Source organism: Aquamicrobium aerolatum DSM 21857 (genome assembly GCF_900113935.1).
GTDB classification, from domain to species: Bacteria; Pseudomonadota; Alphaproteobacteria; order Rhizobiales; family Rhizobiaceae; genus Aerobium; species Aerobium aerolatum.
The window spans coordinates 57,672-143,473 of sequence record NZ_FORF01000012.1 but is presented as its reverse complement, the minus strand read 5'-3'; the positions used below and the strand labels follow the sequence as shown (position 1 = coordinate 143,473).

Genomic DNA, 85,802 nt, shown 5'->3' with positions numbered 1-85,802 from the left:
ATGGCCAAAGGTAAATTTGAGCGTAACAAGCCGCATGTGAACATCGGTACGATTGGTCACGTTGACCACGGCAAGACGTCGACGACGGCTGCGATCACGAAGTTCTTCGGCGAGTTCAAGGCGTATGAGCAGATCGACGCCGCGCCTGAAGAGAAGGCCCGCGGCATCACGATCTCGACGTCGCACGTTGAGTATGAGACGCCGAACCGTCACTACGCGCACGTCGACTGCCCCGGTCACGCTGACTATGTGAAGAACATGATCACCGGTGCCGCTCAGATGGACGGCGCGATCCTGGTTGTTTCGGCTGCTGACGGCCCGATGCCGCAGACCCGCGAGCACATCCTGCTCGCCCGTCAGGTTGGCGTTCCGGCGATCGTGGTGTTCCTGAACAAGGTCGACCAGGTTGACGATCCGGAGCTTCTCGAGCTGGTCGAGCTGGAAGTTCGCGAGCTGCTGTCGTCGTACGAGTTCCCAGGCGACGATATTCCGATTGTTGCCGGTTCGGCTCTGGCTGCGCTTGAAGACTCCAACAAGGAGATCGGTGAAGACGCAATCCGCAAGCTGATGGCTGCAGTTGACGAATACATCCCGACGCCAGAGCGTCCGGTTGACCTTCCGTTCCTGATGCCGATCGAAGACGTGTTCTCGATCTCGGGCCGTGGTACGGTTGTGACCGGTCGTGTTGAGCGCGGCATCGTCAAGGTTGGCGAGGAAGTCGAGATCGTCGGCATCCGCGACACGTCGAAGACGACCGTGACCGGCGTTGAAATGTTCCGCAAGCTGCTCGATCAGGGCCAGGCTGGCGACAACATCGGTGCTCTGGTTCGTGGCGTTGGCCGTGAAGACGTTGAGCGCGGTCAGGTTCTGTGCAAGCCAGGTTCGGTCAAGCCGCACACCAAGTTTGTTGCAGAAGCCTACATCCTGACGAAGGAAGAGGGTGGCCGTCACACGCCATTCTTCACCAACTACCGTCCGCAGTTCTACTTCCGTACGACGGACGTGACGGGCATCGTGACGCTGCCGGAAGGCACGGAAATGGTGATGCCGGGCGACAACATCACGGTTGACGTGACGCTGATCGTTCCGATCGCCATGGAAGAGAAGCTGCGCTTTGCTATCCGTGAAGGCGGCCGCACCGTCGGCGCCGGTATCGTCGCAAGCATCACTGCATAAGAAGATCAACGGGTCTGTCGCGGGCGCGGTACAGCCCGCGCTCGCGGAAGACTGAAGGAATTGACGCATGAACGGACAGAACATCCGCATTCGCCTTAAAGCGTTTGACCACCGGGTGCTTGATGCGTCGACGCGCGAGATCGTGTCGACAGCCAAACGGACCGGAGCAAACGTTCGCGGACCAATCCCGCTCCCGACGCGGATCGAGAAATTCACGGTCAACCGCTCGCCGCACATCGATAAGAAGAGCCGCGAGCAGTTCGAGATGCGCACCCACAAGCGCTTGCTCGATATCGTTGACCCGACCCCGCAGACCGTGGACGCGCTGATGAAGCTCGACCTCGCTGCCGGTGTCGACGTCGAGATCAAGCTCTAGGGAGCCCACACGAGCCCTCGGTAAAACGAAGGCTCCTCTGAAGGAAAAGAGAGGCGGGAAGGGGCGTTGCCCCCTACCGGGAACTCTGAAGGAACACAACCGATGCGTTCAGGTGTTATCGCACAGAAAATCGGGATGACGCGCGTCTACAACGACGCTGGTGAGCACGTGCCAGTCACGGTCCTCCGTATGGAGAACTGCCAGGTCGTCGCTCAGCGCACCCAGGAAAAGAATGGCTACACCGCCGTCCAGTTGGGCGTCGGCCTCGCCAAGGTAAAGAATACGTCCAAGTCGTTGCGCGGCCATTTCGCCGTTGCATCGGTGGAGCCAAAGGCGAAGGTTGCGGAGTTCCGCGTGTCGCCTGACAACCTGATCGAAGTCGGTGTGGAAATCACCGCCGAGCATTACGTCGCCGGCCAGAAGGTCGACGTGACGGGCACGACGATCGGTAAGGGTTTCCAGGGCGTCATGAAGCGTCACAACTTCGGTGGTGGCCGCGCTTCGCACGGTAACTCGGTATCACACCGCTCGCATGGTTCGACTGGTCAGCGCCAGGATCCGGGCAAGGTGTTCAAGGGCAAGAAGATGGCTGGTCACATGGGTGCTACCCGCGTGACGACGCAGAATCTGGAGATCGTCTCCACCGATGCGGATCGTGGCCTCATCCTCATTCGCGGCGCGGTGCCGGGTTCCAAGGGTGCTTGGATCTACGTTCGCGACGCTGTGAAGGCTCCTCTGCCGGAGAACGCGCCGAAGCCTGCAGGTATCCGCGCTGGCAAGACTGAAGCTGCCGCGTCTGAGGGAGCTGAATAATGGACATCAAGATCACCACTCTGTCGGGCGAAAGCGCCGGCGAGGTGAAGCTCTCGGATGAGATCTTCGGCCTCGATCCACGCGAAGACATCCTGCAGCGCGTCGTGCGCTGGCAGCTCGCCAAGAAGCAGCAGGGCACGCACAAGACCAAGGGTCGCGCAGAAATCGCCCGCACCGGCGCGAAGATGTACAAGCAGAAGGGTACGGGCCGCGCTCGTCACTCGTCGGCTCGTGCACCGCAGTTCCGCGGCGGTGGCAAGGCGCACGGCCCGGTCGTTCGCAGCCACGAGCATGACCTTCCGAAGAAGGTTCGCGCTCTCGGCCTTAAGCACGCGCTGTCGGCAAAGCTGAAGGCGTCCAACCTCATCATCGTTGATGAGCTGGCGCTGAGCGAAGCCAAGACCAAGATTCTGATTGCTGACTTCGCAAAGCTCGGCCTGACGAACGCACTGGTCATCGGTGGCGCAGAACTGGACCAGAACTTCAAGAACGCCGCGTCGAACATTCCGAACATCGACGTTCTTCCGGTCCAGGGCATCAACGTCTACGACATTCTGCGCCGCGGCACCTTGGTGCTCTCCAAGGCCGCAGTCGAAGCTCTTGAGGAGCGGTTCAAATGACTGATCTTCGCCACTATGACGTGATCGTCTCCCCGGCGATCACCGAGAAGTCGACCATGGCTTCCGAATTCAACCAGGTGGTTTTCAACGTTGCTCGCAAGGCGACGAAGCCGCAGATCAAGGCAGCTGTCGAAGCGCTTTTTGGCGTCAAGGTGACTGCCGTTAACACGCTCCTTCGCAAGGGGAAGGTGAAGCGGTTCCGCGGCACCATCGGGAAGCAGAGCGACGTGAAGAAGGCAGTCGTGACCCTGGCCGAAGGTCAGTCGATCGACGTCTCGACCGGACTGTAAGGAACGGAACGATGGCATTGAAACACTTTAACCCGATTACGCCTGGCACACGCCAGCTCGTGATCGTCGACCGTTCCGGTCTGCATAAGGGCAAGCCGGTCAAGGCATTGACCGAAGGCCTGAACAAGAAGGGCGGTCGTAACAACTACGGTCGCATCACCGCACGCTTCATCGGTGGCGGTCACAAGCGCTCATACCGCATCATCGACTTCAAGCGTCGCAAGTTTGACGTCGTCGGCACGGTTGAGCGTCTTGAGTACGACCCGAACCGTACGGCGTTCATTGCGCTGATCAAGTACGAAGACGGTGACCTGTCCTACATCCTGGCTCCGCAGCGCCTCGCTGCCGGTGACAAGGTCGTGGCTGGTGAAAGCGTCGACGTGAAGCCAGGCAATGCGATGCCGCTCTCGTCCATGCCAGTCGGCACCATCATCCACAATGTGGAGATGAAGCCAGGCAAGGGCGGTCAGATTGCACGCTCGGCTGGTGCATACGCACAGCTGGTCGGTCGCGATCAGGGCAATGCGATCCTGCGTCTCAACTCCGGTGAGCAGCGCATCGTTCATGGTTCTTGCATTGCAACCGTTGGTGCGGTTTCCAATCCGGAACACGCAAACATCAACGACGGTAAGGCAGGTCGTACACGCTGGCGCGGTAAGGTTCCGCACAACCGTGGTGTGTCCATGAACCCCGTTGATCACCCGCATGGTGGTGGTGAAGGTCGCACCTCCGGTGGCCGTCATCCGGTCACCCCATGGGGCAAGCCCACCAAGGGCAAGCGGACCCGGTCCAACAAGGCGACCGACAAATTCATCATGCGCTCGCGCCATCAGCGCAAGAGCTAAGGGAAGGGTGTAACACGTGACCCGTTCAATCTGGAAAGGCCCGTTCGTCGACGGCTATCTGCTCAAGAAGGCAGAGAAAGTTCGCGAAGGCGGCCGCAACGAGGTTATCAAGATGTGGAGCCGTCGCTCCACCATCCTGCCACAGTTCGTGGGCCTCACCTTCGGTGTCTATAATGGTCAGAAGCACATTCCGGTCAGCGTGACCGAGGAAATGATCGGCCATAAGTTTGGTGAATTCTCGCCAAGCCGTACCTACTACGGCCACGGTGCGGACAAGAAATCTAAGAGGAAGTAACATGGGCAAGGCCAAAGCTCCGCGCAGGCTCGCCGACAATGAGGCTCGCGCCGTCCTGCGTACGATCCGCGTCAGCCCGCAGAAGCTGAACCTGGTTGCTGCGATGATCCGCGGCAAGAAGGTCGGCACCGCACTCGCTGATCTTGAATTCTCCCGCAAGCGTATTGCCGGCACCGTCCTGAAGACGCTCGAGTCGGCGATCGCCAACGCAGAGAACAATCATGACCTCGACGTTGACGCCCTGATCGTGGCCGAGGCCTATGTCGGCAAGTCGATCGTGATGAAGCGCTTCCACGCACGTGGTCGTGGCCGCGCATCGCGGATCGAGAAGCCCTTCGCTCACCTGACGATCGTCGTGCGCGAAGTCGAAGAGAAGGAGGCCGCATAATGGGTCAGAAAATCAATCCGATCGGCCTGCGTCTCGGCATCAACCGCACCTGGGATTCGCGTTGGTACGCGAACACCGGCGAGTACGGCAAGCTGCTCCACGAAGATCTCGAGATCCGCAAGTATCTCGAGAAGGAACTGAAGCAGGCTGCGATCTCCAAGATCGTGATCGAACGCCCGCACAAGAAGTGCCGCGTGACCATCCACGCAGCACGTCCTGGCCTGATCATCGGCAAGAAGGGCGCGGACATCGAGAAGCTTCGCAAGAAGCTCACCGAGATGACCAAGGCTGAGACTCACCTCAACATCGTTGAAGTGCGCAAGCCTGAAACCGACGCCAAGCTGGTCGCTCAGTCGATCGCCCAGCAGCTCGAGCGCCGTGTGGCATTCCGTCGCGCCATGAAGCGCGCGGTGCAGTCCGCAATGCGTCTTGGCGCCGAAGGCATCCGCATCAACTGCGGTGGCCGTCTCGGCGGCGCGGAAATTGCTCGCATGGAATGGTACCGTGAAGGCCGCGTTCCGCTGCACACTTTGCGTGCGGATGTCGACTACGGGACCGCTGAAGCACAGACCGCTTACGGCATTTGCGGCGTAAAAGTCTGGATTTTCAAGGGCGAAATCCTCGAGCACGATCCGATGGCCTCCGAGCGCCGGGCGATTGAAGGCGATCAGCCGTCAGGTCAGCGTCGTCGCGAGAACGCCTGATAAGCATAGGAATTTTGGAGAAGAACGATGCTGCAGCCAAAGCGCACAAAGTTCCGCAAGCAGTTCAAGGGCCGGATCCACGGCGCCGCTAAAGGCGGAACAGACTTGAACTTCGGCGGCTTCGGCCTTAAAGCCCTGGAACCGAATCGAGTCACGGCACGTGAAATCGAAGCGGCCCGCCGTGCGATCACTCGTCAGATGAAGCGTCAGGGGCGCGTGTGGATCCGTATTTTCCCGGATCTGCCCGTCACCTCGAAACCCACTGAAGTTCGCATGGGTAAAGGTAAGGGTGCTGTCGACTACTGGGCAGCCCGTATCAAGCCGGGCCGTATCATGTTCGAAATCGACGGTGTGTCCGAGGAGATCGCTCGTGAAGCGCTCCGCCTCGGTGCGGCGAAGCTTTCGGTGCGTACGCGCTTCGTGCAGCGTATCGCTGAATAAGGAAGGACTTGATATGAAAGCCTCCGACGTGAGGGCAAAGACCCTCGACGAGCTGAACGACGATCTGGCTTCCTTGAAGAAGGAACAGTTCAACCTTCGTTTTCAGAAGGCAACCGGTCAGCTTGAGAAAACCGCGCGCGTAAAGCAGGTCCGCAAGGATATCGCGCGTATCAAGACGATTGCAGCGGAAAAGTCCGCTGCCAAGAAGGCTTAAGGACGAAGACTATGCCGAAGCGCATCATGCAGGGCACCGTCGTCAGCGACAAGAACGACAAGACCGTCGTCGTCAAGATCGAACGCCGCTTCACCCATCCGGTGATGAAGAAGGTTGTTCGTCAGAGCAAGCGCTACAAGGCGCATGACGAGACCAACGCCTGCAAGGTGGGCGATTTTGTCTTCATTCAGGAATCTGCCCCAATTTCGAAAGACAAGCGTTGGGTGGTCATCGAAAACCAGACCCAGGCGCTCGCGGCGAAAGCCGGTTAACCATTTTGACAGCCAGGCGGGCTAGAACCCCGCCGCATAACTAATGAAGAAGGCGGCCAGTCATGATTCAGATGCAAACAAACCTCGACGTCGCGGATAATTCCGGCGCGCGTCGTGTCATGTGCATCAAGGTGCTGGGCGGCTCGAAGCGGAAGTATGCCTCGGTCGGCGACATCATCGTCGTCTCGATCAAGGAAGCCATTCCGCGCGGCCGCGTAAAGAAGGGTGATGTGATGAAGGCGGTTGTCGTGCGCACCGCCAAGGACATCCGTCGCCCGGACGGCAGCGTGATCCGTTTTGACAAGAACGCGGCAGTTCTCGTCGACAATAAGAAAGAGCCTATCGGCACGCGTATCTTCGGACCGGTTCCGCGCGAACTTCGCGCAAAGAGCCACATGAAGATCATCTCGCTCGCGCCTGAAGTGCTGTAAGGAGCCGGTGATATGAATAAGATTCGCAAGGGCGACACAGTCGTCATCCTCGCCGGCAAGGACAAGGGCCGCACCGGTGAAGTTCTGAGCGTCATGCCAAAGCTCGACAAGGCAATCGTTCGGGGCATCAACGTTATTGTGCGCCACCAGCGCCAGTCGCAGACGCAGGAAGGCGGCCTGATCCGTAAGGAAGCGCCGATCCACCTGTCCAACCTCGCTGTAGCCGACCCGAAGGATGGCAAGACGCCAACCCGCGTTGGTTTCGAAGTTCGCGACGGCAAGAAGGTTCGCGTCGCTAAGCGCTCGGGAGAAGTCATCAATGGCTGACCAAAAGTACGAGCCGCGGCTCAAGAAGCTTTATAAAGAAACGATCCGTCAGGCGATGCAGGAGCAGTTCCAGTACGCCAACGAGATGCAGATCCCGCGTCTCGACAAGATTGTGATCAACATGGGTGTGGGTGAGGCGACAGCTGACTCCAAGAAGCCAACCGTGGCTTCGGAGAACCTGGCGCTGATCGCTGGCCAGAAGGCCGTGATTACCCATGCACGCAACTCTATTGCGGGCTTCAAGGTCCGTGAACACATGCCGATCGGCGCAAAGGTCACCCTTCGCAAGGATCGCATGTTCGACTTCGTGGATCGCCTGGTGACGATCGCGCTGCCGCGCGTTCGCGACTTCCGTGGCCTGAACGCGAAGAGCTTCGATGGTCGTGGCAACTTTGCCATGGGCATCAAGGAGCACATCGTGTTCCCCGAGATCAATTACGACAAGGTCGATCAGGTCTGGGGAATGGACATCATCGTTTGTACGACTGCAAAGACGGACGACGAGGCACGGGCTCTGCTCAAGGCCTTCAACTTCCCTTTCCGGCAGTAACGGCAGCGAATAAAGGATTCTGAAATGGCAAAGACCAGCTCAGTCGAAAAGAATAACAAGCGCCGTAAGCTCGTGGACCGCTATGCGGCCAAGCGCGCGGCCTTGAAGGCTACCATCATGGATCAGTCGAATTCGATTGAAGAGCGTTTTCGTGCACAGCTCAAGCTTGCCGCTCTTCCGCGCAATTCGGCGAAAGTCCGCATCCGCAACCGTTGTGAAGTCACCGGTCGCCCGCGTGGTTACTACCGCAAGCTCAAGATGAGCCGTATCGCGCTTCGTGAACTGGGCAACAACGGCCTGGTGCCGGGCCTCGTGAAGTCCAGCTGGTAAGGAGAACTACAAATGTCTTTGAGTGATCCTATCGGCGATATGCTGACACGTATCCGTAACGCTTACGGCCGCAAGAAGAACAAGGTTTCAACGCCTGCTTCGAACCTGCGCGTGCGCGTTCTCGACGTTCTCAAGGCTGAAGGTTACATCCGTGACTACGCCAAGGTGGATTTTGAGAACGGCAAGTCCGAGCTGGAAATCGAGCTGAAGTACTACGAAGGTCGCCCAGTGATCCGCGAAATCTCGCGCGTCTCGAAGCCAGGCCGTCGTGTCTATGTTTCGGTCAAGTCGATTCCGTCCGTAGCGAACGGCCTTGGTATTTCGATCCTGTCGACGCCGAAGGGCGTGATGGCAGATCACCAGGCTCGTGAGCAGAATGTGGGCGGCGAAGTGCTCTGCCAGGTATTCTGATAGAGCCGGCTGACAGAACAAGAAAGAACGAGGTCACAGACCATGTCTCGTATTGGTAAAAGACCGCTTCCGGTACCTCAGGGCGTCACCGCTACGGTGAACGGCCAGACCGTGACAGCGAAGGGCCCAAAGGGCGAAATGAAGTTCGTCGTCAATGACGAAGTTCTGGTTACGCTCGATGACGGCGAAATCTCGGTTCAGCCGCGCGATGATTCCAAGGATGCACGTTCGAAGTGGGGCATGAGCCGCTCGCAGATCGAAAACATCCTGGTCGGCGTCAAGGACGGTTTTGAGCGCAAGCTCGAGATCAGCGGCGTTGGCTATCGTGCAGCACTTCAGGGCAAGGACCTGCAGCTGGCACTTGGCTTCAGCCATGATGTCGTCTATCAGGCGCCTGAAGGAATCACGATCGCGGTTCCGAAGCCGACCGAAATCGTCATCAGCGGTATCGACAAGCAGGTCGTGGGGCAGGTTGCCGCCGAGATCCGTCGTTACCGTGAGCCGGAGCCCTACAAGGGCAAGGGCGTGAAGTATGCCGGCGAGCGGATCATCCGCAAAGAAGGCAAGAAGAAGTAATATATACAGCCACGGGGCGTGGTCGCGGGAAGCAGGACTTACCGCATATGGCCACCCCCGTTTTACAAGGCAGGGAATTTGGCTATGGCCTCCAAAGAAAGCATTCAGCGCCGCGCGGCGCGTGTTCGTCGTCAGCTCAAGAAGGTTGCCGGCGATCGTCCCCGTTTGTCGGTATTCCGTTCATCCAAGCACATCTACGCGCAGATCATTGACGATTCGCGCGGCGTGACGCTTGCTGCTGCTTCGACCCTTGAGGCTGACCTCAAGGGCGGCCTGAAGACCGGTGCGGACCAGGCAGCAGCTGCTGCTGTCGGCAAGCTGCTCTCCGAGCGCGCCGTCAAGGCGGGCGTGAAGGAAGTTGTGTTCGATCGTGGACCGTACATCTATCACGGCCGTGTGAAAGCGCTTGCAGAAGCCGCTCGTGAGGGTGGCCTCAGCTTCTAAGGGCATGAGCGACCGGCAGCTATGCAGCTGTCGGTCTTTTTTGTTCTCAGACCTATCAAGACTGGTTCGGTTTCCGAAAGGATGCAGGCCAGTCTTTTAGCCGCTTGAGCCGAAAATGAGGCTTGAGCATCCAGCAACCCGTGCTACCGGAAAAAAATAAGGACCAGGGCAATGGCACAGGAACGTAGGGAAGGCGGCCGCGATCGTAATCGTGACCGCGAAGAGCGCGACGACGGTTTCGTTGATAAGCTCGTACACATCAATCGCGTCGCCAAGGTGGTGAAGGGTGGTCGTCGCTTCGGCTTCGCCGCACTCGTCGTCGTCGGCGACCAGAAGGGTCGCGTTGGCTTCGGTCACGGCAAGGCTCGTGAAGTGCCGGAGGCAATCCGCAAGGCAACCGAAAGCGCAAAGCGCGATCTGGTGTTCGTGCCGCTGCGCGATGGCCGTACGCTTCATCACGACATTGCTGGTCGTCACGGCGCAGGACGCGTTCTGCTTCGCGCTGCCAAGGCAGGTACCGGTATCATCGCCGGTGGCCCGATGCGTGCAGTGTTCGAGACGCTCGGCGTTCAGGACGTTGTTGCAAAGTCCATGGGTTCGTCGAACCCGTACAACATGGTCCGCGCAACTTTCGACGCACTGAAGGCTCAGGCGCATCCGAAGGACATCGCAGCTCAGCGCGGTATCAAGTACTCGACCCTGCAGGCGCGCCGTGGCGCAGCCGTAGCGTCCGACGAATAAGGATAGCGATCAATGGCCAACACAAAGGGCAAGACGGTTACCGTTGAACAGATCGGTAGCCCAATCCGCCGGCCGGTAGAACAGCGCGCAACGCTGATCGGTCTGGGTCTCAACAAGATGCACCGTCGCTCGACGCTGGAAGATACGCCTTCCGTACGCGGCATGATCGCCAGAGTGCAGCACCTCGTCCGCATCGTGGACGAGGCGTAAGATCGCAGGAGCGAGACAATGAAACTGAACGAACTGCGTGACGCCGACGGCGCCACCAAGTCGCGCAAGCGCGTCGGTCGTGGCATCGGATCCGGCCTCGGCAAGACCGGTGGTCGCGGTGTCAAGGGCCAGAAGTCGCGTTCTGGCGTGAGCATCAACGGCTTCGAAGGCGGCCAGATGCCGATCTACCGCCGTCTGCCGAAGCGTGGCTTCAAGAACATCTTCTCGAAGAATTTCGTGGAAGTGTCGCTTGGCCGTGTGCAGACAGCAATCGACGCCGGCAAGCTCGATGCCAAGGAAGCCATCAACGCTGAAGCACTGATCAAGGCTGGCGTGATTCGTCGCGCCAAGGACGGCGTCCGCCTTCTGGGCGGCGGCGAACTGAAGGCCAAGGTGAGCTTTGACGTTGCTGGTGCTTCCAAGCCTGCTATCGAGCAGGTCGAGAAGGCCGGTGGCTCTGTGAAGCTTCCGGAAGCAGTCGCAGCCGAGTAATCGGTTAATTCACAAGCGGCGGCTTGCTCGTGTTGCGGTTCGGTTGATAATTGTTCAATCGACGTGCTCATGAGCAAGCCGCCGCTTGCATCTTTGCCGTCTGGAGCCTATTTCGTTGGCTCGGCGACACGCTGCCCGCCGTGACGGGCTTCCTTTGCGTGACGAAGCGGAGAATTTTTTCATGGCATCGGCAGCGGAACAGCTAGCTTCCAATCTGAATTTTTCAGCCTTCGCCAAGGCTGAGGAACTCAAGAAACGCATCTGGTTCACACTGGGCGCGCTTCTTGTGTACCGTCTGGGCACATACATTCCGATGCCGGGGATCAACCCCGATGCATTTGCTCAGGCGTTCCAGCAGCAATCCGGCGGCGTCCTGGGCATGTTCAACATGTTCGCGGGTGGCGCTGTTGAGCGCATGGCGATTTTTGCACTTGGCATCATGCCTTACATTTCCGCCTCCATCATCATGCAGCTGATGACGTCGATCGTTCCGACGCTCGAGCAGCTGAAGAAGGAAGGCGAGCAGGGCCGCAAGGTCATCAATCAGTACACGCGCTACGGCACGGTGCTGCTTGCGACCGTCCAGGCCTACGGCATTGCGGTCGGTCTTGAGACTGGCAATCAGATCGTTACCGATCCGGGCTGGTTCTTCCGTGCGTCTGCTGTGATCACCCTCGTTGGTGGCACCATGTTCCTGATGTGGCTTGGCGAGCAGATTACCGCGCGCGGTATCGGCAATGGTATTTCGCTGATCATCTTTGCGGGCATCGTGGCCGGTCTCCCGACCGCTGTCGGCGGCACGCTGGAACTGGGTCGTACCGGTGCGCTTTCCACGGGCTTGATTCTCGCGATTCTCGTTCTGGCGCTCGGCCTGATCGCTGTGATCGTGTTCTTCGAGCGTGCGCAGCGTCGTCTGCTGATCCAGTATCCCAAGCGCCAGGTTGGCAACCGGATGTTCCAGGGCGACACGTCGCACTTGCCGCTGAAGCTCAACACCGCCGGTGTCATCCCCGCCATTTTCGCATCTTCGCTGCTGTTGCTGCCGGCAACACTGGCTGGCTTCTCAGACACGACGACGCTGCCGGCGTGGGCCAATTCGATCCTGGCGTCTGTCGGGCATGGCCAGCCGCTGTACATGGTGCTGTATGGCAGCATGATCGTGTTCTTCGCGTTCTTCTACACGGCAATCGTGTTCAACCCGAAGGACACCGCCGATCAGCTGAAGAAGCATTCGGGCTTCATCCCCGGATACCGTCCGGGTGAGCGGACTGCCGAGTACATCGACTACGTCCTGACGCGCATCACCGTTGTCGGAGCGCTCTACCTTGTGGTTGTTTGTCTCATCCCCGAATTTCTGATTTCGGCTGCAGGCGTTCCTTTCTATCTTGGCGGAACATCGCTGCTGATCGTCGTCAGTGTAACGCTGGATACGGTTGCGCAGGTGCAGGGGCATTTGATCGCGCATCAGTACGAAGGCTTGATCAAGAAGTCGAAGTTGCGCGGAGGAAAGAGGGGACGATGAGGCTTATACTGCTCGGACCGCCCGGCGCGGGTAAAGGGACACAGGCGCAAAGGCTGGTTCAGAAATACGGTATCCCGCAGCTCTCAACAGGGGACATGTTGAGAGAAGCGGTTGCCCAGGGAACTGAAGTCGGCAAGCGCGCCAAGGCTGTCATGGATGCGGGTGAACTGGTCTCCGATGAGATCGTCAACGCAATCGTGGCGGAGCGTATTGACCAGGACGACTGCGTGCGTGGCTTTATTCTCGACGGCTACCCGCGCACCCTCGCGCAGGCAGACGCGGTCCACGACATGCTGGCGGAACGCGGGACACTGCTCGACATGGCGATTGAGCTCGTCGTCGACGACAAGATCCTCGTGAGCCGGATCGTCAAGCGCGCCGAAGAAGCCAAGGCTGCCGGACAGCCGGTGCGCAAGGACGACAACCCAGAGGTGTTCGAAGAGCGCCTGCGTGAGTACTACAAGAAGACCGCACCGTTGACCGGTTACTACTACGCCAATGACCAGCTGCGGCAGGTCGATGGCATGGCGCCGATTGACGACGTGACCGCGCAGATCGATCGACTGGTCGGTCAACCGGAACGCGTTTCCTGAAGAATTGCTAACAAATGTTGACTAGCGCCGCTTTATGAACTAAAGCGGCGCGTCTTCAGGTAACGACTCGCCGTTCGCCCATCGGGGTTGAGCGGCGTATTTTATACCCAGACCTCGCAAGGGCCGGCCTCCACCGGACGCGGGAAACAATAACCAAAGCCGGCACAGCCGGCGCCAAATGGAGACGAAGATGGCACGTATAGCCGGCGTTAACATTCCGACCAACAAGCGCGTGATCATTGCGCTGCAGTACATCCACGGCATCGGCCCGAAGTTTGCGGCTGAGATCGTTGAGAAGGTCGGTATCCCACTCGATCGTCGTGTGAATCAGCTCACCGACGCCGAAGTGCTTCAGATTCGTGAAGCGATTGACCGCGACTACCAGGTTGAAGGTGACCTGCGTCGTGAAGTCTCGATGAACATCAAGCGTCTGATGGACCTTGGCTGCTACCGCGGCCTGCGTCACCGTCGTTCGCTCCCGGTTCGCGGCCAGCGCACGCATACCAATGCGCGCACGCGTAAGGGTCCTGCCAAGGCAATCGCCGGCAAGAAGAAGTAATTTTCAAACAGCGGGCAGGGGTGCGTATGCGCCTCTGTTCGGCGTTTGAAGGTGTAGCCGCTGGAATTACGGCGGCGTAGATATCGTTGAAAGGATTATCATGGCTAAAGATGCCGGTCGGGTTCGCCGTCGCGAACGTAAAAATATCTCCACGGGTGTGGCGCACGTCAACTCGACCTTCAACAACACGCTGATCACCATCACCGACGCACAGGGCAACACGATTGCCTGGTCGTCCGCTGGTGCGCAGGGTTTCAAGGGTTCGCGTAAGTCGACCCCATTTGCTGCACAGATCGCGGCAGAAGATTGCGCCAAGAAGGCAGCCGAGCACGGCATGCGTACGCTTGAAGTTGAGGTTTGCGGACCCGGTTCGGGCCGTGAGTCGGCACTTCGCGCGCTGCAGGCTGCTGGCTTCACGATCACTTCTATCCGTGACGTGACGCCGATCCCGCACAACGGTTGCCGTCCGCGCAAGAAGCGCCGCGTCTAACCAGTGTCGCTAGTACCGGATGAGCGCCAAGGCGCTCCTCTCCGGTTTCCAGATTTGCTTGCCACGATTGGATGGTGGCGGGAAACGGAAGGGAAGACCTGAATGATTCAGAAAAATTGGCAAGAGCTGATCAAGCCGAACAAGATCGAGTTCACGTCGAAGAGCAAGACGCTGACCACGCTGGTCGCCGAACCGCTCGAGCGTGGCTATGGCCTCACTCTCGGTAATGCGCTGCGTCGCGTTCTGCTGTCCTCGCTGCGCGGTGCAGCTGTGACCGCAGTGCAGATCGATGGCGTGCTCCATGAGTTCTCCTCGATCGCTGGTGTTCGTGAAGACGTCACCGACATCGTGCTCAACATCAAGGAAATCGCTATCCGCATGGAAGGCGAAGGTCCGAAGCGCATGGTTGTGCGCAAGCAGGGCCCGGCAGTCGTTACGGCTGGCGACATCCAGACTGTTGGCGATGTCGAGATCCTGAACCCGGACCACGTTCTTTGCACCCTCGACGATGGTGCCGAGATCCGCATGGAGTTCACGGTCGACACAGGCAAGGGCTACGTCCCTGCTGACCGCAACCGCGCTGAAGATGCTCCGATTGGGCTTATCCCGGTCGACAGCCTTTACTCGCCGGTGAAGAAGGTTTCCTACAAGGTCGAAAACACCCGTGAGGGCCAGGTTCTCGACTATGACAAGCTAACCATGACCATTGAGACCAATGGTGCCGTAAGTGGCGAAGATGCAGTGGCGTTTGCTGCGCGCATCCTCCAGGACCAGCTTGGGCTGTTCGTCAACTTCGACGAGCCGCAGAAGGAAGTCGCTTCGGAACAGGTGACAGAGCTCGCGTTCAACCCGGCGTTGCTCAAGAAGGTAGACGAGCTTGAACTGTCGGTCCGTTCGGCAAACTGCCTGAAGAACGACAACATCGTCTACATCGGCGATCTGATCCAGAAGACGGAAGCCGAGATGCTGCGCACGCCGAACTTCGGCCGCAAGTCGCTCAACGAGATCAAGGAAGTTCTGGCCGCTATGGGCCTGCACCTCGGCATGGAGGTACAGGACTGGCCACCAGAGAACATCGAAGATCTCGCAAAACGCTATGAAGACCAGTACTGAGCTTGATCCCGAAAAGCCGCGAAGCTTTTCGGACCAGATCTTGCCGCTGAAGGAACAAGAGGCTTAGCGCCTCTACTAGAAATGGAGAAGGCCAATGCGCCACGGAAAATCCGGTCGCCGTCTCAACCGCACTGCCAGCCACCGTAAGGCGCTGTTTTCGAACATGGCAGCTTCGCTGATTGAGCACGAGCAGATCACCACGACCCTGCCAAAGGCGAAGGAACTTCGCCCGATCGTCGAAAAGCTGGTTACGCTCGGCAAGCGCGGCGACCTGCACGCACGCCGTCAGGCTGCTTCCGCCATCGGTTCGGAAGCTGCTGCAAAGCGTCTGTTCGACATCATCGCTCCACGCTACGCCACCCGTAACGGCGGCTACCTGCGTATCATGAAGGCTGGCTTCCGCCACGGCGACAACGCAGCTATGGCTGTGATCGAGTTCGTCGAGCGCGACACCGCTGCCAAGGGCGCCGTCGATCGCGCACGCGTCGAGGCTGAAGGCAACGAAGCTGAAGCAGCATAATTCAGGCTTTTAGCCTTGGATTGAAAGAAGGGGCCTTTGTGGCCCCTTTTTTGTTGTCGTGCGGAAAGTGCGGCACGGACGATAAGGGACATTTATTTTGCACAATCGCGGTGAAAATGGCATCCGGTCTGCAAAGGAAGGAAACGCCATGCCATCATCGATTCGGTCGCTGTTTGTCTCTGGTATTTGCAGCCTTGCGATAGCTTGGGGTGCAGTTGCTCCCGCAGTCGCGCAAGACAGTGCGCGCGGGCTCGGCGACGCGCTGAGTGAGTGGCTGGGTGCGACGCAACAGCAGTCGCAAGGCGACCGCCGGGTGCCTTTTGGCCAGCAAGAGGTGCAGCTGTCTTATGCCCCGCTGGTGAAGGCCGTCGGGCCGGCGGTTGTAAACGTCTATGCCTCGCAGACAATGGCGGTGCGCTCTCCCTTCGCAGACGATCCATTCTTCGAGCGATTTTTTGGCCGCCAGACGATGCCGCCGCGTGTCCAGTCGTCGCTTGGCTCGGGCGTGATCGTTGATCCGCAGGGCTATGTGGTGACCAACTATCACGTGATCCGCGGCGCGACGGAAGTGCGTGTTGCGACGTCTGACGGGCGGGAGTTCACCAGCAAGATCCTGCTTAAGGACGAATCTCTTGATCTCGCGATTCTCAAGATCGACGGCGCCGAACCCTTTCCCAGTGCCCCTCTTGGCGATTCCGATGCGCTCGAGGTTGGCGACCTTGTCCTGGCCATCGGTAATCCGTTTGGCGTCGGTCAGACGACGACCAGTGGTATTATCTCCGCGCTGGCCCGCACCCACATCGGTGTGAACGATTTCGGCTTCTTCATCCAGACCGACGCGGCGATCAACCCTGGCAATTCTGGCGGTGGCCTCATCAACATGGCGGGGCAGGTGATCGGCATCAACACGGCGATCTATAGCCAGTCCGGCGGATCGATCGGCATCGGTTTTGCGATTCCTTCAAATATGGTGCAGGCCGTTGTTCAGGCTGCGCGAGATGGGCGCGACTATTTTGAACGACCGTTTGTTGGCGCGACGTTCGAAAACGTCAGCCCGCAGATCGCGGAGGCGTTGGGGATGACGCGGCCAACGGGTGCCTTGGTCAAGTCGGTCATGAGCGATGGCCCTTCCGCAAAGGCGGGGTTGCGACCGGGAGATGTTGTGCTGGCCATGAATGGCGCACCGATCGAACATCCGGATGCACTTGGGTATCGTCTTGCAACGCAGCCTATTGGCAGCGCGGCGACGCTCACGGTTTTAAGCCAAGGCAGAGAACGGCAGCTGGAAATCGAGTTGGCGCGAGCGCCTGAAGGCGCATCGAATGTCGAGATCATCATCGACGGTCGAAGCCCGTTTGCCGGCGCCAAGGTCGCAGCGATGTCTCCTCGACTGGCACAGCGGCTGAATCTGCGCGGCGACGCGCGTGGTGTTGCCGTTATTGATGTCGACCGGTCTTCGCCTGCAGCGCGGTTTGGCTTGCGACCACGCGATATCGTGATGGAAGTGAATGGTGTAGAAATCGACACCGCAGAAAAACTGCGTGAAGTTGCCGGTAGCGACTCCCGTTGGTGGAGATTTACCATCGACCGTGGCGGCCAGGTGATGAACCAAGTGTTGCGTTACTGATTGACCATGGGCGATCTGTTTTCCTCCGACGCGAAATCTCTGCAGACAGGCCGTCCGCTTGCGGACCGGCTAAGGCCGCAGGCGCTCGGAATGGTTGTCGGCCAGGATCATCTGACGGGGGAAGATGGCGTCCTGACGCGCATGATCCGCTCGGGGTCGCTTGGGTCGATGATTTTCTGGGGGCCACCCGGAACTGGCAAGACAACCGTGGCACGACTTCTTGCTGGCGAGACGGATCTCGCATTCGAGCAGATCTCCGCGATTTTTTCCGGCGTCGCGGATCTCAAGAAGGTATTTGAAACGGCGCGCATGCGCCGTGCGAGCGGACGTCAGACGCTGTTGTTTGTCGATGAGATCCACCGGTTCAACCGTGCCCAGCAGGATTCATTCCTTCCGGTCATGGAAGACGGCACTGTGGTTCTGGTCGGAGCAACCACGGAGAATCCTTCGTTTGAACTAAACGCGGCGCTTCTGTCGCGTGCACGCGTTCTCACCTTTCACGCCCATTCGCCTGAAAGTATCGCGGCGTTGCTGCAACGTGCCGAAGAAGCCGAGGGACGTCCGCTACCGATTGATGACGAGGCCAGGGCGGTACTTCTGCGGATGGCGGATGGTGACGGCCGTGCGGCCCTGACGCTTGCCGAGGAAGCGTGGCGTGCGGCGGGCGAGGGCGAGGTGTTCAACGCCGAGACGCTGCAGAACGTCGTGCAGCGCCGCGCGCCCATTTACGACAAGAGCCAGGATGGCCACTACAATCTGATCTCTGCGCTGCACAAAGCGGTTCGTGGCTCCGACCCGGATGCCGCCCTCTATTATCTTTGCCGGATGTTCGATGCAGGCGAGGATCCGCTTTATATCGGCCGCAGGCTGGTCCGGATGGCGGTTGAAGATATCGGCCTTGCCGACCCGCAGGCGCTTGGCATCGCGAATGCAGCGAAGGACGCTTACGACTATCTAGGTTCGCCGGAAGGTGAATTGGCACTGGCCCAAGCTTGCGTCTATCTGGCGACCGCGCCCAAATCCAACGCCGTCTACACCGCCTACAAGGCAGCGATGCGTGTGGCCAAGGAAAACGGCTCACTGATGCCGCCCAAGCACATTCTCAACGCGCCGACCAAGTTGATGAAGTCTGAGGGCTACGGCGCGACCTATCAGTATGACCACGACATGCCGGATGCGTTTTCGGGACAGGACTATTTCCCGGAGGCAATAGGGCGGCAAAACTTCTACGATCCGCCAGATCGCGGTTTCGAGCGCGAAATCCGAAAGCGGCTTGATTATTGGTCGCGGCTGCGGCGAGAGCGTCAGTCGTGATCGGACAGTTGCTCCTCGTCGCGCTTGGGGGTGCGGTTGGTGCGTCGTTGAGACATCTTGCAAATGTCGGCAGCTTGCGACTTTTCGGACCTGGCTTTCCATGGGCGACGCTGGGGGTAAACGTTCTCGGCGCACTTCTCATGGGGTTGTTTGTCGAGATTCTGGCGCGGCGATGGGGTGGATCGCCCGAATTGCGATTGTTCATCGCGACCGGTATTCTCGGTGGCTTCACAACGTTCTCCGCGTTTTCTCTGGATGCAGCCGAGCTGTACCAGCGGGGAGACTTCATTCTGGCGTTAGTTTACGTTGCCGGGAGCGTGATAATGTCGATTGCGGCCCTGTTCTTGGGAATGTGGCTCGCAAGAACGCTTGCGTGATGCTATCTCGCACGCGCGAGATAGAGATTGGCGAGACATGGCAGGCGTAGAACAAATCACTGTTGAAGCTGACGAAGCGAGCATGCGGCTCGATCGTTGGTTCAAGGTTCACTATCCGGGACTTGGCTTTGGCCATCTCCAGAAATTGCTTCGGTCGGGGCAGGTGCGCGTGAGCGGCAGCCGGGCCAAGGCAGATACGCGCCTGGAAGCCGGACAGATCATCCGCGTGCCGCCGCTGGAAGTCGATCGGAAGGGAGATGCTCCCGTCACTGCGCGCACGATGCGCGGACAGGACGACGGCGAAGTTCTCAAGAAGATGCTGCTCTACGAAGATGAGTCGGTCTACGTCTTCAACAAGCCAGCCGGTCTGGCGGTGCAGGGCGGTTCCGGCGTTGTGCGCCATATCGACGATATGCTGGAAGCGTTTCGCAACAAGAAGGGCGAGAAGCCAAGGCTCGTGCATCGACTGGACCGCGATACAGCAGGCGTCCTCGTTGTTGCGCGCAGCCGCCTTGCTGCCATGAAACTCGCCGAAGCGTTTCGTGGCCGTGACGCCAGGAAATACTATTGGGCGTTGGTCAAGGGCGTTCCGCGCAAGCGGGAAGACAAGATTTCGACATGGCTGGTCAAGGAACAGACGCCGGATGGCGATCGCATGCGCGTGGCTGCGCATGGCGAGAAGGGGGCCGATCACGCGGTCTCCTACTATCGCGTCGTCGAGCAGGCTGGCCAGAACCTGTCCTGGCTTGAGATGGAGCCTCACACCGGCCGTACGCACCAGCTGCGTGTTCATGCTGCGCATCTGGGGTGCCCGATCATCGGTGATCCGAAATATTTTGAAGCCGACACCAACTGGGATTTTCCGGGTGGAATGCAGAACCGACTGCACCTTCTGGCGCGTCGAATTGTGATTCCGCATCCGAAACACGGGGTGATTGATGTGACCGCACCAATGCCTCCGCATATGCGTCAAAGCTGGAACCTGCTGGGTTTCGAAGAAGCCAGCGCAGGTGAAGATAATTGACGCGGGTCCAGCGAGGAGCGCAGCCCAGGGCGGCAATCGATTCACTGGCGGTCGGGATGATGGTCTTCATCACCCTGAGCTGGGGCCTGAACCAGGTGGCGATCAAGGTCGCCAACTCGGGGTACAATCCGATCCTGCTGACCGTCGCCCGCTCGCTGGTCGGCGGGGCGCTCGTATTCTTGTGGTGCCTGTGGCGACGTATTCCGCTGTTCGAGCGTGACGGGACGCTGGTCTCGGGTATCATCGTCGGTGCGCTGTTCGGTTTTGAATTTGCACTGATCTTCGCGGGTCTTGATTACACCACCGCCGCGCGCGGAACGCTGATGGTCAACACCATGCCGTTCTGGGTGCTGGTTGGTGCACACTTCCTGCTCGGCGAACGTTTGACAGTTCAGAAGACCGTCGGGGTTGCACTGGCTTTTGCTGGTGTTTGCCTCGTGTTTTCCGACAAGCTGAGTGCGCCCGGTCCGGACGGCCTGATCGGCGATCTGATGTGCCTGGTAGCGGGTATGTTCTGGGCCGCAACGATCCTTGTCATCAAGCGATCGAAGTTGACCAGCGCGAGCGCAGAGAAGACGCTGCTTTATCAGTTGCTGGTGTCCGCGGTCATTCTGGTGCCGTTCGTGCCGCTTGCAGGGCCGCTTTTGCGCGACGTCAGCACACTTGCAACAGCTGCGTTTCTCTATCAGGCAGTTTTCGTCGTCGCGTTCACCTATGTTCTTTGGTTCTGGCTGATGCGCGTTTATCCCGCATCCGGCCTTTCCAGCTTCGCCTTTCTGACGCCCGCATTCGGTGTTCTTTCTGGCTGGCTGCTGTTGAACGAACCGCTGTCCGTTCGTATCTGGGCTGCGTTGTTGCTGATAGCCGCCGGCATTCTGGTCGTGAACCGTCCGGTTCGACGCTAGGGCGCGGCGCTGGTTTCTTGTGATTGAAGGTGTGTGATGCGAGATCAGCTCGAAGACATTGAGGCGGGGCGCTATCTTTCCGATCCTGACCCGGTGAAACGGGCCCAGATTCAGATGCGCCAGCCACTGCCGAAGCGCTTCTACAAGGACGTGACGGTCACGCAGGTCGACGACGGATTTTCGGTGCAGCTGGATGGGAAGCCGGTTCGCACACCCGGCAAGGCGCTGCTCGCCGTGCCGACCCAGCCCGCTGCCGAATTGCTCGCAGCTGAGTTCGACGCCCAGCAAGAAACGATCAATCCGGTGAGCATGCCGGTGGTTCGCCTGGTCAATACCGCGATTGATGGTGTCGCGACGGACCTTCAGGCTGTCCTGGAAGATGTGATGCGTTTTTCAGGTTCCGATCTCGTTTGCTATCGCGCCGACGCGCCTCAAGAGTTGGTTCAGCGGCAGGCCGATGCGTGGGATCCGATCCTGGACTGGGCGCAGACCACTCTGGGCGCACGGTTCATCTTGGGTGAGGGCATCATGCATGTGGCACAGCCCCGCGAAGCCGTCACTGCAGTCGGCATATGGCTGAAGCAGCGCGAGGACGCGTTTCGTCTGTCATCAATACACCTCATGACTTCGCTGACTGGTTCAGCGCTGATAGCGCTGGCAGTCGAAGCCGGTGCGATCACCCCCGATGAGGGTTGGAAGATTGCCCATGTCGATGAGGACTGGACCAACGAACACTGGGGCGAAGATGCAGAGGCGACGGCTCGCCGCATTGCGCGACGCAAGGACTTCGACGCGGCCGTCGCATTGGCGGACGCCATAAAGGCCTGACGCTGAAATCGGAAAGGGCCGGAGCAACAATGCTCCGGCCCTTTTTTGTTGTCTGACGCTAAGGTCAGACCGAATAGTACATGTCGTACTCGACTGGGTGAGGCGTCATTTCATAGCGCATCACCTCGGCCATCTTGAGCTCGATATACGAGTCGATCTGGTCGTCATCGAATACGCCGCCAGCCTTCAGGAAGCCGCGATCCTTGTCGAGCGACTGCAGTGCTTCACGCAGCGAGGCGCAGACAGTCGGGATCTTCTTCAGCTCCTTCGATGGCAGGTCGTAAAGATCCTTGTCCATCGCCTGGCCGGGATGGATCTTGTTCTTGATGCCGTCGAGGCCGGCCATCAGCAGCGCGGCAAAGGCAAAGTACGGGTTTGCCGTTGGATCGGGGAAGCGCACTTCAACGCGCTTTGCCTTCGGGTTGGAGCCGAACGGGATACGGCAGGACGCCGAACGGTTGCGCGCCGAGTAGGCTAGCAGCACCGGAGCCTCATAGCCCGGGACCAGACGCTTGTAGGAGTTGGTCGACGGGTTGGTGAAGGCGTTCAGCGCCTTGGCGTGTTTGATGATGCCGCCGATGAAGAACAGGCAGGACTCCGACAGCCCAGCATATTCGTTTCCAGCGAATGTCGGCTTGCCGTCTTTCCAGATCGACAGGTGGACGTGCATACCGGAACCGTTGTCACCGAAGATCGGCTTCGGCATGAAGGTCGCAGTCTTGCCATAGGCATTGGCGACCTGATGCACGGCGTACTTGTAGATCTGCATCTTGTCGGCGTTGCGCAGAAGGGTGTCGAACTTGGTGCCCAGTTCGTGCTGTGCTGCTGCCACCTCATGATGGTGCTTTTCGACCACGACGCCCATCTCGGACAGGACCGTCAGCATCTCGGAGCGCATGTCCTGGAGGCTGTCGATCGGCGGGACGGGGAAGTAACCGCCCTTGACGCGTGGACGGTGGCCGAGGTTACCGGTCTCGTAGTCGGTGTCGTCGTTCGAAGGCAGCTCGGATGAATCGACCTTGAAGCCAGTGTTATAGGGGTCGGCCTTGTACTTGACGTCGTCGAACACGAAGAACTCGGCTTCCGGGCCGACGAATACGGTGTCGCCGATGCCTTCCGCGCGCAGATAGGCCTCAGCCTTCTTGGCGATGCCACGCGGGTCGCGGTTGTAGGCTTCGCCCGACACCGGGTCGAGGATGTCGCAGACAATGACCATGGTCGACTGCGCGAAGAACGGGTCCATATGCGCGGTCTCTGGGTCTGGCATCAGAACCATGTCGGACTCATTGATGGCCTTCCAGCCGCCAATCGACGAACCATCGAACATCACGCCGTCTGCAAACATGTCTTCGTCAACCGCAACGACATCCATCGTCACATGCTGCCACTTGCCCTTGGGATCAGTGAAGCGCAGGTCGACGAACTTAACGTCGTTATCCGAAATCTGCTTCATGATATCGCTTGCGGTCGTCATTGATTGTTTTCCTGTGATGACATTGCAAAATTTGGGGAGGGAACTGTCGTTCCCGGTCAGATAGCGTCGATGCCCGTCTCACCGGTACGAATACGCACCACTTCCTCGATGTTGGAAACGAAGATCTTGCCGTCGCCGATGCGCCCGGTTTGTGCCGCCTTGCGGATCGCCTCGATTGCGGCCTCGACGCTTTCATCAGCGATGACAACCTCGATCTTCACCTTCGGAAGAAAGTCGACGACGTACTCAGCGCCCCGGTAGAGCTCGGTGTGGCCCTTCTGTCGGCCGAAACCCTTTGCTTCGGTGACGGTGATACCCTGCAACCCGACTTCCTGAAGGGCTTCCTTCACTTCGTCCAGCTTGAAAGGCTTGATGATCGCCTCGATCTTTTTCATGCGGTGATGGCCTCCAGTAAGATAAAGACGGATAGAACTGTTCCGCTTCGACAAATAGAAAGCATGAAGTGTGCCAGTTTGAATTTCATGCAAAAATTTTTTGATTTCATGCGCGAACGGGTCAAAGGCGGTCGTTTCTCGATGAAAACAGCTGTCGTCTGCCTGCCTTGCCGCAGAACTTCCTATGCTGCACTGTGATACGTGGTGAAAAATTATGCAACGCGCACAGATGATGGGCAAACACCCGATGCGGGCGACACAGCATGTGGTGGTCAACGGACCAGATCGATGGCAGTTGCCTGCGCCAAAGGGTGATCAGCACAAATACTCCCGTGGCGCGGTGGCTGTCTTCTCTGGAGGTCTCACGTCGTCAGGGGCGGGACGGCTATCGGCGATGGCGGCTGCTCGGGTTGGGGCAGGGGCAGTCACGGTTCTGTCTCCAGCGGAGGCTTTGATCGCGAACGCTTCGCATCTTACCTCGATCATGCTGGCCTGCGTCGACACGGTAGCGGAAATGCGGGCCCTGTTTCGTCATCGTCAGCCAAACGCGGTCGTCATCGGGCCCGGCTATGGATTGGATCGGTCACTTAGCCAGATGGTGGTCGGCTTGCTCGAGACGCTGCCGAGCGTGACGCTGGTGTTGGATGCCGATGCTTTGTCGGCATTCCGCGACGATCCGTCAGAACTCTTTGACGCGGTGGCAAGGACAAGAGCGCACGTTGTGCTGACGCCGCACGAAGGCGAGTTTGCGCGGCTGTTTCCCGATTTGGCTGCCGATGAGGTGCTCTCCAAGGCGCAGAAAGCTGTGGCTGCAGCCCGGCTCAGTGAGAGTGTGATTGTTGACAAGGGGCCGGATACGATCATCGCGGCACCAGATGGGCGCGTGGTGAGAAACAGCAACGGCACCCCATATCTGGCGACCGCAGGGTCAGGCGACGTGCTGGCGGGCTTGATCGCCGGGCTCGCCGCGCAGGGAATGGAGCAATTCGACGCCGCCTGCGCAGGAGTGTGGCTGCACGCCGAGGCCGCGAGCCGTTTCGGTCCGGGCCTCATAGCCGAGGATCTGCCGGGACTTCTTCCGCCATTGCTCTGTGAGTTGTTCGCCTAGAGCAATTTCAGGAAAAGTGCGAAGCGGTTTTGCGTTCGGAATTGCTTGAAAACAATGGGTTTAGGTCGCGTCCACGCGCTGTTGCAGAGCCATAGCGCCGAATGGGGCGCGGCTCTTTCCTTCGGAGATGAAATAGACAAACACATCCCGCGGATTCAAGGCTGCCTTGGATGCAGGATTTGCATAAGGCAGATCATCAGGTTGACCTCCCTTAGCCCAGATGTCCGCCCGTTTCGCCCAGCCGTCCAGTTCTGTATCAGTGTAGCAGTCCGGGTTGTCATCGCTGCCGCGCTGGAGGCGTGCGTATACGAAATCACCTGTCAGATCGGCAATTTCCGGATACTTTTCGTGATGCGCATAGACGATGGCAGCGCCATATTTCTTGGCCATGGCGACGAATTCGGGACAGGCGAAACTGCCATGTCTCACCTCAAGCGCATGACGAAGCTCTACGCCGTCCTGATGCGAGGGGAGCAGTTGGACGAACCCTTCAAAATCGTCCGGCTCGAACTTCTTGGTGTGCGCGAATTGCCAGACGATGGGACCGAGCTTGTCGCCCAACTCTGAAATTCCCGATCCGAGGAAACGCTGGACCGACTCCCCGGCTTCGGCGAGCACCTTGCGGTTGGTCGAATATCGCGTTGCCTTCAGTGAAAAAACGAAATCTTCTGGAGCATCCGCCGCCCATTTGGCGAAGGTTTCAGGCTTGAATGTCGAATAATAGGTGCCGTTGACCTCGATCGTTTTGACCTGACTTGCGGCGTGTCGAAGCTGTTTCGTCTTGGCCAGCTTGTCGGGGTAGAAGGTTCCCTCCCACGGTTCGAAGGTCCAGCCGCCCATTCCCGCCCTGATGGTCCCCGACTTGCTCATGGCTAACCTCTATTCAGCTGCGACGCGGCGCTGGCCGGGTCTTTTCTCCAGCAAATCCTTCAGGAACTTGCCGGTGTGACTGCGCGGCTCGGCCGCAATCGCTTCCGGCGTTCCCGCAGCGACCAGTTCGCCACCGCCGTCACCGCCATTGGGACCGATGTCGATCAGCCAGTCGGCGGTCTTGATGACCTCAAGGTTGTGCTCGATCACGACAACTGTGTTGCCTTGGTCGACCAGTTCCTGAAGCAGTTCGAGTAGCTTGGCGACGTCGTGGAAATGCAGGCCGGTGGTCGGCTCATCAAGGATGTAAAGTGTCTTACCCGTCGCCTTGCGCGACAGTTCCTTGGCCAGCTTGACGCGCTGCGCCTCACCGCCAGAGAGGGTCGTGGCCTGCTGGCCGAGTTTGATGTAGCCAAGCCCCACCTTTTTCAGTGTCTCAAGCTTGTCCCGGACGACCGGAACAGCGGCAAAGAACTCGACGCCCTCTTCCACGGTCATGTCGAGAACATCGGCGATGGAGCGTCCCTTGAACAAAACCTCGAGCGTTTCGCGGTTGTAGCGCTTGCCGTGACAGACATCGCAAGTGACGTAGACGTCGGGCAGGAAGTGCATCTCGATCTTGATGACGCCGTCGCCCTGACATGCCTCGCAGCGCCCACCCTTGATGTTAAACGAGAAACGGCCCGGCTGGTAGCCGCGTGCCTTCGCCTCGGGCAGCCCCGCGAACCAGTCGCGGATCGGCGTGAAAGCGCCGGTATAGGTGGCAGGATTGGAGCGCGGCGTGCGCCCGATGGGGCTCTGGTCGATGTCGATGACCTTGTCGAGGAATTCGAGCCCTTCAATCCGGTCATGATCGGCAGGGTGCTCGCGTGACCCCATGATCCGGCGCGATGCGGCCTTGAACAGCGTTTCAATCAGGAACGTGGACTTGCCGCCGCCGGATACGCCGGTGACGCACGTGAAAGTGCCCAGCGGAAAGCCAGCCGTCACATTTTTCAGATTGTTGCCGCGTGCGCCGACAACCTTGATTTTCTTGCCCTTGGTACCTGGACGGCGCTCCGCAGGCACCGCAATGCCCATCTCGCCGGAAAGATATTGGCCCGTCAGGGATTTTGGGTTGGCCATCACTTCGGCCGGGGTGCCCTGTGCGATCACTTCGCCGCCATGGACGCCGGCAGCGGGACCGATATCGACAACATAATCGGCGGTGAGCACCGCTTCTTCATCGTGTTCGACCACGACCACCGTGTTGCCGAGATCACGCAGATGCTTCAGCGTCTCCAGCAAGCGCTCGTTGTCGCGCTGATGCAAGCCGATGGAGGGCTCATCAAGCACATAAAGCACGCCCGTGAGGCCGGAGCCGATTTGCGAAGCAAGCCGGATACGCTGGCTCTCACCACCCGAAAGGGTGCCGGAATTGCGCGCAAGCGTCAGATAATCCAGCCCGACATCGTTGAGAAAACGCAGCCGCTCGCGGATTTCCTTGAGGATTCGCGCGGCGATTTCGTTCTGCTTTTCACTCAGCATATCTTGAATGGTTGAGAACCAGGCCGAGGCCTTGCGGATCGACATATCCGTTACTTCACCGATATGCAGACCGCCCACCTTCACGGCGAGCGCTTCCGGCTTCAGGCGGTAGCCGGCGCAGGCCGGGCAGGGAGTCGACGACATGAACCGCTCGATCTCCTCGCGCATCCATGCAGATTCGGTCTCCTTCCAGCGCCGCGCCAGATTGGTCACTACGCCTTCGAACGTCTTGGTGGTCTTGTAGGAGCGCAAGCCGTCGTCATAGTTGAACTCGATCTTGCGATCGCCTGTGCCATGCAGGATCGCATTCTGGGCTTCGTCCGAAAGGTCGCGCCACCGATCGCCGATGCTGAATCCGTAGACCGCACCGAGACCTTCGAGGGTCTGGCGGTAATAGGGCGACGTTGATTTTGCCCATGGTGCAACCGCGCCTTCACGCAGAGATACATGGGCTTCAGGCACCACGAGCGTCGGATCGATCGCGCGCTGCGTGCCAAGCCCGTCGCAGGTCGGGCAGGCGCCGAACGGATTGTTGAACGAGAAAAGGCGCGGCTCGATCTCAGGAATGGTGAAGCCGGAGACCGGACAGGCAAATTTTTCGGAGAACAGGATCCGCTCATGGGTGTCGTTCTTCGACTTGTTGATCGCGCTGGCGCCAGTCTGATCCGCGGGCAGGGGCTTTTCGGCAAATTCCGCGATTGCCAGTCCTTCAGCAAGTTTCAGGGCCGTCTCAATCGAATCCGAAAGCCGCGACGCCAGATCAGGCCGAACCACGACACGGTCCACCACGACATCGATGTCGTGCTTGTACTTCTTGTCGAGCGCAGGGACATCGGCGATTTCGTAGAAGACGCCGTCTACCTTGACGCGCTGGAACCCCTTTTTCTGAAGTTCGGCCAGTTCCTTCTTGTACTCACCCTTGCGCCCACGCACGATCGGCGCGGTGATGTAAAGCCGTGTGCCCTCCTCAAGCTCGAGTACACGATCCACCATCTGGCTGACCGTCTGGCTCTCGATCGGCAACCCGGTCGCCGGTGAGTAGGGGATACCGGCCCGCGCAAACAGCAGGCGCATATAGTCATAAATCTCGGTGACCGTGCCGACAGTGGAGCGCGGGTTCTTCGAGGTGGTTTTCTGTTCAATGGCGATAGCGGGCGAAAGGCCGTCGATCTGGTCGACGTCCGGTTTCTGCATCATCTCGAGGAACTGGCGGGCGTAGGCCGACAGGCTTTCGACATAGCGGCGCTGGCCTTCCGCATAGATCGTGTCGAACGCGAGCGACGACTTTCCCGACCCGGAAACGCCCGTCATGACAATCAGCTTGTCGCGAGGCAGGTCGATGTCGATGTTCTTCAGGTTGTGCTCGCGTGCACCGCGAATGGAAATGTATTTGTGATCCGCCATGGCTCGCCGCTGCCCTGCTTGCAATTCGTGGAAAGCTGTTACCAGCATTCGCCCATATGGTGCTTGAAAAGGTGCCCGTCGAGACACCGGTGGCAAACTCTTGGCTTTTCACGCATTCTCACGCCAAGGGCAACTGAAAAGAACAGAGAGCGAACGCGATCCTGACACCGTTATGGCAAGAATGCCACGCTTGCAAAGGGCCGAAGGGGATAACGTCGGATCCGCAGTGATGCGCATTGAGGCATCAGCCGGGAAGGCCTAATAAGGCGTTTCCGGAATAGTTTTGGTGAAGGGGATCGCACATGCGCGCAGCGATCGGGACGTTTGTCGGCGGCTTTCTAGCAGCTTCTGTGCTTGCTTCGTCGGCGGTGCAAGCTCAGGAGATGATCTACGCCACTGAGCCGGAGCGCATCGCGGAACTCCTCAAAGGCTTCGGGATTGCGCGGCTGGGCACTCATTCCGACGGCGATCCCGCGATCAGTGGCCGCATGAACGGCAAGACGTACGAAGTGTTCTTCTTCGACTGCAACAACGGTAAAAAGTGCCGCAATATCCAGTTCTGGGCCTATTGGGACGAGCCTGCTCAGCTCGACGCTATCAATGCATGGAACCGGCAGACCCGTTTCGGTCGCACATATCTTGATGACGAAGATGATCTTGTGCTGGAATATGCCGTGAACATGTCGCACGGTATTGCTGAGCGAACGCTGGAAGATAGTGCGGATATCTGAATGCGAATGCTGAAGGGTGTCGAGGAAGATATTCTGACGAAATAACGCGCCAAATTACCATTCTTGACAGTGCGTTCGGCGAGAACATAATAAGAACGAACTGAATAGCTTGTGGGCGCGCTCATAAAGACGATTCAAAAGCTGGCTGGCGGCCATTCAGTCGTGTAGTCGCCGGATAGAATTTCGGACAAGCGCAGGAGTGTGTAATGGCTGGTAGCGTCAACAAGGTCATTCTGGTCGGCAATCTTGGTGCCGATCCGGAAATCAGGCGCCTGAATTCAGGAGATCCGGTCGTCAATCTGCGGATTGCGACGTCCGAGTCCTGGCGCGACAAGGGAAGTGGCGAGCGTCGCGAGAAGACAGAATGGCACAGCGTCGTCATCTTTAACGACAATCTGGCCAAGGTTGCCGAGCAGTACCTGAAGAAGGGTATGAAGGTGTACCTTGAAGGCGCGCTTCAGACCCGCAAATGGCAGGATCAGAACGGTCAGGATCGTTACACGACTGAGATCGTGCTGCAGAAGTTCCGTGGCGAACTGCAGATGCTGGACTCGCGGGGCGAGGGCGGTGGCGGTCAGATTTCGGATCGCGGCGGCAGTTCCTATGGTGGCGGACGCGGTGGTTCGGACTTCGGCCAGTCCTCTCCGTCCGATGACCGTGGCGGACGCGGTGGCGGTGGCGGTGGTGGCGGCTACGGTCGCGATCTGGACGACGAAATCCCGTTCTGATGTGTGTTCTGTGCGAGGCGGCTGGCCAGGCGGCTGAATTTTCGGTCACCAGTCGCCCCGCGCACAGGCTTGCCGGCTTGTGGTGGCGCGGCGTGGGTCATCTGCCCGACAGGCTTGATCTTGAGCCAACAATCGCGCGTGTCGCCGCCTTCTCGGCGACGCGCACCAGCATCTGGAAAAGTCCACTTGTTGGTATTTTGCGTCAAGCGCCAGGCAGCTGTTCTTATTTCATTGGCGTCGACCTCGGAGAGGCTCCAGAGATCCCTTCGGATTTCGTCTTTTTCGACGCTCCTGAGATGGATCTGGTTTCGGTGTGGCATGGGCCGACGGATGGCTTGGTCGAAGACCGCTATTTGGCAATGGCCGATTGGCTGCGCGCGCATGGCTACACCGCAAGTTCCGCGATCTGTGAGCGCCGCGAAGAATATCCCCATGACACAGATGGCAGCAGCCAGAGCAGCTTTCGCTTGATGATCCCGGTTTATCGCCAGTTCGACTGAGCGCGAGCTGCGTCGAGGATCGCCAGCCTCTCTTCAAGTTTTGTCTCGTCCGCAGCGCCAAAGTGAGAATGCGCCACGTTTTCCCCTTGATCGGGACACACTCAGGGCCGGTTGCGCCGTTTGTCTGGTGCCTGGCTGTCTGGCGACGCCGGCGATGGACAACTCGACCCCGCAGGGAACTATGTCTGACGCGGCGTGGCTGACGACAGTCTTTCCGTCCATCCAAGGACAAAAAGAGGAAAGACCATGAAATTCAGAAACAAACTCATCGCCGGCCTGGCTACCGCAACGCTCGGTCTTGGTACAATGGCGAGCATCTCCGCCGCTCAGGAAGCCGCGTCCCCGGTGCCTCAGGCAGAGAGCGCCGCGCCGGCGGCTGCCGTCGATGATGGAAAGCTGAAGTCCTTCGCAGTCGCGTTTCTAGGCGTCACAAAGGTTTCGCAGACCTACAAGCCAAAAATCGAAGCGGCCAAGTCGGATTCGGATCGCCAGACGCTGCAAAAAGAGGCAGGGCAGGAGATGGTGGAAGCCGTCAATGGAGCCGGCGGCATCAACATCGAAGAATACAACCAGATCATCGAAGCGGCCCAGACTGACCCAGATCTGGCGCAGAAGATCAATACGCATATTACAGAGGCGGCAGGGCAGCAGCCTGCCCCCGCACAGGAATAAGCTCACGCAGCCGGTGGTGGGAAGGCTCGGCGCTGATGACGGCGCCGAGCGAGTTTTACGCCAGTATCAAGGCCCTGATGCCGTCAGCTACAAACTGGACTGCCAGCGCTGCCAGGATCACGCCGAGAAGGCGTGTCAGGATCGACCGACCGGTTTCGCCGAGGAAGTGATCAACACGCTCCGCCGCAGCAAACATGATCCAGTTGATTGCAATACAGGCGGCAATGATTCCCACCAGCAGGAGATGGCCCACTGCTGTCTGGAATGAGCCGGAAAGCAGGACTGTGGCAGAGATCGCGCCTGGGCCGGCCATCAACGGGATTGCGAGGGGGAAGGCTGCAATGTTGCGGATATGGTCACGGGTGATTGCCTTGTCTGCGCTCTTTTCCTTGCGCTCCTGGCGGCGCTCGAAAATCATCTCGAAGGCGATGTAGAACAGCAGCAGACCGCCCGCGACGCGAAATGCGGGCAGCGTGATCCCAAACATCTGAAGAATCGCATTACCTGCAACTGCAAATACCGCTAGAACGATCAACGCGATGACCGATGCGCGTATCGCCACCTGCATGCGTTCGGAGCGGTTCATGCCGCCAGTCAGCGCCAGAAACAGCGGCGCAAGACCGGGTGGGTCGATGGTGACCAAAATCGTCACGAATGCGTTGAAGATAAGATCGAAGCTAGGCACTGCACCCCTCCCTGGCAGCTCTGCTCCCGCGTAGCAGGCGCCGGCGATTGTTTTCCAGATCGCGTTCTCAAGCAACTCATAGATACGCGCAAGGTCGGCGATTCGGCGAATTGTCGACTGAAATGGCGATTGCACTGATCAAGCGGTTGCGTCACGACGCCTCGCCAAGCATCGCGTGATTTAAACATTTGAACTATCAAAGAAAATTGGCTTTGGAAATCGTCCCGCCAAATTTGGAAATGCGGGCTCTGTTCCTATATAAGGGAACAGTGATTCTAAAGTATGATCGTGATCTCAATTGACTGACCAGACAACGCCGAGCGGCCCCCAGGGTCTTCCCGAGGGCATCGAGCCGATCTCAATCATTGAGGAGATGCAGCGCTCCTATCTCGACTACGCCATGAGCGTGATCGTGAGTCGTGCGCTCCCGGATGTTCGTGACGGCCTCAAGCCGGTCCACCGGCGCATCCTCTATGCCTCCCACGAGAGCGGCTACCACTGGAACCGCAAATATGTGAAGTCGGCGCGCCCCGTCGCAGACGTGATGGGTAAATACCACCCGCACGGCGATGCCTCGATTTACGACGCGTTGGTCCGCATGGCGCAGGATTGGTCCTTGCGCGTGCAGCTGATCGACGGGCAGGGTAACTTCGGTTCGATCGATGGTGATCCGCCAGCGGCGATGCGCTACACTGAAGCGCGCCTGACCAAGGTTGCCCATGAGCTTCTTGAAGATATCGACAAGGACACTGTCGACTTCCAGGAGACCTACGACTCTTCTGGCAGTGAGCCCAAGGTTCTGCCGGCTCGGTTTCCGAATCTGCTGGTCAATGGTGCGGGCGGTATCGCGGTTGGCATGGCCACCAACATCCCGCCGCACAACCTGTCCGAAGTGGTCAACGCCTGTATCGCTCTGATCGACAATCCCGCGATCGAGCTGCCGCAGATCATGGAGATCATTCCCGGTCCGGACTTCCCGACCGGCGGTATCGTTCTGGGCCGTTCGGGCATCTACAATGCCTATTCGACCGGGCGCGGCTCGATCATCATGCGCGGCCGCGTGCATGTCGAAGAGATCCGCAACGATCGCGAAGCGATCATCATCACCGAAGTTCCCTATCAGGTGAACAAGGCGACGATGATCGAGAAGATGGCCGAACTGGTGCGCGACAAGCGCATCGAGGGCATCTCTGACATCCGCGATGAAAGTGACCGTCAGGGTTACCGTGTGGTCGTCGAGCTCAAGCGCGACGCCAATGCGGATGTGATCCTCAACCAGCTCTATCGCTATACGCCGCTCCAGACGTCGTTCGGCGCGAACGTGGTTGCGCTGAATGGCGGCAAGCCCGAGACGATGGCGCTGCTCGACATGCTGCGCGCGTTCGTGGCTTTCCGCGAGGAGGTCATCAGTCGTCGTACCAAGTATCTGCTTCGCAAGGTGCGCGACCGCGCCCACGTCCTGGTGGGACTGGCGATCGCAGTTGCCAATATCGACGAGGTTATCAAGCTTATCCGTCATGCGCCTGATCCTCAGACCGCGCGCGAGCAATTGATGGAGCGTCGTTGGCCTGCCGCTGACGTCGAGTCGCTGATTTTGCTCATTGACGATCCGCGTCACCGGATCAACGACGACGGCACCTACAACCTCTCCGAGGAGCAGGCCCGCGCGATCCTCGAACTGCGCCTGCAGCGTTTGACTGCGCTTGGTCGCGACGAGATTGCCGATGAACTCAACACCATCGGTGCCGAGATCACAGACTATCTCGACATCCTCTCTTCGCGCGCTCGGATCCAGCAGATCGTCAAGGACGAGTTGGCCGCTGTACGTGACGAGTTCGGAACGCCACGTCGCACGGAGCTGACCGATGGCGGCGCTGAGATGGATGACGAAGACCTCATCCAGCGCGAGGATATGGTCGTCACCGTAACGCATGAGGGTTACATCAAGCGGGTGCCGCTCTCGATCTACCGAGCGCAGGCACGTGGCGGCAAGGGCCGGTCGGGCATGTCGACGAAGGACGAGGATTTCGTCACGCGTCTGTTCGTGGCCAACACGCATACGCCGATCCTGTTCTTCTCCTCGCGCGGCATCGTCTACAAGGAGAAGGTGTGGCGCCTGCCGATTGGCACGCCGCAGTCCCGTGGCAAGTTCCTGCGCAATATCCTGTCGCTGGAAGAAGGTGACCGCATCACGGCTATCCTTCCGCTGCCGGAGGATGAAGGCAGCTGGGGCGAACTCGACGTCATGTTCGCAACGACTCGTGGCACGGTACGTCGCAACAAGTTGTCCGACTTCGTGCAGGTCAATCGCAATGGCAAGATTGCGATGAAGTTCGATGAGGAGGGTGACGCCATCCTCGCAGTCGAGACCTGTACCGAGTTCGACGACGTTCTGCTGATTGCCGATTCTGGCCAGTGCATTCGCTTCCCGACGACCGACGTTCGCGTCTTCAAGGGGCGTGACTCGCTGGGTGTTCGGGGTATCTCGTTGAGCGAGTCCGAGCGGGCCATCTCGATGGCGATCCTGCACAATGTCGACGCAACGCCAGCCGAGCGCGCTGCCTATCTCAAGCAGGCAACAAGCGAGCGACGCTTGATTGCAGGCGACGGCGAGGAAGAAGACGTTGCGCTCACCAACGAGGATATCGGCGAAGAGACGACACTGCCGACAGAGCGGTATGAGGAACTGAAGGCTCGTGAAGAGTTCGTTCTTACGCTGACCGAGTTTGGCTACGGCAAGCGTTCGTCGTCCTACGACTTCCGTCTGACCGGACGTGGCGGTAAGGGTATCCGCGCCACCGACGTCTCGAAGGTTGCTGAGATCGGGCAGCTGGTTGCCGGCTTCCCAATTGGGAACGACGATCAGATCATGCTGGTTACAGATGGTGGTCAGGTGATCCGCGTGCCGGTGTCTGGCATTCGCATTGCCAGCCGCGCCACTAAGGGCGTCACAATCTTCAATACGGCTGCGGGAGAAAAGGTCGTTTCCGTGGAGCGTATTTCCGAGCCACAGAACGATGAGGAAGAAGAGGCAGGCGACGTGCAGGGAACAACGCCGCCCGCCTCACTGGAGGATTAGGTCAGCCCATACGGTAGCGCTGGGTATCCCGGCGCTGCCGTTCCAGGCGGGCGTTCTGCGCTTCGTTGTGAAGGCCGAAAGCAGTGGCGATCAGCATCGCCAGTGTCATGGTAGCAGCAAGCAGGTAGATCATCATTCCCGTCACTCCTTCGTCCTCTATCAACGAACGAAACAGACTTTCGTTTCATATTCGTTGTGATTTTAGTCGCAACGGTTGAACCTGCGCTGAGGGTGGCGTTCATCACAGGTTCATCTCCGTACAATGTGCTGATCTGATTGCGTTTAAGTTCCATGCCAGCTAGAAGCCCGCTATGAAGCAACGCATCGCATTCTATGCAGGGTCCTTTGACCCGATGACAAATGGTCACGCAGACGTGCTTGCGGGTGCGTTGGCGCTTGCAGACCAGGTGGTCATAGGTATCGGCATCCAGGCGTCCAAGCAGCCGCTTTTCACGTTCGAAGAACGTGTTGCGCTCATCAGCGAATGGGCGAAAGCAGCCTATGGCGCGGATGCGCAACGGCTGAAGATCGTTTCATTCAAAGGCTTGCTGGTCGATGTTGCCCGAGAGCATGAGGCGACTCTGCTGATCCGCGGGCTGCGCGATGGCACCGATCTTGACTATGAAATGCAGATGGCCGGCATGAACGGCACTATGGCGCCGCAGCTTCATACGGTTTTTCTGCCGGCAAGCCCGGCTGTACGTTCTATTACTGCCACACTCGTGCGCCAGATAGCTTCCATGGGTGGCAACATTCACCCGTTCGTTCCAGCCAATGTGGCGAACGCGTTGGTGTCGAAGTTCAAGAATTGAGAACCGGGAGTTCTTCATGCAGTTTCTGAAAATTGCCTCGTCGCTGGTTTTGTCCGTCGGGCTTTTGGCCGCCAGCGCAGCCGTGGCAGCTGAACCCGAAAACACCATGATCCTCAAGCTGAAGGACGGCGATGTGACAATCGCCCTGCGTCCTGACCTTGCTCCAAAACATGTCGAGCAGATCAAGACGCTCGTCCGTGGCGGCGAATATGACAATGTTGCGTTCCACCGTGTCATTGAGGGCTTCATGGCCCAGACCGGCGACGTGCAATATGGCGACATGACCGATGGTTACAGCAGCCAGCGCGCCGGCACCGGTGGCTCGTCGCTGGGTAATATCGAGGCAGAGTTCTCCAAGGAAACCTTTGCGCGCGGCACCGTCGGCATGGCGCGGGCGCAGGATCCGAACTCCGCCAATTCGCAGTTTTTCATCATGTTCGCACCGGGTGCGTTCCTTGATGGCCAGTACACCATTGTCGGCAATGTCGAGAGCGGGATGGAACTGGTTGACAACATCAAGAAGGGGCAGCCGCAGAGCGGCGCTGTCACCGACCCGGATCGCATCATCTCCGCGCGCATTGCCGCGGATGCTAACTGATAAATAATTCAACTACTTAGGAAGGACCTCGCATGGCCGAGATCAAGGACCCGGAAAACACGATCATCATGGAAACCACCAAGGGCAAGGTGGTCATCGAACTGTTCCCTGACCTTGCCCCAGGCCACGTTGCCCGTATCAAGGAACTGGCGCGTGCAAACTTCTATGATGGCATCGTGTTTCACCGCGTCATCGAAGGCTTCATGGCGCAGACGGGCGATCCGACCGGCACCGGCATGGGTGGTTCGGACAAGCCTGACCTGAAGGCTGAGTTCTCGAACATGAACCATTCGCGCGGCACCTGCTCGATGGCGCGTGCGCAGAACCCGAACTCGGCCAACTCGCAGTTCTTCATCTGCTTCGAGGACGCAGCGTTCCTGAACCGCCAATACACGGTTTGGGGTCAGGTCATCGAAGGCATGGAAAACGTCGACAAGATCAAGCGCGGCGAGCCGGTGCGCGATCCCGATTCCATCGTCACCATGCGTGTTGCTGCTGACGTATGATCCTGAAACGCGACACGGACGGAGCGCACCGTGCGCGTCGATCTCTTTGATTTTGAGCTCCCCGATGAGCGGATCGCAGTACGCCCGGCAGAGCCCCGGCACGCTGCGCGTCTGCTCGTCGTAAAGCCCGATCAGTCATTCGAGGATAAGGTTGTCTTCGACCTCCCGTCGCTGCTGCGGCGGGGGGATGCGCTTGTTTTTAACGATACCAAAGTCATTCCAGCTCAGCTAACCGGTCTGCGTCGCCGCGAGGGTTCGGTCGCGCAGGTCGACGCGACACTGCATATGCGCACCGCGCCCGACCGTTGGAAGGCGTTCATGCGCCCGGCAAAGCGCCTCGCAGTGGGCGACCGCATCCAGTTCGGCCATGATGGCAACTCCTGCTTTCTCGGTACACTGGACGCGACCGTTGCCGAAAAGGGCGAAGCGGGCGAAGTGACGCTGGCCTTCGACCTTTCCGGACCAGTTCTTGACGAGGCACTCCACGCAGTCGGCAAGATTCCGCTGCCGCCCTACATTGCCGGCAAGCGCGCCGAAGATGCGCGCGACCGCAGCGACTATCAGACGATTTTTGCGCGGGAGGAAGGGGCAGTTGCTGCGCCGACCGCCGGGCTGCATTTTACCCCGGAACTGATGGCGGCGCTCGACGCGGCAGGCGTCGAACGCCATTTCGTGACGCTTCATGTCGGGGCGGGAACTTTCCTGCCGATGAAGGTCGATGACACAACAGACCATCGCATGCATGCCGAGATCGGCCATGTCAGCGAGGAAACCGCTGCCGCGCTCAACGGCGTCAAGGCGCGAGGCGGTCGGATTATCTCGGTCGGTACGACGTCTCTGCGCCTGATGGAGAGTTCGGTCGCCGACGACGGCACATTCCGTGCCTGGTCCGGCTCGACCGATATCTTCATCACGCCTGGCCACCGTTTCCGCACCGCTGACATTCTGATGACGAATTTTCATCTGCCGCGCTCCACGCTGTTCATGCTGGTGTCGGCATTCAGCGGCCTTGAGACGATGCACGCCGCCTACAAGCACGCGATAGACAGCAACTATCGCTTCTATTCCTATGGCGATTCCAGCCTTTTGTTCAGGAATGAAAGTTGAGCGAAAACTTTACCTTCAAGCTGCTGGCGACGGACGGCAAGGCGCGCCGTGGCGAGATCTCGATGCCGCGCGGCACCATTCGCACGCCGGCCTTCATGCCAGTCGGCACCGGTGGGACGGTCAAGGCGATGTATATGGACCAGGTTCGCGACCTCGGTGCCGACATCATTCTGGGCAACACGTATCATCTGATGCTGCGCCCCGGCGCCGAGCGGGTGGCGCGGCTGGGCGGCCTGCACGAATTCGGCGGCTGGTCGGGACCGATCCTGACTGATTCCGGCGGCTTTCAGGTGATGTCGCTGGCAAAACTGCGCAAGCTAAATGAGCAGGGCGTCACCTTCCGTTCGCATATCGACGGCGCGAAATACGAAATGTCGCCGGAACGTTCGATTGAAATTCAGGGTCTGCTTGATTCCGACATCCAGATGCAGCTGGACGAATGCGTCGCGTTGCCGACCACGGAAAAGGACATGGCCCGCGCGATGGAACTGTCGCTGCGCTGGGCCGAGCGCTGCAAGGTGGCTTTCGGCGACCAGCGCGGCAAGGCCATGTTCGGCATCGTTCAGGGTGGTGACAACGCAGCCTTGCGCGAGCGCTCGGCGGAGGCGCTGAAGGCGATGGACCTGAAGGGCTACGCTGTCGGTGGCCTTGCCGTCGGGGAGCCGCAGGAGGTCATGCTGGAGATGCTGGACGTGACCTGTCCTGTGTTGCCGCACGACAAGCCGCGCTATCTGATGGGGGTCGGCACGCCCGACGACATGCTGAAATCGGTGGCGCGGGGCATCGACATGTTCGATTGCGTGATGCCGACGCGCGCTGGTCGCCATGGTCTCGCCTACACACGCCGCGGCAAGGTCAATCTGCGCAATGCGCGTCATGCCGAAGATCACCGCCCGCTCGATGAAGAGAGCGACTGCCCCGCTGCGCGCGACTATTCGCGCGCCTATCTCCATCATCTGGTCAAGTCAGGCGAGGCGCTCGGCGGCATGCTGCTGACCTGGAACAATCTTGCCTATTATCAGAGTCTGATGGCCGACATTCGTGCCGCCATCGAGGCCGGGTGTTTTGCGACCCGTGCGCAGGTGATCACTGCAGCCTGGGATGCAGGTGACTTGCCGCCCCTTTGACGGTGAGCCTCGAAAACATCATGTATATCAGTCAATTAATCTTGGCTCTTAAGGTGATGCATGACTGATTTTTGTGGGCTCTCCTCATGAAAAAAAGGCCTGCACGATGGCAGGCCTTTCAGGTCTCCATGACAGTTAAATCAGCCGTAAGGCGACTGGCACTGTCGGCGCGGGCCATTGTAGGGCTGGAAAGTATTGTCCGAAGCGCGATACGACTTGTAGCGATTATAGCACCAGCTGACGTGATCGTTGCCGCGCGGACGATAGCGGATTGGCGGCTCCTGGGCCGTCATCGCTCCGCCCAGAATAGCGCCAGCTATGAAGGCTGCAGGCGGGAACCAAAAATCACCGTGTCTGCGGTATCCCGGCCTTGGATCTCGATAGCCCCGATAGCCCCGGTAATAGGCTTCACCGCGTGGTCGATCCCGGGCGTCTCGCCAGTCGCGGCGGTCGCGCCATTCGCCACGATCACGCCACTCACCACGGTCGCGCCATTCGCCGCGATCTCGTCCGCCATCCCAGTCACGACGTATCCGTGGCTGTCCGCTCTGTCCGTCACCACCCGGCGACGATGACTGAGCCAAAATAATTGGCGATACCGACGAAGGAGCCGCTTTCGGCATGGCCATCACGCCCGTAGCGAAGGGCAGTGTCAGCATGGCCGCAGCGCACACACTGGAAATAATCTTGATCATGCTCGATCTCCCTTGGATCAGCGCATAGAGCAAACGTTGCCCTATTTGCTCTAAAACGGCCACGCGTGCCGAATGTTCCCATTAATGAATGCCGGAATGTCATGCCAGCAAAATTAAAGGAAGCGAGGCTCGCCCATGGGGAGTGGAGGGATGGTGATCGCGGTGGGACTCGAACCCACGACCATTCGATTAAAAGTCGAATGCTCTACCGACTGAGCTACGCGATCACGGAAGCGATTGATCTGCTTCGAAAGTGGCCGGAACATAGGGAGCCAGATTTCTTCGGTCAACCGGTAAAAGTGAGCTTTCTGTGGCTAACTCAGCGACGGTTAGCCACAGACTAGTGATTTGGCCTCATCGCGACCGTGCGGCTATAGGTGCGGCAGACTGAAAGATTGGAATTGGCGGGAAGCAATGGCGATTGATGTCAGTTATATCAGCGCGATCGGAGCAGGGGCGCTCTCTTTCCTCTCGCCTTGCGTGCTTCCGCTCGTGCCGCCCTATCTGTGCTATATGGCTGGCGTCTCCATGGATGATTTCCGTCGCGATCCTGGCCTGATCAAGCAGGGTGACGGGACAGCGGCGGTAGTTGGCACGGCGCCACGGCTGGCGTTGATGACAGCATCTGTTGCGTTTGTGCTTGGTTTTTCCACCGTGTTCACGGCGCTGGGCGCGGGTGCCTCGACGATCGGCGGATTGCTGCGGATGTGGCAGCAGGAGCTGGCAATGGTCGCCGGCGTGCTCATCATCCTGATGGGACTGAATTTTCTTGGCATCTTGCGCATACCGCTGTTGTCGCGCGAAGCGCGTTTCCAGCCGGGCGGCAAGCCTGCGAGCGCCGCCGCCGCTTATGTAATGGGCCTGGCCTTCGCATTTGGCTGGACGCCCTGCATCGGCCCGGTCCTTGGTCCGATTCTTACCCTGGCCGGTGGCAGCGCCACTGTCAGCGACGGCGCGCTGCTGCTGGCTGCATATTCGCTTGGGCTCGGGATACCATTTCTGCTGGCAGCGTTGTTTTCCGGCGCATTCATGCGTTTTCTGCAGCGCTTCCGCCTCCATCTGGGCAAGGTTGAACGAATCATGGGCGCGCTTCTGGTCATTGCCGGTGTTCTCTTCCTCACCGGCGGCATCCAGGCGGCATCGTTTTGGCTGCTCGAAACGTTCCCCGTACTGGGAACGCTCGGCTGACTTCAGCCGGCGCGCAGCAAGCGGATCGAATCGTCGCGCCCGTAGAGATAGAGCAGCACGCGCAGCGCTTGACCGCGTGGCGATGACAATTCGGGGTCGCGTTCGAGAATCAACCTCGCATCGTCGCGGGCGATTTCCAGGAGGTCGCCGTGTCGCTCCACTTGTGCAACACGAAATCCGGGTGTGCCGGACTGGCGGGTGCCAAGAAGCTCGCCTTCGCCGCGCAGCTTCAGATCTTCTTCGGAGATCCTGAAGCCATCTTCCGTCTCTCGCATCACCGACAGGCGCTGTTTTGCGACCAACCCCAGCGGTTCCTTGTAGAGCAGCACACAGGTTGACGCCTTGTCGCCGCGCCCGACCCGTCCGCGCAACTGATGCAACTGTGCAAGCCCGAAGCGTTCCGCGTGTTCGATGACGATGATCGTCGCGTCAGGAACATCGACTCCCACCTCCACAACGGTGGTGCCGACCAAGATGCGCGTGTCGCCATCCTTGAAGGCGCGCATCGCCTCATCCTTGTCGCCGCCGTTCATTCGCCCGTGGATGAGACCGACGGATTTGCCAAAAACAGATGCTAGCGATGCGTGCCGATCTTCGGCTGACATCAGCTTGATCTCTTCTGATTCTTCGACAAGCGGACAAATCCAGTAGACTTTCTGCCCGTCGCCGACGGCGCTTCGGATTCGCTGGACCAGGTCCGGTAGCCGCTCCATCGGCAATGTGACGGTCTGGATAGGACGACGACCTGCCGGCTTTTCCGTCAGGCGCGATACATCCATGTCGCCGAAGGCGGTCAACACCAGCGTCCGCGGAATCGGTGTCGCCGTCATCACCAGCATGTCGACGGCGTCGCCTTTCGCGGAAATTGCCAGCCGCTGATGGACCCCGAAGCGATGTTGTTCGTCGACGATCGCCAGCACCAGGTCATGAAACACCACGGTGTCTTGGAACAGGGCATGGGTGCCGATGAGGATGTCGATTTCCCCGGCGGCCACCGCACGCAGGATCTCGGTGCGTTCGCGTCCCTTTTCGCGTCCGGTGAGAACGGCGGCCCGCAATCCGGCTTTCGCGGCCAGTGGCGCAATGGTTGCCAGATGCTGGCGAGCAAGTATTTCGGTGGGCGCCATCAGAGCCGTCTGTCCGCCAGCCTCAGCAGCACGCGCCGCAGTCAGCAGCGCAACTACGGTCTTTCCAGCCCCGACATCTCCCTGCAATAGCCGCAGCATCCGCTTTGGCAATTCAAGATCGCCATGAATTTCGACGAGCGCCTGCTCCTGAGAGTGTGTGAGCGAGTAGGGCAGCGCTGCACGGACCTGCTTCTCGATCCGGCCGTCGCCTGTCAGCGCGCGGCCTGCATTGCGCCGAACACGGGCGCGCACCAGCGCCAGCGCAAGTTGCCCCGCCAAAAGCTCGTCATATGCCAACCGTCGCCACGCTGCACTGTCAGGATTGATGTCGAGTGGATCGTCAGGTGTGTTCACGCGGTGGAGCGCCATGCGGATCGAAGGAAACGAATGGCGGGTCATCAGTGTCGGGTCCAGCCACTCAGGAAGCTCGGGCAGGCGATTGACAGAGGCGGCAACCGCCTTTCGCAGTACTTTCGACGACAGACCTGCCGTGAGCGGATAGACCGGTTCCACGGCAGGCAGATCGCCGGCCCTGTCGGCGGGCACCATATGGTCGGGATGAACCATCGACGCCCGCCCGTTGAACCACTCGATACGGCCCGAGACGATCATGCGTGCGCCTTCCGGCACAGCCTTGGTCAGCCAGTCCCCCTTGGCTCGGAAGAAGGTCAGCGCGATCTCGCCGGAATCGTCATGGGCAAAGATGCGATACGGAGCGGAGCGATTTCCCTGTGGCGCGGGCTGGTGATAGTCGATGCTGACCTCCAGCGTGACCACTGCGTTTTCTGGCGCTTCAGCGATGGGATAGCGCTTGCGCCTGTCAATCATCGTATGTGGCAGGACGAACAGCAGATCGCCGACCCGCACTTCCCGACCTGTCGTGTCGAAGGGCAAAACTTTGGCAAGCAGCGCCGACACTTTCGGGCCGATGCCGTCGAGGGTCGTGGCAGGAGCGAAAAGGGGATCGAGAAGAGAAGGGCGCATGACGCCAAGCTTATGTCGGGAGAGTGTGTCCGCAAAGGCTGACATTGCCGCCGACACCCGCTATATGCCGACTTCATCCACAAGGGTTTTTGTTTATGACCGGAACATTGCGGTCCAGCGCGGACCTCGACACTCGCCGCCGCAAGGCATTCTTCCGTTCCTGGCATCGCGGCATGCGCGAAGTCGACCTCATTCTCGGCTCATTCGTGGATGCGGAGATTGATCGGCTGACTGACGACGAGCTTTCGATCTACGAGGATTTCATGGCTGAGTCCGATGCCGACATCCTGAAATGGGTGACTGGAGAAACTTCGGTTCCCGCGCGTCATGATACCCCCATCTTTGCCAAGATCCTGTCCTATCGCAGTAGCGTCAACGTCTGATCGCAGATGAAACTGATCCAGCCCATTCGCCTGCCCGCAACCGGCGCAGCCACTATCGACAGCGTGGCAGACGGTTATGAAGCGTTCGCGCTCGCCGCTGTCGCGGCAGACCTTGGTGACAAACCGCTGATATTCGTCGTCCGCGACGGCCAGCGGTTGCCGGCAATCGCGGAAACGCTCGCCTTCGTATCGCCTGGCCTGCCGGTGCTAGAACTGCCGGCGTGGGACTGCCTGCCTTACGACCGCGTGTCTCCGGGCGCCGATGCGGCGGCCCGCCGTCTGGATGCGATGGCCGCCATGGTCGCCCTGCGCGACAAGCCGCACCGCGCCGTCGTTCTGGTCAGTGCCAACGCCCTGCTGCAGCGGATGCCACCGGCCGATGAGATGGCAGCGCAGGCCATCGTTGCCAAGCCCGGCAATCAGATCGACATGAACGTTCTGGCCGGTCGGCTCGATACTGCTGGCTTTGAGCGCGTGCCCACGGTGCGTGACGTTGGCGAGTTCGCTGTGCGCGGTGGCATTCTCGACGTCTATGCTCCAGGCGGCGAGCCGCTGCGCCTCGACTTCTTTGGCGACACGCTGGAATCGGTCCGCGCCTTTGAGGTCGCGACACAGCGCACGACGGGTCAGCGCCAGCAGTTCTCGCTCAAGCCGATGAGCGAAGTTTCACTGACGCCCGAATCGATTTCGCGCTTTCGCCGTGCCTATATCGAGGCGTTTGGCGCGCCTCAACGTGACGATGCGCTGTATGCGGCGATCAGCGAAGGGCGTCGCTTTGCAGGCATGGAGCACTGGCTGCCGCTCTTTTACGAGCGACTGGAGACGATTTTCGACTATCTGCCTGATGCTCCAATCATTTTCGATTATCTCGCAAAGGAAGCTCTTGGTGAGCGTCACGCGCTGATCGTTGACCACTATGAAGCGCGCACGCGCCAGCAGGCAGGATCGTTTGCCGATTCTGTGCCCTACAAGCCGGTTGCGCCCAATCACTTGTACCTTTCGACAGAAGAGGTCGAAAAGCTTGCTGCCGAGCGCGTCTACGCCGAACTGACCCCGTTTGAGGTTCCCGAAACAAGTGGCAGGGCGCTGCGCCACGCCGGAGCTTCTGCCGGACGCAGCTTTGCTGAAGAACGCGCCGATCCCAATGCGAATGTGTTCGAACATGCGGTGAACTACATCGCGGACCTGCGCGCAGCTGGTCGCCGGGTGATCGTCGCCGGGTGGAGCGAAGGTTCTCTCGACCGCCTCTCGCAGGTGCTGGTTGAGCATGGTCTCGGAAATCTGAAGAACGTCGCGTCGCTCGATGAAGTTGCGAAGCTGAAGGCCGGAGAGGCGAGCCTTGCCGTGCTTCCGTTGGAAGCCGGGTTCCAGACCGCTGACATGGTCATCGTCGCCGAGCAGGATATTCTCGGCGATCGTCTCATCCGTCGTGGTAAAAAACGCAAGAAAGCTTCTGATTTCATTGCGGAAGTGTCGGCATTGTCGGCTGGCGATGTCGTGGTTCACGCCGATCACGGCATCGGACGATTCGTCGGACTGCGCACGATCGAAGCCGCTGGCGCGCCGCACGATTGCCTTGAACTGGTCTATGCCGGCGACGACCGGCTGTTCCTGCCGGTAGAAAATATTGAGCTTTTGTCGCGTTTTGGCTCGGATTCTGCCGAGATCGCCCTCGACAAGCTCGGCGGCGTGGCGTGGCAATCGCGCAAAGCCAAGCTCAAGCGCCGCCTGCTGGAGATGGCTGGCCAGCTGATCGCGATTGCGGCCGAGCGGCAGATGCGTCCAGCTCCTGTTATCATGCCGCCAGACGGCGTCTACGGTGAATTCGCGGCGCGCTTTCCTTACGACGAGACCGAGGACCAGCAGAACGCGATTGACGCGGTGGCCGACGATCTTGCCGCTGGAAGGCCGATGGACCGACTCATTTGCGGTGACGTCGGTTTCGGCAAGACGGAGGTTGCACTTCGCGCTGCGTTCCTCGCCGCCATGGAAGGCTTTCAGGTGGCGGTGGTGGTGCCAACCACGTTGTTGGCACGTCAGCATTTCCGCACTTTCAGTCAGCGTTTTGCCGGGCTGCCAATCAATGTTCGTCAGGCATCGCGGCTGGTGACGGCCAAGGAACTGAACGAAACTAAGAAGGGCATGGCCGAGGGAACCGTCGACATTGTGGTCGGAACACATGCGCTGCTTGGTTCTGCCGTCAGCTTCAAGAACCTTGGGCTGCTGATCATCGACGAGGAGCAGCATTTCGGCGTCAAGCACAAGGAACGGCTCAAGGAGCTGAAAACCGACGTTCACGTCTTGACGCTGTCCGCGACGCCTATCCCGCGCACCTTGCAGCTTGCGCTGACGGGCGTGCGGGAATTGTCCCTGATTACCACGCCACCGGTAGACCGGATGGCCGTGCGCACGTTCATCTCGCCGTTCGATCCGCTGGTGGTGCGCGAGACGCTTCTGCGCGAGCGCTATCGTGGCGGGCAGAGCTTTTATGTGGTGCCGCGCATCGCCGATCTGGCGGAAATCAAGCAGTTTCTGGCGGAGCAGGTGCCCGAGCTAAAAGTGGCGACCGCCCACGGTCAGCTGGCCGCCACCGAACTCGACGACATCATGAATGCCTTCTACGACGGCCAATATGACGTGCTGCTGTCGACGACCATCGTGGAGTCAGGTCTGGATATCCCGACCGCAAACACGATGATCGTGCACCGTGCGGATATGTTCGGACTATCACAGCTGTATCAGCTGCGCGGTCGGGTTGGGCGTTCGAAGTTGCGGGCCTATGCCCTGTTCACATTGCCCGCCAAGAAGATGATGACGAAACTCGCCGAGCGGCGGTTGAAGGTTCTGCAATCTCTCGACACGCTCGGTGCAGGCTTCCAGCTGGCGAGCCATGACCTCGATATACGCGGCGCGGGCAACCTTTTGGGGGATGAGCAATCCGGTCACATCAAGGAGGTCGGCTTCGAGCTCTATCAGCAGATGCTGGAAGAAGCAGTCGCTGAGATGAAGGGGGATGCGGAGGCTGGAGACGGCAGCTGGTCGCCGCAGATCACCATTGGCACTGCTGTGATGATCCCGGAATCCTACGTTCCCGACCTCCAGCTGCGCCTTGCTCTCTATCGTCGCCTCTCGGAACTGGAGACGACAGAAGAGATCGACGGCTTCGGCGCAGAATTCATCGATCGGTTTGGCCCGATGCCGGAAGAAGTCGATCACCTGCTGAAGATCGTGTTCATCAAGGCGCTGTGCCGCAAGGCCCAGGTTGAAAAGCTCGACGCCGGCCCGAAGGGAATCGTCCTGCACTTCCGCAACAAGACGTTCCCGGAACCTGCCGGTCTGGTGAAATTCATCAGCGAGCAGGGTTCGTTGGCCAAGATCAGGCCGGACCACAGCATTGTGCTGATGCGGGACTGGCCGAGCGCGCAAAAGCGCCTCGCCGGTTCTGCTGTCGTGATGACGCAATTGGCGAGAATTGCCGAAAAGGCATGAAGAATGGCCCGAAGCCTTAACAGACTTCGGGTCTTTCGTAACGAGTTTGCCTAATTCGCTTGTGGCTGATCGAGTTCGCCGCGTTCCTTGGCTGCTGCCACTTGCTTGATGGCGTCGGCGAGGACTTCTGCTTCCTGGGCGCCCATGACGGCGTATTTCCCTTCGAGCAGGAAACATGGAACGCCAGTCACGCCCATCTGGCTTGCAGCGGCAATCTCGTTTTGAAGCGACTCAACGTCGGCGTGAGACGACAGCAGGGCCTCCACGAGATTGGCGTCCATGCCAGCGTCGGCGGCAGCCTCCGTCAGCACATCGCGCGCTCCGATATCTCGTGCCTCTTCGAAATTCATCTCGAACAGGCGCTTGACGACCTGCGCCTGTGCGCCGGGCGGTGATTTTGGCGACCCGCCCCAGCGAATGAGGCGATGCGCGTCCAAAGTGTTGGCGGAAACCTGCATGGCATCGAAATTGAAGCGGATGCCCTCAACCTCGCCCAGCATCGTCAGCCGTTCGTGCGCTGCCGTCAGCCTGGATTCGTCGCCGAACTTGTCCAGCATGTATTTGCGGCGTGGCAATCCTTCCTTGGGGATCGACGGGTCAAGCTGGTACGGCCGCCAACGAATTTGCACGTCAACGTCGGACGCCAGTTCAACGGCGTGTTCAAGACGTTTCATGCCGAGAAAGCACCATGGACATGCGACATCCGAGATCACGTCTATGGTTATGCTGGTGCGCTCGCTCATAATTTTTCTCCTGCAGAGGCTCAGTCGGCCTCGTACCACCAGGTCTGGAACTGAGGTCCATAAATAGGAGTCACATCGGGGCGTTTGTACTGTTTCCAGTGCGCAATCCAACTATTTGTCAGCGGATTGTATAGCGGCACCACGTAAGCACCGCTCATGAGCACGCGATCATAAGCGCGAACGGCAGTGACGAACTCATCCTGGCTTCGCGCATTGAGAAGCCTGTCGATCAGCGCATCCACCGCAGGGTCCGCTACGCCTGCAAAGTTATAGGTTCCGTCGAGATCGCGTGTAGCCGACCCCCAGCGCGCCAGTTGTTCGGCACCCGGTGACAGCGACGACGTATAGTTCATCAACATGACGTCAAAATCGTAGGTGCGCTGGCGCTGAAAATATTGGGCCGAGTCAACGATACGCATATTGGCGACAATGCCCAGGCGGCTCAGGGTACGGGTCCACGACATCGCCAGCGACTGGCCGGCCGGTCCATTGAGCAAGATTTCGAAGCTCAGCTGCTTGCCATTCTTGTCGACGAGCTTGCCGTCTTCCATCCGGTAACCTGCCGACTGAAGTCCCTCCAGGCCAAGACGCAAAAACTCCCGATCGCGGCCGGAGCCGTCAGAAACCGGCAGTTGATATGTCCCGTTCATAATCTCGGGAAGGACGGCGTCAGGAAAGGGCGCCAGCAGTTCTCGTTCGGCGTCGCTTGCAGGAAAGCCGAACGACGACAAATCGGACCCGTCATAATAGCTGCGGATTCGTTTATAGGCGTCATTGTAGAGATTGCGGTTAGCCCACTCAAAATCCAGAAGCCCCGCCAAGGATTGCCGTACTGTCCTGTCCGCGAACATTTCGCGACGCGTGTTCATGACATAGCCATACATTCCCGACGGCAGTCGCGTTTCAAATTCTTCACGTAGGACACGTCCGTCGCGGAAGGCGGGAAAATCGTAGCCGGTTGCCCAGCGGCCCGTGTCCGTCTCTGCGTGGAGCGAGGTCAGGCCTCGCTTGAACGATTCAAAGATCGTGTTGTCGTCGCGCATGTAATTGATGCGGATTTCGTCATAATTGTCGAAACCGCGTTTGGTTGGGATATCTTTCGCCCAATAATCCGGGTTGCGCTTCAGGACGACCACTTCGCCAGGGCGCACGCTCTCGATCACGTAAGGACCAGAGCCGATCATGGGCTTGAGCGACGAGCGGTGGAAATTTTCCGCGTCGATCGCATGTTTGGGCAGGATCGGCAGTTGCGACAACAGCAACGGCAACTCGCGCCCGGCGTCGGGCTTCATGGTGAAGCGGATACCGTTTTGACCGACGATCTCGGTTTTTTCAACCGCCTTGATCCAGTTCTGGTAGTTTGGGCGCCCTTTCTCCAGCAGCAATTCCATCGAGAACACGACGTCTTCAGGCGTGATCGGCTGGCCGTCGGAAAAGCGGGCGAGGGGATTGATGGTGAACGCGATAAAGCTGCGCTCGTCATCGGTCTCGACACTATCGGCAATCAGCGGATAGAGCGTGAATGCTTCATCGCGCGACCGCATGAGCAGCGTTTCGAAGACGTTGTTGCCAAAATACTGGTCGAACAGCCCGCGGGCGCCATCGCCTTGAACGATGAACGGGTTGAGACTGTCGAACGAGCCCTGCCACGCATAATCAATCCGTCCGCCCTTCGGCGCGTTGGGGTTGGCGTAGGGGAGATGCGCGAAGTCGGCGGGCAGGGCCGCCTCTCCGTGCATGGCAATGGCATGCGAGGGTCCGTTCTGGGCGGCAATGGGGCCCGCTGGTACCGCAAACATGGCAGCAAGAACGGCAAGCAACGACAGTCGCATCATGAAACTCCGGCGCGATGTCTCGGGAAGGGCGATTCGGCGCACCCTAGCAGTTTGCTTTCTGTGCCGGAATCCCTTGGACGATCCCAGTAAATTGAAGAGCGGGTCTGGATTTGCCAGCAGCCACGGTGTAACAGGCGCTTGGAGTCATGCTGTCGCCGCAATTCACCAGCACTAGCGGGCCGATTGCAGGCAGTGCCGCAGCCCACGTTCTAAGAGGAAACGGACCCAATGAATCGCCGCAAGACCAATGCGACCCGACTTTCCCTTCTGGCCGCCGGCGTGTTCGGCATTGCGATGAGCGCAGTTGCGCCGTCCCATGCTCAACAGCAGCAGCAGAACATGCCTGAGGGCTGGTACAAGGTCTGCAGCAAGCAGGAAGACATCGACATCTGCAACGTGCAGAATATCCTGTTCGCAGATTCGGGACATTTCCTGACCGGCATCAGCATGATCGAGGTCAAGGGCAAGACCAACCGCCGCATTTTCCAGATCACGGTTCCGACCGGTCGTCTTGTTCCTCCCGGTATCGGCATGCAGATCGATGGCGGACAGACGCAGAAGATCGACTACATGATCTGCCTTCCTGACCGCTGCATCGCTGAAGGCCAGCTGACGGACAATCTGATCGCCTCGTTCAAGCGTGGATCGGAACTGACGCTGACTTCGGTCAACTTCCAGAACCAGGCCAACCCGATCAAGGTGACGCTTGCCGGCTTCACGACTGCTTTTGATGGTGAGCCGCTCCAGCAGTCCGACATCGAAGATCGCCAGCGTCGCCTTCAGGAATTCGTCGATCGCAACACCGATGATTTCGCGCAGAAGCTCAAGGAAGAGCAAGAGCGCGCCAAGCAGGGCAATTGATCCTCGCTTGAGCAAACAAAAAAACGGGCCTCAATGGCCCGTTTTTTTATGACCTCAAGTCATAGCTAAAAGATCGCGACGCGTTTTAGTGCGCAGGCCGGCCCTTCGGAGCGTAATGCCCATCGCTGGTCTTGTCGAAGAATTCAGCCAGCTGGGGATGACGCACCGGCTCTCCTGAACTGTCGTCGAGCAGGTTCTGTTCGGACACATATGCCACATATTCAGTTTCCTGGTTTTCGGCCAGGAGGTGATAATATGGCTGGTCGCGAGCAGGCCGGACTTCCGCCGGGATGGCATTGTACCAGTCTTCCGTGTTCGCAAACTCCGGGTCAACATCGAAGATCACCCCCCGAAAAGGGAACAACCGATGCCGGACGACCTGGCCGATCCTGAACCTGGCAACTTTGACTTCACCCATAGCCTGTACCTTGACGTGCGCTGATGTGTATAGCATCGCACAATTCCAGCAGTTTGGAAGCTGATGGTTTGATGCAGTCTGTCAGCCAATAGTTTGGCTCGACGCGGCGCGGAAGAACCGCGCGGGAGGATATATGGCTGACGTGCTCGGGCTGGTGCTGCCCTTCTTCGGGTTGATCCTTCTCGGCGCGTTCTTTGCACGCCAGACCCGCCAACCGCTCGAGGCGCTGGGGTGGATGAATACGTTCATCATCTATGCAGCGCTGCCGGCCCTGTTTTTTCAACTCGTATCGCGTACGCCGGTCGACCAGTTGTCCGAATGGACATTCGTGATTGGCTCCGTATTTTCGACATTCGTGATCTTCGGCCTGATGTGCTTCGGCTCCCTGATCTTCACAAGCAGCAATCTGGCCGAAAGCACCATCAAGGGGCTGTCTGCCGCATATGGCAATATCGGCTATATGGGGCCCGCTTTGGCCATACTGGTTTTCGGGCCATCGGCGGCGGTGCCGGTTGCGCTGATTGTGTGCGCAGAGAACGTGTTTCACTTTGCCGTCACGCCGCTCATGATGGCGTTTTCAGGTCGAGCCGAAGAACCAATCGGGGTTGTCGCGTTCCGCGCCGTTCGGCGCATCGTTCTTCATCCTCTCATCCTGTCCACGATGCTGGGCATCTTGGCGGCGGTGATGCGGTTCGAGCCGCCGCAGGCGCTTGATCGCTTGCTGGAGCTTCTGGCCCAGGCAGCAGCGCCCTGCGCACTTTTTGCGATGGGTGTGACGCTGGCACTGCGTCCGCTCAAACGCGTTCCCGCGGAGCTTGGAGTAATCGCCGGGCTGAAACTGATCGTTCATCCGGCTCTCTGCTACGTTGTTCTCAGCCTTATTGGCGACTTTCCGGATGTATGGCTTTACTCTGCGGTGATGCTCGCCGCCTTGCCAGCCGCCGCTAATGTCTACGTGCTTGCACAGCAATATGACGTCTGGGTGGAGCGCGCGTCGGCCAGCGTCGTGATCACCACGGCGCTTTCCGTGTTCACGCTAACCGCATTGCTTTATCTCATCACTTCGGGCGCTTTGCCGCGCGACTTGTTTCGATAAAACAATTCTAGAAGCACCAAGCGTTCGCGTAAAAGCCATATAAGACAACAGACTATGTAGTTTAGTTGCTGCGATGAAAGAGAAGGGGCTCGAAATTCAGCTCCGGAACAAGCTGCCGATGCCGCTTCCGGTACGCAGCCCTTCGCGCATGAATAGCGCACGCAGCGGCGGTGTCGCCTCAAGCATTGACAGGCCGAGCGCACGCGCCATCTGCGTGGGGAGCATGTCTGACAGCAGCGACCGATTGAGCAAATTGACCGCGGAAGATCGCGCTACAATGTCGGGTCGGCGTGCTCGATCGTAAGCGGCCAGCACATCTTCTGCGCCCGGATCCACCGGATGGCGCGTGATGATCTCGATCAGTCCCTCGATGTCGCGGATCCCTAGATTGAGACCTTGCGCGCCGATGGGCGGAAATACATGCGCGGCCTCGCCGATCAGCGCCACTCGATCCTTGGCGAAGCGTTGCGGCAGCGCGGAAGATAGAGGAAATACTTGGCTTCCCGACTCGACTGTGACGCGGCCAAGCATGGATTGCATTCGGTCTTCGATCAGGCGTGACAGAGCTGATTCGTCGAGGCGCGCGAGCTCCTGCGCCCGGTGCGGCCGGTTGACCCATACCAGGCTGGAGCGCTGGCCCGGCAGCGGAACCTGCGTGAACGGGCCATGTTCCGTGTGGAATTCACACGATGTGTCTTGATGGGATCGCGTATGCTGGAAGTTCAGAACCAGCGCAGACTGTTGCGATGGCGTCGATCTAACCTTGATACCGACAGAATCGCGGGCCGGAGAGTTTCTTCCGTCGGCCGCTACCGCCAGCCTGGCACGCACAACTGTTCCGTCCAGAAGCTCCGCTTCGACATGTTCGGGTGCGGAAGACCATTCTTTGACAAGCCCATTTACCCGGACAATTTCCGAATCCTCGAGCGCTCGGGCAAGCACACGCAACATGTGCCGGTTCGGTATATTCAGGCCGAAATAGTCTTGACCGATTTCCGTCGCGCGAAAGTTCACGGTGGGGCTTCGCAAAAGGCGGCTGGTGCCGTCCACAATGCGCATCGTCTTCAGTGGAGCAGAATCCGTGCGAATGTCTTCGAGGAGCCCAAGGCTGTCGAGAAAGTCCAGCTGTGGTTTCATCAGCGCCGTGGTTCGGCCGTCACCCAGATTGACATCAGGCCCCACCAGCGCGACGCGAAATCCGTTCCGCGAAATTGCAAGCGCCGCAAGAAGTCCAGCCGGACCGGTCCCGGCAACGACGATATCGCTCTCGATGATCATGTCTGCTCCAGTCATTTGAGAGCATATAGTGCCCACCTGCCGGTCAGATCAACGTGTCGAATTGCCATCATTGCGCGGCTTGTGTCGGAGTTTCTGAAGGATAGGCTCCGGCAATTGTGCAAAGCTTTCGTGGAAATTCCAATTTCGACGCCGCGGAATGTCGAGTATGGCTTGTACGGTCCGCCAGCGTGCGAGTAGGGTCTGTTCCTGCGGCCGCAGGGAACGCGCGAAAAATAGACCGCACACAAAGATCGGTCAGCGAAGCTATCTTTGGTCATTACGGAGCGGCAGAGCTGTGGTGGATGGGCGATGGACGAGACCGTGAACGAAAACGCTCCATTGAAGAAAAAGCTTTCGGATCGCATACCGCGGCCCAAGAAGAAGGTGACCTGGCCTCAGGCTCGCGCCTTCTCGGTGCACTTGCTGACGGCGTCCGGCTCGTTTCTTGCTTTTCTGTCGCTTGTCGCTGCAGCTGAGAAGCAGTGGACGGCGATGTTTCTGTGGCTAGGGTTGGCGCTGTTCGTCGACGGGATCGACGGACCAATCGCGCGTAAGCTCGATGTCAAGGAAGTCCTGCCGACCTGGTCGGGCGAGCTCCTCGATAATATCATCGACTATGTCACCTACGTCCTGATACCCGCATTCGCCCTTTATCAAAGCGGTTTCATGGGTGAGGGACTTTCGTTCGTTTCAGCCGCAATCATCGTTGTTTCGAGCGCGATCTACTATGCCGATACGGGGATGAAGACGAAGGAAAACTTCTTCAAGGGGTTCCCTGTCGTCTGGAACATGCTGGTTTTTACGCTCTTTGTGATCGCACCCGGAGAGTACGCATCTTTTGCGGTGGTCGTCATCGCGGCGATCCTTTCATTCGTACCGATGAACTTCCTCCACCCCGTTCGTGTGAAACGGCTTCGCACACTGAATCTGGCAGTTTTCCTGTCCTGGTGCGTGTTGGGTGCAGTCGCGTTGCTTCAGGACATGAATGCGATGAGCCTCGTACAGATCGGCGTTGGCGTTACGGGCATCTACCTGTTCTTCATCGGGGGCATCATGCAGCTCTTCCCACGTCTCGGCCTGAGAAAAGGCTAAGACGAAGAACTCTGTTCACATCCACGAAGGGCGGCTCCTGGACAACAAGCCAGGAGAAGCTGTCTGCGGCCAATCCGGCGTGGGTAAGGTACTCAGACGCCACAAGGCGGCAGGCCTGGATTCCATAGACGCTGGTCCGAAAGATGTAGCTTGACTGACACGGTGCGGGCCCATGCAGCCTTGGAAGCCGTGCAGACAGCAGTTCCAGCTATGATTGATAGCCTAGAACTTGTTTCTCCCACTTGTGCATCCTTGCTGAAAATGTTGAATCACTTTCAAAATTCGCAGTGATTTGCGAGCGGGACGGCAGAGGCCTACGATGAGCCGGGAACAAAAATTACCCGGAGCAAACCGGGGACCGACAGAATGAACTGGGAGGCACTGTGAGCCAAACGCGCGCAGTCGACGGCACACCTCTATTGGAGGTGAAGGGCCTGACCAAAGTCTTTGGACAGTTGAAGGCCTGCGACTCGATAGACCTGACGATCGGCAAGGGTGAAATTCACGCACTTCTCGGCGAGAATGGGGCAGGCAAGTCCACGCTGGTCAAAATGCTGTTCGGCTCCCTTGAGCCCGCGAGCGGCGAAATTTTCTGGAACGGACAGGGCGTAACGATTTCCAACCCCGGCCAGGCTCGCAAGCTTGGCATCGGCATGGTGTTCCAGCATTTCTCTTTGTTCGAGGCGCTGACCGCCGCTGAAAACATCATGCTGTCGCTGGATGACGACACGTCCATCCTTGCAATCGCGGAAAAAGCGCACGGATTGTCGAAGGCTTACGGGCTGCCGCTCGATCCGTTTGCGCTCGTCGGCGACCTCTCGGTGGGTGAACGACAGCGCATTGAGATCATCCGCTGCCTCCTGCAGGAACCGGAACTCATCATCCTTGATGAACCGACTTCTGTGCTGACGCCGCAAGAAGCCGACAAATTGTTTGAAACTCTTGAGCGCCTTCGCTCTGAGGGCAAATCAATCCTCTACATTTCTCATCGACTGGAGGAGGTGAAGCGGCTTTGCGATCGCGCCACCGTTCTTCGTCATGGCAAGGTCGTGGGCCATTGTGACCCGCGTCAGGAAACCGCCGCGTCTCTCGCCCGGATGATGGTGGGGTCGGAGGTGATCACGGCGACGAGGCCACCCGCCGCGATTGCCGATGCGACGGAACTTTTGAGCATTTGTGGCCTCTCACGAAAGCCCGCAGGCCCGTTTTCTGTTGCGCTCAAGAATATCTGGCTCACCATGAAAGCCGGAGAAGTGCTTGGCATTGCAGGTGTTGCTGGCAACGGACAGGGCGAGTTCTTCGAGGCGATTTCGGGGGAGGTCACTCAGGAGAGCCCGGACGTGATCCGCATCCGTGGTAATCCCGTCGGCAAGCTCGGAATTTCCGAACGTCGCCTGATGGGAGCGGCTTTTGTACCCGAAGAGCGACTGGGTCACGGTGCGGCCCCGCGCATGAAACTGTCCGAAAACCTCTTATTGTCGCGTTTCAAGACCGACACAAAAGCATTTCTGGGCAAATTCGGCATGGTTCGCACATCGGCGATTGCGGAAGCCTCCAAGCGGATCGTTTCGGAGATGGACGTGCGCAAGAGCGCGGAAGACCCCGAGGCGGCGTCTCTTTCTGGTGGTAATCTGCAAAAATTCATCATCGGCCGCGAGCTTGATCGCCAACCATCGGTGATCATCGTGAACCAGCCGACCTGGGGTGTGGACGCTGGCGCTGCAGCCCGGATTCGACAGGCGCTCATCGATCTTGCTCGGGGGGGCTCCGCAGTGCTGGTGATCAGCCAGGATCTCGACGAGTTGTTTGAGGTATCGGACCGCATTGCCGTCATGCATGACGGCCAACTCTCCTCACCGCTACCTGCTGCCGAGATGACGCTGGAGCGCATCGGCCTCTTGATGGGCGGCTCACAGACGGCAACCGAATCCAAAGGAGACGCCGCCTGATGCGCCTCGAACTCGTCAAACGCCCGCAGCAGTCCAGGGCTTTCAGTGCCTTGTCGCCATTCATTGCATTTGGGCTGACCATCATCGCAGGGGCGATCCTATTTGCAGCCCTCGGCAAGAATCCAGCAACGACCCTCTACTATTATTTCGTAGAGCCGTTGATGGAGGTTTGGTCGCTGCACGAACTCGCCATCAAGGCAGCGCCACTCATTCTGATCGCGGTCGGTCTGTCGGTTTGCTTCCTGTCGAACAACTGGAATATCGGCGCTGAAGGCCAGTTTGTGATCGGTGCGGTTGTTGGCTCAGTGCTTCCGGTCATGTTTCCCGACTTTCAGTTCTGGTTCGTGCTGCCGTTGATGCTGATCATGGGAATGATTGGCGGAGCCGCTTACGCGTCTATCCCCGGCATCTTGAAGGTTCGCTTCAATACCAACGAAATTCTCACCAGTCTGATGCTCGTCTACGTCGCTCAGCTATTCCTTGATTGGCTGGTGCGCGGACCGTGGCGGAACCCGGCAGGGATGAATTTCCCCGAAACGCGGACCTTCCACAGCTACGCGATCTTGCCGGAAATCCTGCCGGCTTCGGGCCGCGCGCATTGGGGTTTCGTCTTTGCAATCATCGCAGCGATCGTGCTTTGGTTCGTCTTGTCGAAAACGCTCAAGGGCTTTGAAATCAAGGTACTCGGACAAAGTCCGCGGGCAGGGCGTTTCGCCGGTTTCTCGGCTGGCAAGATGACTTTGTTTGCATTCGCCGTGTCAGGCGCCATGGCGGGTTTGGCAGGTATTTCTGAAGTGTCAGGAGCTATCGGCCAATTGCGTCCGGCCATCTCTCCCGGATACGGATTTACCGCGATCATCGTTGCGTTTCTTGGGCGATTGAACCCGTTGGGGATTGTTGCCGCCGGGCTCGTGCTGGCGTTGACCTATCTTGGTGGCGAGGCTGCGCAGATTTCTGTCGGCCTCTCCGACAAGGTCGTTCGTGCCTTCCAGGGGATGATCCTCTTCTTCGTCCTGGCTTGCGACACTCTCATTCACTACCAGATCCGGTTTGTTAAATCGAAGGCGGCCACCGCGAGTTTGGCAGCAGCACAGGTGCCAAATGTTTGAGGCCATCGTCATTACGATTGCGACCGCAGCGACGCCCTTGCTCATCGCTGCAATGGGAGAGCTGGTCGTCGAGCGCTCCGGTGTCCTCAACCTCGGCGTTGAGGGCATGATGATCATGGGTGCGGTCACTGGTTTCAGTGTCGCCTACATGACCGGTTCTCCCTGGCTGGGGGTTCTCGCAGCTATTGTCGTGGGCGCGTTGTTCTCGCTACTCTTTGGCTTCCTGACGCTGACGCTGGTTACCAATCAGGTCGCGACCGGGCTTGCCCTGACCCTGTTGGGGCTTGGCCTGTCAGGCATGATCGGAGAGAGCTTTGTCGGACTTCCCGGCGTGAAGATGGGGACTGTGAACGTCCCCTATCTCAGCGAACTCCCATATGTGGGACGGCTGTTGTTCGGTCAGGATCCGATTTTCTACATTTCAATTGCCCTGACCATTGGGGTGAGCTGGTTCCTGTTCTACACCAAGGCCGGACTGACACTTCGTTCGGTCGGCGACAATCATGCGTCTGCGCACGCTCTCGGCATCCGGGTCATCGCGATCCGCTATATGGCCATCATGTTCGGCGGCGCATGCGCAGGTCTTGCAGGCGGCTATCTGGCCCTTGTTTACGTTCCTCAGTGGGTCGAAGGAATGAGCGCGGGGCGTGGCTGGATCGCGCTGGCGCTCGTGGTATTTGCTTCCTGGCGGCCGGGACGCGTGCTCGCCGGAGCTTATCTTTTCGGCGCGGTTTCCATCGGCCAGCTTCACGCCCAGGCGTTGGGATGGCCGATACCTTCTCAACTGCTTTCTGCGTTGCCCTATCTGGCGACGATCATCGTTCTCGTACTAATCTCGCGCAACAAGAGACTGACAATGGTGAACACACCGGCTTCGCTAGGGCAGCCGTTTGTTCCCGATCGGTAAGCTACTCGTAAGCCTCATCGTGAACTGCAATTTCAAAGGATGGTTGTCATGAAAAAATACCTTCTGGCTTTGGCTGCCTCGGCCGCAATCTTGCTCCCCGGTGCCGCAAGCGCACAGGACAAGACCAAAGCCTGCTTCATCTATGTCGGTCCCATCGGTGACTTCGGCTATTCCTACCAGCACCATCAGGGCCTGCTCGACGCCCAGAAGCATTTTGGCGACAAGCTGGAAACCGCTTATCTGGAGAGCGTTCCGGAAGGTGCTGACGCAGAGCGCGCCATCGAGCGTTTCGCTCGCTCGGGCTGCGACATCATCTTCGCGACCTCGTTTGGCTTCATGGACGCCACCAACAAGATTGCAGGGCGCTTCCCGGACATCAAGTTCGAGCACGCCACGGGCTACAAGCGCGAACACCCCAACGTTGCGACCTATAACTCGAAGTTCCACGAAGGCCGTTACGTGCAGGGTGTGATCGCTGCCAGCTTGTCCGAGAAGGGCGTTGCCGGCTACATCGCGTCGTTCCCGATCCCTGAAGTCGTCATGGGCATCAATGCCTTTGTTCTCGGCGCGCAGTCAGTCAACCCAGACTTCAAGGTCAAGGTCGTGTGGGCAAACACCTGGTTCGACGCCGGCAAGGAAGCTGACGCTGCCAAGGCGCTGATCGACCAGGGCGTCGACATCATCACCCAGCACACCGACTCCACTGCCCCGATCCAGGTTGCATCCGAGCGCGGCATCAAGGCGTTTGGCCAGGCGACCGACATGATCAAGTTCGGTCCGGAGACGCAGCTGACGTCGATCATCGACGACTGGGGTCCGTACTACATCGAGCGCATCGGCAAGGTGATGGACGGAACCTGGGAGCAGCAGGACGTCTGGGGTGGCATGAAGGAAGGCCACGTTGTGATGGCGCCTTACACCAACATGCCGGACGACGTGAAGAAGCTGGCTGAAGAGACCGAAGCCAAGATCAAGTCTGGTGAATTCAATCCTTACACCGGCCCGATCAACAAGCAGGACGGCACGCAGTGGCTGGCTGACGGTGAAGTGGCCGAAGACGGCTTCCTGCTTGGCCTGAACTTCTACGTCGAAGGCGTGGACGACCAGCTGCCGCAGTAACCGGTAGATCATTGCCATCTAGGGGCGGCCGTCGGCCGCCTCTTTTTTGGGGCCTCCAGAGCGTGAACTTTTGGCTGCATTTATCTGCCCTGGCGGTCAGTCTACCGTCTGAACCCGGCGCGCAAGCCGGGTTTTCTGCTTCCAGCCGTCAAATCTGTGTGAAAACCACACCATCTTCAGCGGGGGGATTCTCGCGCCCCGATGCGTCGTCTAGGCTTGTCCGTGATTCGGTGACTGTTCAAGGGATGGGCAAAGCCGGTAGTCGGATCAAGATGAGCGGCGTATTTGAATATGGCACAGGCAGGCAGCGCACAGCGCGAACCTTCGATGGAAGAGATACTGGCCTCGATCCGCAGGATCATCGAGGACAGCGATGCGGTTGGGGCTCCGTCTGAGGAGGCCGACCAGCGCGGTGACTTTGAGGTGACCGCTGCGAACACGCAAACGGACGCGGCCAGCGAAGTGGCGGCTTTTCGTCTTGAATTGGACGAGCCGACCGTCGTTCACACCCCGCCTGTCGTAGACTCACCGGTGGCCCGGAAAGCTGCCGAGGTGTCGTTTGAGCCGGTAATGCAGCCCGTCGCCGATGTACACACTCTGCACGCTGACCCGGAACCCGCGCGCGCGCAGGTCGAGGAGAGCCTGGCTCCCGCCTTGGACAAGCCAGCGCAGCCGGTAGAAACCAGCGCGTTTGTGGTCGCTGCGGAAGCCAGCGTGAAGGAAGAATTGCGCACCTCCTTGATCTCCGAGCAGCCGGCGCGTCAGGTCGCCGCCGCTTTCGGAGAGCTGTCTGACGCATTCGCAGCAAGCCGCCGCCGCTCGTTCGACGAGATGGCAGAAGAGATGCTGCGCCCCATGCTGCAGGAATGGCTCGACAACAATTTGCCCAATCTGGTCGAGAAGCTGGTGCGCGAGGAAATCGAACGCGTCGCGCGCGGTAGCTGACGGGGCATTTGCTGCCTTTTCTGAACGCCGCCTGCAGGGGCGGCGTTTTTCGTTGCGTGGAGCCGGCAGGCTGGCTCACAGTTGACTCGCACCGGTCCATCCGGTTTACACCGCTTCAATCCTTTTCCTGAACTGGCGGACCAATTTCATGCTCGACAAGACCTATGACTCCAAAGCCGTCGAACCCAGGATTGCAAAGTCGTGGGAAGATGGTGACGCATTCGCTGCCGGTGCCGGCTCCAAGCCGGGCGCTGAAGCATTCACGATCGTGATCCCGCCGCCGAACGTCACGGGTTCGCTGCATATGGGCCATGCGCTCAACAACACACTTCAGGACATCATGGTCCGGTTCGAGCGCATGCGCGGAAAGAACGTGCTGTGGCAGCCGGGCATGGACCATGCCGGCATCGCGACGCAGATGGTGGTTGAGCGCCAGCTTGCTGCGCAAAATATCCACCGCCGCGACCTGACCCGCGCCGAATTCATCGACAAGGTCTGGGAGTGGAAGGGCGAGTCGGGCGGCATCATCTTCAACCAGCTGAAGCGGCTTGGGGCGTCCTGCGACTGGTCGCGCGAGCGCTTCACCATGGACGAAGGTCTGTCGGAAGCTGTCCTGGAAGTCTTCGTCACTCTGTATCGCGAAGGGCTGATCTACAAGGACAAGCGCCTGGTCAACTGGGATCCAAAATTCCTGACGGCGATTTCCGACCTTGAGGTCGAGCAGGTCGAGACCAGCGGCAGCCTCTGGCATTTCCGCTATCCGATCGAAGGCAAGACCTACGACCCGGAAGATGCGTCGACCTATATCGTCGTCGCCACGACGCGCCCGGAGACGATGCTCGGTGATACCGGTGTTGCCGTTCACCCTGAGGATGAGCGCTACACCCATCTCGTCGGCAAGCACGTTGTTCTGCCGATTGTCGGCCGCCGCGTTGTCATCGTCGCTGATGAGTACTCCGACCCGGAAAAAGGCACCGGTGCGGTCAAGATGACCCCGGCGCACGACTTCAACGATTTTGACGTCGGCAAACGCCATGATCTGCGCATGATCAACATTCTCAATCCGGATGCGACGATCAACATTCTCGAGAACGACGATTTTCTTGAGGGCGTTGAAGTCACTGAGATGCGTCAGGGCATCTGGACTCAGTTGCATGGCATGGACCGGTTCGAGGCACGCAAGCTCGTCGTCCAGATCATGGACGAGGGTGGTTTCCTCGACAAGATCGAGCCGCACAAGCACATGGTTCCGCATGGCGACCGTGGCGGCGTTCCGATTGAGCCCTATCTGACCGACCAGTGGTATGTCGACGCCAAGACCCTGGCGAAGCCCGCAATCGCAAGTGTTCGCGAGGGCCGGACCAACTTTGTCCCGAAAAATTGGGAAAAGACCTATTTCGAATGGATGGAAAACATCCAGCCCTGGTGCATTTCGCGCCAGCTGTGGTGGGGTCACCAGATTCCCGCCTGGTACGGCCCGGACGGCCATGTTTTTGTCGCCAAGTCCGAACAGGAAGCGCTCGACCAGGCGGTCGAATACTATCTCGCCGTCGATACGCCGTGGCGTGACTGGGTCAAGGACCAGCTCGAGAACTACGAACCGGGCAAGATCCTGACGCGCGACGAAGACGTGCTCGACACCTGGTTCTCGTCGGCTCTGTGGCCGTTCTCGACGCTTGGCTGGCCGAACCAGACCAAGGAGCTCGAAACTTATTACCAGACCGACGTTCTGGTCACCGGGTTCGACATCATCTTCTTCTGGGTCGCCCGGATGATGATGATGGGCCTTCATTTCATGAAGGAAGAGCCATTCCACACCGTCTATGTCCACGCACTCGTGCGCGACAAGAGCGGCGCCAAGATGTCAAAGTCGAAGGGCAACGTCATCGACCCGCTCGACCTCATCGACGAGTACGGCGCTGACGCGCTGCGCTTCACGCTGGCGATCATGGCGGCGCAGGGGCGTGACGTGAAACTCGATCCCGCGCGTGTCGCCGGCTACCGCAACTTCGGCACGAAGCTGTGGAACGCAACGCGTTTCGGCGAGATGAACGGCGTCAAGCGCGACCCGGATTTCCAGCCGGAAGACGCCAAGCTGATGCTCAATCGCTGGATTCTCACCGAATTGACGCGGACGGCGAAGGCAATTTCGGATGGCATCTCGAACTACCGGTTCAACGAAGCGTCGGCAGCAGCCTATCGCTTTGTCTGGAACCTGTTCTGTGACTGGTATGTCGAACTGCTCAAGCCTGTCTTCAACGGTGAGGACGAAGCCGCAAAGGCTGAAAGCCGCGCGTGCATGGCCTATGTGCTGGATGAGATCTACAAGCTGCTCCATCCAATGATGCCGTTCATGACCGAAGAGTTGTGGCAGCAGACAGTTGGCGATGGACCAGCGCGCGAAACGCTCTTGTGCCACGCGGCATGGCCGACGCCTGATTTCGAGGACGCCGAGGCGGCCGCTGAGCTCAATTGGCTGGTCGAGCTGGTTTCCGGCATTCGGTCGGTCCGTTCTGAAATGAACGTTCCACCGTCGGCGACCGCGCCGCTGGTTATGGTTGGCGCCAATTCTGAAACGCGCGAGCGTGTCGCCCGCCATCAGCCGGCAATTCAGCGTCTGGCGCGCGTGGCAGAGGTCGGGTTCGATTCTGGTGCGCCGAAGGGTTCAGCCCAGCTGGTCATTGGCGAGGCGACGGCCTGCCTGCCACTCGGTGCATTGATCGATCTTAAGGCGGAAGAGGCACGTCTTTCGAAAGAACTGGCGAAAAATGCCGACGAGCGTGGGCGTATCGAGAAAAAGCTTTCCAACCCGAATTTCGTTGCCAAGGCAGCAGAGGAAATTGTGGAGGCCGAGCGTGAGAAGCTGGCGGAGCTGACGGAAGCGAAGTCACGACTTGAGACTGCGCTGACGCGGGTACGCGACGCAGGCTGACCTGAGTCGCAGCAAGAACTTGAAAGGCCGCACATTGAGCGGCCTTTTTTATTGGCGAGCACCAAGATTTGCGGGCGGCTTGACGTTGTTTGCTTGATAACTCAATGAATTGCGATGGCGGGTTCCTCAAAACAGTGAGGGGTCTTCACATTTTTTCTTTTTGCATGCAGACTTCAGGTTGGAGTGCCTTGAAACACAGGCATTGGAGGGAGATCTAGATGACATCGAAACCAGTTCTCGCAATCGTCGCGGGCAGCATTGTGCTGTTGGCGGGGGCGACTGCACATGCCGGAGGTTTTTCTCGCGGTTCTGCAGATACGGATATTCTTTTTGAGAAAAGCAATTTCGATCTGCGGGCTGGTGTGACGCATGTCGTGCCGACGCGTAAGTTTACCGTACACTCTGACCCGGCTCTCGTCGGCAAGAGTTATACGTCGAGTTACACTGTGCCTTCCGTCGCAGTGAAGGCGAGGCTGGCGGATCAGCTTGCCTGTGCTGGCACCTACGTGCAGGCTCATGGCGGCGACACGAATTATGAAGGACGGACGACGGCTGGCAAGCTGGTCGAGAACATGGGCGTTGATGAATATGCGCTCACATGCTCCGTCAATTTCCAGGTTGGCAGCGGAAATCTGCACCTGCTTGGCGGCGGCTTCGTCGAACAGTTCAACTACAAGCGCACCCAGCTGGCCGATATCGGCCCAATGGTCGGCGCGCCGGTTCCCGTGCTGGTGGACGCAGGTCTGCGTCTGAACGGAACGGACTACGGCTACCGTCTTGGTGTTGCGTATGAAATTCCCGATATCGCTTTCCGCACGCAGTTGATGTACCGCTCCGGCACATCCTATGGCGCGAACGGCAACTTTACGCTTGGGTTGCCTGCGATGGCAGGTGGTCCGCAGACAGTTGCTGCTACCGGCACTGGAAATCTTCCTCAAAGCGTTGAACTGAAGGTTCAGAGCGGCATCGCGCCGGGCTGGCTTGCATTCGGTTCGGTCAAATGGACCGACTGGAGCGTGCAGCGCGCTCTGGTTGTCACAACGCCGCTGACAGGCGCTGTGCCTGACACCTATAACTGGAAAGATGGCTGGACTGTCTCGGGTGGTATCGGACACGCCTTCAACGAGCGTGTTTCCGGTCTGGCAGCCATAAGCTGGGATCAGGGCGTTGGTACAGGCTGGGATCTCTCGAGCGATACCTGGACGTTCTCTCTGGGCGGCTCGGTGAAGGATAATATCGGCGGTGAGTTCCGTGGCGGTCTTGGTTTTACCTACCTGACCTCTGCTTCGGAGACTCGCTACCCGGCAGGACAAAACAACGCGGTTGGCGCAAATTGGGCCTACGCCTTCAACCTGGGCTACAAGCTCGGCTTCTAATTTTGTTCGCTCTGCGGGCTATTTGAACGCAACCCGGTCTGGCAAATCGCTGGACCGGGTTTTTCAATTCTATGCGAGGGTTCCAGCCTGCCGAACGTCTTTGCAGGATCAAGTTTCGCGAATACTGCTGATATTTGCGCGATTTTACTTGAAATCGTGCCGGACGTGCCTCATTTTGGGGTTGTCACCCGGGCCGGGCCCCTCTGGCAGGCGAGGCGTCGCCTGTGATGTCGGACCGATCGACGCCGCGCCAACGCAGCGCTACCGAAAACTCTCACCATGTTTGACCATGAATGGCTTTGGCCCGGATTCTTGGCGTTCGTCGCCCTGATCCTGTTTTTTGACTTGTTCGTCCTTCATCGAAAGGACCACGTCATTTCCACCCGCGAGGCGCTACTGACCGTTGGCGGCTACGTTTCGCTGGCAATGCTTTTTGCAGCTTCGATCTTCTATTTTGAAGGCGCTGATCGCGGCTCTGAGTTCCTGACCGGTTATCTTGTCGAGCAGGCCCTGTCTCTCGACAATATTTTCGTGATGGCGTTGATTTTCGCCTACTTCAAAGTGCCCGAAGAGGCGCAATACCGCGTGCTGTTCTACGGCATCGTCGGCGCAATCATCATGCGGCTTTCGTTGATCGTCCCTGGCGTCAAGCTAGTCGATCAGTTCTGGTGGGTCGGCGCACTTCTTGGCGTCGTGCTGCTGGTCTCCGGCTACAAGATGATGACGTCGGACGACGAAATGGCAGACCCCGGCAATAGCCGCGTCGTGAAATGGCTGCGTTCAACCGGACGCGTCACCGAGGAATATGAAGGCTCCAAGTTCCTGACGAGACGCAATGGCGTCCTGTTCATGACACCGTTGTTCCTCGTGCTGGTAACGGTTGAGATCACGGACCTCGTGTTCGCGGTCGATTCGATCCCGGCAGTTCTGGCGATTTCGAATGATCCGTTCATCGTCTTCTCGTCTAACGTGTTCGCGATCATGGGCTTGCGTGCCCTGTTCTTTGTGCTTTCGGGCATGATGCGCGAATTCCGCTTCCTCAAGCACGGTCTGTCCCTGGTGCTGATCTTCGTTGGCGCCAAGATGCTGGTTCAGCATTGGTACAAGCTCCCATCCGCGATTTCGCTCGGCGTGGTCGGCTTGCTGATTGTCGGCTCCGTCATCGCCTCGATCCTGATCAAGGAAGAGACCGAAGCTTCGGACGCTGACAAAGTCGAAGCCAAGGGTAGCGAAGGCGAGGCAGGTAGCGCCTGACCTGACGTCAAGAGACTATTGACGGACGAATGAATGGGCCGTATCGGGGGAGTACCCGCCGGTACGGTCCATTTCTTTTTTTGATCAGTTCCGGTATTCTGTAGGCAGGAATGCCGCCGGCTCAGCACGAGGTTTCGGCAGGCATATAGATAACAAGGGCTGACGTAGCGGACCGTCTGGTGTCAGCACGCCTCAGCTGAGAAAGAGACTGGAATCGCTATGCCTCCTTATCGCTCCAGAACCACCACACACGGTCGCAACATGGCAGGGGCGCGCGGCCTCTGGCGCGCAACAGGCATGAAGGATGGCGATTTCGGCAAGCCGATTATCGCGGTGGTTAACTCGTTTACCCAGTTCGTGCCGGGCCACGTCCACCTCAAGGATCTGGGCCAGCTCGTCGCGCGGGAGATCGAGGCGGCGGGTGGCGTGGCGAAGGAATTCAATACCATTGCGGTCGATGATGGGATCGCGATGGGCCATGACGGCATGCTTTATTCGTTGCCCTCGCGCGAAATCATCGCGGACTCGGTCGAATACATGGTCAACGCGCATTGCGCTGACGCCATGGTCTGCATTTCCAATTGCGACAAGATCACTCCCGGCATGCTCAATGCCGCCATGCGTCTCAATATCCCGTCGGTGTTTGTTTCCGGCGGTCCGATGGAAGCAGGCAAGGCGATCCTGCATGGTCGCACCCAGGCACTCGATCTCGTTGACGCGATGGTTGCAGCTGCCGATGACACCATGTCCGATGAAGATGTCGCCACCATCGAGCGCTCGGCGTGCCCGACCTGCGGCTCGTGCTCTGGCATGTTCACCGCCAATTCGATGAACTGCCTGACCGAAGCGCTTGGCCTGTCGCTGCCCGGTAACGGCTCGACGCTGGCAACCCATGCCGACCGTCGCCGCCTGTTCGTCGAGGCCGGCCATCTGATCGTCGACATCGCCCAGCGTTACTATGAGCAGGACGACGACAGCGTGCTGCCGCGCAATGTCGCCAACAAGCGCGCATTTGAAAACGCTATGTCGCTCGATATCGCCATGGGTGGCTCCACAAACACCGTGTTGCACATTCTGGCGGCGGCACATGAAGGTGAAATCGAATTCACCATGGCGGATATTGATGCCCTGTCGCGCAATGTGCCGTGTCTTTCCAAGGTCGCTCCCGCCAAGGCGGACGTGCACATGGAAGACGTCCATCGCGCCGGCGGCATCATGCGTATTCTTGGCGAACTGGATCGCGGTGGTTTGATCCACCGTGACACTCCCACGGTTCACGCTCCGACATTGGGCGACGCCATCGACCGCTGGGACATCACCCGCACGAAGAGCGAAAGCGTCCATAATTTCTTCAAGGCGGCGCCGGGTGGCGTTCCGACTCAGACCGCGTTCAGCCAGCAGGCCCGCTGGGACGAGCTGGACACTGATGGTGAAAATGGCGTCATCCGCTCCGTGGAGCATCCGTTCTCGAAGGATGGCGGTCTGGCAATCCTTGAAGGCAACATCGCGCTCGACGGTTGCGTGGTGAAGACCGCTGGCGTCGACGAGTCGATTCTCGTCTTCTCTGGTCCTGCCATCGTCTACGAGAGCCAGGATGCCGCCGTGAAGGGCATTCTCGGCAATGAGGTGAAGGCTGGCGACGTCGTTGTCATTCGCTATGAAGGCCCGAAGGGCGGTCCGGGCATGCAGGAGATGCTCTATCCGACCAGCTATCTGAAGTCGAAGGGGCTGGGCGCGTCCTGCGCGCTGCTCACTGATGGACGCTTCTCCGGCGGCACGTCCGGTCTGTCGATCGGCCACGCGTCTCCTGAGGCGGCGCAGGGCGGTGCGATCGGTCTTGTACACAATGGCGACATGATCGACATCGACATCCCCAACCGCACGATCAATCTGCGGGTCTCGGATGAAGAACTCACACGTCGCCGCGCCGAGCAGGACAAGCTGGGCTGGAAGCCGGCTGCCCCGCGCAAGCGCAATGTGACGACGGCGTTGAAGGCCTATGCAGCCTTTGCGTCCAGCGCTGACAAGGGCGCGGTACGCATTCTGCCTGAATAGGCACAGCTTCCCTGCCAGTATCTAAATCTGCCCAACGCCCGTGCCAGTCACGGGCGTTGTCATTTGTGCTGTTTCAGCAACACTTTCTATACATCAGTTGGGCTATGGTGCCCGGCATCGAGGGGGTGCCCACTTCCCGCCATAAACAGGTCGCTACCTCGTATACACAACAAAGGTGCCGGAGAGCGCCGAACCAAACAGAGAGGCCGCTGGCGTCCGCGGCAAGGATTGAGATGAACGCTGTGATGTCTTCGGGTTTGCCACATATTTTTCGCCACCGGGCGGACGATGGCATCCGGATTCATGACGACATCTCTGGTCAGGGCGAGAGAAGCGCAGGATCATGAGTATCTCGGAGTTTCTTAGAACTGGTCTGGTCTGCACCGTCGCCATAGGGGCGCTCGGAGTTGCAGCCGAGAGCGCTCACGCGCTCGACCAGTCGGTTATTGGTAATCCCAACGAAAAGCAGCGCGACCCTTGGGCGGCCTTTCGTCTCGGCTTTTCCGCTTACCAGAGCGGGCAGAAGGAGCAGGCGGTCGAGGCCTACCGCTATGCCGCTGACAATGGACAGATCGGCGCGCGCTGGAAGCTGGCACGCATGTATGCCGAAGGCGACGGGGTTGCCCAGAACGATTATCAGGCGTTCCGTTTCTTCCAGGAGATCGCCTCGCAGGACGTTGAGCCCGGTTCGCGTGAGCAGAACTACGTGGCCGACGCGCTGGTTGCGCTGTCGGGCTATGTGCGCACAGGCATTCCCGGCACCCCAATTCACGCAGATCCGCAGACCGCACAGGACTATCTGCGGACAGCTGCCAATCTCGGCAACCCGTCGGCCCAATTCGAACTCGGCAAGATGTTCCTTCAGGGCGATGCTGGCGGCAAGGCAAGCGTGCAGCTTGCCGGCAACTGGCTCCAACTAGCGGCCGAAAAGGGCCACACCGGAGCGCAGGCGTTGCTTGGCAACCTCCTGTTCCAGAGCGGCCGCGCTGTTCGCGGTCTTGCCATGATGACCGCAGCACTCGAGCGTGCGGAAAAGGGCGACAAGCCGTGGATACGCGGCATGCAGGAAGAGGCTTTTGCGCTCGCTCAGGAAAGCGACCGGCGTACCGCCATCGCGCTGGCCCAGGATATCATCGCCAAGGGCCACTGATTTCTGCTGGAACGAGACTCGTCAGGTGGTCGCTTGATGGACAGCAGGCACCTGCGCGTGAACTCGACCATCACGCGCAGAAGATTTCATAACCCATTCAATTAAAAGCTAATTCCGCTGCCACCGGCACGTGATCCGACGGCTTTTCCCAGCCGCGCACATGCTTTTCGATCGAGGCTGAAGCGAGACGATTCGCGGCTTCCGGCGACAGCAGCAGATGGTCGATGCGGATGCCGTTGTTCTTCTGCCACGCACCCGCCTGATAATCCCAGAACGTGAACATCTGCTCGTCGCTCACCGTGCGAATCGCCTCGGTGAAGCCGAGATATTCAAGGCGACGCAACGCGCCGCGGCTCTCTGGCTGATAGAGGGCGTCGTTCACCCAAAGCTCCGGCTGCCGTGCGTCGATCGGCTGCGGGATGACGTTGTAATCGCCGGCCAGCACCAGCGGTTCTTCCAGCGCCAGCCGCTCGGCCGCCCAGCGCTCGAGGCGCTCCATCCAGCGCAGCTTGTAACCAAACTTGCGATCTTCAGTGATCGGGTTGCCGTTGGGCAGGTAGAGCGAGACGACGCGTAAAACACCACCATCCGTGGAGATCACGCCCTCGATGAAGCGTGCCTGCTCGTCTTCGTCATCGCCGGGCAGGCCGCGATTGACCTCGTCAAATCGCAGTTTGGATAGGATCGCGACGCCGTTGAAGCCTTTCTGGCCATGTGTTTCGATGTGATATCCCATCGCTTCGATCTCGAGGCGTGGAAACCCTTCGTCAACGGACTTGATTTCCTGCAGGCACACGATGTCGGGCTGGCTCTCTTCAAGCCAGTGCAGCAACACGTCGATACGGGCTTTGACCCCGTTAATATTCCAGGTAACGATTTTCATCAGATCGAGAACGACGTTCCGCAACCGCACGAGGCAACTGCGTTGGGGTTACGGATCTGGAAGGACTGGCCCATCAGATCGTCGACGAAATCGATGATTGATCCGCCCATATAAACCAGCGACAGATCGTCGATGAACACCGACGCGCCATCGTTCTCGATGACGACGTCGTCGTCGTTGCGGTTATCGACCAGATCCATCTGATAGGAAAACCCGGAACACCCGCCGCCTTCGACCGAAACGCGCAACGCAATCTTGTCAGGCTGCTTGGCGATGATCTCCTTGATCCGCTTGGCAGCAGCGTCGCTCAGCTGGACGGTTTTCATGTCATTCTTTGCATCGACGCCCATGGCGGTCACCTTGCCTTCTCATTCATCCAATAGGTATGAAGTGGACAGGGGCAAGTCAACGCCCGCACATCTTGGGGCCGACCTCACGTGACGGAACTGACATCATCGTTTGACGGAATCGGCTTCGGCTATCGACCGCGCGCAGTCTACGCCTGCGATCCGTCCCGAAGCCGTGGTCGGTTCTATCCGGAGCCTGAAAGCCCAACCCGCACGCCGTTTCAGCGCGACCGCGACCGCATCATCCATTCCACCGCTTTTCGTCGCCTCAAGCACAAGACGCAGGTCTTCATCGCTCATGAGGGCGATCACTATCGCACCCGCCTGACCCATACGATCGAGGTGTCGCAGATCGCGCGCGCATTGGCCCGCGCTCTCAGCGTCGATGAGGATTTGGCCGAAGCCATCGCGCTTGTGCACGATTTCGGCCACACGCCGTTCGGTCACACTGGCGAGGACGCGCTGGACGAGATGATGGCGCCGTGGGGTGGGTTCGATCACAATGCCCAGTCGCTGCGCATCGTCACGCGCGTCGAGCGCCGCTACGCCGAATTTGACGGCCTCAATCTCAGTTGGGAGACCTTGGAGGGGCTGGTCAAGCACAATGGGCCGCTGGTTGATTCCGAGGGCAGGGCGTTGAAAGACCCGGTTCCCGCCACGATTCTCAACTTTTCCAGCCTGTTTGACCTCGAATTGGGAAAATTCGCCTCTATCGAAGCTCAGGCAGCGGCGATAGCCGACGATATCGCCTACAATACCCACGACATTGATGATGGCTTGCGCTCCGGCCTTCTGACGCTCGACATGCTGGAGGATGTCGCGCTTCCCGGCGGCATACTTGCGCAGGTCCGAGAGCGCTATCCGGCGCTCGATCCGGTCCGCACCGGCCATGAGCTGATGCGCAGGCAGATCACTGCCATGGTCGAGGACGTAATTACCAACTCGCGTGCGAATCTTGCCGCGCTCGCGCCCAACTCCTTGCAGGATGTACACGATGCCGGACAGACCATCGTCACATTCTCGGATGAAATGGCTGCGCTCGAGAAGGAGCTGAAGGCGTTTCTCTACGCCAATCTCTACCGCCACCCGGATGTCATGGCTGTTCGACGCAACGCGGATCAGATCGTCCGCGATCTTTTCGGGCGCTATTTTGCCAATCCGCGCGACATGCCGGAAGGCTGGCGCGAAGGCCTGGATCGTGCAGACGAGCGCATCAAGGCGCGCGATGTCGGAGACTTCATTGCAGGCATGACCGACACTTATGCGGTGAAAGAACACCGCCGCCTGTTTGACCGGACTCCCGAATTGGGTTAGTTCAGCGCCGAATTGGCGGCCTTTCGGGCGGTTTCAAACCCCATCGGATTAACAACCATGAATATTTTCGCGCAGTTCGCGTCGCGCATCGAGCAGGCAATCGGCACGCTGGGCCTGGTCCCACAGGCGGGCGGAGAGCTTGATCTGACCCGAGTCGCCGTCGAGCCGCCGCGCGATCCGAGCCATGGCGACCTTGCGACCAATGCGGCAATGGTTTTGGCGAAGTCCGTCGGGCAAAATCCGCGCGCGCTCGCAGAGCAGCTGGCCGCGGCGTTGCGTTCCGATCCCGATGTGGCCGCTGTCGAGATTGCCGGGCCCGGCTTCGTCAATCTGCGGCTGGCCGACGGTTTCTGGCAGGCCCGCCTTGGCGATATGCTAGAAGCCGCTGAAAATTATGGTCATTCGACGGTTGGCGGTAACAAGAAGGTCAACGTCGAGTACGTTTCGGCCAACCCGACTGGCCCGATGCATGTCGGCCATTGCCGTGGCGCCGTTGTCGGCGACGCGCTGGCCAATATCATGGGTTTTGCCGGCTACGACGTCACCAAGGAATATTACATCAACGACGCCGGCGCGCAGATCGACGTTTTGTCGCGTTCGGTGATGCTGCGCTACCGCGAAGCGCTGGGCGAACAGATCGGCGAGATCCCGGCCGGCCTCTATCCCGGCGATTACCTCGTGCCGGTTGGCAAGGCGCTGGCCGACGAGTTCGGCACCAAGCTGTTGTCCATGCCTGAAGAAGAGGCCATGGCGCTGATCAAGGATCGCACCATCGACGCGATGATGGCGATGATCCGCGAGGATCTGGCCGCGCTCAATGTTCGCCACGAGGTGTTTTTCTCCGAGCGCACGCTCCATGCCAACAACGCCAGCGCCATTCGCACGGCTATCAACGATCTGACCCTCAAGGGCCATGTCTACAAGGGCAAGCTGCCGCCTCCGAAGGGTGAGAAGAGCGACGACTGGGAAGACCGCGAGCAGACCCTGTTCCGGTCCACCGATGTTGGCGACGACATGGACCGCCCGCTGATGAAGTCTGACGGGGCCTACACCTATTTCGCCGCCGACGTTGCCTACATGAAGGACAAGATCGAGCGCGATTTCGAGCAGCTGATCTTCATTCTCGGCGCTGACCACGGCGGCTATGTCAAGCGCATGGAAGCGCTGGGCAAGGCTCTGTCGGGCGGCGCTGTCGACGTCACTATTCTGCTTTGCAATCTGGTCAAGCTGTTCCGCGATGGCGAGCCGGTGCGCATGTCGAAGCGTTCAGGCGAGTTCGTCACCCTGCGCGACGTCGTTGACGAAGTGGGGCGCGACCCGATCCGCTTCATGATGCTCTATCGCAAGAGCACCGAGCCGCTTGATTTCGACTTCGCGAAGGTGACCGAGCAGTCGAAGGACAACCCGGTCTTCTACGTCCAGTACGCGTCGGCCCGTTGCCATTCAGTATTCCGCCAGGCCAACGAGCAGTTGGGCAGCTCCAGCGTGCCACGTTCGGCGATGAAGGCAGCGGCGCACTTGCTCACGGATGAGGGCGAGCTGTCGATCATTCGCAAGCTGGCTGAATATCCGCGCCTTATTGAGTCGGCTGCGCAGTCGATGGAGCCGCATCGTCTGGCGTTCTACCTGTACGATCTCGCGCAGACCTTCCATTCGCACTGGAACCGGGGATCTGAGAACCACGACTTACGCTTTATTAAGGTTAACGAGCCAGAATTGACCCACGCCAGACTGGGTTTGGTGCAGGCCGTTTCGGACGTATTGTCGTCTGGGTTGGCGCTGGTCGGGGCTGATGCTCCAGCCGAGATGCGCTAAACTACGCGTGATTCCTGTCACCTTTTACCCACAATACGCTGGTAGGGCCGAACCTATGTGACGTCGCCGGCGTCCGACCGAGTGTGAGTGCGGGAAAAATACCATGGCAGACAACAATCAGACCCGACGTGACGATTTTGGCTTTGCTGAAAACGATCCGTTTGCTGAACTGACCAGAATCATGGGGCATGACCCGCGTGGCGAGGCGGGCAGCGCCGCGCAGCAAGCGTCCGCTGTCAGCCCGACGGCGGTCGAGCGCGATTCGTTTGCGGGCGACTTCGATATCGATCTTGAAAAAGAGCTGATGGGCGATTTCGAATTCGATGAGTTCGACCAGCCGCAGGCATCCGTTGAGGTCACATCGTCGTCGCCGCAATCCTATGCAGCGCCAGAGCCCGTCTCCGCGCGCTACGAAACCAGCTATTCAGATCAGTCGACCGCATATCAGCAGACAGCCTACGCTCCTGCGGTTGAGCCTGAGCCCGACTATGCTTCGTCGGCCTATGAGCCTGCGCAGGCAGATGCGCGGGACGAAATCGATCTTCGCGTTGAGGAATTGCTGGAGGCTGAGTTCGAAGCATTCAATCTTCCGTCAGAGGTTGAGGATTTTGCGCCGGAAGAGCCGACTTTCTCCATCGAGGCGCAAGCAACCGCCTATCATGAGCCTGAAGTCGTCGTCGCTGATGTTTCTCCGCAGCTGGAATCCTATTCGGATGATCCGGTGGAGGCCGAAATTGACCTCGACGCCGATCTTGGTCTTGCGCTCGCTGCGGAAATGAACGTGGCCGCCGAGCCTGCCTATGAAGTCGAGCCAGACTATGCGGCCGAGCCTGCGATGGCGGCGCAGTCATGGGATGCAGTTGCGGCGGTTGAAGAAACGTCCGTGCCCGCATGGGAGCCCGACCCTGTCGAGGCTGTCGCAACGCAGCCCTTGTCGGAACAGCCCGAGCCCGCAACTGGCGAATTTGATCTCGATGCCGAGCTTGCACGCGCCCTGCAGGGCGAAATGACGAGCGCGGAACCAACCTATGAAGTTGCGCCCGTTGCCGAGGCCGAGACTGTGTCGTGGCAAGAGGAGCCGGTGGCTGAAATTGAGGCTTCCACATGGGAGCCTGAGCCTGTGGTTGCTCCGGTCCCTGTCGAAGAACCCGACACGCTGGAAGACGAACTGGCGGCGTTGCTGGCCGAAGATTCAATCATTCCAGCAGTTAGGACCGAGCCGGCATTCAGCGCGCCGACCAACACCTATGGCCGCGCTAATTTCATTTCGCCGCGCGCCGAAGAGCCTTATCGCGAGGCGGTGGATGCGCCAGCTCCTGCCTTTGAACCGGTAAACGAGCCTGTTGTCGAAGATGTCGAGCCGTTCGCTCTCGACGAAAGCGATTTCGACTTTGATGTTCCGGCAATGGAAGAGCCCGAGCCAGTCGGCGAGCCAATCTCGTTCGAGCCGGCGCCAGTTCCGGCAGCGTCTCATGTCGAGCCCGAAGTTGAATCGTCTCTTGATGACGAGTTCGCCAATTTCTTCGAGGCTGATTTCGAACCTGACTTGGGTGAGGTTACCGAGCCGGAGCCGGCGTTCTCCTACGCTGCAAGTGAGGTAACGCCATCCTACGCGACCGCTACTTCGCCTTCGTGGAGCTCGTCGGCAGATCAACGCGACACCGCTTTTGCAAGCGGCTCCGCCTATCCGGCGGCAGCCAGCGCGCCCTCGGCCTTTCCGGAGCTTCAGCCGGAGCAGCCGACGATGAGCGCTGCCGCCTCTTACGCGGCATTCCCGGCCCATGCGGCGACACGTGAGGAAATGCCGGAGATCGAGACTGTCGACGTGGTCGAGGCCGTTCAGCCGCTGTTCGACGACCTCGAAATCCCTGAAGCTGATTATGGCGACGAAGAGCCTCTGCTTTTCGACGATCTTGAGAGCGAAATCTCGCAAGCGTTTGGCGGACATGCCGCAGATCCCGCTGCAGAAGAGCCTGCAAGCTGGAGCGCAGCGGCGGTTCCGGCTGCTGCCGCGGCGGTGACTGCCGCAGCTGCGTCCCATGCCTATGCGGGCGGCGCTGGCAGCAATAGCTTCGCGGACCAGCAGCAGGACGACGCCACCCAGGATTCGGGACAGTGGACGCCAAACACGGCGCTTGCTGACGACGGTTTCGACTATGAGACCGATCTGGAGCAGGCGATCGGCATGGCCTCTTATGAGGACCGCGCTTCGCCACCGTCGCATCGTCGTGGTGTGATGATCGCGGCAGCGGTTCTCGGTGTCGCTGTCGTCGGTGGCGCGGGTCTCTACGCGATGTCGCTGTTTGGGGGCGGTTCGGATAGCCCTGCGATTGTCCGTGCCGATAACGATCCGATGAAGGTTCGCCCGGAAAATCCAGGTGGCGCGACGGTTCCCAATCAGGACAGCCAGGTCTATCAGCGCGTGACGGAAGGTGGGCCGACGGCGGCTCCCGGCCAGGAGCGCCTGATTGCCAATACGGAAGAGCCGATCGACGTGACGGCTCAGGTCGAAGACGCGGAGATTCTGCCGCCTTCGTTCAGCTCCGGCGTGGACGGCGAAGACACGATCGAAGGCCTTGCCAAGTCCGAGGACCGTATTCTGCCGGAAGCCGAGCCGGGCGTTGCGGGAACACCCGAAGATCTGGCCGCAGTCGCGCCGCGCCGTGTGCGCACCATGGTCGTGCGTCCGGATGGCACGATGGTTCCGCGTGAGGAAATCGCGCCTGAAGTATCTGAACCCGTTGTCCAGCAACCGCAGGAAACGGTGCTTGGTCAGCCAACTACTCCGGTTCCCCCGCTGGGTGAAGTTCCGGGCATGGATCAGGCTGCGTCTCAGGATGATGGCCCGGTCGTCAACACACCGGAAAGCGTTTCGGTTGTCCCGACGCCTCGCGTTGCACCGCAAACCAGCGTTGCGCAGGCACCCGCCGCCGCGCCATCCCCGGCTCCGGTCCAGCAGCAGGCACCAGCAACGCCGGTTTCCGCACCAGCTGCAGCTGCGCCTGTTTCGGGAGCCACCAGCGAATGGTCGATGCAGGTTGCATCGCAGCCGACTGCCGAGGGCGCTCAGGCCGCCTATCAGGATCTGGCGCGTCGTTATGGCAGCGTGTTGCAGGGGCGTGGTGTCAACATCGTTCGCGCCGACATTCAGGGCATGGGCACCTATTACCGTGTCAGGATTCCGGCGGCGAGCCGCGACGAAGCGATCCAGCTCTGCACCCGCTACAAGTCGGCTGGCGGCAGCTGCTTCGTGTCGCGCTGATCGCGTTATCCTATGAGAAGCACTCGTTCTTCAGGACCGCTGCTGCCTTTGCTGGCAGGGCGGTCCTGTCGCATCACGAGATGCGAAAATTCCGTCTACAGGCTAAGATGAGCAGATGAGCGAATCAGCATCCAAAGCACTTATTCTCGGTAGTTCCGGCCTGTCTCTGACAGAAGATGAAAAAGCCTTCTTCCGTGGCGAACGTCCATGGGGCTTTATTGTCTTTGCCCGAAACATCGCCGAGCCTGACCAGTTGCGCGATCTTGCGGCAGAAATGCGCGATTGCGTCGGCCAGCCTGACGCCCCGATCTTTATCGATCAGGAAGGTGGCCGGGTTCAGCGCCTTCGTCCGCCGATGGCTCCGGACTATCCGTCCGGCGCCGCGCTCGGTGCGCTCTATCAGCACGACCGTGAGGCTGGCTTGCGCGCCGCATGGCTGATGTCGCGGCTGCACGCCTTCGATCTCTTGTCCTACGGCATCAATGCGGACTGCCTGCCGGTTCTCGACGTGCCCGTTGAGGGTGCCCACGACGTGATCGGCAACCGTGCATACGGCAAGACGCCTGCCATCGTTGCGGCGATGGGCAGGGCCGCGATGCAGGGGCTGCAGGATGGCGGCGTCCTGCCGGTCATCAAGCACATTCCGGGCCATGGCAGGGCTTTCGCCGACAGCCACCATCATCTCCCCGTGGTGGAAGCTTCGCTTGACGAACTGCGCGCGCATGACTTTCCGCCCTTTGCGGCGCTGGCCGATGCCCCGATGGCGATGACCGCCCATGTGGTCTACACTGCCATCGACAAGGACAATCCGGCCACCACATCGCGTCACGCCGTGGATCACATCATTCGGGGAGAACTGGGCTTTGACGGCCTTTTGATGAGCGATGACGTCTCGATGAAGGCGCTTTCTGGGGATTTCGCCTCGCGAACGGATGCGATCCTTGCAGCCGGATGCGATGTCGTTCTTCATTGCAATGGCCTGATGGACGAAATGCGCGCTGTTGCGGCGCGCGCGCCGGTGCTGTCGGGCAGGGCGCTTGAGCGGGCCCAGAAGGCAGTCATCGGGCTCGGCATGCGCGACGACGCAGATGAAGTACAGGTCAGGAACGAATTCGCCTCTCTGATGGAGGCTGTCGCCTAAGGACATCAGCTTGAACGCAGCATCCGACGCAAAGTCCACGCCAATGGACGCGCTGTGGGACGGTTCCGATGAGGAACGCGGCCTGTCGGAGCCCTCGCTCGTCGTCGATGTCGAAGGCTTCGAAGGCCCGCTCGACCTTTTGTTGCATCTTGCACGGGCCCAGAAGGTCGATCTGTCGCGTATTTCCGTGCTTGCGCTGGTCGAGCAATATATTGCCTTCATCGATCGCGCACAGCGCCTCCGGCTGGAACTGGCCGCCGACTATCTCGTAATGGCGGCATGGCTGGCCTATTTCAAATCCCGCCTGCTCATTCCGCGTCCGACTGCCGATGGTGAGCAGAGCGGCGAAGAGATGGCGGCGGTGCTGCAGTTCCGTCTGCGCCGTCTTGAGGCGATGCGTGACGCCGCAGCGCGGCTCGTCAACCGCAACCGCCTGGGACGTGACGTCTTCGCGCGCGGCATGCCGGAAACGGTCATTGTCGAGCGTCACAACGAATACTCCGCCTCGCTCTACGATCTTCTCACCGCCTATGCTTCGCTGCGCCAGCGCCAGGCTGTGACCAATGTTCACATCGCCAGACGTGGCGTGTGGTCCCTCAAGGACGCTCGGGAAGTGTTGTCGCGCCTCATCGGTGATGTTGGCGACTGGACCGCGCTCGACATGTTCCTGCTGCGCTATATTTCGTCACCCGAAGACCGTGTCACGGCGATTGCCAGCTCGTTTGCCGCCAGTCTGGAGCTTGTCAGGGAGGGCAAGCTGGAGGTGCGTCAGGACAAGGCGTTCGCGCCCATCTATCTGCGTCCGGCATCGCGTGAGGCAGAGACGATCCATGAGTGAGAGCGGCGCAAATGTGGTGCCCTTCGTGCTCGATGGGGCTGACAGCGAAGACACCGGCGTCGACACCCCTGCGTTCGACATGATGGAAGCTGTGCGGATGGCTGAAGCTATCGTCTTCGCCGCTGCCGAGCCCGTTTCGCGGAAGGCTCTCGCGCAACGCCTGCCCGATGGCGTCGATGTCGATGCCGTGATGGCTGAAATTCAGCGGCAGTATGAGCGGCGGGGCGTGAACCTTGTCAGGGTCGCCGATGCCTGGGCATTTCGCACGGCGGGCGATCTGGCGTTCCTGATGAGCCGCGATTCCGTCCAGCAGAAGAAGCTTTCGCGCGCCGCCCTCGAAGTTCTGGCGATCATTGCCTATCATCAACCTGTCACCCGCGCCGAGATCGAAGAGATACGCGGCGTGGAGACGTCCAAGGGCACCATCGACACATTGATGGAAAGTGCCTGGATACGGATGCGGGGCAGGCGCCGCACACCGGGCCGCCCTGTCACCTATGGCACGACCGACACTTTCCTCGACCATTTCGGACTTGAAGAGATCCGCGATCTGCCGGGAATGGACGAGTTGAAAGGTGCCGGGCTTTTATCGTCGCGCATGCCGTCGAGTTTCGTCATGCCTCAGCCACCTGCCGATCCTGATCTGTTCGGCGATGACGAGGAACCGCTGACCGACATCGATCTTGAGGAGCTCGGCTTGCTCACCCCCCGCATCAACGACGATTGATGACGAACAGCCAATGCTTGTTGCGTCGGGCCTGTTACAGCAGCTAAAGCATGTCTCCCGAACGTGAAAACCGGTCTCAGGATGAAGATATGCGCGACTACAAGGGTTTCAGGCCCGCAAGCGAATCCGGAAGATCGCGATGCGCTTTGAAACCGCGGCAAGGAATTTGGAGGCAATGAAGTAATGGCAGTAGGCTCGGCCACGACGGTCACCGCAGGCGTCTCTTTTGCCGCTCGGCTGTCGTTCGACCGCGTTGGACACGAATTCAGACCCGGCCTGCCGACATTGCGCGATATTTCTCTCGCGGCGGAACCGGGGGAGGTGCTTTGTCTTCTTGGCCCATCCGGCTCGGGTAAGACGACGCTTCTGCGCATCGCCGCCGGCATTGAACGCCAGACCAGTGGTGCGGTCTTTCTCAACGAGCGCAAGATCTCCGGTCCGGACGTGTTTCTCCCGCCAGAGCAGCGCTCCGTTGGACTGGTCTTTCAGGACTATGCCCTGTTTCCGCATCTGAGCATTCTCGACAATGTCCGCTTCGGCCTGACGGCGCTTTCAAAGGAAGAAGCGCGCCGGGAAGCGATGATATCGCTGGAACGTGTTGGGCTCGCGCAATATGCCAACGCCTTTCCGAATATCCTTTCTGGCGGGCAGCAGCAGCGTGTCGCACTGGCGCGTGCCATCGCGCCAAGGCCTGCGGTACTGCTGATGGATGAGCCATTTTCCGGTCTTGATTCGCGGCTGAAGGACTCTGTCCGTGCCGACACTTTATCGATTTTGCGTCAAAGCCGCGCTACGGCCATAGTCGTCACGCATGATGCTGAAGAAGCCATGCGAATGGCGGACAGGATCGCGTTGCTCAACGAGGGCAGGCTGGTTCAGTTGGCGACAGGCCATGAATTGTACAACAATCCCGCAACCCTGTTCGCGGCTGGCTTTTTCTCGGAACTGAACGTCTTCACTGCCCGCGTGACCGATGGTCATGCTGAAACGCCGCTCGGTCGGTTTCCGGCTCCAGCCGTCACAAATGGCTCTCTTGCGTCGGTTGCCATGCGTCTGTCGGCATTCGATGTCTCCGATACGCATGGCGAAATCCCCGCGAGAGTGGTATCACGCCGTTTCTTGGGGGTTGTGGAATTGCTCGAGCTGGCAGTTCCGGGGGTGGAGAAAAATATACGCGCGCGCGTCAGATGCGGCGCTTTGTCCTCTCATCATCGGGAAATTTGGCTCACGGTAAGACCATCCGATGTGCTTGTGTTTGAAAAGACAGGCGAAAGCGCATAAGTCAACAATCGGAGTCGTGGCAAAACGACTGCGGGAAACATTCGAAAGAGATTGAAATGGGTACTTTCTCGATCTGGCACTGGCTCATCGTCCTGGTTGTCGTCCTGCTTCTGTTCGGACGTGGCAAGATTCCGGAGCTGATGGGCGATATGGCCAAGGGCATCAAGAGCTTCAAGAAGGGCATGAGCGACGAGGACGAGGCGGAGGCGGCAAAGACCGTCGAGCACCGCACCGATGAAGCGGTCGTCCAGTCCAAGGACAAGGCGAGCAAGCCCTCCTGAAACGCACGCGAGCGTGTCTGATCTGTCTGCCTTGGAGTTGAGAAGCGATGTTAGACATCGGCTGGGGCGAAATGCTGGTGATCGCGATTGTCATAATCGTGGTTGTCGGTCCCAAAGAGCTGCCCGGCATGCTGCGTACGTTCGGCAAGACGACCAGCAAGTTGCGCGTCATGGCGAACGATTTTCGCAAGCAATTTGACGAGGCTCTCAAGGAAGCCGAACTCGACGATCTGAAGAAGGTCGCCGACGACGTTCGCGCGCTCAACCCCAAGAACGAGATCCGCAAGGCGCTCGCGCCCATGGAGCAGGCGGCAAAGGATGTGCGGGCAGGTCTGGATGCGGCAATGCAGCCAAAGGCCGAGCCCGCTCCCGACCCTGAGGTTGCATCGGCTGATGCACCTGCGGCTCCGGTGGAGCCGGCCAAGGTCGGCCCTGCGCCGATCCCTGGCAATGCCACTGCAGCGCCTTCCTTGGCAGCAAAGCCTGCCAGGGCCGCAAAGAAAGCTCCGGCAGACACCAAGTCCAAGGTGACAGCAACGCCTCGCGCCAAAGCCGCTGCTGCACCGAAAGACAAGGCGGTTGCCAAGCCAAAAGCCGCGCCAAAGCCGCGTGCATCCAGCAAGAAGACAGGCGGAGACGTAGCGTGAGCAAACCCGAAGTCGACGAGATCGACAAGTCGTCCGCACCGCTGCTCGATCACCTTATCGAGCTGCGCAGCAGGCTGATCTGGGCGCTTGGTGGCTTTTTTGTCGCCTTTCTCATCTGCTTCTATTTCGCCAAGCAGATCTTCAACTTTCTCGTCCTGCCGTTTCAGTGGGCGACCGTCTGGGCCGGCATGGGCGACACACGCGTCGACCTGATCTACACGGCGCCGCAGGAATTTTTCTTCACGCAGATCAAGCTCGGCATGTTTGGCGGCCTGATTCTGGCGTTCCCGATGATCGCGACACAGATTTACAAGTTCGTCGCGCCGGGCCTCTACACCAATGAACGCATGGCGTTTCTGCCATTCCTGATCGCGTCGCCCATCCTGTTCCTGATGGGTGCGGCGATGGTCTACTTCTTCTTCACGCCGATGGTGATGTGGTTCTTCCTCGCGATGCAGCAGGTCGGGCCAGAGCAGGAAATCCAGATTTCGCTTCTTCCCCGTGTGTCGGAATATCTCAGCCTGATCATGACGCTGGTCCTGGCCTTTGGTCTGGTGTTCCAGCTGCCGGTTGTCACCACGCTGCTCGCTCGGGTGGGGCTTTTGTCGGCCCAGGCTCTGGCCGACAAGCGCAAATGGGCAATCGTCCTTGCGTTCGTGGTTGCCGCCGTCATTACACCGCCAGATCCGGTCAGCCAGATCGGCCTCGCGCTGCCGACGATCCTTCTTTACGAGATCTCGATCATCCTGTGCCGCCGCATCGAGCGGTCGCGCGCTCGCGAGCAGGCCAAGCGCGAGGCGCAGGAAGCGGCGAAAGCTGCGGGTGTGGGCGATGCGGAGACGCCCGCCGCCTGATGCAGCCATCCTGAAATTTCAAAGGGCATCGACCATTTTGGCCGGTGCCCTTTTCTTTTCATCCACCCCATCTTTCCTGCGGTGATACTTCCTGCAGCTCTTCTTACGGGAACGCCGGTCATGACGGTGGTCAGCGGAGGGAGCCGGCTCTTCGGTTGGCGTCTAACGTGGACGTCGTCACCGGGGCAGTGTGCCCAAGAGTTTCCCCATCCCGGTCGGGCGACCGTCCCGGGATCAGGCGCGGTATGACCTTGCGTCGCAACTGGATAGCGGCGGCTTTGCCGAGTAGATTTCCACTTAGTAGGCAGACGGGTGTGCTGAGAGTGCCGGGCGGGCGGCCGTAAGGTTGCACGTACTACAACAGACACAGCGACCAATCGGCCGCCTGTCTTCCCACCTCAATAGCCAGACCGAAATCGGGGCGTGGCAACGGTCTCTGGTGGCTTGGCCCAGCGTGCGACCCTTGCGATGCATCCGCGTTCATTCTAAGACCCGCTCATGACGCCCAGATCGATTGACCATCTCGTCCTGCCGACTGCCGATCTCGATGTGGCTCGCGCAAGGCTGGACGCACTCGGCTTCACGGTTGCGCCCGATGGCGTTCACCCCTTCGGCACCGCCAATGCGTGCGTCTATTTCGCGGACGACACTTTTCTTGAGAGCCTGGCGGTCCATGATCAGGCGCTGGCGGACGCTGCCTGCGCTGACGGCAACGTGTTCGTTGCGCGTGACCGTGCCTTCCGCACCAATCGCGGCGAGGAAGGCTTCTCTTCCATCGTGATGGCCTCTGACGACGCTGATGCCGATCATGCGGAGTTCGTTGCAGCCGGATTGTCAGCTGGGCCGCGTCTCGATTTCTCACGGGCCTACCGCGACGCGGAAGGCGTGGCGCGAACAGTCTCGTTCCGGCTGGCCTTCACCGCCCCGGCCGATCTGCAAGACACCTTTTTCTTCACCTGCGAACGCGTCGACGCGCCTTCGGGTGGCCGTGGTGCGCTCGCCGTGCACGTCAATGCGGTGCAGGGTCTTTCGCGGATCGTCGCTGTCGCTCCTTCGCCGCGCAGCTTTGACACCTTCCTTGCCGCCCTGGCCAATCGGCATCCGCAAACCGGCAATGGCGAATTGCTGGTGCAGACGGGCAATGCCGAGATCGGCGTCCTGACGCCCAGCGCCATGGCAACGCGTTTTCGTACCGCGCCCGTCAAAGGCGGCAGCCTTGAGCTTGCGGGTATCGTTTTCGCCTCGCGCAGCCTCGCTCAAACGGCGCAGGCGCTTGATGCGACAGGCGTCGACTATTCCCACCTATCGAACCTGATCATCGTTCCACCTGCCCCCGGCCAGGGTGCATTCTTTGCTTTTGAGGAAACAGCGTCATGACGCAGCCAAATCCAGCCGTCACCGCCGGTGATGTCACCTTCTCCAACACGCTGCCGCTGTCGCTGATTGCAGGCCCGTGCCAGCTGGAAACCCGCCAGCACGCCTTCGATATCGCCGGTGCGCTGAAAGAGATGTGCGCCTCGCTGGGCATCGGGCTCGTCTACAAGACGTCTTTCGACAAGGCCAACCGCACGTCCCTGTCGGGCAAGCGTGGCGCGGGGCTTGAAGCCGCCCTGCCGATCTTTGCCGATCTTCGTCGAGACCTGAACCTTCCGCTGCTCACCGACGTGCACAATGAAGAGCAGTGCGCCATCGTTGCCGAAGTGGTCGACATCCTGCAGATCCCTGCCTTCCTGTCGCGCCAGACCGACCTTCTGATTGCCGCCGCCAACACCGGCAAGATCGTCAACGTCAAGAAGGGCCAGTTCCTTGCTCCCTGGGACATGAAAAACGTCGTCGCCAAGGTGGTCGCTTCTGGCAATGCCAACGTGATGGTCACCGAGCGCGGCGCGTCGTTTGGCTACAACACGCTCGTGTCCGACATGCGCGCGCTGCCGATCATGGCCGAGTTCGGCGCTCCGGTGATTTTCGATGCGACCCATTCGGTTCAGCAGCCAGGCGGGCAGGGCGGCTCGTCCGGCGGTGACCGTCGCTTCGTCGAGACCCTGGCGCGTGCCGCCGTTTCCGTCGGCGTTGCCGGCGTCTTCATCGAGACGCATCAGGACCCCGACAACGCGCCATCCGATGGCCCCAATATGGTGCCGCTGAAGGACATGCCGCGTCTCCTCGAAACCCTGATGGAGTTCGACCGGATCGCCAAGCGCGGCTGATCTGCTACGAACTATCTTGCCTGCGTATCCGGGAACCTCACGCTCCGTGGCACATTAAATGACCACGGGGCGAAAAACAGAGGAGCCAGGTCATGACAACACCTTCCGGACACACGTCAGCGATTCAGGCCTCGCGCGTCATCGGCACCGAGGTTTACAACACTGAAGGACGCCATATCGGCAGCATCGAGAATGTGATGCTCGACAAGATGTCGAACAACATCATGTTCGCGGTCATCGGCTTTGGCGGCTTCCTTGGCATCGGTGAGAAATACCATGCCGTGCCATGGGCATCGCTGGACTACGATCCAGGCCACAATGGCTATGTGGTGCCATTCAGCAAGGAGCAGCTTGAAGCGGCACCCGTCCATGACATCAGCGACCTGACCGGCGACGGCACGCGCGTCCGCGACGATGCCTACACCTACTACAAGGTTCCACCATATTGGATCTGAGCTGGAGCTTGGCGTGGAGGCTGGGCTGCATCTCGTCCAGCCTCCGGTGATATTCACCCTCTGCCAACCCTGCGGTAGAATTGAAACTGTCTGAAGCTGCTGTTTGGTCGTCTGACCACTTGCTGCTGATTGCGTCGGCGACGCCGTTTGGTCTAAGAGGACGGCACCTGCCATCCTCCAATTACAAGGGCGCTTCCATGACAGCCATTATCGATATTATCGGTCGCGAAATTCTCGACAGCCGGGGCAATCCGACCGTCGAAGTAGACGTCATGCTCGAAGACGGTTCGCTTGGTCGCGCCGCTGTCCCGTCGGGTGCATCCACCGGTGCGCATGAAGCGGTTGAGCTTCGCGATGGCGGTGCACGCTATCTCGGCAAGGGCGTCAAGAACGCCGTCGATGCCGTCAATGGTGAAATCTACGAGGCCATCGGCGGTCTTGAGGCGGAAAACCAGATCCAGATCGATCAGACCCTGATCGAACTTGATGGCACTGCCAACAAGAGCCGTCTGGGTGCCAACGCCATTCTCGGCGTCTCGCTTGCTGTGGCCAAGGCTGCTGCCCAGGCAACAGCCTTGCCGCTCTATCGCTATGTCGGCGGCGCCAGCGCTCACGTCCTGCCTG

89 protein-coding genes and 1 tRNA gene (1 of these 90 only partly in view) are annotated in these 85,802 nt (G+C 59.4%); 75 read left to right on the top strand and 15 right to left on the bottom strand.

Annotated features, from left to right (window positions below):
- The 34 genes from tuf (at position 1) to BMZ42_RS11575 (ending at position 21,818) form a co-directional block, all read left to right on the top strand.
- Positions 1–1,176 (top strand): elongation factor Tu, encoded by a 1,176-nt coding sequence (gene tuf, locus BMZ42_RS11740; RefSeq protein ID WP_091519920.1) that lies wholly within the window; start codon positions 1–3, stop codon positions 1,174–1,176.
- Between the two features lie 67 nt (positions 1,177–1,243).
- Entirely contained in the window at positions 1,244–1,552 is a 309-nt protein-coding gene (gene rpsJ, locus BMZ42_RS11735; protein WP_007066362.1) for a 30S ribosomal protein S10, read from the top strand.
- 102 nt (positions 1,553–1,654) lie between these two features.
- Entirely contained in the window at positions 1,655–2,365 is a 711-nt protein-coding gene (rplC, locus tag BMZ42_RS11730) for a 50S ribosomal protein L3 (RefSeq protein ID WP_091522513.1), read from the top strand.
- A complete protein-coding gene (gene rplD / locus BMZ42_RS11725; RefSeq protein ID WP_091522511.1) occupies positions 2,365–2,985 on the top strand; it encodes a 50S ribosomal protein L4 in 621 nt (206 codons plus the stop codon). The genes rplC and rplD overlap by 1 nt, the downstream gene beginning before the upstream one ends.
- Positions 2,982–3,275: a 50S ribosomal protein L23 gene (locus BMZ42_RS11720; RefSeq protein ID WP_091522509.1), complete on the top strand. Its 294-nt coding sequence runs from the start codon at positions 2,982–2,984 to the stop codon at positions 3,273–3,275. Before rplD ends, BMZ42_RS11720 begins: the two co-directional genes overlap by 4 nt.
- 11 nt (positions 3,276–3,286) lie before the next feature.
- Positions 3,287–4,120, top strand: a complete 834-nt coding sequence (gene rplB, locus BMZ42_RS11715) for a 50S ribosomal protein L2 (protein WP_091522506.1) — start codon at positions 3,287–3,289, stop codon at positions 4,118–4,120.
- A gap of 16 nt (positions 4,121–4,136) precedes the next feature.
- Positions 4,137–4,415 carry a 30S ribosomal protein S19 gene (gene rpsS, locus BMZ42_RS11710; RefSeq protein ID WP_091522503.1) on the top strand — a complete coding sequence of 93 codons (279 nt, stop codon included), beginning with the start codon at positions 4,137–4,139 and terminating at the stop codon, positions 4,413–4,415.
- A gap of 1 nt (position 4,416) precedes the next feature.
- Positions 4,417–4,803, top strand: a complete 387-nt coding sequence (gene rplV / locus BMZ42_RS11705; RefSeq protein ID WP_091522500.1) for a 50S ribosomal protein L22 — start codon at positions 4,417–4,419, stop codon at positions 4,801–4,803.
- Positions 4,803–5,507, top strand: a complete 705-nt coding sequence (gene rpsC, locus BMZ42_RS11700) for a 30S ribosomal protein S3 (protein WP_091522498.1) — start codon at positions 4,803–4,805, stop codon at positions 5,505–5,507. Before rplV ends, rpsC begins: the two co-directional genes overlap by 1 nt.
- A 27-nt stretch (positions 5,508–5,534) precedes the next feature.
- Complete coding sequence (gene rplP, locus BMZ42_RS11695; RefSeq protein ID WP_091522495.1) at positions 5,535–5,948, top strand: 50S ribosomal protein L16; 414 nt, start codon at positions 5,535–5,537, stop codon at positions 5,946–5,948.
- Between the two features lie 13 nt (positions 5,949–5,961).
- Positions 5,962–6,162 carry a 50S ribosomal protein L29 gene (gene rpmC / locus BMZ42_RS11690; protein ID WP_091522492.1) on the top strand — a complete coding sequence of 67 codons (201 nt, stop codon included), beginning with the start codon at positions 5,962–5,964 and terminating at the stop codon, positions 6,160–6,162.
- Between the two features lie 11 nt (positions 6,163–6,173).
- Positions 6,174–6,434 (top strand): 30S ribosomal protein S17, encoded by a 261-nt coding sequence (gene rpsQ, locus BMZ42_RS11685; protein ID WP_091522490.1) that lies wholly within the window; start codon positions 6,174–6,176, stop codon positions 6,432–6,434.
- A 62-nt stretch (positions 6,435–6,496) separates the two neighbouring features.
- Positions 6,497–6,865: a 50S ribosomal protein L14 gene (gene rplN, locus BMZ42_RS11680; protein WP_091522488.1), complete on the top strand. Its 369-nt coding sequence runs from the start codon at positions 6,497–6,499 to the stop codon at positions 6,863–6,865.
- 12 nt (positions 6,866–6,877) lie between these two features.
- On the top strand, positions 6,878–7,192 hold the full coding sequence (gene rplX, locus BMZ42_RS11675; RefSeq protein WP_091522485.1) for a 50S ribosomal protein L24: 315 nt from the start codon (positions 6,878–6,880) through the stop codon (positions 7,190–7,192).
- The gene (gene rplE, locus BMZ42_RS11670; RefSeq protein ID WP_091522484.1) at positions 7,185–7,742 is read left to right on the top strand and encodes a 50S ribosomal protein L5; all 558 of its coding nucleotides are present in this window, start codon (positions 7,185–7,187) and stop codon (positions 7,740–7,742) included. The genes rplX and rplE overlap by 8 nt, the downstream gene beginning before the upstream one ends.
- A 24-nt stretch (positions 7,743–7,766) precedes the next feature.
- A complete protein-coding gene (rpsN, locus tag BMZ42_RS11665) occupies positions 7,767–8,072 on the top strand; it encodes a 30S ribosomal protein S14 (RefSeq protein ID WP_091522481.1) in 306 nt (101 codons plus the stop codon).
- A gap of 12 nt (positions 8,073–8,084) precedes the next feature.
- Entirely contained in the window at positions 8,085–8,483 is a 399-nt protein-coding gene (gene rpsH / locus BMZ42_RS11660; protein ID WP_091522478.1) for a 30S ribosomal protein S8, read from the top strand.
- Positions 8,484–8,525: 42 nt separating this feature from the next.
- Positions 8,526–9,059 (top strand): 50S ribosomal protein L6, encoded by a 534-nt coding sequence (rplF, locus tag BMZ42_RS11655; RefSeq protein ID WP_091522476.1) that lies wholly within the window; start codon positions 8,526–8,528, stop codon positions 9,057–9,059.
- Positions 9,060–9,143: 84 nt separating this feature from the next.
- Positions 9,144–9,503 carry a 50S ribosomal protein L18 gene (gene rplR, locus BMZ42_RS11650; RefSeq protein WP_091522474.1) on the top strand — a complete coding sequence of 120 codons (360 nt, stop codon included), beginning with the start codon at positions 9,144–9,146 and terminating at the stop codon, positions 9,501–9,503.
- Between the two features lie 171 nt (positions 9,504–9,674).
- The gene (gene rpsE, locus BMZ42_RS11645; RefSeq protein WP_091522471.1) at positions 9,675–10,244 is read left to right on the top strand and encodes a 30S ribosomal protein S5; all 570 of its coding nucleotides are present in this window, start codon (positions 9,675–9,677) and stop codon (positions 10,242–10,244) included.
- Between the two features lie 12 nt (positions 10,245–10,256).
- Positions 10,257–10,454 (top strand): 50S ribosomal protein L30, encoded by a 198-nt coding sequence (gene rpmD / locus BMZ42_RS11640; RefSeq protein WP_091522470.1) that lies wholly within the window; start codon positions 10,257–10,259, stop codon positions 10,452–10,454.
- An 18-nt stretch (positions 10,455–10,472) separates the two neighbouring features.
- Complete coding sequence (gene rplO, locus BMZ42_RS11635; protein ID WP_091522468.1) at positions 10,473–10,946, top strand: 50S ribosomal protein L15; 474 nt, start codon at positions 10,473–10,475, stop codon at positions 10,944–10,946.
- Positions 10,947–11,127: 181 nt separating this feature from the next.
- Positions 11,128–12,468, top strand: a complete 1,341-nt coding sequence (secY, locus tag BMZ42_RS11630) for a preprotein translocase subunit SecY (RefSeq protein ID WP_091522465.1) — start codon at positions 11,128–11,130, stop codon at positions 12,466–12,468.
- Complete coding sequence (locus tag BMZ42_RS11625) at positions 12,465–13,061, top strand: adenylate kinase (RefSeq protein ID WP_091522464.1); 597 nt, start codon at positions 12,465–12,467, stop codon at positions 13,059–13,061. Before secY ends, BMZ42_RS11625 begins: the two co-directional genes overlap by 4 nt.
- Positions 13,062–13,251: 190 nt before the next feature.
- On the top strand, positions 13,252–13,620 hold the full coding sequence (rpsM, locus tag BMZ42_RS11620; protein ID WP_091522542.1) for a 30S ribosomal protein S13: 369 nt from the start codon (positions 13,252–13,254) through the stop codon (positions 13,618–13,620).
- A gap of 100 nt (positions 13,621–13,720) precedes the next feature.
- Entirely contained in the window at positions 13,721–14,110 is a 390-nt protein-coding gene (rpsK, locus tag BMZ42_RS11615; RefSeq protein ID WP_091522461.1) for a 30S ribosomal protein S11, read from the top strand.
- Between the two features lie 102 nt (positions 14,111–14,212).
- A complete protein-coding gene (locus tag BMZ42_RS11610; protein WP_091522459.1) occupies positions 14,213–15,223 on the top strand; it encodes a DNA-directed RNA polymerase subunit alpha in 1,011 nt (336 codons plus the stop codon).
- 94 nt (positions 15,224–15,317) lie between these two features.
- Positions 15,318–15,743, top strand: a complete 426-nt coding sequence (rplQ, locus tag BMZ42_RS11605; protein ID WP_091522456.1) for a 50S ribosomal protein L17 — start codon at positions 15,318–15,320, stop codon at positions 15,741–15,743.
- 148 nt (positions 15,744–15,891) lie between these two features.
- Entirely contained in the window at positions 15,892–17,370 is a 1,479-nt protein-coding gene (locus BMZ42_RS11600; protein ID WP_091522540.1) for a DegQ family serine endoprotease, read from the top strand.
- 6 nt (positions 17,371–17,376) lie between these two features.
- Entirely contained in the window at positions 17,377–18,684 is a 1,308-nt protein-coding gene (locus BMZ42_RS11595; RefSeq protein ID WP_091522455.1) for a replication-associated recombination protein A, read from the top strand.
- Positions 18,684–19,061 (top strand): fluoride efflux transporter CrcB, encoded by a 378-nt coding sequence (crcB, locus tag BMZ42_RS11590; protein WP_091522538.1) that lies wholly within the window; start codon positions 18,684–18,686, stop codon positions 19,059–19,061. The genes BMZ42_RS11595 and crcB overlap by 1 nt, the downstream gene beginning before the upstream one ends.
- Positions 19,062–19,098: 37 nt before the next feature.
- Positions 19,099–20,085, top strand: coding sequence for an RluA family pseudouridine synthase (locus tag BMZ42_RS11585; RefSeq protein ID WP_091522452.1), 987 nt, complete (start codon positions 19,099–19,101; stop codon positions 20,083–20,085).
- A 56-nt stretch (positions 20,086–20,141) separates the two neighbouring features.
- Positions 20,142–20,990 carry a DMT family transporter gene (locus tag BMZ42_RS11580; protein ID WP_091522536.1) on the top strand — a complete coding sequence of 283 codons (849 nt, stop codon included), beginning with the start codon at positions 20,142–20,144 and terminating at the stop codon, positions 20,988–20,990.
- A gap of 36 nt (positions 20,991–21,026) precedes the next feature.
- Positions 21,027–21,818 carry an ATP12 family chaperone protein gene (locus tag BMZ42_RS11575; RefSeq protein WP_091522451.1) on the top strand — a complete coding sequence of 264 codons (792 nt, stop codon included), beginning with the start codon at positions 21,027–21,029 and terminating at the stop codon, positions 21,816–21,818.
- Positions 21,819–21,882: 64 nt separating this feature from the next.
- Here BMZ42_RS11575 and glnA read toward each other — a convergent pair whose 3' ends face one another.
- Both glnA and BMZ42_RS11565 read right to left on the bottom strand, forming a co-directional pair.
- Entirely contained in the window at positions 21,883–23,292 is a 1,410-nt protein-coding gene (gene glnA / locus BMZ42_RS11570; RefSeq protein ID WP_091522448.1) for a type I glutamate--ammonia ligase, read from the bottom strand.
- A 56-nt stretch (positions 23,293–23,348) separates the two neighbouring features.
- Complete coding sequence (locus BMZ42_RS11565) at positions 23,349–23,687, bottom strand: P-II family nitrogen regulator (protein WP_091522447.1); 339 nt, start codon at positions 23,685–23,687, stop codon at positions 23,349–23,351.
- 214 nt (positions 23,688–23,901) lie between these two features.
- Here BMZ42_RS11565 and BMZ42_RS11560 point away from each other — a divergent pair, with 214 nt between their 5' ends.
- Positions 23,902–24,795, top strand: coding sequence for an NAD(P)H-hydrate dehydratase (locus BMZ42_RS11560; protein ID WP_091522444.1), 894 nt, complete (start codon positions 23,902–23,904; stop codon positions 24,793–24,795).
- A 60-nt stretch (positions 24,796–24,855) separates the two neighbouring features.
- On the opposite strand, the gene BMZ42_RS11555 is transcribed toward BMZ42_RS11560, so the two are convergent.
- Positions 24,856–25,665 (bottom strand): DUF72 domain-containing protein, encoded by an 810-nt coding sequence (locus tag BMZ42_RS11555; protein WP_091522443.1) that lies wholly within the window; start codon positions 25,663–25,665, stop codon positions 24,856–24,858.
- Between the two features lie 9 nt (positions 25,666–25,674).
- Entirely contained in the window at positions 25,675–28,596 is a 2,922-nt protein-coding gene (gene uvrA, locus BMZ42_RS11550) for an excinuclease ABC subunit UvrA (RefSeq protein WP_091522440.1), read from the bottom strand.
- 302 nt (positions 28,597–28,898) lie between these two features.
- Between uvrA and BMZ42_RS11545 the strand changes: the two genes are divergently transcribed.
- The 4 genes from BMZ42_RS11545 to BMZ42_RS11530 all read left to right on the top strand — a co-directional run bounded on the left by BMZ42_RS11545 (position 28,899) and on the right by BMZ42_RS11530 (position 31,227).
- Positions 28,899–29,327, top strand: coding sequence for a YbjN domain-containing protein (locus BMZ42_RS11545; RefSeq protein ID WP_091522439.1), 429 nt, complete (start codon positions 28,899–28,901; stop codon positions 29,325–29,327).
- 206 nt (positions 29,328–29,533) lie between these two features.
- Positions 29,534–30,055: a single-stranded DNA-binding protein gene (locus tag BMZ42_RS11540; RefSeq protein WP_091522436.1), complete on the top strand. Its 522-nt coding sequence runs from the start codon at positions 29,534–29,536 to the stop codon at positions 30,053–30,055.
- Entirely contained in the window at positions 30,055–30,555 is a 501-nt protein-coding gene (locus BMZ42_RS11535; RefSeq protein WP_091522434.1) for a hypothetical protein, read from the top strand. Before BMZ42_RS11540 ends, BMZ42_RS11535 begins: the two co-directional genes overlap by 1 nt.
- Positions 30,556–30,801: 246 nt before the next feature.
- Positions 30,802–31,227 (top strand): DUF4168 domain-containing protein, encoded by a 426-nt coding sequence (locus tag BMZ42_RS11530; protein WP_091522432.1) that lies wholly within the window; start codon positions 30,802–30,804, stop codon positions 31,225–31,227.
- A 55-nt stretch (positions 31,228–31,282) separates the two neighbouring features.
- Here the strand turns inward: BMZ42_RS11530 and BMZ42_RS11525 are convergent, their stop codons facing one another.
- Positions 31,283–31,912, bottom strand: coding sequence for a MarC family protein (locus BMZ42_RS11525; RefSeq protein ID WP_091522534.1), 630 nt, complete (start codon positions 31,910–31,912; stop codon positions 31,283–31,285).
- Positions 31,913–32,210: 298 nt separating this feature from the next.
- Between BMZ42_RS11525 and gyrA the strand changes: the two genes are divergently transcribed.
- On the top strand, positions 32,211–34,991 hold the full coding sequence (gyrA, locus tag BMZ42_RS11520) for a DNA gyrase subunit A (protein WP_091522429.1): 2,781 nt from the start codon (positions 32,211–32,213) through the stop codon (positions 34,989–34,991).
- Between the two features lies 1 nt (position 34,992).
- On the opposite strand, the gene BMZ42_RS18395 is transcribed toward gyrA, so the two are convergent.
- Complete coding sequence (locus tag BMZ42_RS18395; protein ID WP_091522427.1) at positions 34,993–35,127, bottom strand: hypothetical protein; 135 nt, start codon at positions 35,125–35,127, stop codon at positions 34,993–34,995.
- A gap of 175 nt (positions 35,128–35,302) precedes the next feature.
- On the opposite strand from BMZ42_RS18395, the gene coaD reads away from it, so the two are divergent.
- From coaD to tgt, 5 genes are read left to right on the top strand one after another with little or no spacing between them, the layout of a single operon-like run.
- Positions 35,303–35,803 carry a pantetheine-phosphate adenylyltransferase gene (gene coaD / locus BMZ42_RS11510; RefSeq protein ID WP_091522425.1) on the top strand — a complete coding sequence of 167 codons (501 nt, stop codon included), beginning with the start codon at positions 35,303–35,305 and terminating at the stop codon, positions 35,801–35,803.
- A gap of 16 nt (positions 35,804–35,819) precedes the next feature.
- Positions 35,820–36,401 (top strand): peptidylprolyl isomerase, encoded by a 582-nt coding sequence (locus tag BMZ42_RS11505; protein WP_091522423.1) that lies wholly within the window; start codon positions 35,820–35,822, stop codon positions 36,399–36,401.
- Positions 36,402–36,433: 32 nt separating this feature from the next.
- The gene (locus BMZ42_RS11500) at positions 36,434–36,907 is read left to right on the top strand and encodes a peptidylprolyl isomerase (RefSeq protein ID WP_091522421.1); all 474 of its coding nucleotides are present in this window, start codon (positions 36,434–36,436) and stop codon (positions 36,905–36,907) included.
- A 30-nt stretch (positions 36,908–36,937) separates the two neighbouring features.
- Positions 36,938–38,014 (top strand): tRNA preQ1(34) S-adenosylmethionine ribosyltransferase-isomerase QueA, encoded by a 1,077-nt coding sequence (gene queA / locus BMZ42_RS11495; RefSeq protein WP_091522419.1) that lies wholly within the window; start codon positions 36,938–36,940, stop codon positions 38,012–38,014.
- Complete coding sequence (tgt, locus tag BMZ42_RS11490; RefSeq protein WP_091522416.1) at positions 38,011–39,141, top strand: tRNA guanosine(34) transglycosylase Tgt; 1,131 nt, start codon at positions 38,011–38,013, stop codon at positions 39,139–39,141. Before queA ends, tgt begins: the two co-directional genes overlap by 4 nt.
- Before the next feature lie 140 nt (positions 39,142–39,281).
- Here the strand turns inward: tgt and BMZ42_RS11485 are convergent, their stop codons facing one another.
- Both BMZ42_RS11485 and BMZ42_RS11480 read right to left on the bottom strand, forming a co-directional pair.
- The gene (locus BMZ42_RS11485) at positions 39,282–39,836 is read right to left on the bottom strand and encodes a BA14K family protein (RefSeq protein WP_091522415.1); all 555 of its coding nucleotides are present in this window, start codon (positions 39,834–39,836) and stop codon (positions 39,282–39,284) included.
- Between the two features lie 151 nt (positions 39,837–39,987).
- Positions 39,988–40,063: transfer RNA gene (locus tag BMZ42_RS11480), tRNA-Lys, on the bottom strand.
- Between the two features lie 187 nt (positions 40,064–40,250).
- On the opposite strand from BMZ42_RS11480, the gene BMZ42_RS11475 reads away from it, so the two are divergent.
- Positions 40,251–41,024, top strand: coding sequence for a cytochrome c biogenesis CcdA family protein (locus BMZ42_RS11475; protein WP_091522412.1), 774 nt, complete (start codon positions 40,251–40,253; stop codon positions 41,022–41,024).
- Positions 41,025–41,026: 2 nt separating this feature from the next.
- On the opposite strand, the gene recG is transcribed toward BMZ42_RS11475, so the two are convergent.
- Complete coding sequence (gene recG, locus BMZ42_RS11470) at positions 41,027–43,135, bottom strand: ATP-dependent DNA helicase RecG (RefSeq protein ID WP_091522531.1); 2,109 nt, start codon at positions 43,133–43,135, stop codon at positions 41,027–41,029.
- 95 nt (positions 43,136–43,230) lie between these two features.
- Between recG and BMZ42_RS11465 the strand changes: the two genes are divergently transcribed.
- On the top strand, positions 43,231–43,518 hold the full coding sequence (locus tag BMZ42_RS11465; RefSeq protein WP_091522411.1) for an FAD assembly factor SdhE: 288 nt from the start codon (positions 43,231–43,233) through the stop codon (positions 43,516–43,518).
- Positions 43,519–43,524: 6 nt separating this feature from the next.
- Entirely contained in the window at positions 43,525–47,007 is a 3,483-nt protein-coding gene (gene mfd, locus BMZ42_RS11460) for a transcription-repair coupling factor (protein WP_091522408.1), read from the top strand.
- 50 nt (positions 47,008–47,057) lie between these two features.
- On the opposite strand, the gene BMZ42_RS11455 is transcribed toward mfd, so the two are convergent.
- On the bottom strand, positions 47,058–47,750 hold the full coding sequence (locus BMZ42_RS11455; protein WP_091522406.1) for a DsbA family oxidoreductase: 693 nt from the start codon (positions 47,748–47,750) through the stop codon (positions 47,058–47,060).
- Between the two features lie 20 nt (positions 47,751–47,770).
- Entirely contained in the window at positions 47,771–49,585 is a 1,815-nt protein-coding gene (locus BMZ42_RS11450) for an extracellular solute-binding protein (protein WP_091522404.1), read from the bottom strand.
- 228 nt (positions 49,586–49,813) lie between these two features.
- Here BMZ42_RS11450 and BMZ42_RS11445 point away from each other — a divergent pair, with 228 nt between their 5' ends.
- The gene (locus tag BMZ42_RS11445; RefSeq protein WP_091522402.1) at positions 49,814–50,446 is read left to right on the top strand and encodes an invasion associated locus B family protein; all 633 of its coding nucleotides are present in this window, start codon (positions 49,814–49,816) and stop codon (positions 50,444–50,446) included.
- An 85-nt stretch (positions 50,447–50,531) separates the two neighbouring features.
- Here the strand turns inward: BMZ42_RS11445 and hspQ are convergent, their stop codons facing one another.
- Positions 50,532–50,864 carry a heat shock protein HspQ gene (gene hspQ, locus BMZ42_RS11440; protein ID WP_091522400.1) on the bottom strand — a complete coding sequence of 111 codons (333 nt, stop codon included), beginning with the start codon at positions 50,862–50,864 and terminating at the stop codon, positions 50,532–50,534.
- 133 nt (positions 50,865–50,997) lie between these two features.
- On the opposite strand from hspQ, the gene BMZ42_RS11435 reads away from it, so the two are divergent.
- The gene (locus tag BMZ42_RS11435) at positions 50,998–51,960 is read left to right on the top strand and encodes an AEC family transporter (RefSeq protein WP_091522398.1); all 963 of its coding nucleotides are present in this window, start codon (positions 50,998–51,000) and stop codon (positions 51,958–51,960) included.
- 96 nt (positions 51,961–52,056) lie between these two features.
- Here the strand turns inward: BMZ42_RS11435 and BMZ42_RS11430 are convergent, their stop codons facing one another.
- The gene (locus tag BMZ42_RS11430) at positions 52,057–53,238 is read right to left on the bottom strand and encodes a UbiH/UbiF family hydroxylase (RefSeq protein WP_091522396.1); all 1,182 of its coding nucleotides are present in this window, start codon (positions 53,236–53,238) and stop codon (positions 52,057–52,059) included.
- Positions 53,239–53,547: 309 nt separating this feature from the next.
- Here BMZ42_RS11430 and pcsA point away from each other — a divergent pair, with 309 nt between their 5' ends.
- The 11 genes from pcsA to BMZ42_RS11375 all read left to right on the top strand — a co-directional run bounded on the left by pcsA (position 53,548) and on the right by BMZ42_RS11375 (position 69,126).
- Positions 53,548–54,330: a phosphatidylcholine synthase gene (gene pcsA, locus BMZ42_RS11425; RefSeq protein WP_091522394.1), complete on the top strand. Its 783-nt coding sequence runs from the start codon at positions 53,548–53,550 to the stop codon at positions 54,328–54,330.
- Between the two features lie 371 nt (positions 54,331–54,701).
- A complete protein-coding gene (locus BMZ42_RS11420; protein ID WP_091522391.1) occupies positions 54,702–56,279 on the top strand; it encodes an ABC transporter ATP-binding protein in 1,578 nt (525 codons plus the stop codon).
- The gene (locus tag BMZ42_RS11415) at positions 56,279–57,388 is read left to right on the top strand and encodes an ABC transporter permease (RefSeq protein ID WP_091522388.1); all 1,110 of its coding nucleotides are present in this window, start codon (positions 56,279–56,281) and stop codon (positions 57,386–57,388) included. The genes BMZ42_RS11420 and BMZ42_RS11415 overlap by 1 nt, the downstream gene beginning before the upstream one ends.
- Positions 57,381–58,295: an ABC transporter permease gene (locus BMZ42_RS11410; RefSeq protein ID WP_091522386.1), complete on the top strand. Its 915-nt coding sequence runs from the start codon at positions 57,381–57,383 to the stop codon at positions 58,293–58,295. Before BMZ42_RS11415 ends, BMZ42_RS11410 begins: the two co-directional genes overlap by 8 nt.
- A gap of 48 nt (positions 58,296–58,343) precedes the next feature.
- A complete protein-coding gene (locus BMZ42_RS11405; RefSeq protein ID WP_091522530.1) occupies positions 58,344–59,414 on the top strand; it encodes a BMP family ABC transporter substrate-binding protein in 1,071 nt (356 codons plus the stop codon).
- Between the two features lie 291 nt (positions 59,415–59,705).
- Positions 59,706–60,359: a PopZ family protein gene (locus tag BMZ42_RS11400; protein WP_091522383.1), complete on the top strand. Its 654-nt coding sequence runs from the start codon at positions 59,706–59,708 to the stop codon at positions 60,357–60,359.
- A 148-nt stretch (positions 60,360–60,507) separates the two neighbouring features.
- Positions 60,508–63,291 (top strand): valine--tRNA ligase, encoded by a 2,784-nt coding sequence (locus BMZ42_RS11395; protein ID WP_091522381.1) that lies wholly within the window; start codon positions 60,508–60,510, stop codon positions 63,289–63,291.
- A gap of 218 nt (positions 63,292–63,509) precedes the next feature.
- The gene (locus BMZ42_RS11390; protein ID WP_091522379.1) at positions 63,510–64,667 is read left to right on the top strand and encodes an OmpP1/FadL family transporter; all 1,158 of its coding nucleotides are present in this window, start codon (positions 63,510–63,512) and stop codon (positions 64,665–64,667) included.
- 279 nt (positions 64,668–64,946) lie between these two features.
- Positions 64,947–65,921: a TerC family protein gene (locus BMZ42_RS11385; RefSeq protein ID WP_091522377.1), complete on the top strand. Its 975-nt coding sequence runs from the start codon at positions 64,947–64,949 to the stop codon at positions 65,919–65,921.
- Positions 65,922–66,140: 219 nt separating this feature from the next.
- Positions 66,141–67,976 (top strand): dihydroxy-acid dehydratase, encoded by a 1,836-nt coding sequence (ilvD, locus tag BMZ42_RS11380; protein ID WP_091522375.1) that lies wholly within the window; start codon positions 66,141–66,143, stop codon positions 67,974–67,976.
- A gap of 343 nt (positions 67,977–68,319) precedes the next feature.
- The gene (locus BMZ42_RS11375; protein WP_091522373.1) at positions 68,320–69,126 is read left to right on the top strand and encodes a tetratricopeptide repeat protein; all 807 of its coding nucleotides are present in this window, start codon (positions 68,320–68,322) and stop codon (positions 69,124–69,126) included.
- A 97-nt stretch (positions 69,127–69,223) separates the two neighbouring features.
- Here BMZ42_RS11375 and xth read toward each other — a convergent pair whose 3' ends face one another.
- Both xth and erpA read right to left on the bottom strand, forming a co-directional pair.
- Positions 69,224–70,009, bottom strand: coding sequence for an exodeoxyribonuclease III (gene xth / locus BMZ42_RS11370; RefSeq protein WP_091522371.1), 786 nt, complete (start codon positions 70,007–70,009; stop codon positions 69,224–69,226).
- Positions 70,009–70,359, bottom strand: a complete 351-nt coding sequence (gene erpA / locus BMZ42_RS11365; RefSeq protein ID WP_091522369.1) for an iron-sulfur cluster insertion protein ErpA — start codon at positions 70,357–70,359, stop codon at positions 70,009–70,011. Before erpA ends, xth begins: the two co-directional genes overlap by 1 nt.
- Before the next feature lie 96 nt (positions 70,360–70,455).
- On the opposite strand from erpA, the gene BMZ42_RS11360 reads away from it, so the two are divergent.
- From BMZ42_RS11360 to eno, 14 genes are all read left to right on the top strand, one after another.
- Positions 70,456–71,670: a deoxyguanosinetriphosphate triphosphohydrolase gene (locus tag BMZ42_RS11360; protein ID WP_091522527.1), complete on the top strand. Its 1,215-nt coding sequence runs from the start codon at positions 70,456–70,458 to the stop codon at positions 71,668–71,670.
- Between the two features lie 57 nt (positions 71,671–71,727).
- A complete protein-coding gene (gene argS / locus BMZ42_RS11355) occupies positions 71,728–73,485 on the top strand; it encodes an arginine--tRNA ligase (protein WP_091522366.1) in 1,758 nt (585 codons plus the stop codon).
- A gap of 103 nt (positions 73,486–73,588) precedes the next feature.
- On the top strand, positions 73,589–76,747 hold the full coding sequence (locus BMZ42_RS11350; RefSeq protein ID WP_091522363.1) for an SPOR domain-containing protein: 3,159 nt from the start codon (positions 73,589–73,591) through the stop codon (positions 76,745–76,747).
- A 115-nt stretch (positions 76,748–76,862) separates the two neighbouring features.
- Entirely contained in the window at positions 76,863–77,888 is a 1,026-nt protein-coding gene (gene nagZ, locus BMZ42_RS11345; RefSeq protein WP_091522360.1) for a beta-N-acetylhexosaminidase, read from the top strand.
- A gap of 43 nt (positions 77,889–77,931) precedes the next feature.
- Positions 77,932–78,726: a segregation and condensation protein A gene (locus BMZ42_RS11340; protein ID WP_091522357.1), complete on the top strand. Its 795-nt coding sequence runs from the start codon at positions 77,932–77,934 to the stop codon at positions 78,724–78,726.
- On the top strand, positions 78,719–79,453 hold the full coding sequence (gene scpB / locus BMZ42_RS11335) for an SMC-Scp complex subunit ScpB (RefSeq protein ID WP_091522354.1): 735 nt from the start codon (positions 78,719–78,721) through the stop codon (positions 79,451–79,453). The genes BMZ42_RS11340 and scpB overlap by 8 nt, the downstream gene beginning before the upstream one ends.
- A 183-nt stretch (positions 79,454–79,636) precedes the next feature.
- Entirely contained in the window at positions 79,637–80,734 is a 1,098-nt protein-coding gene (locus BMZ42_RS11330) for an ABC transporter ATP-binding protein (RefSeq protein ID WP_091522352.1), read from the top strand.
- 56 nt (positions 80,735–80,790) lie between these two features.
- On the top strand, positions 80,791–81,015 hold the full coding sequence (locus tag BMZ42_RS11325; RefSeq protein ID WP_091522350.1) for a twin-arginine translocase TatA/TatE family subunit: 225 nt from the start codon (positions 80,791–80,793) through the stop codon (positions 81,013–81,015).
- A 47-nt stretch (positions 81,016–81,062) separates the two neighbouring features.
- Positions 81,063–81,662: a Sec-independent protein translocase protein TatB gene (gene tatB / locus BMZ42_RS11320; protein WP_091522348.1), complete on the top strand. Its 600-nt coding sequence runs from the start codon at positions 81,063–81,065 to the stop codon at positions 81,660–81,662.
- Positions 81,659–82,516: a twin-arginine translocase subunit TatC gene (gene tatC / locus BMZ42_RS11315; protein WP_091522346.1), complete on the top strand. Its 858-nt coding sequence runs from the start codon at positions 81,659–81,661 to the stop codon at positions 82,514–82,516. The genes tatB and tatC overlap by 4 nt, the downstream gene beginning before the upstream one ends.
- Before the next feature lie 498 nt (positions 82,517–83,014).
- Positions 83,015–83,893, top strand: a complete 879-nt coding sequence (locus BMZ42_RS11310; RefSeq protein WP_091522343.1) for a VOC family protein — start codon at positions 83,015–83,017, stop codon at positions 83,891–83,893.
- Positions 83,890–84,723 (top strand): 3-deoxy-8-phosphooctulonate synthase, encoded by an 834-nt coding sequence (gene kdsA / locus BMZ42_RS11305; protein ID WP_091522340.1) that lies wholly within the window; start codon positions 83,890–83,892, stop codon positions 84,721–84,723. Before BMZ42_RS11310 ends, kdsA begins: the two co-directional genes overlap by 4 nt.
- Positions 84,724–84,815: 92 nt before the next feature.
- Entirely contained in the window at positions 84,816–85,178 is a 363-nt protein-coding gene (locus BMZ42_RS11300) for a PRC-barrel domain-containing protein (RefSeq protein ID WP_091522337.1), read from the top strand.
- 197 nt (positions 85,179–85,375) lie between these two features.
- Positions 85,376–85,802, top strand: the 5' portion of a protein-coding gene (gene eno, locus BMZ42_RS11295) for a phosphopyruvate hydratase (RefSeq protein WP_091522525.1). Its footprint extends 848 nt past the window's final position; only the first 427 of its 1,275 coding nucleotides appear in the window; its start codon is at positions 85,376–85,378; its stop codon lies off the right edge, out of view.

Coding starts and splice junctions, on each gene's coding strand:
- BMZ42_RS11350 (WP_091522363.1), top strand. CDS start 73,589: ATGGCAGACAACAATCAGACCCGACGTGACGATTTTGGCTTTGCTGAA.
- nagZ (WP_091522360.1), top strand. CDS start 76,863: ATGAGCGAATCAGCATCCAAAGCACTTATTCTCGGTAGTTCCGGCCTG.
- tatB (WP_091522348.1), top strand. CDS start 81,063: ATGTTAGACATCGGCTGGGGCGAAATGCTGGTGATCGCGATTGTCATA.
- kdsA (WP_091522340.1), top strand. CDS start 83,890: ATGACGCAGCCAAATCCAGCCGTCACCGCCGGTGATGTCACCTTCTCC.
- rpmD (WP_091522470.1), top strand. CDS start 10,257: ATGGCCAACACAAAGGGCAAGACGGTTACCGTTGAACAGATCGGTAGC.
- BMZ42_RS11575 (WP_091522451.1), top strand. CDS start 21,027: ATGCGAGATCAGCTCGAAGACATTGAGGCGGGGCGCTATCTTTCCGAT.
- BMZ42_RS11435 (WP_091522398.1), top strand. CDS start 50,998: ATGGCTGACGTGCTCGGGCTGGTGCTGCCCTTCTTCGGGTTGATCCTT.
- rpsM (WP_091522542.1), top strand. CDS start 13,252: ATGGCACGTATAGCCGGCGTTAACATTCCGACCAACAAGCGCGTGATC.
- BMZ42_RS11325 (WP_091522350.1), top strand. CDS start 80,791: ATGGGTACTTTCTCGATCTGGCACTGGCTCATCGTCCTGGTTGTCGTC.
- BMZ42_RS11455 (WP_091522406.1), bottom strand. CDS start 47,750: ATGAGCGAGCGCACCAGCATAACCATAGACGTGATCTCGGATGTCGCA.
- BMZ42_RS11385 (WP_091522377.1), top strand. CDS start 64,947: ATGTTTGACCATGAATGGCTTTGGCCCGGATTCTTGGCGTTCGTCGCC.
- BMZ42_RS11535 (WP_091522434.1), top strand. CDS start 30,055: ATGTGTGTTCTGTGCGAGGCGGCTGGCCAGGCGGCTGAATTTTCGGTC.
- BMZ42_RS11585 (WP_091522452.1), top strand. CDS start 19,099: ATGGCAGGCGTAGAACAAATCACTGTTGAAGCTGACGAAGCGAGCATG.
- rpsC (WP_091522498.1), top strand. CDS start 4,803: ATGGGTCAGAAAATCAATCCGATCGGCCTGCGTCTCGGCATCAACCGC.
- pcsA (WP_091522394.1), top strand. CDS start 53,548: ATGGACGAGACCGTGAACGAAAACGCTCCATTGAAGAAAAAGCTTTCG.
- BMZ42_RS11415 (WP_091522388.1), top strand. CDS start 56,279: ATGCGCCTCGAACTCGTCAAACGCCCGCAGCAGTCCAGGGCTTTCAGT.
- BMZ42_RS11625 (WP_091522464.1), top strand. CDS start 12,465: ATGAGGCTTATACTGCTCGGACCGCCCGGCGCGGGTAAAGGGACACAG.
- rplP (WP_091522495.1), top strand. CDS start 5,535: ATGCTGCAGCCAAAGCGCACAAAGTTCCGCAAGCAGTTCAAGGGCCGG.
- BMZ42_RS11340 (WP_091522357.1), top strand. CDS start 77,932: ATGGACGCGCTGTGGGACGGTTCCGATGAGGAACGCGGCCTGTCGGAG.
- BMZ42_RS11530 (WP_091522432.1), top strand. CDS start 30,802: ATGAAATTCAGAAACAAACTCATCGCCGGCCTGGCTACCGCAACGCTC.
- BMZ42_RS11555 (WP_091522443.1), bottom strand. CDS start 25,665: ATGAGCAAGTCGGGGACCATCAGGGCGGGAATGGGCGGCTGGACCTTC.
- BMZ42_RS11300 (WP_091522337.1), top strand. CDS start 84,816: ATGACAACACCTTCCGGACACACGTCAGCGATTCAGGCCTCGCGCGTC.
- rpmC (WP_091522492.1), top strand. CDS start 5,962: ATGAAAGCCTCCGACGTGAGGGCAAAGACCCTCGACGAGCTGAACGAC.
- rplF (WP_091522476.1), top strand. CDS start 8,526: ATGTCTCGTATTGGTAAAAGACCGCTTCCGGTACCTCAGGGCGTCACC.
- BMZ42_RS18395 (WP_091522427.1), bottom strand. CDS start 35,127: ATGATGATCTACCTGCTTGCTGCTACCATGACACTGGCGATGCTGATC.
- rplV (WP_091522500.1), top strand. CDS start 4,417: ATGGGCAAGGCCAAAGCTCCGCGCAGGCTCGCCGACAATGAGGCTCGC.
- hspQ (WP_091522400.1), bottom strand. CDS start 50,864: ATGGGTGAAGTCAAAGTTGCCAGGTTCAGGATCGGCCAGGTCGTCCGG.
- BMZ42_RS11545 (WP_091522439.1), top strand. CDS start 28,899: ATGCGCGCAGCGATCGGGACGTTTGTCGGCGGCTTTCTAGCAGCTTCT.
- BMZ42_RS11465 (WP_091522411.1), top strand. CDS start 43,231: ATGACCGGAACATTGCGGTCCAGCGCGGACCTCGACACTCGCCGCCGC.
- xth (WP_091522371.1), bottom strand. CDS start 70,009: ATGAAAATCGTTACCTGGAATATTAACGGGGTCAAAGCCCGTATCGAC.
- BMZ42_RS11330 (WP_091522352.1), top strand. CDS start 79,637: ATGGCAGTAGGCTCGGCCACGACGGTCACCGCAGGCGTCTCTTTTGCC.
- rplD (WP_091522511.1), top strand. CDS start 2,365: ATGGACATCAAGATCACCACTCTGTCGGGCGAAAGCGCCGGCGAGGTG.
- rpsK (WP_091522461.1), top strand. CDS start 13,721: ATGGCTAAAGATGCCGGTCGGGTTCGCCGTCGCGAACGTAAAAATATC.
- BMZ42_RS11430 (WP_091522396.1), bottom strand. CDS start 53,238: ATGATCATCGAGAGCGATATCGTCGTTGCCGGGACCGGTCCGGCTGGA.
- rpsJ (WP_007066362.1), top strand. CDS start 1,244: ATGAACGGACAGAACATCCGCATTCGCCTTAAAGCGTTTGACCACCGG.
- BMZ42_RS11445 (WP_091522402.1), top strand. CDS start 49,814: ATGAATCGCCGCAAGACCAATGCGACCCGACTTTCCCTTCTGGCCGCC.
- rpsE (WP_091522471.1), top strand. CDS start 9,675: ATGGCACAGGAACGTAGGGAAGGCGGCCGCGATCGTAATCGTGACCGC.
- BMZ42_RS11475 (WP_091522412.1), top strand. CDS start 40,251: ATGGCGATTGATGTCAGTTATATCAGCGCGATCGGAGCAGGGGCGCTC.
- BMZ42_RS11505 (WP_091522423.1), top strand. CDS start 35,820: ATGCAGTTTCTGAAAATTGCCTCGTCGCTGGTTTTGTCCGTCGGGCTT.
- secY (WP_091522465.1), top strand. CDS start 11,128: ATGGCATCGGCAGCGGAACAGCTAGCTTCCAATCTGAATTTTTCAGCC.
- rplO (WP_091522468.1), top strand. CDS start 10,473: ATGAAACTGAACGAACTGCGTGACGCCGACGGCGCCACCAAGTCGCGC.
- erpA (WP_091522369.1), bottom strand. CDS start 70,359: ATGGGCGTCGATGCAAAGAATGACATGAAAACCGTCCAGCTGAGCGAC.
- scpB (WP_091522354.1), top strand. CDS start 78,719: ATGAGTGAGAGCGGCGCAAATGTGGTGCCCTTCGTGCTCGATGGGGCT.
- BMZ42_RS11595 (WP_091522455.1), top strand. CDS start 17,377: ATGGGCGATCTGTTTTCCTCCGACGCGAAATCTCTGCAGACAGGCCGT.
- BMZ42_RS11410 (WP_091522386.1), top strand. CDS start 57,381: ATGTTTGAGGCCATCGTCATTACGATTGCGACCGCAGCGACGCCCTTG.
- rplB (WP_091522506.1), top strand. CDS start 3,287: ATGGCATTGAAACACTTTAACCCGATTACGCCTGGCACACGCCAGCTC.
- rplQ (WP_091522456.1), top strand. CDS start 15,318: ATGCGCCACGGAAAATCCGGTCGCCGTCTCAACCGCACTGCCAGCCAC.
- uvrA (WP_091522440.1), bottom strand. CDS start 28,596: ATGGCGGATCACAAATACATTTCCATTCGCGGTGCACGCGAGCACAAC.
- rpsQ (WP_091522490.1), top strand. CDS start 6,174: ATGCCGAAGCGCATCATGCAGGGCACCGTCGTCAGCGACAAGAACGAC.
- BMZ42_RS11565 (WP_091522447.1), bottom strand. CDS start 23,687: ATGAAAAAGATCGAGGCGATCATCAAGCCTTTCAAGCTGGACGAAGTG.
- BMZ42_RS11540 (WP_091522436.1), top strand. CDS start 29,534: ATGGCTGGTAGCGTCAACAAGGTCATTCTGGTCGGCAATCTTGGTGCC.
- BMZ42_RS11500 (WP_091522421.1), top strand. CDS start 36,434: ATGGCCGAGATCAAGGACCCGGAAAACACGATCATCATGGAAACCACC.
- rplR (WP_091522474.1), top strand. CDS start 9,144: ATGGCCTCCAAAGAAAGCATTCAGCGCCGCGCGGCGCGTGTTCGTCGT.
- rplX (WP_091522485.1), top strand. CDS start 6,878: ATGAATAAGATTCGCAAGGGCGACACAGTCGTCATCCTCGCCGGCAAG.
- recG (WP_091522531.1), bottom strand. CDS start 43,135: ATGCGCCCTTCTCTTCTCGATCCCCTTTTCGCTCCTGCCACGACCCTC.
- BMZ42_RS11390 (WP_091522379.1), top strand. CDS start 63,510: ATGACATCGAAACCAGTTCTCGCAATCGTCGCGGGCAGCATTGTGCTG.
- rplC (WP_091522513.1), top strand. CDS start 1,655: ATGCGTTCAGGTGTTATCGCACAGAAAATCGGGATGACGCGCGTCTAC.
- mfd (WP_091522408.1), top strand. CDS start 43,525: ATGAAACTGATCCAGCCCATTCGCCTGCCCGCAACCGGCGCAGCCACT.
- BMZ42_RS11560 (WP_091522444.1), top strand. CDS start 23,902: ATGCAACGCGCACAGATGATGGGCAAACACCCGATGCGGGCGACACAG.
- rplE (WP_091522484.1), top strand. CDS start 7,185: ATGGCTGACCAAAAGTACGAGCCGCGGCTCAAGAAGCTTTATAAAGAA.
- rpsH (WP_091522478.1), top strand. CDS start 8,085: ATGTCTTTGAGTGATCCTATCGGCGATATGCTGACACGTATCCGTAAC.
- ilvD (WP_091522375.1), top strand. CDS start 66,141: ATGCCTCCTTATCGCTCCAGAACCACCACACACGGTCGCAACATGGCA.
- coaD (WP_091522425.1), top strand. CDS start 35,303: ATGAAGCAACGCATCGCATTCTATGCAGGGTCCTTTGACCCGATGACA.
- BMZ42_RS11600 (WP_091522540.1), top strand. CDS start 15,892: ATGCCATCATCGATTCGGTCGCTGTTTGTCTCTGGTATTTGCAGCCTT.
- argS (WP_091522366.1), top strand. CDS start 71,728: ATGAATATTTTCGCGCAGTTCGCGTCGCGCATCGAGCAGGCAATCGGC.
- tuf (WP_091519920.1), top strand. CDS start 1: ATGGCCAAAGGTAAATTTGAGCGTAACAAGCCGCATGTGAACATCGGT.
- BMZ42_RS11450 (WP_091522404.1), bottom strand. CDS start 49,585: ATGATGCGACTGTCGTTGCTTGCCGTTCTTGCTGCCATGTTTGCGGTA.
- BMZ42_RS11395 (WP_091522381.1), top strand. CDS start 60,508: ATGCTCGACAAGACCTATGACTCCAAAGCCGTCGAACCCAGGATTGCA.
- rplN (WP_091522488.1), top strand. CDS start 6,497: ATGATTCAGATGCAAACAAACCTCGACGTCGCGGATAATTCCGGCGCG.
- BMZ42_RS11405 (WP_091522530.1), top strand. CDS start 58,344: ATGAAAAAATACCTTCTGGCTTTGGCTGCCTCGGCCGCAATCTTGCTC.
- BMZ42_RS11310 (WP_091522343.1), top strand. CDS start 83,015: ATGACGCCCAGATCGATTGACCATCTCGTCCTGCCGACTGCCGATCTC.
- BMZ42_RS11610 (WP_091522459.1), top strand. CDS start 14,213: ATGATTCAGAAAAATTGGCAAGAGCTGATCAAGCCGAACAAGATCGAG.
- rpsN (WP_091522481.1), top strand. CDS start 7,767: ATGGCAAAGACCAGCTCAGTCGAAAAGAATAACAAGCGCCGTAAGCTC.
- glnA (WP_091522448.1), bottom strand. CDS start 23,292: ATGACGACCGCAAGCGATATCATGAAGCAGATTTCGGATAACGACGTT.
- BMZ42_RS11400 (WP_091522383.1), top strand. CDS start 59,706: ATGGCACAGGCAGGCAGCGCACAGCGCGAACCTTCGATGGAAGAGATA.
- BMZ42_RS11375 (WP_091522373.1), top strand. CDS start 68,320: ATGAGTATCTCGGAGTTTCTTAGAACTGGTCTGGTCTGCACCGTCGCC.
- BMZ42_RS11485 (WP_091522415.1), bottom strand. CDS start 39,836: ATGATCAAGATTATTTCCAGTGTGTGCGCTGCGGCCATGCTGACACTG.
- BMZ42_RS11580 (WP_091522536.1), top strand. CDS start 20,142: ATGATGGTCTTCATCACCCTGAGCTGGGGCCTGAACCAGGTGGCGATC.
- BMZ42_RS11720 (WP_091522509.1), top strand. CDS start 2,982: ATGACTGATCTTCGCCACTATGACGTGATCGTCTCCCCGGCGATCACC.